Source organism: Jannaschia pagri (genome assembly GCF_019655435.1).
In the GTDB taxonomy this organism is placed as follows: Bacteria; Pseudomonadota; Alphaproteobacteria; order Rhodobacterales; family Rhodobacteraceae; genus Jannaschia; species Jannaschia pagri.
Window position 1 is genome coordinate 562,181 of record NZ_BPFH01000001.1, and the last position, 113,946, is coordinate 676,126.

Consider the following 113,946-nt stretch of genomic DNA (forward strand, 5'->3'; position numbering starts at 1 on the left):
CGCGGTGGTGTGGTTCGCGGCACCATCGACTTGGGCGCCGACGACGACCGGTTTATTACCGACACGGCTGACATGTTCGTCATTGGCGGCACAGGCCAAGACACGATCGAGGCTTGGGCCGATCAGCGTCTGTTTGACCAAACTACGGAAGTGCTGATCCTCAAGGGCACGGCAAACAGCCGAGGCGCCGGGAATGGAGGGAACGACACGATCTTCGGTAACGCGGGCGACAATGCGCTCTTTGGGTTCTCTGGGAATGACAGCCTAGATGGCGCGGACGGAAACGACAGCGTCTACGGTTCGTTTGGCAGCGATACGCTGACAGGTGGCCTGGGCGCGAACTTTGTCCATGGCGGAGCGGACGATGATTTCCTGCGATCCTTCGGTCACGCCGATACGATGGATGGTGGGACCGGCGATGATATCATCATTTCGGACCTCTTTGCCGATGGCGGGATGCTGGCCTATGGAGGTCGCGGGAACGACGACCTCATCAGCGGTATCGGCGCCGATACGATGGACGGCGGCGTTGGCAGCGATACGGTCAGCTTTCTCGGCTCAAACGACCGCGTCGTTGTGAACATCGATGTCAACTTCACCTCTGGCGGCACGGCGGAAGGGGATGTGATCTCGAACTTTGAGAACGTCACGGGGGGCAGTGGCAACGACCTGTTGGTCGGCACGGAGAGTGGCAATGTCCTAGACGGGAGCTTCGGCGACGATAGCCTGCGGGGGGAAGGTGGACAGGACACTCTGATCGGGGGCGCGGGGGCAGACACGCTCAACGGCGGCGACGGCAGCGATTTCGTGTCCTATGCGGACTCCTTTGTCCGCGTTGTTTTGAACCTTGGCGTCGGGTTCACGTCCGGCGGGGATGCCATGGGCGATTCCTTCATCAGCATCGAGAATGCCATCGGCTCCCAAGCCAATGACCGGATCGTCGGCTCTGCCGGTGACAACATCCTCTTGGGCGATAAAGGGCGCGACGCGCTTTTGGGTGGCGCGGGGGCAGATACGCTCAACGGTGGCGACGACGCGGACCAATTGACCGGGGGCGCGGGCGCCGATGTCTTTGTGATCGACGATCACTTCTCGAACTGGGTCGATACGATCCTGGATTTCGAAGACGGGCTGGACAAAATCGACCTGAGCCGTGGCGGCCAAAGGTTCAGCGACCTGACGATCCAAACATCGGGCGCGGATTTGACCATCGACGTTGCGTTCCGGGCCTACCAGATCGTTCTCAAGAACGCCGCGGCAACGACAACCCTGACGGAGGCCGACTTCATCTTCCAGTGAGGGCGCGGGCGACGGAGGCGCCGGTCCAGTGGCCTCTCTGTGTGCTAGGGGCAGCGCGCTCTTGGGTGCGCCCTGCCCCCTAGGCCCTGTTAGACGGCGGACTTGAGCGCCTCAGTCAGATCCGTCCGCTCCCAGGAGAAGCCGCCATCGGCCTCGGGCTGGCGACCGAAGTGACCATAGGCCGCCGTTCGTTGATAAATCGGGCGGTTCAGGCCCAGATGCTGACGGATGCCGCGCGGTGTCAGGTCCATCACCGAGGCGACGGCGCGTTCGATCTCGGCCTCGGGCACCTCGCCGGTGCCATGGGTGTCCACATAGATCGACAGGGGCTTGGCCACGCCGATGGCATAGCTCAACTGCAATGTCGCCCGCGTTGCCATGCCCGCGGCCACGATGTTCTTGGCAAGGTAGCGCGCCGCATAGGCCGCCGAGCGGTCCACCTTGGTCGGATCCTTACCGGAGAAGGCCCCGCCCCCATGGGGCGCCGCCCCACCATAGGTGTCCACGATGATCTTGCGCCCGGTTAGGCCCGCATCGCCATCGGGGCCGCCGATCACGAACTTGCCCGTCGGGTTCACCCACCATTCGGTCGAGGCATCCAACCAGCCCTCGGGAAGCACCTCGGTGATGTAAGGCTCCACCACGGCGCGCACGTCCTCGGAGGTCATGGTCTCGTCCAGGTGCTGGGTCGAAAGCACCACGGAGGACACGCCCACGGGCCGCCCTCCCTCATAGCGGACGGTCAACTGCGACTTGGCATCGGGACCCAGGGTCGGCTCGGTGCCGTTCTTGCGGACCTCGGCCAGGCGCCGCAGGATCGCGTGGGCGTATTGGATCGGCGCGGGCATAAGATCGGGCGTCTCATCGCAGGCATAGCCGAACATGATACCCTGATCGCCCGCGCCCTCGTCCTTATCCTCGGAGGCATCGACACCCTGGGCGATATGGGCGGATTGCTCGTGCAGCAGGTTCAGCACGTCACAGGTGGCGTGGTGAAACTTGTCCTGCTCATAGCCGATGTCCTTGATGCAGGCGCGGGCGATCTGATCGATCTTGCCCATGTAGTCTTTGAGCGTGTCCTGATCGGACAACCCGACCTCACCGCCGATGACGACCTGGTTGGTGGTCGCAAAGGTCTCACAGGCCACGCGGGCCTCTGGCTCTTCGGACAGAAAGGCATCGAGAACGGCATCGGAAATGCGGTCACAGACCTTGTCTGGATGGCCCTCGGACACGGATTCCGAGGTAAAGGAATAGGACTGGCGACTGCTCATGGGGGATGCTCCGATCAAACTGCGCAAACCCCGTCAGGAAGCCGTTGGGGTGCTGTCCCGGTGGCTAAGCCCGATCTGGCGTAACGTCCACCGTTTTCCGCCGCCCGAGCACCGATAGGCCGATCAACAGCAGCACCAGGGTCGCACCCACGACCCAATCGCCTGTCTTGACATAGACCGTTTCCGGCAGCGCGGGCGGCAAGGTCACATCCAGGTGACCCGCCCGCCCCAGCCCGAGCGTTGCCAGCACCTCACCGCGCCCATTGATCGCTGCACTAATCCCTGTATTCGCAGCCCGCACCAGGGGTAGCCCGCTCTCAGCGGCGCGAAGACGGGCCAGCGCGAGATGCTGCGCTGGCCCCGCGTAGGTTCCAAACCAAGCATCATTGGTCAGGTGCAGGATGGCCCGGGGACGCTCCACGCGCCGGATATCCTGGGGAAAGATCGCTTCGTAGCAGATCATCGGAAGCACGGCGCCCAAACCCGGCACGTCGATCAGCCGAGGGCCAGGACCGGGCGCGTAACGTCCCGCCAATTGCTTGGCCAAGGCACCGAACCCAAGGGCCTCGGCAACCCCAGGCAAGGGAAGGTATTCGCCAAATGGAACCAAGCGGTGCTTGTCATAGATCGTCTCAACCGTACCGCCGTGTCCGGTCAGCACGGCGAGGCCATTCCGGGGAGCGCCCGCCTCGTCATACCGCTGCACTCCGATGACGATGGGCGCCCCGCCGCTGGCACGGGCCACCATGGGTCGGACGTCTCCGGACCGGCCCAGCAGTTGGGGCAAGGAGGTCTCGGGCCAGATCACCGCATCGGGAGTGCCCTCGGCCGCCGTTGCCTCCAACCCCCTTCGAAAGAAGATCCCCATCCATTCGGGGTCCCACTTCAGATGTTGCGGCGCATTGGGTTGCACCAAGCGCACGGTGGGGGCCGCCCCGGTCGCGGGGGGCGCGGACGGCAGGAGCGCCGCTAAGACAAACGGGGTCGCCAAAAGCGCTACGCCAAGCACCGCGGGCGCGGCCCGCCATCGCAGCACCAACCCAAGCCCCAGCAGCAGGCACAGCCCCAGCCCATGGGCGCCCAAACAAGCCGCTGCCGGAAGCGCCGGAGAGGCGATGAACACGTGTCCCGGCAAAGCCCAGGGGAAGCCGGTCAACACATAGGCGCGCGCCAATTCCGCCAGACAGAGCGCGACGGCCATGCCGAGCGCACCGTGCTCCAGCCGCCGTCCCAGGCCAGCCGCCGAAGCCCAGAACACGCCCATGCCCCCGGCCATGGCGATCAACCCCACGGGCGCCAAGGCCCCTGTTTGGGCGGCATCCACCAGGAAAGGCTCCACAATCCAATGCAGCGACAGGCCAAAATGCGCGGTGCCGAACAGCCATCCCGCAAGCACGGGCCGCGCTGAGGACGTCATGAGAGACAGCCCCAAGGCATACCCCCCAAGCGCCACGGGCCAGAGGCCCCAAGGCGCCTGTCCCAAGGCCGCCCCCACACCGGCAAGGATCAGCAAGACGGGGGTAACAAACCAAGTTGGAAACAGCCGTGCCATGGACGCCTCGCCTCAATCAGGATCGGGAGGCCCTGATCCCAAGAGCTCCGCGCTCTCCTTCCAACATGTCCTGGCGCGGAGGTCTTGCGAAATCGACTCACTCTGGCTTGCCGCCTCGGCACTGGGCAGCGGTGGACCCAGAAATGGGTGCGTCGCGCGCGTGGCGCAACGGGTGTATTGGCATATTTGGGGAACATCGAAAGGGCGGCGGCAAGGCTCTCGATGGAAGGTGGGTGCCAGTTCGGAGGCCGGTGGACTGGTAAGTTCCGGCTTTCCGTTTTGCGGTTTCCCCTGGTCGACGGGCTTGCCGTGCGAGGGCTGCGCCGATCGATGGACGCCCGTGACCCGAGCGGTCGTCGTGGGATCGCCTCGTCTGGAGATGTGCTGCGACTGTCTAGGCGGCGGCGGGCATTCGGAGCCGCAGGCGCTTGATCCGACGGGGATCGGCGTCCACCACTTCGATCTCGGCACCGGAGGCATGGGGAATGACCTCCCCCCGGGCGGGAACGCGGCCGGCGAGGATAAAGACCAACCCGCCCAGGGTGTCGATCTCTTCCTCGTCCTCACCCTCGATCAGTTTGAACCCGATCTCCGCTTCGAAATCCGACAGAGGCGTGCGCGCCAAGGCCAGGTAGCAGCCGGACTTTTCCTGGCGCCAGAACTTGCCTTCCTCTTGGTCGTGTTCGTCCTCGATTTCACCAATGACCTGTTCAATCAGGTCTTCCAACGTCACCAGCCCATCCACGCCGCCATATTCGTCGATGACCAAGGCCATATGGATGCGCTGCGTCTGCATTTTGGTGAGCAGCACGCCGATGGGCATGGACGGCGGCGCGTAGATCAGAGGGCGGATCAGCGGCTCCAAATCGAGCGGCTTGTCCCGATCCCCGTTGAAGCCATGGTTCAGGGACAAATCCTTGAGGTGAATCATGCCCAGGGGCTCGTCCAAGGTCCCCTGAAAGACCGGCAATCGCGTCATGCCGCTTTCACGGAACTTGGCCACCAGATCATGAAGGGAGATATCGACCGGCACGGCGACAACCTCCGCCCGAGGGATCAGAACATCGTCGAGCCGTTTCAGTCGGAGGTTCTTGAGCCCGGGCATCGCCCGTGGCGGAGAGACATCCGCGGCGACCGGCGGAGCTGCGGGGACCGACGGGGACCGCGCGCCGCCAAAGAGGCGTTTGAGAAAACCGGACCGACCTGCAGGGTCGTCTGGCGTGATGTCTGTCGTTGTGTCTTCCGTCGGCGCGCGATGCGCCGCGCTAGACGAGCCGTCGTTGTCCATCGGACCGAAGGGTCCCCCGTAAGTGACGCCGGCCATATTGCCGACTCCGACACTCTACGCGTCGGCATAGGGATCGGGAAGGCCCAATTCCTTGAGTATTTTAACTTCGAGCGATTCCATGCGCAGGGCATCGGCCTCCGTCTCGTGGTCATAGCCCAGCAAATGGAGGGTGGCATGGACCAGCAGGTGGATCACATGGGCGTCAAAGGTCTTCCCCTGTTCCGACGCCTCGCGCGCGCAGGTCTCAAAGGCAATCGCGATATCGCCGAGTTCCGGGTCATGGGTGTCGGGTGGCGGGGGCAGCTCGCCGGGAACCTCTGGTGCCCGCTCTGCCGAGGGCCAGGACAAGACATTGGTCGGGCGGGGCTTGCCCCGGAAATCCGCATTCAGGGTCGCGATACGCGCATCGTCACAGCCCAGCACCGCCACCTCCCAGGCCAAGCCACCATCCACCGTTTCGGCCAATGCCGCTGGAACGGCGACGGCGGCCAGACGCTCCAAGGCCGTCCAACGGTCGTCCTCGATCAGGACATCGACCGTCATGTGAACATCACGCCCCAGCCCGTGGGGCGATAGCCGTAGCCGAGCGCGGCCTCCGTTGTCCGACGTTCCTCCTCCAGGATCGCCTCAAGGCTTAGGCGCATCTCGGGCGTCTGCGCCTCAATCGTCTCTTCCTCGTCTTCGTCGGCCTCATAGTGTTCCACGTCATATCCGTGGTCTTCGAGCCACCCCATGAACTCCGTCGCGTCGGCCTCGGCACCGGCGACAAAATGCAGATCGAGCATCCCCTTATCCGGCGGTGTGCCCTGGCCCGTGATCTCCGCCCAAAGCACCTCGGTCGCCGCCCTTTGTGCGGCTGGGTCGTGGGTCACTCCCGCTCCTCGCGGGCCAGGCGCGCGGCTTCGCGACGGGTGTCATCGGCCTCATAGGCTTGGATAATCTTGGCCACTAAGGGGTGACGCACCACATCCGTCGCCGTGAAGTAGTTGAAGCTGATGCCGTCGGTCCCCTTCAGGATCGCTTCCGCATCGCGCAGCCCCGACTGCACCCCGCGCGGCAGATCCACCTGGGACCGGTCGCCCGTGATCGCCATGCGCGACCCCTGCCCCAGCCGGGTCAGGAACATCTTCATCTGCATGGTGGTCGCGTTCTGCGCCTCGTCCAAGATCACGAAGGCATTGGACAGGGTGCGCCCCCGCATGAACGCCAGGGGCGCAATCTCAACCCGTTTTTCTTCGCGCAGTTTCGCCAACTGCTTGCCCGGCAAGAAATCATTCAGCGCGTCGTAAAGCGGCTGCATATAGGGATCGACCTTTTCATCCTGGGTGCCGGGCAGGAAGCCCAGTTTTTCCCCCGCCTCCACCGCCGGGCGGGTCAGGATGATCCGGTCAACCTCGCCCGAGATGAACTTGGACACGGCCACCGCCACGGCGATATAGGTCTTGCCCGTCCCAGCTGGGCCAATCCCGAAGGTCAGCTCATTGTCGAGCAGCGCCTGGGTATAGGCTTTCTGGGCCTCGGTGCGGGGCTCCATCGTCTTTTTGCGGGTGCGGATTTCCAGGGGTGGCCCCGCGAACAGCTCCTTCTGATCGCCTTCTCGCGCCTCGGCCTCATCCCCGCGCAGACGGATCAACCCGTCGATCACGCCCATGCTGACGTCCTTGCCCGCCTCTAGCCGCGCATAGAGCGCGCCCAGAACGCGCTCCGCCTCGGGCGCGGCCTCACCGTGGACGATCAAGGTGTTGCCGCGATGGACGATTTGCACGCCCACCAGTTGCTCTATCTGGGCCAAATGGGCGCTGGACGGGCCAACCAGGTCGATCATCAAACGGTTGTCGGGAAAGTCGAGTTGGAGCGCGATGGCATCCAGGGCGTCAGGGGCGAGGGTTGTGGCCAAAGCGGCTCCTTCCGGTTGGTCGATCATTCGGGCCGGTCTGACCCATTGATGCGACGGTCCTGAGACAGACGCAACGGGGGCCGCGACGGTTCCGCCGCGGCCCCCTGTTTCATGCCGAACACATATTCTGTGTGACAGCCAAATCAGATCGGATCGTTGACATCCTGGCCGCCACGGAACGGGCCGGTGACATATTCCGGCGGGGCCGTCCCCGAGCAGACGGGCTTGCCATCTGGCGACAGGCGCGCTGACAAGTACCCTTCGACACCGTCGTCGATCAGCCAGTGGTCACAGCCCTGGGGGTCGACCCAGATGCCCGGCGACAGTTCCTGCAGGGACGACCGGCCGATCAGCTGGCGGTCCACGGTTTTGTCACCCGAGTTATCGGTGTCGCAGGCCGCGAGGGCACCGGCGCAGGCCAAAAGGGCGATGGTCTTCGTGATGGTGGTCATATCTCCATCCCCTCTTAGCGGTAGCAAATCACTTCGACGCGGCGGTTCTGTGCCTGACCCGCAGCCGTGCCGTTCGTTGCGCGCGGCTGGCGTTCGCCCAGCCCACGCACATCGATCACCCGGGCGCCGGTGGAGCGGGCCACATCGGCCACAGCATCCGCACGGCGCTTGCTGAGGCGCAGGTTATAAGCGTCCGAAGCCCGGCTGTCGGTGTGGCCTTGGATGCCATAGGCACTGGCCGAGGCGCTCTGGAAGAAGCGAACCAATTCGGCGCGACCCGCCGCATGGATCCGGGCGCTGTCGGTGGCGAAGAACTGATCGGTTTGCATCACACCGCAAGCCTGGGCGCGGTTGCACACCGGGCGGCCGTCTGGCGTCACATGGGGCGTCATGAAACCTTCGACGCCATCATCCATAACCCAATGCTCGCAGCCATCGGGGTCGGTCCAAATGGTCGGGGTATAGCGTTCCGCCAGGATGGTCCGCTCCCGCCCCTCAGCGACGCGGCCCCGGATCCAACGACCATTGCCGTCGGTATCCAAGATGAAAGTGTACACGTTGCCGGCGGAGTCCTGCCCCACATCGCCCACGTTCTGCGCCGATGCCGGAGCGGTCATGGCGATGGCAGTCGCCACCAGACCCGCAGCCACCAATCGTAGCGACTTCATTGAGAAACGAGACACCCTGTCCCCCTGTTTTGCCTAATCCGGTCACCGCCTATCCACATGGATTTCCACAGCCAACAGGGTGACCTAGGGGCAAGACAACGCATGTGGGCGCGGCTTATGCTGTCCAGAGTAGCAAACATTGCGTGTGAGCAAAGCCCAAATCACCATATCTAGACGGATTTCCGGGCCAGCATCATCGGATGGTGTGGCCACTCTAGCTTTGGCAGGACTTATCCACAGCCTAACAGCAGCATTTTGCCGAACTCTCTTGGCCGGGCGTGTCTAGGGCCCGTCGAACCGGCTCCTGATCAGGTCCGTTGACCACCGATCAGCAACAGGTGTCAGCGTCCAGGCGGCGAGGCGCGCAGAATATTCCGCATTGTGGCACCCATGGCTGCTGTGTTGCCGACCAGGGCTTCGTCCCGGCAAATCCGGTTTCCGATGGCGTAAGCGCGCTCGGGCGAATAGCCCGCCCGCACCAGGTCATCCAGGAAGACGGCCTGGGGTTTATCCCAAATGACGCCCTTCAGCGAAAAGCGCGCGCAGCTCACGGTGATCCGAACGTCCTGGGTCCGCACCTGGGCACTGTGGTGTCCCGCCGGAGCGGCCATAGGGACAAACGCCATCGCCGCCGCCGCCATGAAAAGCATGGATCTCATCACTGTCATCTCGATCTCCCCTTAGGCGAGGTGCGCGGTCTGGCAGACGCCGACGCAACCGATCCTCACCCTCAGCAGGCTTATGACAGGGAAGTACAGGGGAAGTGAATAAACAGTCCAATCAATAGGTTAACTGGAAACAGCCTTTGGCATTCAAGCGGACTGTCCTTGATCGGGCGCCAATTCCAGCCCGGCGGGGCTAGATCAGCACCGCGGCCAGGGAATTTGCCTTCGCCTCGGTCACGCGAACGTGGGCTACCTGCCCCCGCAGCGAATCGGGTGCCTCAACGTGAACGGCCTGCAGATACTCGGACTTGCCCACAAGCTGTCCCGGCAGACGCCCTGCCTTTTCAAACAGCACGCTTGTTTCCCGCCCGACCATGGCCTGCTGCGCCGCCTGCTGCTGCCGGGTCAGAAGCGCTTGCAACCGCTGCAGCCGCTCCGAGGCGACGGCATCTGAGACGCCCTGCTTCTCGGCGGCGGGCGTGCCCGGACGGGCGGAGTACTTGAAGCTGTAGGCCTGTCCGTATCCCACCTGTTCTACCAAGCGCAGGGTGTCCTCGAAATCCGCATCGGTCTCTCCGGGGAAGCCCACGATAAAATCGCCAGACAGCAGCAGATCGGGCCGCGCGGCGCGCAACCGGTTGATCAACTCGATATACTGGGCCGCCGTGTGCTTGCGGTTCATGGCCTTCAGGATCCGGTCGCTGCCCGCCTGCACCGGCAAATGCAGGTAGGGCATCAGCTTGGCGCAGGTCCCATGGGCCGCGATCAGATCATCCGTGAAATCGTTGGGATGCGAGGTGGTGAACCGGATCCGCTCCAACCCATCGATCCCGTCCAGCGCCCAGATCAGGTCAGCCAAGCTCCAAGTGCCGCCCTCTGGGCCGTCGCCATGGTAGGCGTTAACGTTCTGACCCAGCAGCGTGATTTCCTTGACGCCACGGTCCACCAGCGCGCGCGCCTCAGACAGCAGCCGCTTGGCCGGGCGGCTCACTTCGGCGCCACGGGTGTAGGGCACCACGCAGAAGGCACAGAACTTGTCGCACCCCTCCTGCACGGTCAGGAAGGCCGTCGGGCGCGCGGCGGGCGTCCTGGCCTGGGGCAGATGCTCGAACTTGTCCTCTTCGGGCATGTCCGTATCTAGCGCCTGCTCACCGGCCCGGGCCCGCGCAACCAGATCGGGCAAGCGGTGATAGGCCTGGGGCCCCACCACCAAATCCACGGCCGGTTGTCGCGCCATGATCTCCGCCCCTTCCGCCTGGGCCACGCAGCCCGCCACGCCGATACGCAGATCGGGATTATCGGCCTTCAGCGTCTTGAGGCGCCCCAGTTCGGAATAGACCTTCTCGGCGGCCTTTTCCCGGATGTGACAGGTGTTGAGCAGGATCAGGTCCGCCTCCTCGGGGCGGTCCGTCGTCACATACCCCTGCGGCCCCATGGCCTCGGCCATCCGCTCGCTGTCATAGACATTCATTTGGCAGCCGTAGGTCTTCACGTGCAGCTTCTTGGGCCGGTCGGTCATCGCGCGCCTCGCGTCCTAGCAAAAGAGGGGGTTGCGGGGGCATAGCGCAGGACGCGGACTTGCGAAAGACCCGCCTGCCATGGGACACCCGGCGGGGAGACGCGCAACCTTTTGGCATCGGACCCGACATGGAGCTGACCTCCCTCACCGATCTGGCCAAGGCCGCAGCCAGTCTGGGTGCCGAGCCGCTGATGGTCATCGTCTGCGAAGACGGGGTGGAGGTCGCGGGCACCCTCGCCCATCACGTAACCTTAGGCTTTGGCACCATTGTCCTTGCTCTGGCACCTGGCGTGGCGCCGCCCGCCCCCCTGCCCGATGGGGTACATCTTGTGCGGCTGGACCACCGGCCCGAGGACATGGCCTGCGCCTGTGTCAACGCATTGCTGCCCGGGCGGCCCGATGGGGCCTGGACGGCCTGGGCCCACAACGCCGAGTACCTATTCACCCCGTTTTGCGAGACCCGCACTGTGGGCGAGGCGATGACCTTCTGCACCGAGGAACGCCGCGATGCGATCCTGACCTGCATTGTGGATCTCTACGCCCGGGACATGGACCCAGGGCGAAACGGTGTCGATACCACTGACGCCTGGATGGACGCGGCGGGCTACTACGCGTTGGCCCGCTGGGACGACGACGCGGGCGAGGTCAAAGACCGACAGATCGACATTTTCGGGGGTCTGCGCTGGCGGTTCGAGGAGCATATTCCCTGGGATCGCCGCCGCATCGACCGCGTCTCCATGTTTCGCGCCCGCAAGGGCCTGATGCTTTTGCCCGACCATACCGTGAGCGACCCGGAGATGTGCACCGTCTCTGCCCCCTGGCACCATTCCATGACCGCCTGTGTCGCCTCGTTTCGCGCGGCCAAGGCTCTGGCGACGAACCCGGGCAGCCGAGCAGCGATCGATCGGTTAGATTGGGACGGGTCGGTGCGCTTCGACTGGCGCGCGCAACAACTCATGGACCTGGGCCTAATGGAGCCGGGACAGTGGTTTTAGGCTAGGCGCGCCTGAAAGCCCCGTAACGGCGCGCACGACGCCCCACCAGGCACGCCGACGGGCCAGACGTTCTTCTCCCACCCCAGCGGTCATCTCAATAGAAACGCCCTTACAAGAACCATGGCAAAGACTGTCTCAGTCCGAGCCATTCAGCCTATCGAACAACGCCGCAGACCCTGGCACCAAACACCCGCGCCCGCCCAGAGATACCGGTTCTGCTCCACAGACGCCCAGTCGCAAACCCGGCGCCCCCCTTTCGATGTTCCAAAAATATGCCCGCATACCCTCAACGTCATCGGCCCCTGACCAGACCCAGGTACACAATAAAACGCGCGCCCCCGGGGGGCGGGGGCGCGCGCTGCTTCGTCTCGGCCGGAGGCACAGTCCTGGGTCGGCGTTACACCTCGACGGTCTCGGACGTCGCCTCAAGCGCGGGCGTGTCGCCGCCGCGCGTAATGGCGATCTGACGGGGCTTCAGGGCCTCGGGGACCTGCCGCTCAAGGGAGATATGCAGCATCCCATCCACATGGGCGGCGCCGGTCACATGGACGTGGTCCGCCAATTGGAACGTCTTTTCAAAGGCTCGCTGGGCAATGCCCCGGTGCAGGTAGGTCGTCTTCTCATCGCGCGGCGCCTTGCGAGCGGTGACCGTCAGCTGTGCCTCGCGCACTTCGATTGACAGGTCTTCTTCGGCAAAACCAGCGACCGCGATGGAAATGCGGTAAGCATCGTCGCCCCGCTTCTCGATATTGTAGGGCGGGTAGGTCGTCGCCGTATCGGCGGCCATGGCCCGATCGAGCAGAGTGGCCATGCGGTCAAAGCCAACGGTGGCGCGATAGAGCGGCGTGAAATCATAGGTTCGCATTCGATGCATCCTTCTTGAAGCGATACAGATGTGCGCCCCCTCCCAAACGCGGGCCGGGGACAAGTGCGTCAGACCCATCTTGGCGTCTGACACCTCAAGATGTGTGAACGCCTTTCGGGCCGTTCAAGAGGGCATTGAACGGCTCTGGCGAGATCTCGCATGTTTAGGGGATGGCGCCACCCGAGGGGCGGACGACCGAACCAAATGGGAGGCCCCCGCACCCTGTGCGAAGGTCTGATGGGGGGCGGGCCCGACCACCCGGTGCCCATGGGGCGTCACGCCATGGGGCCCGTCGGCCGTCCTGTCTAGAAAATGCTGCAGCCCCGCCCTTGTCGGGCGGAGCGGTTACCAAAAGGTTGAGTTGTCCACGGGTCCGCGCGGTGCGGCTGGGGTCTCAGACCCCGCTGTCGCGCAGAACAATCGCAGGCGGCGCCGTGACGTTGTTGAGGCGCACGTAATCGACCTCGTCCACCGTCACGATCACGTCCGCACCGACCGCGCGCACCGTGACCGTGGGCTCCGGCGTGCCGTCGATGGCCAACCCATCGACGAGCAAGATCAGATCGTCTTCGTCCGCGTTGAAATCCTCAATGACAGGAACGTCCTCTGCCGCAGATCCAAACACTTGGAATTCATCGGCCCCGGTTCCGCCGGTCACTAAGTCAGCATCGCCCAGCACGATCGTGTCATTGCCGCTGCCCGCGTCGATCACATCAATCCCAGGCGCGCCGATCCCATCCAAATCGAGACGTCCGATGGAATCGTCCCCACCGCCACCGTCGATGGTGTTAGATCCGCTGAAGTCAAAGATGACATCATTGCCCGCGCCGCCATCCATCAGGTCATTGCCTTGGGACCCGTCGATGGTGTCGTCACCGTCATCGCCGCTGATTGTGTCATCGTCCTCGGCTCCAAAGAGCGAGTCATTGCCCACTTCGCCGCGCAACTCATCATTTCCAACGGAGCCGCGGAGCGTGTCATCGCCGAAGCCGCCGCGCAGGATGTCGTCACCGGCGCCGCCGATCAACTCATCCCGTCCCGTCTGACCGAGCAAGGTATCATCGCCACCATCGCCCCGGAGCACGTCTTCACCAAACCCGCCCGCAAGCCTGTCGGCCGCAGGGCCACCGTTCAGCAGGTCATTGCCGTCGTTCCCGGACAGAACGTCCTCACCGCCGCCGCCATTGAGCACGTCATTGCCCGCATTCCCCAACAGGGTATCGTTATCCGCATCGCCGTTCAGAAGGTCCGCACCATTCCCGCCCTGCAGGCTGTCGTTGCCGCCATCCCCATTGAGCGTGTCGTTGCCAACCTGGCCAAGGACCGTGTCATCGCCATCCAACGCATCCAGCAGGTCGTTTCCGCGCCCGCCGGTCATCTGCTCGGCGTCGTCTGTTCCGGTCAGTTGGTCGTCGCCGTTGCCACCATCCAGCGGATCGGGGCTGCTGCCGGTCTCATCGTCGTCATCAAACAGCGTCAGCAGCAAACCGCCGCCGAGTAAAACGAGTGCAACTAGTCCCAACATGATCATTCCCCAGGCAATGCAGACTCCGGCAAGGTCCGTGGCTGCCCCCTTGGCGTCAACGCAAATCTTAAAATTGCCACAGTCTGGAGAAACGGCTTACGAAGCCTGCGGAGTATTGTTCCGAATACGCGGTCAATCCTGCCCTGAAGTCGCCTCGATAAGGTCCCAGCGCGTGCCCCAAGGGTCCGTCCAAACCGCGACGGTTCCGTATGATTCGCGGCGCGGCGCCTCTTGAAACTGACCACCGGCCGCAACGATCCGAGCGGCAGCGGCAGCAAAATCATCGGTATAGAGAAACAGCCCAACGCGGCCAGCGAACTGGGCGCCAATGGCCGCACGCTGGGCGGGACCGTCCGCTTGGGCAAGGACGAGCTTGATGTGTCCGTCCGTCACGGTGACCCAGCGCTTATGGCCCTGGTCGACGTCCTCGGCCAGGCGCCAGCCAAGCGCCGTGAAGAACGCAATCCCGGCGTCATAGTCCGGCACGATGTAGGCGAAGGCCCCAAGGGTAAGCGTCGTCATTCCCCAGTCATCCGCATCCCCGGACGCGGGCGCAAGTGGTTGCGCGCGACAGAGGGCTCAGGCATGGGGCGATCGGGTCGCGGCAGCGCATCGGTGTAGGTATGGACTTTTGGATCGTCGCCGGACTGGCGGCCTTTATTCTCGGCATCTCCAAAGGCGGGATGCCCGTGATGGCGATCCTGTCCGTGCCGCTCCTGTCGCTCTACATGGATCCAGCGCTTGCGGCGGGTTTGCTACTGCCGCTCTACCACGTGGCCGACGTCTATGCGGTGCATCTGTTCCGCCGGTCCTTTTCCTGGGCCAACCTCCGTATCTTGCTGCCTGCGGGCGCCGTGGGTGTGGCCTTTGGATACTTAGCGATTTCATATATTTCTGGCGATCCCGTTCGGCTTTTGCTGGCCGGGATCGGTTTGGCCTATGTAAGCACAACATGGCGCAACCGGCTGAGGGGCCTTGTCGCACCGCCCCGTCCGGTCGAGGCATCTCGCGGGGTGGTTCTGGGGGCGCTGGCTGGCCTGACCAGCTACATCGCCCATGCCGGAGGGCCGCCCTATCAGGCCTATATCTTGCCCCAGCGCCTCGAAAAGATGCGCTACCTGGGCACCACGACCATCTTCTTCGCCAGCGTGAACCTCATGAAACTGCCCGCCTTTATCGCGGCGGGGCAAATCACATCGGACAGCCTTCAATCGGTCCTCTGGCTCGCCCCCTTTGCGGTCGCGGGGGCTTGGAGCGGGTCGCGCATTAGTCGATGGCTGCCGCAGCACGTCTTCTTCCTGCTGGTCGAGATCGCCCTGTTGCTGGTGTCTGTGAAACTTCTCTGGGACGTTTTCACCTAAGCACCTGGCGCCGCCTCCGCGTCAGCGGAGGCAGACCTGCGGTGTACCGCAGGTCCCCCCCCGATCAGGCGCGCGTTCCGGCGAATCGCTCGGCCCAATCTTCGCGCTGGTCGTCGGTGATTTTGGCAAACAACACGTCTGGAACCGTGAAGCCATGGCCCGCAGGCAAGACCGCAAGGGCCACGCGGACATCCTCAGGCCAGGCGTCGTCTTCGGTTCCCAGAGCCGACAGCATCGCGCGCGCCGCATCCGGAATGAACGGCGCCGACAGAACCGCATAAAGACGGATCAAGTTCAGAGCCAATCGGATCTGGCCCGCTGCCCGCGCGGGGTCGGTCTTGAAGGTGGACCAAGGCGCGGCCTCCTGCAGGTACTCGTTGCCCGCAACCCAGATGGCGCGCAACTCGCCCGCGGCCTTGCGGATCTCGATGGCGTCCATGTGGAGCTGGTAGGTGTCCAGCCGCCCCGTCAACGTCTTGATCAGCGCCTCTTCCTGGGCGCCCCAATTCCCGCCCTCGGGCACGACCTCTCCGAACTTTGCCCGGCAGAACTTCGTGACGCGGCTGACAAAGTTGCCCAAGACATCGGCCAGATCCTTGTTCACATCGGTCTGAAACGCGGTCCACGTGAATTCGGTATCGCTGCTCTCCGGCACATGGGACAGCAGCCACCAGCGCCAGTAATCGGCGGGCAGGATCTCTAGCGCCTGGTCCATAAAGACGCCCCGCCCGCGGGAGGTGCTGAACTGACCACCGTCGTAGTTCAGATAGTTGAACGACTTGAGGTAATCGACCGTCTTCCAAGGCTCGCCCGATCCAAGCAAGGTCGCAGGAAAGCTGAGCGTGTGGAAGGGCACGTTGTCCTTGCCCATGAACTGCACGTAGCGCACGTCTTCCGCGCCCTCATCCGTACGCCACCAGCGTCGCCAGTCGGCCTCCGCCTTCCCCTGCGCCTCGGCCCATTCGGCCGTGCCCGCGATGTATTCGATAGGAGCGTCGAACCAGACGTAGAAGACTTTGCCTTCCATCCCGGGCCAATCGGCGTCGCCCTTTTTGACCGGGATCCCCCAATCCAAATCGCGGGTGATGCCCCGGTCCTGCAAGCCGTCACCATCATGCAGCCATTTCTTCGCGATGGAGGTCGTCAGCACCGGCCAGCCGTCTTGACTGTCGATCCAGGCGTCCAGCTTATCCTTCAACTGCGATTGCTTAAGGTACAGGTGCTTGGTTTCCCGCACCTCCAGATCGGTGGAGCCGGAAATGGTGGAGCGCGGGTTGATCAGATCGGTGGGATCAAGCTGTTTGGTGCAATTGTCGCATTGGTCGCCGCGCGCGTCCTCAAAGCCGCAGTTCGGGCAGGTCCCCTCGATATAGCGGTCGGGCAGGAACCGTCCGTCGGCGTTGGAATAGACCTGACGCGACGACCGTTCGTCGATCAGCCCGGCCTCGGCCAAGCGCCCGGCGAAATGCTGGGTCAGACGATGGTTCTGGGGCGACGACGACCGTCCGAAGTGGTCAAAGGACAACCGGAACCCGTCGGCCAGATCCTTTTGGACCTGCCACATCTCGGCGCAGTAATCGGCCACTGGTTTCCCGGCCTTGGCCGCCGCCAGTTCAGCCGGGGTGCCGTGTTCATCGGTGGCGCAGATGAACATCACCTCGTGTCCACGCGCCCGGGCATAGCGGGCATAAAGATCGGCAGGCAGTTGGCTGCCGATCAGGTTCCCCAGGTGCTTGATGCCGTTGATATAGGGAATGGCCGAGGTGATGAGCGTGCGGGGCATGGGTGTCTCCGAGAAGAAGTCCTGGCGGGTTCTAGGGCGGATTGCACCGAACCGAAAGCCGCCATTCGTTGCCAGGTGCGATGGCCTATGGGGTATCCAACGCGAGAAGATCGACGAATGAGATCGGGGCCCAAGCCGTAGTCAGCTTATAGGTGTGCAACGCATCGGGCGCGTGGGTCAGTTGATCGCGCCGGGCCAGATCTGACAGTTCGGCCTCCAGATCCCGAAGGCGAGACACCATGTGCCGCGCCGTCGCCCCAGAGACCTGGCGCGTCTGGGTCCCAAAGGCCGATTGGGGACCATCGGGGCGCAAGAAAGTTGCGCGCAGAAAGGCCATGTTCAGATCCATCAACCCGCGATGCAGGGGCCCATCCCGTCGAAACCGCACTGGCGCCTGGACCCGAAGGCGCAGGGCCCCTCCGGGCAGAACATCGACCAAGCCAAGCGTCTCAAGGCGCCGCGCGATGTCAAACAGGGCTGTGTCTGACAGGGCATAGTGCGCTTGGACTGTGTCCGCTGTCATCCCGTCCAGCAACAGAAGAAACAGATGGAACGCTGGCCGGTCGTCGGCCAGGCGCGCCTCCACCTGACGGGACAGATCGGTCGGTTGCACCTCGATCCGCGCGGCCTCGGCTACCAGATCTTCCAGGGTCAAGCCGAGCACCGCGCAGATCTCGTCCAAGCGGCTCATCTTGCAATCGCGCTCCGCGAAGATGCGCTTGACGGTCGGCTCGGACAGGTGGAGCCGCGCAGCCAGGCTCGCATAGGTCATGCGTCTGGCCTTCAGCGTGAATTTGAGGACTTCGAACAGGTCTGGAGACATGGGATGACGCCTCAGCGTGAGATTGGTATCGGTTTTTGATACCAGACATATCAAAGTGGCAATCATCGTATCTTAATGCGGTCATGGGTCCAAACGAAAGGACCCTGTCATGCCCCAGTCACTCTCCCCTGCCCTGACCATCGCCCTGTGCACGTTTGCGGCCTTACCGGCGCCCGTCGTCGCCGATGACCTGCGCTGGACAGCGGGGCCGTTCGACATGCCGGAAAGCGCCGTCTTCGACCCAGAGCAAAACCATATCGTGCTGAGCATCATCGGCGGCGATCCCGGGGCGGCCGATGGCAGCGGTGGGTTGGCGGTGCTGTCGCCGGATGGACAGATGTTGGACGCGGATTGGGTCACCGGCCTGGATGCCCCAAAGGGTCTGGCCCTGTTGGGCGATCATCTACTGGTCAGTGACCTTACCCACCTGCACGTGATCGACCGGGTAACCGGCACCCGCATTCAGAGCCTGAAAGCTCCGGGGGCTGTCTTCCTGAACGATGTGACGACGGACGGGACACAGGCGTTTATCAGCGACATGATGACAGACAGCATTTGGCGCTATGCCGATGGGGCGCTGACGATGTGGATGCAGGATCCGGCCTTGTCGCATCCCAACGGCCTGCTGCTGGATGGGGACCGTCTGGTGGTCGGCTCCTGGGGGGCGGGCCTGCGGGATGATTTCTCGACAGAACGGGCCGGAGACCTGCTGGCCGTTGATCTGACGACCCAGGCGCTCACAGTCCTGGCGCCGGAGCTTGGCAATTTGGACGGGATTGTACGCATGGGCGCCGATCTGATGGTCAGCGATTGGATCACGGGCGCGCTGATCAAGGTGGGTGCGACAGGCCCGGAGACGGTGGCCCAGTACGGGCCGGGATTGGCGGATATCGCCCGTTTGGGGGATGCCCTGATCCTGCCGCTGATGTTGGACGGGCGTGTGGAGGTCAGGTCCACACCATGAGGCGCCGGCGGCGGCCTGCCGGTCAGTCCGCCATGACCTCTGCCACGAGGGCCGGCGCCGTGGCGAGCACATCCAGCGCCGCGTCGCGGGCCATGGCGTCCACAAAGGTCAGGCGATAGACGCCCAAGGCGCCCGGTCCCGAGGCCACTTCGGCGTCGACCGATGACAACAGGGCGTTGACCTCGGCCATGGTCGCCCCTGCGGCGAAAACCACCTGGAGCGCGGGTCCCTCGGCTGTCTCGGACGCAGGGACGAAGCGCCCGCCCGGATCAGACGTGAACAAGGGGACCGCCGCCAACTGCCAGATGGCGACTGCGGCGACCACGACGCCAGCCGCCTGCACCAGGGACAGGGAGGGCCACCGATTGTCATTGGCGGTTCCCGTGGCGTCGTCCCCTGCTGACAGGGCCGCAGACAAGCGCGCCCAGCCAGCCCGTTGACGCTCCGCATTCTCCGTAGGCGCGAGGGCGACGCGTGCCTGGCGAAGGACGGCAAGTTCCGCGCCAAGGGCCGGATCACGCGCGGCCTCGGCCTCAAAGGCGGCGCGGTCCTCGGGCGACAGCCGGTCCTGCAGATAGGCAAGCGTCGTCTCATCTCGATCCATGGACGATCCTTTGACTAGGGGCGCGGACCCACGGGCATCGGGCCGCAGCGATGCTTCTATATCTCTCTCAATCGGCGCGGCGGGCAAGGGGCAACGGCCGCGACGTTGAAATCAACCAACCGGTCAAAAAAGATTGAACCGATAGGCCGTGGCGCGCGACACAGGGCCAGACATGCCAGGGAGACCCGACGCCATGCCCAAAGTAAGTGCCTATAGCCCCATGCCCCTGCGTCGCCTGATCCACCTGGGTCTTGTCGCCTGCGTTGGGCTGGCATTGGCGGGCTGCGTCTCGGGTCCCGGGCCGCGATCCGGCACAGCCCCGACCGTTCTGGAGGTCGGGCGCGTCTACGGTCTGGTGCCGTCGCGGCGAGAGAGCCAGGCGCTCAACCGCGCGGCAGAGGCCCTGGGGTATGCCGCGCACCCTGGCCAAAACCTGGATGGTCTGGGCCTTTACCTTGTGGCGGTGGACTTGCCAGAGGGGATCAGCGGGCAGGAGGCCATTGCCGCGCTCGAAGCACGGGTGGACACGGCGGTGGTCGGCGTAAACCACGCCTATCGTGTGCAACAGGATGCGCCGACGTCCGACACCGCCTCCCTGTCGTTTGCCAATGCTGCGTTGAACTGGCCCGAGGCCGCGTGCCGCGCGGTCGGTCCGGTTGGGTTGATAGATACCGGCGTGGACCCCGCCGCCCCAGGTTTGCAGGGCGCGCGGGTCGTGTCCCGAAGGTTTGCGCGGGGACCGAGGCCACCGATGCAACACGGGACCGATGTGGCCTCCGTCCTCGCGGACCCTTCGCGACTGCGGGGCGTGACACTCTATGCAGCGGATGTGATGGCCACAGGCCCCAATGATGTGGCAGCGGGGGCGGACAGCCTCGTGCGTGCGCTGGACTGGTTCGCGCGAAACGACGTCCGTGTCGTGAACCTGTCTTTGGCGGGACCGTACAACAAACTGTTGGATCTCGCGGTCCGCACGGCTGCCGAACGGGACATGGTTCTGGTGGCCGCCGTCGGAAACGCTGGCCCCCAAGCGGCAGAGCAGTTTCCCGCTGCATTTTCATCGGTGATCGCAGTGACGGCGGTGGATGCGCGACAGCGGCCCTATCGCCACGCCGTCCGTGGACCCCATGTGGATATCGCGGCGCCGGGGGTGGATGTCTTTGTCCCGGGCCTCAACGGAGGGCGGTTCGTGACCGGGACCTCGATTGCGGCGCCCTTTGTCACGGCGCGGATCGCGTCGGACCGGGCGCTTTACGGGCGCGCCTCGGTCGAGGCGATCCGCCGTGCCATGGCCCAAGACGCCGTGGACCTTGGACCGGCGGGTGTCGAATGGATTTTTGGTGCGGGGCTCATGCAGGCGCCAGAACGCTGTTGACCTGGCACGGCCGACTCGACTGACCAGACGTCATCCCGCTCAGGTGAATTGCTCGCGCAACAGCCGTTCTTCCAGCCCGTGACCGGGGTCGAACAACAGGCGGTGCGCAATGGTGGGGTTGGAGCGGACCTCCACCCGGACGACATCGCGCACGGAGGTGCCATCGGCCTCGGCCATCATCGGACGTTTGTCGGCATCGAGGACGTCGAACCGCACCGTGGCAGAGGTCGGCAGGATCGCCCCGCGCCAACGCCGGGGGCGGAAGGCGGACATGGCGGTCAGGGCCAAAACCTCGGACCCGATGGGCAGGATCGGACCATGGGCCGAGTAGTTGTAGGCGGTCGACCCGGCGGGGGTTGCCACGAGGGCGCCGTCGCAGACCAACTCGTCCATGCGGATCCGCCCATCGACCGCGATCCGCAAGCGCGCGGCCTGGGGACCTGCGCGCAGCAGCGAGACCTCGTTAATCGCAAGGGCCTCGACCACCTCTCCGCCCGCGCGGGTGGCGCGCATGGTCAGCGGATGGATCACGGCCTCTTCAGCGGCGGCCAGACGCCAAAGCAGATCGTCCTCGGCGTATTCGTTCATCAAAAAGCCGACGGTGCCCCGGTTCATCCCATAGGTCGGCGCGGCCAGGGCCATGGTGCTGTGCAGCGTCTCAAGCATGAAGCCGTCCCCGCCCAGGGCAACGATCACCTCAGCCTGGTCCGGCGGGACCTGACCGTAGCGAGCCGTCAAGCTGGCCAACGCCTCTTGCGCGGGGGGGGCGGCGGAGGCCAGGAAAGCGATGTTGCGGTCGGCGGGCATGGGCCCTCTCTCACGGCCAGATTAGGCGCCCAGGGTTGGCGACCGGATCGGCGAAAGGCAAGCCATGGCACGCACATTGCGACGCCCATGGGAAAGACCGACGCCCATGGGTGACACCCGGCCCGTCGCAGACGGGTTGAAATGCGGCGATCCGGCGCTTCTATCCTTGCGCGGGGTGCCGTATGAGGCCCCATCGAAATTCTTTAGCCGGAGTGCCCGCCATGAATGCCCCTCACCGTGACACAGGCTTCTTCACCCGCGGCCTGGCCGAGACCGACGCCGAAATCGCCGAAGCCACCCGGCTGGAGCTGGGCCGTCAGCGCGACGAGATCGAGTTGATCGCCTCCGAGAACATCGTGAGCCGCGCCGTCATGGAAGCCCAGGGCGGCGTCATGACCAACAAATACGCCGAAGGGTATCCGGGCCGTCGCTACTACGGCGGCTGTCAGTACGTCGATATCGCCGAAGAATTGGCCCGCAACCGCGCCAAGGAGCTGTTCGGCTGCGACTTCGCCAACGTGCAGCCCAACTCGGGCAGCCAAGCGAACCAGGGCGTGTTCACCGCGCTGCTGCAACCGGGGGACACCATCCTGGGCATGAGCTTGGATGCGGGCGGTCACCTGACCCATGGCGCGCGGCCCAACCAGTCGGGCAAATGGTTCAACGCCATCCAATATGGCGTGCGCAAGCAAGACCTGACCCTGGACTATGACCAGGTGCAGGAGCTCGCCACGGAGCATCAGCCCAAGATGATCATCGCGGGCGGCTCGGCCATTCCGCGGGTCATCGACTTCGCCAAGATGCGCGAGATTGCGGATTCGGTGGGCGCTTACCTGCTGGTGGACATGGCGCATTTCGCGGGGCTGGTCGCCTCGGGCCATTACCCCTCGCCCTTCCCACACGCCCATGTGGCCACGACCACGACACACAAGACGTTGCGTGGCCCGCGGGGTGGCATGATCCTGACCAACGATGGCGATATCGCCAAGAAGGTGAACTCGGCCATTTTCCCAGGCATCCAGGGCGGGCCCCTGATGCATGTGATCGCAGCGAAGGCCGTGGCCTTCGGCGAGGCACTGCGCCCCGGCTTCAAAGACTATCAGACCCAAGTGATCGCCAATGCCCAGGCGCTGGCCGATCAACTGATGAAGGGTGGCTTGGACATCGTCACGGGCGGGACCGATACGCATCTGATGCTGGTCGATCTGCGTCCCAAGGGCGTGAAGGGCAACGCCACCGAGGCCGCTTTGGGCCGCGCGCACATCACCTGCAATAAGAACGGCATTCCGTTCGACGACGAAAAGCCAACGATCACCTCGGGCATCCGCCTCGGGTCGCCCGCGGGGACCACGCGCGGCTTTGCCGAAGCCGAGTTCCGCCAGATCGGCGACTTCATCGTGGAGGTTGTGGACGGGTTGGCCGCCAATGGCGCCGACGGCAATGCCGAGGTCGAGCGAGCGGTTAAGGCCAAAGTGACCGCGCTCTGCGCGCAGTTCCCGATCTATCCCGACCTGTGAGGGTATTTTGCCTCGGCGACGTGGCGCAGGTGCCGCAGGTGCCGCGCCGCGGTGGGGACGAGACTAGGTCCGTCAACAGCCCTGAACACCCGTGAGCCGTGCCGGTGCCCTGTTGCGGGGCCTAGGCCTGCGGCTCGTAGGCATCGGCAGTCTCGGCTGCATCCTTTATGCGCTGTCCGAACTGGCGTTTTACCCGCTACCGCTCCAGCCTGATTTGGCCATTGGCGTCCTGGCCTATGGTGTCATCGGGTGGAGCGCCATCGCGATGCTCGCCGTGGCCCGCCGCTGGGATCGGGCCGCTTGGTGGCTGGCCGCTGGCATGATCGGCTTTCTGGCTGAAGGTGTCTTGGTCGCGGAGCTTTATACGGCCCTCCCCCTGACCCTCGTTTGGACGCCATTGGCGTGGCACGCATTGGTTACCGTCTTCGGAGGGCTCCTAGGCTTTCGCGCGGCTTTGGTCCGGGGCGCCTTGGCTACGTTGGCCTTTGGCGTGCTGCTTGGGGGGGTCCTAGGCCTCTGGGGTGGATGGATGTGGGCCGCCGAAGAACTGCCCGGAGGTCAGACACAGTTCGACTGGCCACCGGTCAGCGATTACGCCGTTCAACTCCTCTGCGCATGGGTGCTGCTCAGTGTTGGCCATTGGGGGTGGAACCGTGTGGCGCCTCGTGTGCCAGATTTGAACCTGCGGGCGGACCTGTGGAGTTTGACGGTGCTACTGGGGACGGCCTGGGCCTTTGCCTGGGCAGCGCCGATGTTTCCCTGGTCTCTCCTTCTGATTGTATTGGTTGCGGCGACGGCCTGGGGTCTGCGCGGCACCTCCGATGCGCCCCAGTACACGCCACAGATCGGGGTAAGCGCCTGGATCGCGACCGCTGCCATGCCCGCAGCCGCCATATTAATCTATGCCGTGATCGCCTGGACGCAGCCACGATGGGAGACAAACGTGGTGGTCCTCATCGTCCTGGGCCTGCCCGCCGTGGCGCTTTGGCTGCGGGCGCTGCTCAGGCCAGGCACGACCGTCCTGCGCGATTGAAAGGGCCTGACCTGTCGTCTACAACGACCATGAAGGTCTTACTCCGAGGGATGACGATGAAGAAAGTCTATGGCTCTGCCGCAGACGCGCTGGACGGGCTGCTGTTTGATGGGATGTTCATCGCTGCTGGGGGCTTTGGCCTGTGCGGCATCCCTGAGTTGCTGCTGGACGCCATCAAAGAGGCCGGAACCAAGAACCTGACGTTTGCATCGAACAATGCGGGCGTGGACGACTTCGGAATCGGGACGCTGCTCCAAACCCGTCAGGTTAAGAAAATGATCAGCAGCTACGTCGGCGAGAACGCGGAGTTTATGCGTCAGTATCTGTCTGGAGAGCTGGAGTTGGAGTTCAACCCCCAGGGGACGCTGGCCGAGCGGATGCGCGCGGGCGGCTGTGGCATCCCAGGCTTCTACACGAAGACGGGCGTCGGAACGGTGATTGCGGACGGCAAGGAACACAAGGAGTTCCCCACCGGGCCAGACGGCACCGCCGAGACCTATATCATGGAGCCGGGGATCTTCGCCGATCTGTCGATCGTCAAAGCCTGGAAGGCCGACACCACCGGAAATCTCGTGTTTCGCAAGACCGCACGAAACTTCAACCCACCGGCTGCAATGTGTGGTAAGGTCTGTGTTGTGGAAGTGGAGGAAATCGTGGAACCTGGAACGCTAGACCCGGATACGATTCACCTGCCAGGTATCTACGTCCACCGCCTGATTCAGGGGGAACACGAAAAACGGATCGAGCAGCGCACCACGCGGCCAGCCGCGTAAGACAAACATGGCTCGGGTGTCAGACCCGCCCGGGCCCCTACAATCGCGACGCAGACCGTCGCACAGCCCACGGAACGGAGAACGACCCTTGGTATCCCGCCGCAGACTGGCCTCTGTGATTGACGATAAGGCCGCCCTGGCGAACTTCTCCAGGGTCAGGGTCGCGATGATCCTGACGGACCCGCGGGCCGAGGATAATCCTATTGTCTACGTGAATTCCGCATTTGAGCGGACGACGGGCTATGCCCGATCCGCTGTGATCGGCCGCAACTGCCGCTTCCTCCAAGGGGAGAACACGCAAAAAGAACACGTGGACAAACTGCGCCATGCCATCGAACATGCCGAAGACGTCACCGTGGACATCCTGAACTATCGCGCGGACGGTCGCCCCTTTACCAACCGGCTGATCATCGCGCCCATCCTCGATAGCAACGACGAGGTCATCTACTTCCTGGGCATCCAGAAAGAGATGTACGACACCGAGCGGGAAGAAGACCGGGCAAACGCGCTGCTGCTTAAGGTCCGGTCCCGCGTGCAGGAGGACCTTGGCATGGTCCTCGATAGTTTCAGCGCGCAGTCAGACGACGACCCGATTTCCTTCGATGCGATGACACGGCGGTTGGAATGCCTGCAGTTGGTCTACGAGTCGATGCAGCTGTCGGACGAGCAGGCGCGCATGGGCAACGGGATCGACCTAGGCGCGCTGGTCAGCCGCGTGGCCTCGGGCATTGCCCATGACGAAAGCCGGTCCGGCATTCGCTACATCCAACAGGTGGAGCCGATGATCGTGAACCCCGACGCGGCGGTTCGGATCTCGATCCTGTTGTCCGAAGTGCTGTCCAATGCCTTTTCCCATGCCTTTGAGCGGATGGAAGAAGGCTTTGTCGAAATGCGCATGTCGCGCTTGGCCGCAGGCGGGTTGCGCATGACGGTCACCGACGATGGGGTGGGCCTGCCGCAAAATGTGCCCTTCCCGGATCCCAATACCGTTGGGGGGCGCCTTATTCAGACCTTGACCGAGGGGCTAGACGCGACCATCACTCCGGTGCGGGGCGCTGCGGGGACCGTCGTTATGATCGACGTGCCTGTGGGGATCACCGACATTTAGAGCTACAGCGCAGGAGGGGTGCCAATGCCCTGGGATCGCAATCAAATGGCCGCCCGCGCGGCCCAGGAATTGCAGGACGGATGGTATGTCAACCTCGGCATCGGGATCCCGACGCTGGTGTCGAACTACATCCCCGAAGGGATCGAGGTCACCCTACAATCGGAAAACGGCATGTTGGGCATGGGCCCCTTCCCTATCGAGGGCGAGGAAGACCCCGACCTGATCAATGCCGGCAAGCAGACGATCACCGAACTGCCCCATTCGGCGTATTTCGACAGCGCCCAGAGCTTTGGGATGATCCGGGGCGGCAAGATCGCCATGGCCATCCTGGGTGCGATGGAAGTGGCCGAGAACGGGGATCTGGCGAACTGGATGATCCCCGGCAAACTGGTCAAGGGAATGGGCGGCGCCATGGACCTGGTCGCGGGCGTGGGCCGCGTCGTGGTGGTCATGGACCACGCCAACAAGCACGGTCAGTCAAAGCTGTTGAAGGAATGCACGCTGCCGTTGACCGGTCAGGGCGTCGTTGATCGCATCATTACGAACCTGGGCGTTCTGGATGTTGTCGAGGGTGGCCTCAAGATCGTCGAGTTGGCCGATGGCGTGACCGAGCAAGAACTGCGTGACCTGACCGAAGCGACTTTGGTCGCGTGACCGACATCACCCGCGAGGATGGCGAAAACGGTGGCCGTTGGGTCACCGTGATCGATGGGCACACGGCGGAGATGACCTATTCCCGCCTTGGCACCTCGAAACTGATCGTGGACCATACCGGTGTTCCCGATGCGCTGCGGGGGCGCGGCGTGGGGCTGGCCCTGGCCGAACGGATGGTTGCGGATGCCCGAGCGGAAGGGGTGCGGGTGATTGCGCTGTGTCCCTTCGTGAAGGCCCAGGCCAAGCGCCACCCGGAGTGGTCTGACGTTATTGAGTGACGGATAGCAGGTCCGGCGCAAACCTTCTGGTGCCGACTGATCGATGGTCCTGTCAGGTAGGCCCATATGGTGGGCAATCTCCTCGGGACCTCCGCATCGGCCCAACAGCGACCTAGCTGCGGAGCACGCTCGGGCCTGTGACAACGGGCCCCTGTTCTATGAATTGATCTGCCGACAACGTCGCGCTGCGTAAGTGTAGATCGCGGGCGCGCCAGCTGGATCCGGAAACGCCGTGACGTCCGGCCCCATCCGGCAGGCCCGACGCCAGCCCGACCGCAGCAAAGCGCCCATCCGGGACTGGGTGACCAACGCGAGGCAGGGGCACACGACATACCAGCCCGAGAGAGGTCATCCTGAACGATATCGACGTTTTGCACCTCCCGGACGGACAACGAGGGCGCGGAGATCAGAGGTGACAAGACGAACGTCGCCCAACAATCGTCTCGCGCAACAGGCGGTTGTGGCCCCGCAGGTCGATCCGGCGCGCCTCCGAAGCCTGCGGATCAACGCAGACCCTGTCCACGATACAGAGCAAACGAATGGGGTCGATCAAACAAGGTCGGCTCTGCACCGATGGCGCACAGACCCTGGCTGCTAACGATCCTATCAAAAAGATCGCGCGTTTACCGCAGCGCGACGGTACGGAGGACCCGAGTGATCCCGGAAGCAGTGGCAGGGGCAGATGACAGGACGATGGCTAGTCTTTCTTTGCCCTCAGCAGATTGGTTTAGCGTCACGAACAGCTCAGAACCGTCTCCCTCAAAGGGCATCGATACCCCCGGGAGCGCCGCTCGCGGGGACGGATCACGCCCCGGACGCCGTACAACAGACACCACCCAGATGGGCGCCGGAGAGCCGATATATCGGCTCATCCTGATACTCGTCTCGGAAACAAGACACTCCGAGGATCCTCAGGCGGCAATACGGCACGTGATTGACGTGCTCCAACCGCTTCAGGAGTCGCTGAACGCCGTCTGGAACACGCAGCCATCGCCGGGCATCACCGGTGGCGTGTTGCACATGGTGCGGGCGACGTTCCAAGCAGCCATGACCTTGGGCACATAGGCGCGGGTTTCGGCGTAGGGCGGCACACCTTCGTGTCGGCGCACGGCCCCCTCCCCCGCGTTGTAGCCAGCCAAAGCCAACACTGGATCGTTTCCGAACTCTTTCATGAGCCAGTCTAGGTAAGCGACACCGCCGCGAATATTCTGGACCGGATCCTTGCTGTCGGACACACCAAACCGTTCTGCCGTAGCCGGGATCAATTGCATCAGGCCCTGAGCCCCCGCATGGCTGACGGCATCCGTGCGCCCCGCCGATTCCACGGAAATCAGCGCGAGCACCAAGGCCGGGGACACCCGAGTTCCGACCGAATGCCGCAGGATCGTATCGCCATGGGTTTTGGCGATAGCCTGCATGTGCTGGAGCGACGGCGCGCGAATACCGCTATCCGCCGGAGGCCGCGCCGCCACCTGCGCCGCCCGCTGGAAACGACCCGACCGCTCCGCCAGGGACGGAGAGACGGACGCCCAGAACCAATCCTGCAAGTTGCCACGACCTTGGGCCTGTGACGGCGCTGTGCGAGCGACTGCGACATCGGGGGCCTGCGGCTGCGCAGGACGTGGCGCGCCCACAGGGGCCGCAGGACGATCGGGGCGATCCGCGGACGTGATCTGAACCGTAATGCGCCGGGTGGAATTGGACGAGGGCGGCTTGACGCGCTTGAACGTGAAATCTCCGGCTACGGCGGGTGAGACCCCTGGGACAAACAGAAAGGCCGCGACAAGGCACGACAGGAGGACTTTGATCATGGTGACCTGCTCATTTCTTTTTTCGATAGTCTGCCACGAAAAGGTCGCAGCCGTCATCGCATGCCGTCATTTCCGCGGTGCCTGTGTGACATACGCCCCAGTTTGAGCCGAAGAATGGCGATCCAGCCATCAGACGGATTGGAGTCCGCCTCGATACCGTTGCCGAAGCCACATTAAATTCCCGTAAATGGATCATTGTCCGCATTTTGAACCAAATACGACATGTTTTTGCCCCAATTTGCCGCCATTCCTGCCTCATCGGACGGCGCGCGCCATGGCAGACGGCAGCACCAGATGATCAACAACGGCACCGGGACACCCGGGCAAGGAACGTGACACTCGAGCAGTCCCCAGACGTCGTGTTGGCAGGCATGGCGAGACAAGAGGGATACGTCACAACATCCGATGATCTTCGGATCGAGGGATTAAGGGTCGTGCTGGCAGGCGCGGCCCTTTTTTCTGATTCCCAATCCAGCCGTGGGACCGGGCGCCGTTTCCTATGTGGCTCATCCCATTGATGAGGGCGTGAGGACAATACTCCCTCATCTGGAAAATTGGCCCTAAATGACCAAGCCTAAAAGCGTTTAGAGCGGTCTCATTCATAGATTATCCGCCGATTGGTCGCATTCGTGCCGCGTTTCACCGTCAAATCTCATCCATCGGACGGGCCACGTTGACCCGTGATGCACAGAACGAGTTATTCAAGAGGACAAACTCATGTTGAACACCATCAAGACCTTCTCCGCCGACGAATCCGGCGCCGTGACCGTTGACTGGGTCGTGCTGACCGCCGCTCTCGTGGGCCTGGGCCTGGCCGTCATGGGTGTTATTTCCGGCGGTATCCAAGACCTCTCGACTGACATCAACAACGTTTTGCTGCAGGACAACATCAACACGACCTTCCCCTAAAGACATCTTTGCTGCGGCCCTCGCCGCATAGAAGAGTAACGCAAACGCCCCGGCATGTCCGGGGCGTTTTTGCGGTCGGCTGCGTAAACGGTACAGTTCCAATCCTGTAAACAATTCGCGCGATTTGTATCCAACCTTCCATAGGGTTGGCAATCTCGCTCCAAGGTTTTGCCGCAATCGACGGGTAGGTTCTGAACTGTCTGTTCAGTTGTGTCCGCTCCCGTTAAGGAACAAGAAATGCGCTTGATTTTCGGATTAGTATTGCTTGCCGGTTTGGCCTTGGCTGGATTTGCCATCCATACCGCGCAGCAACGATTTGCGCAGTATCAAGCGGCGCTTGCCTCCTCTCAGCAGTCAATCGTGCCAACCCAGGAGGTCTTTGTCGTGCGGCGTCAGTTGAAGTACGGCGATGCCCTTCGACCGAACGATGTCCGAGGGATCCAGTGGCCGGCGTCCAGCCTGCCAACCGGGACGTTTCGCAGCATGGCAGAGATTTTCCCACCGGGCGTGGCCGAGCAGCGGACCGTTTTGCGGATGATGGAGCGGAATGAACCGCTGCTGAAGTCGAAGGTCACGGCACCCGGACAAGAAGCGGGGATCGCCGCCACCCTTACACCGGGCATGCGCGCCTTTACGCTCCAAACAGATGTGAACTCCGGTGTGTCTGGCTTTCTGCGGCCCGGGGACCGCGTCGATGTCTATTGGACCGGCGGTGGCGGCGGTGGCGGCGTGACGAAGCTCATCGAAGCGAACTTGCCTCTGATCGCCATCGACCAGCAAACCGACGAGCAGCGCAACAGCCCGACGATCGCCCGTAACATCACTGTCGAGGCCTCGCCCGCCATCGTGGCCAAACTGGCCCAGGCGCAGGCAACCGGGCGACTGTCCCTCGCCCTGGTGGGCGTGCAGGATGACACGGAATCGGAGTCCGTCGAGGCCACGCTGCGCGAAGTCCTGGGTGCCGAAGAGACTGCCGCGCGGCCCGAGGTCTGCACTGTCCGCACACGGAAAGGCGCCGACGTCGTAATGATCCCTGTCCCCTGCCCAAGGAATGGTGGATAAGGCGCCGGGAGTCCCGGCACTGCCGTCCCTCGCCGCTAGTTGCAGCGCAGACCCACGGTTCCCTTAGGGAATGTGTTCGGAATGGGGCGCTCTGTGGCGCGCTTGCACGACGCTTCCGCCAGAATTCGGCAAGATGTTGCAAAAGACCCCGATTCTGTAATGCTGGCCAGGATGCGGACGAAAGATCCGCAAGTGAGCAGAGTGATCAGAGAGGCAGGTCACATGACGTTTCGTTCTCTTGTCCGGGCAGCAATGCTCGGCCTTCTCCTATCTGGATCGCCAATTGGTGATGCCCACGCGCAGACGGTCCGCGTGGCCGAGGGACGCGCCCAATCTGCGCTCCGTGTGTCGCTGAACAGGGCTATCGTGGTGGAATCGGACCTGCCCTTCGCAGAGGCCTCGGTGGCCAATCCGCTCATCGCCGACATCGCAACGCTGTCTGAGAGGTCTGTCTACGTGCTCGGCAAAGCGCCCGGACGGACGACGCTCACCCTGCTCAGCCCCGAAGGCCGTTTGATGACCAACGTCGAGGTGCAGGTCACCCCAGACGTCACAGAGTTCAAAGAGCGGCTGCGCCAACTGCTGCCGGGTGAGCCGATCGAAGTGCGCACGGCAAACGACGGCTTGGTCCTGTCCGGCACCGTCTCCTCGGTGCAAAAACTTGACCAGGCCCTGGAAATTGCGAACCGCTATGCCCCTGAAGCGGTTCTGAACCTCATGACGGTGGGCGGCACGCAGCAGGTTCAGCTGAAGGTGCGCTTCGCCGAGATGTCGCGTAACCTGTCCAAGGAGATCGGCGCATCCCTCGGGATTGGCGGCACCGACCTCAACGGCAGTAGCTATAGCGGGTCGACCGGCAATGTGGCCAACAACGTCGGCTCCCTACAGCTGAACTTTGGCACGGCCTCTCTGAACTTCAACGTCCTGTTGCAGGCACTGGAGGACAAGGGCGTCGTCCGCACCCTGTCGGAGCCGAACCTGACCGCCTTGTCGGGTCAATCGGCCAGCTTCCTGGCCGGTGGTGAACTGCCCGTGCCCCAGGTGGACGCCGAAGGGAACGTTGGCGTCACCTTCAAACCGTTCGGCGTGTCGCTCAACTTCACCCCGACCGTGGTGGACGACGACATCATCAATCTTGTGATGCAGTCCGAAGTCTCCTCCGTCACGGAATCGACGACGGTGATCAACGGCGCCTCGATCCCGACCCTGTCCAACCGCCGCGCCCAAACCACGGTGGAGTTGCGGGACGGGCAGAGCTTTGCCATCGCGGGGCTGCTGCAGGATGATTTCACCGACGGTGTCGCCCAGGTTCCGTTCCTTGGCCAATTGCCCGTCCTTGGTGCGCTTTTCCGGTCCGCGCGGTTCAATCGCCGTCAATCGGAACTGGTCATCATCGTGACGGCCCACCTGGTGACCCCCACGCGGGGCGAAGCCCTTGCCCTGCCGACGGATCGCATTCGCCCGCCGACGGAAAATGAGTTGTTCCTCTACGGGCGTGTGTCCGGTGGCGCCGCCGCTAATTCCCGCGCCTCAACGCGCGGCGGCGCGGCCTCCCAGGATTTCTCCGGCAACTACGGCTACGTGTTGGAGTAAGACCATGGCTGACAAGCACATCTCCCGTCGCCTGCTGGTCGCGTCCCTTGGCCTGAGTGCCCTTGGCGCCTGTACCGGGGTCAACAGCTTTAACAAACCTGCGGGCCATTCCGTGGACGAGGGCGGGTTTGGCAACCCGACCATGCAGAACATGCTGATCCACAGTGGCGAGGCCGAGGCGGTCAGCCACCTGGGCGGTCGGTTCTCGGCCTCCGTCCCGACCACGATCAACTTCGCGTTTAACAGCGCCCGGTTGGACGCCACGGCGCGTTCCGTTCTAGACCAGCAGGCCCATTTCATGCGGCAATTCCCCGAGGTCCGGTTTTCGGTCTATGGCCACACCGACGCCGTGGGATCCAACGCCTATAACCAATCGCTGGGCCGCCGCCGCGCGCTCGCCGCCGTGCACTACCTTGGACGCAAGGGTGTATCGCGGTCCCGGCTGGCCGCTCTGGTCAGCTTCGGTGAGACCCGCCCCGTCGTGCCCACCCAATCGCGGGAGCGCGCGAACCGCCGCACCGTGACCGAGGTGTCGGGCTTTGTGTCCGGCAATCCGCTGGTTCTTGACGGGAAGTATGGGCAGATCGTCTACCGTCAGTATGTGGCCTCCGCCGGACCGACGGGCGGTTGACGCACGACAGGAGATGACAGCAAGCGCCCCGCCCCTCCGGCGGGGTTTTTTGCGGGCCTCGGCCCGGCCGTTTTTGTTCTGTTTCTTTCCAATAAATTCATCTCTGGCGTCCTATTGTTGCCCAAATCTGCAGGCAAGACGGAGGAAACCAGGCGTTATTCTATCGTGCGTTTTGCAGGTACGCGCCCCTGGTTGGAATGTCGCGTCAGACGTGATGCGGCGAGAAGGTGGTGAACAGTATGCCAAGCAACCTCGCGACACTTCCGGAGCCGGAGCCGCTTCGCGCCGTCACCGTCTCTCGCGATGTGCAGGAATTTGACCTGCTGATCGAGGATATGGAAGCAGAACTGGGTGAAGCTTGGGGCGACCTGACCTTCACCGAAGCGACCGCTTTTCTGAAACAGCCTGACGCTGCGGCCCTTGAATTTCTGGTGATCGCGGCGGACCGCAAGGACGAGGCCCACCTGCCACAGGTGGTCGACGTCGTCCGCGACGGCAAAGCCGTCGGACTAAAGATCATTCTCGTCGCCGAAGACCTGACCCCCATGGCCCTGCACGAATTGCTACGTGCAGGTGCGGATGACTTCGCGCCCTACCCTCTGCCCGAACAAGCGCTGTCGGACGCGGTGGCGCGGTTGCGCGCGGCCGGAACGGCGTCTGGAGCGGATGCGCTGCTGCGCACCGGATCGGAGGTTGTGGATGCGACGGCTGTGGCCCCAAGCGCCGCGACCGGACAGGCCTTGGTCCCTGCCACAACCGGCGGCGGCCCGACGACCACGGGACCTGGCGCGCTCTTTGCCCTGCAATCGGCATCCGGAGGGAACGGCGCGACGACCGTTGCGGTCAACCTTGCCTGGGAATTGGCAAATGTGGACAAGGTCGCCCCACCCCGGGTGTGCCTCATCGACCTCGGCCTGCAATTCGGCTCCGTCTCCACGTATTTGGATCTGCCCCGCAAAGATACGATTTATGATGTCCTGACAGACATCGCATCGATGGATGAGCAGGCGTTTCGCCAAACCCTGTCGACCTACGAAGACAAGCTGTCAGTGTTCACCGCCCCGGCCGAGGTCCTGCCCCTGGATGTGGTCGGCCCGACAGAGATCGCGCGCCTGCTCGATCTGGCGCGCAATTGCTTTGATGTGGTGATCGTGGATCTTCCGGGCACGGTGACGGGTTGGACCGAGACGGTGCTTGAGGCGACCGATATCTACTTCATGGTTTGCGCGTTGGAGGTCCGGGCCGCGCAGAACGCGCTGCGGTTCCAGCGGCTGCTACAGTCCGAAGGGATTGCCACGGACCGGATCGGCTATCTTTTGAACAAGGCGCCGGGGCGGTTGGATATGCAAGGCCGTGGCCGGATCGACAAGTTCGCCGACAGCCTGGGCATCAAGTTCCATGCCGTTCTATCCGATGGCGGGAAACAGGTGACCGAAGTGAACGACCAGGCCGCCCCCCTGCGTGTGCTGGCCGCCCGGAACGCGTTGACGAAGGACATCGCAAAACTGGCAGGCGGGCTGCACGAGGCCCGCAAGCAAGTCGAAACCGGCGCGACGGCTGCCCCAAAGAAAAAAGCAATCTTCGGCCTGAAATTCGGCTGAAGCGCAGGAGGTAGAGATGTTTTCACGTTACAAGAAGCCTCAGATTCAAAGCGCTCGCCCCATTGGCGCGGCTGAACTCGAAGAAACCGTCGAAAAAGTCCAAAAGCTGGCGGAGGAGACGACGGGCGCTCCGATCTCAGTTCCTGAGGACGTCCAGGCTAAGATCGGCACGCCGCCGCCCGCCGAAGCCGTGGCCGAGGACAAAGACCTTAAGCGACGTATTCGGATCGAAGAACTCAAGACCGAAATGCACCACAGGTTGCTGGACAACCTGAACCTAGCTGCCGTGGAAAAGGCCGACCGCAATGCCCTGCGGGCTGAAATCGTCGCCATTACCACCGAAGAACTGGCGGACATGGGCGTGGTGCTGGGTCGCGAAGACCGGGATACGCTCAACACAGAGTTGTTCGATGAGGTCACCGGCCTCGGGCCGCTGGAGCCGCTTCTGAAGGACCCCGACGTCAACGATATCCTCGTGAACGGGCCCCACAACATCTATGTGGAACGGGCCGGGAAGCTGTCGAAGTCGGGCATCCGGTTTAAGGATGAGAAGCACCTGCTGCGGATCATCGACAAGATCGTCTCGGCGGTGGGTCGTCGCGTGGACGAATCCAACCCCTATGTGGACGCCCGTCTCGCCGATGGATCGCGCTTCAACGCCATGGTGCCGCCGGTGGCCGTGGATGGCTCGCTCGTCTCGATCCGTAAGTTCAAAAAGGAAAAGCTGGGCGTCGATAAGCTGGTCGAGTTCGGTGCCTTTACCGAGGAAATGGCCACCTATCTGCAAGCCGCCTGCGCCTGCCGGTTGAACGTGATCGTCTCGGGCGGCACCGGCTCCGGTAAGACGACGACGCTGAACGCGCTGTCGTCTTTCATCGGCCATTCGGAGCGGGTGTTGACCATCGAAGACACCGCCGAATTGCAACTGCAACAGGACCATGTGGGCCGGATGGAAAGCCGTCCGCCCAACGTCGAAGGCAAGGGCGCCGTGACCCAGCGCGACTGTCTGCGCAACGCCCTGCGGATGCGTCCCGACCGCATCATCGTCGGCGAGACGCGGGGCGAAGAGGTCATCGACATGTTGCAGGCCATGAACACCGGCCACGACGGGTCCATGACGACGATCCACGCGAACTCTGCCCGCGACGCGGTCAGCCGGTTGGAAAACATGATCGCCATGGCGGGGATCGAAATGCCGATCAAGGCCGTCCGGGCGCAGATTTCTTCTGCTGTAAACCTGATCGTTCAGGCCAGTCGTTTGCAAGACGGCTCCCGCCGGATGACCTCCATTTCCGAGGTGACGGGCATGGAGGGTGAGGTCATCACCATGCAGGAGATTTTCCGCTATGAGCGTCTGGGGTTGAAGCCCGACGGCACGATCATCGGTCGCTTTACCGCAACAGGCATCCGCAGCCATTACGCCGACCGGTTTAAGGCCTGGGGCTTTGACCTGCCGTCGTCGATCTATGAACCGTTCGAGGGGCGCTGAGGCATGGAACTCTCCATTGAACCCCTGATCTACATCGCCATTTTCGGCAGCGTCTATCTGATCATCGGCGGCATCTACATGCTGGTGTTCGGCAAGTCGATCAAGCTGAACAACCGCGTGAACCGCCGCCTGTCGCTGATGGAACAGGGCGCCACACGGGACGAGGTCATGGCCGTTCTCCGCAAGGAGATGTCGCAACACGACAAGGCCAAACAGATCCCGCTCTACTCCCTCCTGGCCGAAAAGGCGCAGAAGGCGAACCTGGCGTTCACGCCGGGGATGCTGATGGGGATCATGGCGTTGGTGGTTGTCATCTCCTTCGGGTTGCTCACGGTATTGACCGCCTCCTCCTTGCCGATCCGGATCCTGCTGTCCGTGGGGATCGGGGTGGGCGGCGTCTATACCTGGGTGAACAACAAGGCCAAGAAGCGGCTGGCGATGTTGGAAGAACAGCTGCCTGACGCGGTCGAGTTGATCGTGCGCAGCTTGCGCGTGGGGCATCCGCTGAACTCCGCCATCGGGATCGTCGCCAAGGAGGTCGCGGATCCGCTTGGCTCCGAAATGGGGTTCATCGCAGATGAGGCCGCCTATGGTCGGGATATTCCCGATGCCCTGCGCGCCCTTGCCGAACGGGTGGAGTTGCAAGACCTGCGCTTCCTCGCGGTGGCGGTGGCGATCCAACAGAAATCGGGCGGCAACCTCGCCGAGATTCTGGAAGGGCTGTCCAAGGTGGTGCGGGCGCGGTTCAAGCTGTTCCGTAAGGTGAAAGCAATCACCGCCGAGGCCCGCTGGTCCGGCATGTTCCTGTCAGCCTTCCCTATCCTGGCGCTGATCGGGATTAATGTCATGAAGCCCGACTATTACGCCGACGTGAAAGACACCGCCTACTTCATTCCAGCAGCGGCGGTTGTCTGCGTTTTCCTGATCGTGAACATCATCTTCATGCGGATGATGGTGAACATTAAGGTCTGAGGCTCGCAATGGACGTGTTGCAAACCATCATCGAAGGGGCGCTCGGCCCTGACGGCATGATCTACCTGGCCGGGGCGGCGGGCGCGATCTTGGTGCTGCTGACCCTGCCGGCGGTGCTCACCAAAAAGGTCGACCCCCTGGACCGCATCGCGGAGGAGCGGAAGGCTGCGGCCATCGCCGATCTGGGGGAAGAGCGGTTGAGCCGCCATGGCAAGCGCAATGAACATCTCGCCAAATACGCCAAGTATCTGGAGACCGACGATAAGGAGGAGCTGTCAAAGACCCGCCTGATGCTGACCCGCGCGGGCTATGCCCACAAGGATGCGGCCCGCACGCTCGTTGCGGCGCAGCTATTGTTGGGATTGGGCCTTATGGTGCTGGGCGCAATCTATACCTTCTTCCTGCTGGGGCTGGGCGGTGGTCTGAACTCCGCGCTCTACATCTTGGGCCCGGGCGTCGCGGGGTATTACGCGCCAAAGTATTGGATCCAAAAGCGGATCGCCAAGCGACAGGAGGAAATCCAAGATGGCTTCCCCGACGCGCTGGATCTGCTGCTGGTCTGTGTTGAGGCGGGGCAATCGCTGGACCAATCCATCATCCGCATGGCGACGGAGATTGAGCCCTCCTACCCCTCGCTGGCTGCGGAGTTTTTGATGGTCGCCCAGGAAATGAAGGCCGGTAAGGACAAGCCAGATGTCCTGCGCGCCATGGCAGAGCGCTGCGATCTGAACGACATTACCAGCTTTGTGACCGTGCTGATCCAATCGGCAAGCTTCGGCACCTCGATCGCCGATGCCCTGCGGGTCTATGCCGCCGAGATGCGCGACAAGCGGGTCATGCGGGCCGAGGAAAAGGCCAACGTCCTACCCACGAAACTGACCGTCGGTACCATGATGTTCTGCGTGCCGCCCCTGCTCATCATCTTGATCGGACCCTCGCTGCACGGCATCGCGTCGACGCTCAGCGGGACCTCGACGGCGTTCTGATGCGGGTGGCATTTGTCTTGATCGCCGCGCTCGCGCTGACCGGTTGCAACCCCAGCGCCTTGGTGGAACGGGGCGCCCACAGGGACGATCCGCTGGCCGCGCCAGGACATGCGCGGCGCGGGGACGGCATCGACCCGTTGATCGTGGGCGACCGCTTGCTGGACGCAGGCGAGGCGGAGCTTGCGCTGGCCAGCTATGTGCGCGCCGCCAACGATATCGGGCTCACGCCAGAAGTGCGGCTGTCCATGGCGGCCGCCAACATCCGCCTGGGGCGCCTGCACCAAGCCGAAGACCTGCTCCGCTCCGTCATCGACGAGGACCCGCAGAACGTCGCAGCGATGAACGACCTTGGTGTGGTTTTGCTGGAACTGGGCGATTTGGGCCAGGCGCATCGTCACTTTCGTGCGGCTTTCGCGCTACAACCGACCCCTGAAATCCGTGAAAACCTGCGAATTTCCAGTGCAAAATTGGAAAATCGGACCTACGGTGATGAGCAAAATGATAGCGCCTTCACGCTGACGCGCCACGCCGGAGGGGTCTACACCCTGAACGCACCGCGACAGCCATAAAAACCCCGAAGGCCGCGAGCAGAAAAGGACGCAGACATGCGCCACCACCTGGTTTTGCCCCTCCTCCTTGGGGGGATGATGGTCCTGTCCGGCTGTAACGCTTTGGGCAACGCCGACGTCAGTCGCGCCGTGGCCGACGCCGAAGCCGCAGAGGCCGACAGCATTCGGGACATCATGCTCACCGTCGCGGAGCCGCGCGAGGCGGTGGACTACTTCAACCGCAAAGTCAGGGATTTTCCGGACGATATCGAACACAAGCGCGGTCTGGCCCGGTCGCTTGTCCGCGCAGGGCGCCAGTCAGAGGCCGTGCTGGCCTGGCGCAAGGTCCTGACCCATCCCGACGCGGGCCACGAAGACACCGTTGAGCTGGCCGATGCGCTGATCCGGACCTCTGACTGGGCGGGCGCGAAAGAGGTCCTCGACAGCGTCCCCCCGACCCATGAGACGTTTAAGCGGTATCGGTTGGAAGCCATGGTGGCCGACAGCAACCGCGAATGGACCCGCGCCGACAGCTTCTATGAAACGGCTGTGGATCTGACCACAAAGCCGGCGGGCGTGCTCAACAATTGGGGCTATTCCAAGCTGACGCGGGGCGATACCGCCGCGGCGGAGCGTCTGTTTACCGAGGCGATCACCTATGATGAGGATCTGTTCACCGCCAAGAACAACCTTGTCTTGGCCCGTGCCGGGCGGCGGACCTATGCGCTGCCTATTGTCCCAATGACCCAGGAAGAGCGCGCGCAACTGCTGCATACCGCCGGGTTGGCAGCGATCAAACAAGGTGACGTGGATATTGGGCGCAGCCTGCTGCAAGACGCCGTCGATACCCACCCACGCCATTTCGAAGCGGCCGTGCGCGCGCTGCAATCCTTGGACGCCTGAGGCCGCGCGATGTTTGAGACGCTCGCCATCACATCGCAGCAGGGGCTGATCTGGGGTCTGTTAACTCTGCCGATCACGGCTTGGGTCATGTGGACGGACTTGACGGACATGAAGATCAAGAACCAGGCGGTTCTGGCCATGCTCGCGATCTTTGTGGTGTCGGGCTTTTTCCTCCTACCGCTGGAGGATTACCTCTGGCGCTATGCCCATTTCGCGGTGGTCTTGGTGATTTGCTTTGTCCTTTCGGCGACAATCGGCATGGGCGCGGGGGATGCCAAGTACATCGCCGCCGTGGCCCCTTTCGTAGCGTTGGATGACGTCAGCGCAATCGCCCTGCTCTATGCGTTTTGGGCTGTGGTATTGTTGGTCGGGATGTTTATCGCTCGGCGCATTGGCGCGGTGCGCCGCGCCTATCCCGATTGGATCTGGCTCGCCGAAGACCGCAAGAGCCACGTGCCATTTGGCCTCGCCCTCGCGCCGACTGTCACCAGTTACTTCGCCTATGGCGCGACCCTGGGGTGAGCCCATCAAGAAAATCGAAAGGCCCTTGGTGTAGCCACTGGGTAGCCCACGCGGAGGACAGCCGATGAACATGCAAATCGATCCGGCCATGATGGCCGTCCCCGCCCCTGCCCTGCCAAAAACCCTGGACGATACCGGGCTGAACCCCGTCATGTTGCGGGACATTCTGCTCAAGACAGTGTTCCGCAAGTCCATCGAGACCACCCGGGAAATCGCGAAAACCGTGCGTCTGACCACCGGATTGACGCAGCAGTTGATCGACCAATGTCGCGACGCCGGCCTCATGCAGGCCACGGGCACCATGCACGCGGGCGCCAGTGCGGAGATGGGCTTTCAACTAACGGATGCTGGCAAGGCACGGGCCGCAGATGCGCTGGCGCAATCGGAGTATTACGGCGCAATGCCTGTCCCGTTGGAGCGCTACAAGGAGCAGGTGAAGGCCCAATCCGTCAAGAATGTGCAACTGACCCGGGCAAAGCTTCTGCGGTCCATGGGGCATCTGATCTTGCCCGATAACTTGTTGGACCAGTTGGGTCCTGCGGTCGGTTCCGGTCGTTCGGTCCTGCTTTACGGCCCGCCGGGCAACGGGAAGTCGTCCATCGCCGAAGGGATCCGCGCGGCGCTGGGGGACAACATCTGGATTCCGCAGGCCATCGAATATGCGGGTCAGGTGATCACGCTCTATGACCCGATCGTCCATACGGCGGTCGATATGGGTGAGGACGAAACTGGCCTGCGCAAAACAAATCACCGGGTCGACACGCGCTATATCCTTTGCAAGCGACCGACGGTGATGACCGGGGGGGAGTTGACCCTCGATATGCTGGATCTGAACTATAACGCCACGGCGCGCACGTATCAGGCCAGTCTCCAACTCAAGTCGTCCGGCGGCGTCTTTATCGTGGACGACCTTGGTCGCCAGGCGGAGCCGCCTCAAAAAATCATCAACCGTTGGATTGTTCCGATGGAGATGGGCTACGACATCCTCGCCTTACAATCAGGCGAGAAATTCGAAGTGCCGTTCGATACCCTGGTGGTGTTTTCCACCAACTACCACCCGAACAAGATCTTCGACCAAGCCGCACTGCGCCGGATCTTCTTCAAGGTACTCATCGACGGGCCGACCCAGAGCCAGTTTCTCAAGATCTTCGCCATGGTCGCGAAAAAGAAGAAATTCGCTTTGAACGAGGATGCGCTGCTTCATCTGCTCAAGAAGAAATATCCTGAGATCAATAATATATACGCGAATTTCCACGGGCAGTTTCTGATCGACCAGATGATCGCTGCCTGTGATTTTGAAGGGCTCCCCTATCGCATGACGCCCGACCTTGTGGACCGGGCGTGGGCCAACCTCTTCGTGGAGGAGATCGATATCGTCCACTGACCCCCGGGCCAGATGGCCCCAATGCCAAAAAAGGGACGCGTTAGACGTCCTGGCATAAAAACAAGAGGATAAGGCAGGATCACCATGACAGTGCAAGAAAACCAGCCCGCGCGGCGGGCGTCGGGGGCATTCACCTGGCCATTGGCGGCCTTGGCGCTGTGCGGCGCCTGCGCGATTGGGGCCGTTTCCCTTTGGGAAGGCTCCCTCAGCCACCAAAGTGCAAGCGCGCCGGGCGATAGCATTCGAAACGTTGAGTTTCTCGCGGCCAACCCATCGACCTACGACAGCTTACACCATGCCCTGTCCGCGGCCTGTGCGGAAACCGGGTGCGAGGCCCCGATGGTCGGCTCGATGATCATCGCCGCCACGCAAAGCATGTCCTCGGATACGCTCGCGCTCGCCCTTGATGCCCAAGTTGCCTTGCTGAACCGCATGACACCAGCGGTAGAATCTGAGCCAGACCAAAAGCAAGCGAGAGCGCTCCGCCTGCAATGGGAAGCGGAGGCACAGATTGCGGATCTGTATCGCGCTGAATTGGTCCGGCGACAGAACTGAGGCCGATGCCCATGGCCGCAGAGTGTCCGGCGAACACTCTTTACGCGACAGAGAGTTAACTGCCGCCCACTGCCTCGCAATCGGACCAGTCAGTGCGCGCAGGCAGGAAGCGTGACGCAGGGGCAGTCAACTTCCAGTGAACAGCACGGGAGGGCTTGGAGGATCGGAAACAGTCAGGTCGATCCCAACCCGTTTGTTCGTTAACCACGCTGCCGGTCCCGCAAAACTCAAGAAATCATTCCAAAGTGGCCAACCCAAGGCCACAGACACGCCATGTTTCACAGTCATTCACTGTCTCAGGGAAAGACCCAAACCTGAAATTACAGAGTGTTAACTATGACCCAGCAAAACTTCCTTTCCGATGAATCCGGTGCCGTCACGGTAGACTGGGTTGTTCTCACCGCTGCCCTCGTTGGTCTAGGCCTCGCAGTTATGGGCGTGGTTTCCACTGGTATCTCGAACCAGTCCCAAGATATCGATACCGCATTGGAAGCAGACAACATTATCCGGACCTCGTTCGCCGGTCTCGGGACCACGAGCAACCTTTCTACCGCGGAACGTGATGCTGCGATCTCAACCGCTCGTGGTCTGCAGAACACCGACCTTCAAGCCGATCTGGCTGTCTTCGAAGGGGACTCCGCCAACTATAGCGACTGGACGAACGTCATCGCTGACGAGAACACAACGACGTCCGTGTCGAACGGCGTCACGACTTACACGTCAGGCGACGGCAATACGACTTTCACGAGCACACAGTATGAGTCCCAGGGTGTGGCATCAGACAATGCTGCCATCTACGCTGACGAGGTTAACCAGCGCGGCCTGAATTGATCTATCGATCAGACTGACCGAAAGGGCTGGCCGCAGGTCAGCCCTTTTGCTTTGCGGCTGACAGCCCTACCTGCGCACGATGAGCGCGCGCACTCCCATAACCAACTTTTTCCAAACCCGCGGTTGGTCCCTGCATCCCCATCAGTCGGACATGTTGGAACGCAAGGACCTGCCTGCCCTTCTGCTCATCGCGCCAACCGGGGGCGGCAAGACCCTCGCTGGGTTCCTGCCGACCTTGGTGGAATGCGCAGACGGCCATGACGGGCTCCACACGCTTTACATCAGCCCGCTCAAAGCGCTCGCCAATGACATCCGGCGCAATCTGCAAACGCCCATCGAAGAGTCAGACCTGCCCATCCGGGTCGAGGACCGCACCGGCGATACCTCTTACGCCAAGCGCCAGAGGCAGCGCGCCGATCCGCCCCAGATCCTGCTGACAACGCCCGAGAGCCTGGCGCTGATGATTTCCTACCCGGACGCGGCGCGGACGTTTGCGGGGCTGCAACGGGTCATCGTCGACGAAATCCATGCCTTGGCCGACAGCAAGCGGGGCGATCAGCTGATGCTCTGCCTCAGCCGTCTCCAAACCCTCGCGCCCGGCCTGCGCCGCGTGGGTCTGTCGGCTACGGTCGATGACCCGTCCGTCATTGCCCATTACTTGGCGCGTCATCCAGACCCTTGTCCGATCCTGCATGCGGACCCAGGCCCGCCGCCAGACATCTCAGTGCTAGAGACCGAAGAGGCGCCGCCCTGGGCGGGCGCGGGCGGGCGCTATGCCATCCCCGCCGTGCTAGAGCAGGTCCGCAAGCACAACACGACCCTGATCTTCCATAATACGCGCGCCCAGGCGGAGATTTTCTTTCACAACCTGTGGCTGGCCAACGAAGACGCGCTGCCCATCGGCATCCACCACGGCGCATTGGCGAAAGAGGCGCGGCTCAAGGTCGAACAGGCGATGGTCGCGGGACAGCTCAAGGCCATCGTTGCCACGGGGTCCCTGGATCTTGGCATCGACTGGGGTGACGTGGACCTGGTCATCCAGATCGGCGCCCCAAAGAAGGTGAAAAGCCTGGTGCAGCGGATCGGCCGCGCCAACCACCGGTATAACGCGCCCTCCAAGGCGCTGCTCGTACCGGCCAATCGGTTTGAAGTCGTGGAATGCCACGCGGCGCTCGAGGCGGTGCGCGCCGGCGAGTTGGACGGGGATCTTCGCCTGGACGGGCCGCGCGATGTGCTTTGCCAACATATCGCCTGCGTGGCCTGTGCGGGGGATTTCGAAGCGGACGGGCTCTATGCCGAAATTAAGAGCGTCGGCCCCTATTCGACCCTCAGCCGCGCCGCCTTTGACGATTGCCTCGACTTCGTGGCGACCGGTGGCTACGCCCTGCGCGCCTATGACCGCTACCAGCGGCTGAAGGAACGCACGCCAGGCATTTGGGGCCTGCGGGACCCCCGGGCCGCGCGGCAGATCCGCATGAATCTGGGCACGATCATCGACACCGATAAGCTGAAAGTGCGCTTCAAAGGGCGGGGCGGCGCGCCATTGGGTGAGATTGAGGAGGGCTTCGCCTCCACCCTCAGCGCAGGCGATACCTTTCTGATGGGCGGGCAAATCGTCCGCTATGAAAGCATGCGCGAGTTGACAGTTGAGGTCTCTCCCCGTCCCGACAAGGAACCTCGGATCGCGACCTATGTGGGCTACAAATGGACGACGTCCGTCCATCTGGCCCAACGCATCCAACACATGTTGCACGAGATGCGGTTTGACGCCCTGCCGGGTCACACGCGGGAGTGGTTGGAGTTGCAGGCCAAGGTCTCAACCCTGCCGGAGCCGGGCCGCCTGTTGGTGGAGCAATTCCCACGGGACGGACGCCACCATGTGGTGGTCTACGGCTTTGCTGGCATCAACGCCCACCAGACCCTGGCCCTGCTGATCACCAAAGGAATGGAAGAGAACGGGCTGGACCCGTTGGGTTTTGTGTCGAACGACTACGCGACGCTGATTTGGGGCTTACAACCCGTGGGCGACATCCGTCCCTATCTACAAGCCACGGGCGTGCGGGCGGCCTTAGACCGGTGGTTGCAGGGCAATGCCGTGATGAAGCGCGCGTTCCGCAACGCGGCCGTGATCGCGGGCCTGATCGAGCGAAACTACCCTGGCAAACGCTCCACCGGGCGGCAGGCCGCGTTTTCCAGCGATATTCTGTACGACACGCTGCACCGCTATGACCCCGACCACCTCATGCTGCGCATCACCGAAGAAGAGGCCATGCGCGGTCACATTGATTTTGGCCGCTTGGAGTTGCTGATGCAGACGGTGGGCGACCGGATCGATCAGGTAAAGCTGAGCCGTGTGACGCCACTGGCGGCGCCCATGTTCTTGGAAAGGGGGATCGTTCCGATCAAGGGCCGCGCGGAAGGTAAGCTGTTGCAAGCAGAGGCCGAGAAGTTGATGGCCGAAGCGGGACTATCGTTGGAGTGATGCAAGACGCCGCGCTGCGCCCACGATCGAGGGGGTCCGGCGGGGGCTGCGTAGCGTCGGCATATTTTTGGAACATCAAAAGAGGCGCGCGTTAAGGTTAATGCGCAGTTCAGGGCGGCGTTCTCTTTGGGCGGCCCCCAAGGTGCTTGCATTTCGACTCTGGGCGAGGCCAAAAGGAACACATGCGGAACGTCCATTCCTTTTCCTTTGCCGGGGCGCGGTTGACGGCCCGACCCTCTGGGGCGCTGCATTGGGGCGACCGGAATCTTCTGGTGGTGAGCGACCTGCATTTGGGGAAATCCGAGCGGATCGCGCGGCGCAACGGTCCTTTGTTGCCGCCCTATGAGGTGCAGGACACGTTGCGCCAACTGCAGAAGGATATTCTGGAGACGGGCGCGGCCCATGTGGTTTGCCTGGGCGATAGTTTCGACGATCTGGCCGCGGCCCAAGCCCTGGGGGAGGATCATCGCGCGTGGATCCTGCGTTTGATGACCGGACGACGGTGGACTTGGATCACCGGAAACCACGATCCAGGCGCGCCAGGTTTGCCGGGGGATACGGTAGATGTCTTGACCCTGGACGCGCTGACCTTCTGCCATATCGCGACGGATCTGGACCGCGCCGAGGTCTCGGGTCACTACCACCCGAAGGCGGCGATACAACTGAGGGGGCGGGCCATTTCGCGTCCCTGCTTCCTTCGCGATAGTCGGCGGCTGATCCTGCCGGCCTATGGCACCTATACCGGCGGATTGCGCACGCAGGACCGCGCCTTGGCGGACCTGATGGGCGCAGGCGCGCGGGCGATCCTAGCGGGGCAGCCCATGGTCGAAATCCCGATGCCGCGATGAGATCCCTGCTGGTCCTGCTCGCCTTGATGGGCTGTAGCACCGCTGTTGTTGCGCCGCTGTTGCCAAGCTATCGCGATCAGACGGTGACAATCGCGTCCAAGGCGGATTTTGACCCCGCGCGCTACGCGGGCCGTTGGTACGAGGTCGCCAGGTTCCCTGTCCCCTTCCAAGAGGGGTGCGCCAGCGCCGTGGCAGAATATAGTGTGCCGGAGGGCGGCACCCTTCGACTGCGCAACATCTGTTTGGACGGAGAGGGCGCCGCCCTGCGCCAGATCACAGGCACCGCACAGGTGAATGGGCCCGGCCGGTTGGAGGTCCGTTTGACGGGTGTTCCCCTTGTCGCCCCGTATTGGGTTTTGTGGACAGACACGGGCTATCGCACAGCCGTGGTGGGGCAGCCCGACGGGCGCGCTGGATGGATCCTCAACCGGGACCCCGTCATTCCGGCAGACCGGTTGCGCGCGGCGCTGACGGTGCTGCAATTCAACGGATACGACACGGAACAACTGGTCTTTTCCGCCGCGCAACAGATCTCATACGAAAAAAGTAAAGCGATTCGCGAATCAGTGTTTGACCTCCGAATCGGGTGGCTGCTATCCCTGTCGCAACGGTCGGGCAGTGGCCGAAAATATCAGAAAAAACCGGCTCGAATCGGGGTAGGCATGTTGGGGACATGTGCGCAGGCACAAGTCATATCCACGCATCAGATCCGGGTGGATGGACAGGGTCCGTCCGCCCGCGATCCCTTTTCTGGTGCCACAACATTTCAATGGTTTGGAACCCCGCTGCGGCTGGATGGGGCACGCGAGGCGCTGTTGCTACAGGACGTGCAGAGCCAGGTTTCGCTCCGCGCGAAGGTACATGCGGTGGTCGACAAGTTATCGCGGTCCCGCGGCGATCTGCCGCTGGGCCTCAGGCCAGTTGAGGCAGAGGACGCGCCCGACGCGCTGATCGTGACCGATGGCACGCGCGAGTGGCAGGCCCATTTGATCCCTGTGTCTGCAACGGAAATGCTGCTGCTGTTTGAGGATGATGTCCCCCCCAGCAATACGGCCCTGCTCATCGTGCAAGCAGGCAGACGACCGGATCCCCTGCCGGACCGTAACACGATCTGCTTCACGCCCGGCACGCGCATCCTGACAGAAGACGGTCCACGACCCGTCGAGGCGCTCGCCCCCGGGGACCGGGTGTTGACGCGCGACGATGGTCCCCAGCCAATCTTGTGGATTGGGCACAGGCATATTTCGGGCGCTCGCCTCTTTGCTATGCCGCATCTGCGGCCCATTCGCATCCGCTGTGGCGCCTTAGGCGTGGAAGAGCCGGAACCAGACCTGATCGTCTCTCCCGGCCACCACGTGATGTTGACGGGATCGAAGGCCAAGGCGCTCTGGGGGCAGCCCGAGGTCCTGGTCAGGGCGCGGGACCTGGTAGACGACCGTCGCGTGTTGGTCGCCCATGGCCTGGGCGACGTGACCTATATTCACCTGATGTTTGCCCGTCACCAAATCCTCTGGGCCAACCGGGTCGAGGTCGAAAGCTTCCATCCCGCCGATGCCGATCTAAGCCATATGTCCCGGCCCGATATCGAAGAGATGCTGCACCATGCCCCGGGCGTGGATCAGGATCCTTCGGCCTATGGCGCCCATGCGCGCCGGTGTCTGAGCCGCGCCGAGCTGGCGATCCTGAACCACCAGGGCGCGCCGGCCTATTTCACCTGACGCCTCTGCTTGACACCCCGAGATCAGGGACCTACACGGCGGCTTCCATTGGTGTTGGTGGCCCCCGCAAGGGGATGCCTGTCGCCCTTCGGGGAAAGGACAACGCCCTCATATCAGAGGAGATCAGAAGGTGACCAAACGCACCTCTGCCAAGTACAAAATCGACCGCCGCATGGGCGAGAACATCTGGGGCCGCGCCAAGTCGCCGGTCAACCGCCGCGAATACGGCCCCGGCCAGCACGGTCAGCGCCGCAAGGGCAAGATGTCCGACTTCGGCCTCCAGCTGCGTGCCAAGCAAAAGCTGAAGGGCTACTACGGCGATCTGACCGAAAAGCAGTTCAAGCGCATCTTTACCGAAGCCGCCCGGGTCAAGGGCGATACCGGCGAGAACCTGATCGGCCTGTTGGAGCGCCGCTTGGACGCCGTGGTCTACCGCGCCAAGTTCGTCTCCACCATCTTCGCCGCCCGCCAATTCGTGAACCACGGCCACGTCGAGGTGAACGGCAAGCGCGTGAACATCCCGTCCTACCGCGTGAAAGAAGGCGACGTGATCTCGGTCCGCGACAAGTCCAAGCAGATGGCTGTCCTGCTGGAGGCCGTCCAATTGGCCGAACGCGATGTGCCCGACTACGTCGAAGCCGACCATTCCAAGATGACCGCCACCTTCGTGCGCACACCAGGCCTGGGCGATGTGCCGTACCCGGTGATGATGGAACCGAACCTGGTCATCGAATACTACGCTCAGAACTGATCGACACGAGGGGGCGACACCCCGCGTCTGGACCTATGGGGCCGTCCGTTTTGGGCGGCCCTTTTTCGTGGGGGTCACTTTGGTGTGCGACCTTCGCCTGAGCCTGGTGGCAAATTGGGATCACTTGTTGGCGCCTTGCGCGGAGACAAAAGTGGTCGGCTGCACAGACCAATAAGACGTTCGATCCGGCATCCCCAACGACTGCTCGACGACCTTTAGACAAGCAGCCTCGGCGCCCTTCAGAGCGTCTATTCGAGGCTTTCTCGAATAAGATCAAAGCCATTCCCGAACGGATCTGCGCAATTCGCAAGGTCCGCGACCTCGGAGAACATTTTCTTCTCGACAGAGCCGCCGTGTTTTTCAACCTCCGCACAAACCGGCTCAATGTCGTCGACTATGAAGTCCAGGTGGACCGGCGTCCAGTGACGCTGATAACGACGTTTGTCGTCGGCAGCGCCGATGGTGCCTGCGGCTTTCTCTTGGATGTGAAGATCGAGTGTTCCAACGGTGACCACGTGCCAATCATCCGAATACTTCTTCTTAAATCTGCAACCCAAGGCCTCAACATAAAACGTCAAGGCTTTGGACATGTCAGAAACGTCAATGCTGACAGTTGCTTTAAGAGCCATCGCACCCCCCTGTTAAGACAAATATGTTCGTTATTTGTTCTAGTCATCTGTGCTCGCTGGGCCCCGACAAGTCAACTGTTCTATCACGATAGCGGACGGCCCTAGGTCGCGCAGAAGCCGTAAGTCTGACCTCAGCACAGACCTTCTCTCCCAGGAACCCGCAGCGCCATATTCCAATCCCACGCCCTTTCCCCTATGCCCGAACGGATCCATGCCGGAGCCCGTTCCATGACCTCTGATCCGTCCCACCCCATCCATGCCCGCATCGAGGGCGCCGTTGTGATGATCGGCTTCGGCTCCATCGGGCGCGGCACGCTGCCCGTGCTGGAACGGCACTTGGACTACGACCGCGACCAGTTTCTCGTCATCGAACCGGCGGAGGCGGGCTGCGCCGAACTGCGCCAGCGGGGCATCGCCCATCGCCAGGTCGCGCTCACACCCGACAACTACCGCGAGGTCTTGGGCGAGGTGCTGACCCCCGGCAAGGGTTTCTGTGTAAACCTATCGGTCGATACCTCGTCGTTGGACCTGATGAAGTTCTGCCGCGAGATCGGGGTGCCCTATATCGACACGGTGGTCGAACCCTGGGCTGGTTTCTACTTCGACGACGTCTCGAACGCCGAACGCACCAACTACGCCCTGCGCCAAAAGGTACGTGACGAAAAATCCGCCAACCCCGGCGGGACCACGGCTGTGTCCTGCTGTGGCGCGAACCCCGGTATGGTCAGCTGGTTCGTCAAGGCCGCGCTGCTGCGCTTGGCCGAGGACACAGGGACGACGGCGGATACGCCGGAGGACCGCGCCGGTTGGGCCAAGCTGATGCAAACGCTCGGCGTCAAAGGCATCCACATCGCCGAGCGGGACACCCAGGCCCGCGCCCTGCCCCGCCCCCGCGATGTCTTCGTGAACACCTGGTCGGTCGAGGGCTTCATCGCCGAGGGGTTCCAACCCGCCGAATTAGGCTGGGGCACCCATGAGACCTGGTTCCCCGAGAATGGGCGCCGCCACGGCAAAGGCTGTCAGGCGGCCATTTGGCTGAACCGCCCAGGCGCGATTACCCGTGTCCACACCTGGTGCCCGACCCCTGGGCCGCAGTTCGGCTACCTCGTGACCCATAACGAAGCGATCAGCATCGCCGATTACTATACGGTCGGCGAAGGGTCCTGGCCGGAGTACCGCCCGACCTGTCACTACGCCTATCACCCCTGCGACGATGCAGTGCTCAGCCTGCATGAGATGTTCGGCGCGGGACGGCAACAGCAGGTCCACCACATCTTAGGCGAAGACGAGATCGTCGATGGCATCGACGAATTGGGCGTGCTGCTGTTCGGCCACGACAAGAACGCGCTCTGGTACGGCAGCCGCCTGTCCAACGAAGAAACCAAACGAATCGCGCCCGATCAGAATGCCACGGGCTTGCAAGTCACGAGCGCGGTTCTGGCCGGGATCGTCTGGGCGCTCGAAAACCCGAATGCAGGGATCGTCGAAACCGACGAGATGGACCACGCCCGCTGCCTAGAGATCCAAACACCCTATCTGGGCCCTGTGGAGGCCCATTATACCGATTGGACCCCGCTCCAGGACCGCTGGCAGCACTTCCCAGAAGACATCGACGACCGCGACCCCTGGCTGTTCCGCAACGTCCTTGCCAGCTAAGAAAGGCGTGACCACAAAGGGGATGTGGTTGGGCGGGTCGTTCTAGACCTGCCTGTCACAGAATGCGGGCAGACTGGCGTCCCGGTGCAGGTACACTCAATAGAGTAAGAACTGATCGAGGCGGAGTTCGTCGTACTCGCCAAACGAGATTCGCAACACATCCCATCCGTCCCAAATCCTCACCTCGTTTGACGTCTCGGATATCGTCAAACTGAACCGGCTACCCTCTGGCGGATTGAGCAGTCGCTGAAACTCCTGTGAACTGAGCGTGCGGTAGTAGGTGCTGGCGCTTCCGAGCGGTAAGTATTCGTCGGACAGCACGACCATATCATCCGCATCAAAATCGGTAATCGTAAGACGGATATCGCTCTGGTATTCGCCGATTTCACGCGGCCCCGTCGGCTTCAATATGAACTGATCCGCTCCGCCACCGCCAGACGCGGTGTGGTTGCCATCGCGCACAAAGATCTTGTTGTTCCCGGCATTGCCAATGACCGTCTGCGCATCACGCCAGTCGCCGCCAACTTCCAATTCTAGATCATCCGCGCCACGGGCCTCCAGGATCTCCACGCCCCCTTTGCCGGACCCAAAGACATGGGCCCGGTCCGTCCGGTGCAGCAGAGACTGGTTAACCGTCGTAATAATGCGATCTGTGCCGCTGCTGGAATCTTCCGCAACTTGGTCGCCAATGTGATCAACATAATAGATGTCGTCTCCACTACCGCCTTGCATGTTGTCCGCCCCAGGGCCGCCATCCAAGATGTCGTTTCCATATCCCCCGGACAGAGTATCGTCCCCTTCAAGCCCGCGGATCTTGTCGTTTCCACCAAAGCCGAAAAGTCCGTTCCCACCGTCATGGCCGGTGAGATAGTCGTTGCCGCCGCCCCCAAGGGCACGTTCGATATCCGTACCATTGGCAATGGTGAAGCCCGTGGGCGCGAAAGTCTCCTCCGGCCCCAGCTTGCGTGAGGACAGAAAACCGCCGCCGCCCTCTCGGTATTGCAGGCTGGCCGGACGCAGGTCGATCACCACGTCAAAGGTCGTGCCCGCTTCGGCCCGGATCATATCGTTGCCGCCAGTATCCCAGATCGTCGTGATCCCCTCACGCGCATTGGGATCCGAGGGCAGAACATACTCGGTGTCGCCCGCATTCGCCGTCTCGTTAGCGCCGTACATGTCCTGTAACGCCGCGATATCCAACGCCGCCAATGTCGCATTCCCCGGATCGCGCCCGTTATAGGACATGATGGTCCAGATCTTCTGGTTCAGTTCAAACGCACCCAGGTCCTGACTACGGCTGACACCTTCGAACGCGGTCGCGCCAAAACTGCGGTCGTGGGGGTGAGACAGGCCGAGGGCATGGCCAAGCTCATGCAGGAAGTGCCCCATCTGAAACGGGTCGAACCCCTCCCGCCCATTGGCGGCGTCTTCTTCAATGGCTGCGATCCGCCAAGCGGCAAAGTTCCCGACCTGCTGGTCTTGGTCGTTGTAGCCCGGAAAATCGAAGTTAGAGGAGCGCGAGTCCGTGGTCTTGATCCGCAACAACCAATCGGCAGCGGCTTCGTCTTCGATAGTTGTGATGGTCACATCCACTGCGCTTTCGATGATGTCATAAGCCGCCTCAAAGGCCGCGCGCGCCACGTCCGACCATTCGGCAGAGGCCTCCGAGGTATCGAAAGCGACCGTGATGTTGTCCTTGTCCGGGACGGCTGCAAAGGACCGGATCGTGCGCAGCAGGTCCGACACCTCAGTCGGCTGGAACATTTCCAGGGTGTAGACCCCTTCGGAGCCGGGCTTGTCCTTGCTGAACACGTCCAGGAAATAGGTCCCCGACACCTGTGGCGCGAAATAGACGTCGCGCCAGTTGGGCGTCAGGACATTGCCCTCAGTGTCGAAGATCCGCACGAAGCCCCGCTCTTCGTCGCGCCCGATCTCTTCGTTGAAGGCCACTGGGCCATCCAGGTCCCAGGCGTAGTATTTCCCGGCCTCAAGCTCGACCCGCACCCAATCGTGATCGCCGGGTTCCTCGAAGATACTGAACAGCGTCTCTCCGATTTCCACGTCCCCAGTTGTGGTTGCATCGGCTGGCAGATCGAATGAAATCTGGTGGGCGAGTTTCGTCATCTTGCAGGCTCCTCATCGCGCGGTCTGGTGCGCTCGGTGCGGACGCGGTCACAGCGCCGTGGTATAGACTGCGGTCAGGAGCGGAATGCTGTCCAGCGGCATTTCCCTGTCTTGCGCCGAAAGTCGGCACCGAAGCACCACTTCCACGGCGACTAGCTGACGCAGGCGAGCGTTCCGATCCGACACAGCCGTCACCTCAATGATCCCAGGTTTCACGAAGTCATAAGTCCACAGGGCGGATTCAGACCAAGAGGCTTCGGAATGCGGATGACAGACCGCGATTTGCTACGGCACAACATGGGGCAGTCATCGCGTTAAGGGAGCGGTCCGTCGACGTCGGACATCAGCACTCGCAGGTGGCTCAACCCGATCTTGGTTGCCCGCCCCTCCGGGTCGCCATCCACCACCGCGCCGCAGCAAAGGGCCACGCCTGATGAATGAGATCGCCCCAAATACGTTCAAGCGCCGGGATGCGTCGCTGCCGAAGGGCCGTCAGACGAGCGATGCTGCCGTGGCCGAGATCGACGCACTTCTGGGGGATATGCCCCGCCGCCGCGATATGGTGATCGAGGCGTTGCACGTCATTCAGGACAGGCACGGCCATATCTTGGCCGATGCCATCGCAGCCTTGGCGGAGCTGTTCCGTCTGGCCCAGGTCGAGGTCTATGAGGTCGCGAGCTTTTATGATCACTTCGATGTGGTCCGCGAAGGGGATACGCCGCCGCCGCCCGTCACGATCCGCGTACCAACCGGCGTGTCCGAGGAACTGGCGGGCGCCTTCGACCTGATCGAGGCGCTCAAGGCCGCAACCGACCCGGCCCAGGTGCGCATCTTGCCCAGCCCCTGTATCGGCCAATGCGACGACGCCCCTTCGGCCTGGATCGGCAAACGCGTCGTCCGCCACGCAACGGTCGAGACGGTTCTGGCGACGCTGGATGAAGACCTGACCACCCCCGTTCTGCCCGCCTACCAGGACCTGGCCGCATACCGGGCTGATGGCGGCTATAGCGTGCTGTCGCGCGTTCTGTCGGGCGAGATCAGTGCGGACGCCGCGACCGAGACCATGTCCGACGCGGGCCTGCGTGGCCTCGGCGGTGCCGGTTTCCCGGCGGGCAAGAAATGGGGCTTCGTCCGCGCCGCGCCCGGGCCCCGCCTCATGACGATCAACGGCGACGAAGGTGAACCCGGCACCTTCAAGGACCGGTGGTGGCTGGAAAGCAAACCCCACCGCATGTTGGAGGGCGCGCAGATCGCGGCCCGCGTGGTCGGCTGCGACAAGATCTACATCTACATGCGCGACGAATATCCGGCAGTGCTAGAGATCCTCGCCCGTGAGATCGCCGCCCTCCATGCCTCCGACATCGACACCATCCCGATGGAATTGCGGCGCGGCGCTGGCGCCTACATCTGCGGCGAAGAAAGCGCGATGATCGAAAGCATCGAGGGCAAGCGCGGCCTTCCCCGCCACAAACCGCCCTTCATTGCGCAGGTGGGCCTCTTTGGCTTGCCCACCCTGAACCACAACGTGGAAACCGTCAGCTGGATCCCCGACATCCTGCACCACGGCCCCAAATGGTTCGCCGACCAAGGATGGGACGAAAACCACAGCGGGTTGCGCAGCTTCTCGGTCTCGGGCCGCGTGAAGGCGCCGGGGGTCAAGCTGGCGCCTGCGGGCATCCCCCTGATCCGGCTGATCGAAGACTACTGCGGCGGCATGGCCGAGGGTCACACCTTCAAGGCGTTCTTCCCTGGCGGCGCTTCGGGCGGGATCTTCCCCGCGGCCATGGCCGACCGCGCGATGGATTTCGGCACCTGGGAGGCCGAGGGTGGCTTCATCGGCAGCCATGCGGTGGTCATCCTGTCGGACCAGGACAGCGTGCGCGATGCGGCGCTCAACACCATGAAGTTCTTCCGCCACGAAAGCTGCGGGCAATGCACGCCCTGCCGCTCGGGCACCGACAAGATGGTCCGCCTGCTGGAGGCGTGGGAGACGGAGGCCGACCTGTACAATGACCTCCTGCAAGTGATGGGCGATGCCTCCATCTGCGGGCTGGGTCAAGCGGCGGGCAATTGCGTCAAACACCTGATGCAGCACTTCCCCGAGGACTTCACGGCGGGGTCGGGCCAATGATCACCGCCTTCGTCCTTACGCTGCTCGGCGTTATGGCGGCCCAGGCCGCACCCGGCCCGAACCTGGCCGCCGTCGCCTCGGTCGCGCTGGCCCAAGGGCGACGCCCCGCTGTCTTCGTGGTGACGGGCATCGCCTCGGGGATGCTGATCTGGTCCTTGGCCACGGCCTTCGGCTTGGGCGTGCTGATCTCCGCTTATCCGCTGTCGCTGCTAGTCCTGAAGCTCGCGGGCGGCGCCTATCTGTTATGGTTGGGTCTACGGGCGGCACGCGCGGTCATTGCGGGGAATGGGCCCGGTGCCTTCGGGCCCGTCGCGGGGGCGTTGTCACACGGCGCGGCCTGGCGGCGCGGGATGCTGGTCGTTCTGACCAACCCCAAGGCCGCGCTGATGTGGGCTGCCGTGGCGTCGTTCCTATTCGGCCAAGGGCTGACGGCCTGGCAGGTCCTGGCCTTTGGCCCCCTGGGCGCGCTGTCCGGCCTGACGATCTACGGGGCCTATGCCCTGCTGTTTTCGACCGGCGTCGCCATGCGTGGCTATGCCCGGTTCGCCCGTGCCGTCGAGGGGGCCTTTGCGGCGGCCTTCGGCGCCATGGGTGCAACGCTTCTGTTTTCCGGCCTCAAGGAGACCACGAGATGAGCCTCGATACGAGCGCGACCGACCTGGTGACCTTTACCCTCGACGGGCAAGAGGTAACCGCCAACCCGGGCGAGACGATCTGGGACACCGCCCGCCGCTTGGGCACGGCGATCCCGCATCTGTGCCACAAGGACCTGCCTGACCTGCGGTCCGACGGGAACTGCCGCGCCTGCGTGGTCGAGATTGAGGGCGAGCGTGTGCTCGCCGCCTCTTGCCTGCGCGCCCCGACCGACGGGATGGTCGTGCGCACAGGCGGCGCCCGCGTGGAAAAGAGCCGCGAGATGGTGTTCGACCTGCTCGCCTCCGACATGCCCGCCCGCGAAGACAGCCCCGACCCCCAAAGCCACTTTTGGCAACAGGCCGAATTGGCGGGCCTCGACAAGGCGCGCTACCCCTCGGGCCGCCCGGGCGCGGGGCGCGATATCCCCGTGGACAGCATTTTCCACGACGCCTCGCACCCGTCGATTGCCGTGAACCTGGATGCCTGCATTTCCTGCGGCCTCTGCGAGCGGGCCTGCCGCGACGTGCAGGTCAACGATGTGATCGGCATGGCCGGGCGTGGCATGGGCGCGTTGCCCACCTTCGACATCAGCGACCCCATGGGCGTGTCCAGCTGCGTGGGCTGCGGCGAATGCGTCCAGGCCTGCCCCACCGGCGCACTGATGGAAAAGACCCTGCTAGACGACACCGCCACCAAGCGCGTGGTCGAGGTCGAAGAGACCCACGACTCTGTCTGCCCCTTCTGCGGCGTCGGCTGCCAGACCGAGGTCAGCACGGTCGGCAATGACATCGTTAAGGTCGATGGCCGCCAGGGTCCGGCCAACCGCGGCAAACTCTGCGTTAAGGGGCGGTTCGGCATGGACTACGTCATGTCGCCCGAACGGCTGACCAAGCCCTTGATCCGCCGCGACGACGCGCCGAAACGGCCTGATGCGCGGATGACCTTCTCCGATATCGGCAGCACCTTCCGCGAAGCCACCTGGGAAGAAGCGATGGAGCGGGCCGCAGGCGGCCTGACTGATGTGCGTGACACCGTTGGGGGCCAGGCCATCGCGGGCTTCGGCTCGGCCAAAGGCACGAACGAAGAGGCCTACCTCTTCCAAAAGTACATCCGCCAAGGCTTCGGCACCAATAACGTCGACCATTGCACCCGGCTATGCCACGCCTCCTCGGTCGCGGCACTGATGGAGGGCGTGGGGTCCGGGGCGGTCTCGGCGCCGTTTACAGCGGCCGATGACGCCGATTGCATCATGATTATCGGTGCCCGCCCCGAACAGAACCACCCCGTGGCGGCGACCTACTTCAAGCAAGCGGCCAAGCGCGGCAAAAAGCTTATGGTCTTTGACCCCCGCAAACAGGGCCTGATGCGCCACGCCACGCATCCGGTTGTCTTCGAGCCGGGCCGCGACGTGCCGATGCTCAACGCCATGATCCACACGATCATCGACGAGGGCCTCTATGATGAACAATACATCCAGGCCAACGCCGACGGGTTCGAGGCCCTGGCCGAAAAGGTCAAGGACTTCTCCCCCGACGCCATGGCCGAGATCTGCGGGGTCGAGGCCGAGACGCTGCGCGACTTGGCCCGCACCTTCGCCACGGCAGAACGGTCCATCATCTTCTGGGGCATGGGCGTCAGTCAGCACGTCCATGGCACCGACAACGCCCGCTGCTTGATCGCGCTGTCGCTCATCACCGGCCAAATCGGGCGTCCGGGCACGGGCTTGCACCCTCTGCGGGGGCAGAACAATGTCCAGGGCGCCTCGGACGCGGGCCTGATCCCAATCACCTATCCCAACTACAAATCAGTCGAAGATACGGACGTCCGCAGCCGGTTTGAGGACGCTTGGGGTCGCAGCCTGGACCCTAAGAAAGGCCTGACCGTGGTCGAGACCATGGATGCCGTCCATGACGGTCGCGTCCGGGCGATGTATGTCCAGGGCGAAAACCCGGCCATGTCCGACCCAGATCAGCGCCACGCCCGCGCGGCATTGGCCAAGTTGGACCACCTGGTGGTGCAGGACATCTTCTTTACCGAAACCGCCTGGTTCGCCGATGTTATCCTGCCCGCCTCGGCCCAGCCCGAGAAACCCGGGACCTATACCAACTCCAACCGCCAGGTGCAGATCGGCTTGCCCGTGCGCCTGCCGCCGGGTGAGGCGCGCCAGGACTGGAAAATCCTGGTGGAGATGGGCCAACGCTCCGGCCTCGACTGGCACTATGCCGACGTCGGGGCCGTCTATGACGAGATGGCCTCCCACATGCCCAGCCTGGACCACATCACCTGGGATCGGCTGATGCGCGAAGGCGTCGTGACCTATCCGGTGGCCAGCGACGATGGCCCCGGCGATGAGGTGATCTTTACCGATGGCTTCCCCACCGCCAGCGGCAAGGCCCGGTTGGTGCCAACGGATCTGGTGCCCCCCGATGAGCTGCCCGATGCGGAGTTCCCGCTGGTCCTGACGACCGGTCGGATGTTGGAACACTGGCACACCGGCGCCATGACCCGGCGCGCCACCCACCTGAACGCCCAAGAGTCCGAGCCTGTGGTGGCCATGCACCCCAAGGACATCGGTCGCATGGGGTTCGAGCGGGGCCAACAGGTCACGGTCGCCACCCGCCGGGGCGAAATCACGCTGACCCTGCGCGCCGATAGGGACGTGACACCGGGGATGCTGTTCATCCCCTTCTGTTTCGTCGAGGCGCCCGCCAACGTTCTGACGAACCCCCAACTCGATCCATTCGGAAAGATCCCCGAGTTCAAGTTCGCCGCCGCCCGGATCGCCGCGGCCTCCTGAGGCCGCCACACCGGGCCGAGGTCAGAGGGCGGCTTCGCATGATCGCGAGGCCGCTCGCACTCGTTGATGGGTGATACCGCTGAGACCTACCGTCCAAACCCAGCGAAGCCAGATCAAAGAGAAATCAAACAAACCTTTCGTCGCCCTACGACCCGGTCCCGCGCATAGGCGCGCCCTACAAGTCCCAACGTCCTTGCCGCGGGATTACCATGGCGCCCTCAGCCGCGTGCTAACTCAGATCAACCACAGAGGACACACAGACCCGAAGCAACCCGGCGAAGCGCCTTTGCCCGGCGCCCTAATCGCAAGCCGCGCACCAAACCGGCCCAGCACACAGTCCCTCATCCCAACACAACATACCAACCGCACCACCCCCTCTCCCTAACCCCAAAACCAACCCTTAACTTCTGATTAAGGTTAACCGCCCCTCCATCACGGGTCCCCAAATACCTCGGGGGTCTGGGGCACAGCCCCAGTCGACCGAGCCCCCAAGCGACACGCACGGGCAATGCGCGACACCCCACCGACACGCGCCATCACGACCGCTGGACAGGTGGCGACAGGGGGCGTAGGCCAATCCCATGCGCCTCTTTCCCCTGTCCCAGGCCCAAGACCTCCCGGTTTGGCGCCGCCCCGAAGCCCTTCTGATGCTCATGGCCTTCGCCATGCCGGTCGCTTTCGCGACTTGGTCTGCTCTTCTGAACAACTTCACCAAGGAGGCGGCGGGCTTCGACGGCTCCGACATCGGCTGGCTGCACACCGTGCGAGAAATCCCCGGCTTTCTGGCCATCGGCGTGATCTTGGTCATCGTCTTCGTGCGCGAACAGGTGCTGGCCCTCACATCCCTGATCTTGTTGGGCATCGCGACGGCGCTGACGGCTGCCTTTCCCAATTTGGGGGGGCTGCTGATGATCACCCTGCTCAGTTCGATCGGCTTCCACTACTATGAAACCGTCAATCAAAGCCTCCAACTCCAGTGGCTTCCCAAGGACCGCGCCCCCAAAATGCTGGGTGTTCTGTTGTCCGTGGGCGCGGCGGGCACCCTATTGGCCTATGGCGCCATCGTTTTGACGTGGAGGGCCTTCGACCTTAGCTACGACATTGTCTATTGGATCGCTGGCGGCTTCACGGCGGCTGTGGCGGCCTTCGCCCTTCTGGCCTATCCGCAATTCGAAAGCCCCCATCCCCAAACCAAAGAATTCGTTCTGCGTCGCCGCTATTGGCTCTATTACGTCCTCCAGTTCATGTCCGGTGCCCGGCGGCAGATCTTTATCGTCTTCGCGGGATTCATGATGGTGGAGCGCTACGGGCTCAGCGTCGATCAGACGACCGCGCTGTTCATGGTAACCATGGGCGTGAACATGATCATCGCGCCCACAGTGGGGCGGCTCGTCGCTCAATTCGGCGAACGCCGCGCGCTGATCATCGAATACGGCGGGCTCACCGTGGTCTTCGTTCTCTATGCCGGGCTCTATGTCTACGATTGGGGCGTTTGGATGGCCTGCGCGTTGTTCGTCGCCAACAACGTCTTCTTTTCCTTGGCCTTGGCCATCAAAACCTACTTCCAAAAGATCGCCGCCCCCGGGGACATCGCCCCGACGGCGGCGGTGGCGTTTACGATCAATCATATCGCAGCGGTGTTCTTGCCGGCGTCCCTTGGCTACCTGTGGTTGGTGTCGCCCACGGCAGTCTTTGGCATCGCCGCCTGCATGGCGCTGGTCTCCCTGGGCTTGTCGATTCTGGTCCCCCGCCACCCGGTGGACGGGCAAGAGACCATCCTGTCGCGCCCCCTGGCCGCTGCGGAGTAGCGCCCCCATATCCTGGCGAAAGGAGATGCAATCCATGTTTCAAATCTTCGCCAAACCTGTCGAGATGGTGACACCCGAAGCCGCGTTGCCCGGACGGTCCACGCCAATCCCAACAGCCGACACCCACCACGTTTTTGGGACGCCCCTGTCCAACGACGTTCCCGACGGTTTGGAGGAGGCGATGTTCGGAATGGGCTGCTTCTGGGGGGTCGAGCGGATGTTCTGGCAAGTCCCAGGGGTACATATGACCCTGGTCGGCTATGCTGGCGGGTTCACGCCAAACGCCACCTACGAGGAAGTGTGCTCGGGCCGGACAGGGCACAACGAAGTGGTGCGCGTGATCTTTGACCCAACGGTGGTCACCTACAACGAGTTGCTCCGGGTGTTCTGGGAAGGCCACGATCCAACGCAGGGCATGCGCCAAGGCAATGATCGGGGCACGCAATATCGCTCAGGGATATACACCTATTCCGACGCTCAGATGGCAGCGGCCAAAGACACCGCCGACGCCATGGCCCCGCGCCTGCGCGCAGCGGGTTTGGGTGCTATCACGACAGAGATTGTCCCGGCGCCAACCTTCTTCCACGCCGAAGATTATCACCAGCAGTATCTGTCGAAAAACCCCGGTGGCTACTGCGGGATCGGCGGCACAGGCGTGACCTGCCCCATCGGCACCGGCGCCTGATCCGGCGGACACCTCGGCTCACGCCGAGGTGCGCCCTCGCGCGCGCGAGGGCTACCCCGAGTGACGGGACGGACGTTCCTCGGGGTGTCGATCAAAGATGAATGCGAAGGTTAGAGGCCTTAGCCAGTTATCTGGAACACCCCCTGCGATGCGTTTCGCCAGAAGCATAATACGGTACGTAAAAGCGAAGCCGTAGCGAGGCCATGGCCTAGCAAAAGAAGCAGGCTATCGAAGCGTCGCGCGGCTCCTGCAGCACCAAGTCGAACCAGCCATGGACATCCCGCAACACCGCCCACACCTGGGATGACCCTTTGGCTCAAGCCGCATTTGAGCGGCGGTTCGTTGGGCACAACCCCGACCCCGATCAATTTCCGCGCATGGGTACCCACAGACCTCCGATGGCGCGGCTAGCCAAGCGTCCCGGCGTTAGACCGACCGGATAGCATGACGACGCCCGCGCTCCTGCCGAAAGCCGTTGCGCAAGGGTCAGGCCTTTGGAATAGCCACACCAGACCGCTGTCTTGGAGGAGCCGACATGCGTATAACCGACGATTTGAAACGCTCCGTGCAGGACGACTGGGACGCGGCCACGGACCATCCGTTTTGCCGGGATCTTGCTGCGGGCACCCTGCCTCTAGACAAAATGCGTTGGTATCTCGTTCAGGACTACAAATTCATCGACCAGTTCGTCCGGCTGCTGGCGACGGCCATCGCCCATGCGCCGACCTTGAAAGACGGGATCCCGGCAGCGCAGTTTCTTGGCTTAGTCACCAGTACCGAGAACACCTACTTTGTCCGCAGTTTTGAGGCGCTTGGCGTCTCTCAAGCGCAAATCGACGGGCCAGCGGCCCCAGAGACCATTGCATTTCAAGACCTCATGGCCGAAGCGCGCCACTCCGGTCGATACGAACAAATGCTAGCCGTGCTGGTGGTGGCGGAATGGTCCTATCTGACCTGGGCCACGCGCCAGGCGGATTACGATCGCGCCCTGCCCTTCTATTTCGCCGAGTGGATCGACTTGCATACGGGCGACGGCTTTGCTGGCGTTGTCGCTTACCTGCGGGGGCAGCTTGACGGGATCTGGGGGGATCTCTCCGAAGCGGAGCAACTGGCCGCTGCCGATCTGTTTAAACGGGCCGTTCGGTGCGAGCGGGCGTTCTTCGACGCGGCCTATGGGTCCACCTGGGACGCGCCGTAGGCCTGCTCATTTAGATATCTGTCAGGCGCTTGGTTTACTCTCGAAACCAAGCGCCCACTCCTTCTGACGTGTTTTGGCCACCCGCCGACCGGCGCGTTAGTGCGAAGCGATGTCATTCAAGGCGACCAACAGATTGCGCACCCTTGAGCCCTTTTGCGGAAGGTCTCACCGCATCCCGCGTCTTGGTTGCCATAGGGTATTGAGCCGCATGATATGCATCAACCGCAACGGAAGAAGGTCGCGCGTTACAACCGAGGAATGCGGATCTCGGCAAACAGTTTAGTTTCAAAGGTAAGCGGCGGACGAGAATGCGTTATTGGCCCTTTCGGCCCCTGGGTAGCGGTGCCCTGACGTGTACCAACCTAGATCATGTTCGAAAGGCTGACGGACCGGCATAGCCTAGCACCGAGTCACGACGAGGCCTGCGCGAAGGTCTACCTGTTGGACCGCGCTTTCCCCGCTGCTTCACACATCGCGTGAAGGAGGAGCCTTAACGCGTAAGGTCCAGCAAGGTCGCCCGGGGGTGTACAACGATGTCGGCCCCCTATTCCCATCCGGCTCGGATCAGTTTGGCCGCCTCGGGCGCGAAATACGTCAGCACGCCGTCGCAGCCTGCGCGGCGGAAGGCCATCAAGCTCTCCATCATGGCCTTTTCCCCGTCGATCCAGCCATTGCCTGCCGCCGCCCGGATCATCGCGTACTCCCCGCTGACCTGATAGGCATAGGTCGGCACGGCGAAGCGGTCCTTCACCTCGCGGCAGATGTCCAGATAGGGCATGCCCGGCTTGACCATGACCATATCCGCGCCCTCACCAATGTCGCGGGCCACGGCGCGCAGGGCCTCGGCCCGGTTCAAGGGGTCCAGCTGATAGGTCTTCTTGTCCCCTTTGAGCGCGCCAGACGCCCCCACGGCATCGCGGAACGGTCCGTAAAACGCGCTGGCGTATTTGGCGGCATAGGACATGATCGTCACCTCGCCATGGCCCGCCTGTTCCAAGGCAGCACGCATGGCGCCGATGCGCCCATCCATCATATCCGACGGCCCCAGGATGTCCGCCCCCGCCTCGGCCTGGGCGACGGCCATCTTGACCAACGCTTCGACGGAGCGGTCGTTGACGATGATCCCATCCTCGACAAAACCATCGTGGCCGTCGGGGTTGTAGGGGTCGAGCGCGATATCCGTCATGACGGCAATATCCGGCACCTGGGCTTTGATCGCGCGGATCGCACGATTGGTCAGATTTTCGGGGTTCCAAGCCTCGGCGCAATCGGGCGTCTTCACGTCGTCCAAGGTGTAGGGAAACAAGCAGATCACGCGGATCCCCGCAGCGTGGGCCTCAGCCGCTGCTTCGACGGTCAGATCGACCGAACGGCGGATGACGCCGGGCATGGACGCGACCTCCTGCGTGACGCTTTCGCCGTCGCACAGGAAGACCGGCCAAATCAGATCATCGACCGACAGCCGCTCCTCCCGCTGCAGCGCGCGGAGCGCGGGCGTGCGCCGCATCCGGCGGGGGCGGGACAGGGGAAAGGCGGGCGGAGCTTGTCTTGTCATGATGCACCTTTGTGACACCTGACCTCGGTCGCACGACCTGGGGGGCGGGATCAAGCCGCCCCACCTTGCATTCCCGTACCCAGGCGGGCCACACGGGGGGCGCGGCGATATGAGGAACCCGGCCCTTGGAACTCTATTGGCTCGAAAGTGCCTTCGAAGTCATCGACTTCCGCTCCTTCTCGAACCTGTGGTTCTGGATTGCGCTGGCCACGCTCTGGTCGACCGCATCCCATTGGGTCGTGGGCGTGCCCTTCGATATTGTGCGTCGGGCGGCCAGCGGACACGAGCAGGCCCTGGCCGATATGCACACGCTCGCCAACATCCAGGCACGCCGATTGATCTATATCGCCGATGCCACGGGGCTGGTGTCCACCGCTCTGACCTTCTTCACGGTGACGATGCTGTCCCTGCTGGGGTTTCTCTATTGGATCGAGTTCGCCCAGGCGATCTTGCTGCTCTTCCTCCCGATGATGATCGTGGGCTGGCTGTCCCTGCGCACGGCCAGGCAGGTAGAGGGGCTGGACCCATACGACCTTGGCAACCTATTGGCAGCCCACCGCCGACAGGTGCAATTCGTGGGGATCATCGCGATCTTTGTGACCTCCATGTGGGGGATGTGGGTGAACATCAACCAATCCGTCCTGTCGTGACGCGCGCGCCCTGTTGACACGCCCGGTAGGGCGGTTACCTGACCGCCATGCCTGACACCCTGCCAGAAACCGCCACCCGGCCCCTGCCCGCCGGTCACCTTCGCGTCGGTGGCGCGCCCGAGGGGTTCGACGCCCGCGTCCTATTGAAGGAACTGGAGCGCGGCCACCCCGTGGTGCACATCGCCCGCGACGACAAGCGGGTCGAGGCCATGGCCGCCGCGTTGCGTTTCCACGCGCCGGGGACGACGGTTCTGCGCCTGCCCGCCTGGGATTGTCTGCCCTATGACCGGGTATCGCCCGCCGCCGAGGTGTCCGCCGCGCGGATGTCCACGCTGACCGCCTTGGCCCACGGGCTGTCGGGCAAGTTCGTCCTGCTGACGACGCTGGCGGCAGCCACCCAACGGGTGCCCAGCCGCGCCACCCTCAAAGGGGCCGGTTTCGCCGCCCGCGTGGATCAGCGCATCGACGAAGAGGCCTTGCGCGGCTTCCTCGTGCGCATGGGGTTCACCCAAACGCCCACGGTGATGGAGCCGGGGGATTGGTCGCCCCGTGGCGGGATCATCGACATCTGGCCGCCGGGGCAATCGGCGCCTGTGCGTTTGGACCTGTTCGGGGACACGCTGGACGGGTTGCGCCGGTTTGACCCGGTCAGCCAGCGCACCACCGAGCAGCTCAAACTGATCGAGCTTGCGCCCGTCTCGGAGGTCATCCTGGACGGCCCCGCGATCACCCGGTTCCGCCAAACCTATCGGATCGAGTTCGGCGCGGCAGGCACGGATGATCCGCTCTATGAAAACGTGACCGCAGGGCGAAAGGCCCAAGGCATCGAGCACTGGCTGTCGTTCTTCCACGAAAGCCTGGAAACCTTGGCCGATTACCTGCCGGATGCGGCCTTCGTGTTGGACGATGCAACGCCAGCTCATCATGCTGATCGTTGGACCCAGATCACCGACATGTACGACAACCGGCGCGAGGCGATGCGCGCGAAGGGCCGGGTGGACAGCGTGTATAAACCCGCGCCGCCGGAGGGGCTTTACCTGTCACCAGAGACGTTCGAGGCCGCGCTTGCGGGCAAGCGCGCCCTGCACCTCTCGGCCTTCGCGACGGCCCCGGGGCCGGGCGTCATTGATGCTGGTGGGCGCGCTGGCCGGACATTCGCGCCAGAGCGGCAGTTGGAGGGCGTGAACCTCTTCGCCGTGCTGGCCGACCATATCACCGCCAAACGGGCGGACGGCGCGGTCATCATCGCCAGCTATTCCGGCGGTGCGCGGGAACGTCTGCAAGGGTTGCTGGAAGACCAGGGTATCACCGGGACGAGGCCCGTCAAAAGGGCCGAGGACGTGGCCCATGGCGAGGTCGGGTTGGCCATCTGGCCCCTGGATCGCGGGTTTGAGGGGCCCGTGGACGGCACGCGTCTGACGGTGGTCTCGGAACAGGACGTTCTGGGCGAACGCCTAATCCGCACCAAAAAGAAAAAGCGCCGGGCCGAGAACTTCCTGACCGAGGCACAGGCCCTGTCCGTCGGCGACCTGGTTGTCCATGTGGACCACGGCGTGGGCCGTTTCATCGGCTTTGAGACGGTGGATGCCGCCGGTGCGCCGCACGAGTGTCTGACTCTGGAATACGCGGGCGGCGACCGGTTATTCTTGCCTGTCGAGAATATCGAACTGCTGTCGCGCTATGGTCAGTCCGAAGGGCTGCTGGACAAGCTGGGCGGCGGGGCCTGGCAAGCGCGCAAAGCACGCCTGAAGGAACGCATCCGCCAGATCGCCGAACGGCTGATGCGCATCGCCGCCGAACGCGCCCTGCGAAAGGCCCCGGTGCTAGAGCCGCCGGGCGACCTGTGGGAAGGGTTCGCCGCGCGTTTCCCCTACGAGGAAACCGACGATCAGTTGCAGGCCATCGAGGATGCGGCCAGCGACCTCGGCTCCGGTCGGCCCATGGACCGGCTGGTGGTGGGCGACGTGGGCTTCGGCAAAACCGAGGTTGCCATGCGCGCGGCCTTCATCGCCGCCACCGCCGGAAAACAGGTGGCCGTCATCGCGCCCACGACCCTTCTGGCACGCCAACACGCCAAAAGCTTTGCCGACCGGTTCCGGGGCCTGCCGCTTAAGGTCCGGCAGCTCAGCCGCTTCGTCACGGCGAAGGAAGCAACCGAGACCCGCAAGGGCATCGCCGACGGGACCGTGGACATCGCCATCGGCACCCACGCCCTACTGGCCAAGCAGGTCAAGTTCCAAGATCTGGGCCTGCTGGTCATCGACGAGGAGCAGCACTTCGGCGTCACTCACAAGGAACGCCTGAAGGAGATGCGCTCGGACGTGCACGTCCTGACCCTATCGGCCACGCCCATCCCGCGCACCTTGCAGATGAGCCTGACAGGCGTGCGCGACCTGTCGATCATCGGCACCCCGCCCGTGGACCGTCTGGCCATCCGCACCTACGTCAGCGAATTCGATGCCGTCACCGTGCGCGAGGCGCTGCTGCGCGAACACTATCGCGGTGGCCAAAGCTTCATGGTCGTACCCCGCATCACGGACCTGGCCGAGATGGAGGCCTTCCTGAGGGAGCAGCTGCCGGAATTGTCCTATGTGATCGCCCATGGACAGCTGGCGGCGGGCGATTTGGATGAACGGATGAACGCCTTCTACGACGGCAAATACGATGTGCTGCTGTCCACCACGATCATCGAGAGCGGCATCGACATCCCCACGGCCAACACCATGGTGATCTGGCGCGCGGATATGTTCGGGCTAAGCCAACTCTACCAGATCCGTGGCCGCGTGGGCCGCTCCAAGACCCGGGCCTATGCGTACCTAACGACCAAGCCCAAGGCGAAACTGACCCCCCAGGCGGAGCGGCGGTTGAAGGCGCTCGGCTCCATCGACGCGCTCGGCGCGGGCTTCAACATCGCGTCCCAGGATTTGGACCTGCGCGGCGGGGGCAACATCATCGGCGAAGAACAATCGGGCCACATGAAAGAGGTCGGGTTTGAGTTGTATCAGTCGATGCTGGAAGAAACGATTGCCAAGCTGAAGGCGGGCGACGCGGGACTGGCCGATGCCCTGTCTGACGATTGGTCACCCCAGATCAACCTCGGCGTGCCGGTCCTGATCCCAGAGGATTACGTCGTCGATCTGGACCTGCGCCTGGGCCTCTACCGCCGCCTGTCGGGCCTGGAAAAGAAGGTCGAGCTAGAGGGCTTCGCCGCCGAATTGATCGACCGCTTCGGTCCCCTGCCCCGCGAGGTCAACGTGCTGCTGCGCATCGTGCGGATCAAGGCGTTCTGTAAGGCGGCTGGCATCGCCAAGCTAAACGTCGGTGCCAAAGGCGCCACGGTAGAGTTCCACAACGGCACCTACGCGCGGCCAGAAGGCCTTGTGGCATTCCTCAAAGAGCGAGGCGGCGCGGCCAAGGTCAAAGGGGACAAGCTCGTGATCCTGGGCGATTTCGCCAAGGATGCGGACCGGATCAAGGGTGGCTTTGCCATCGCCAAGGATCTGGCCATCCACGCGGGTGCGGCCAAGGTGAAGGCGGACTGACGCAGCACAGATGGCGCGTCATGCTCGGGCATGGGATGATCCCACCCATCCCGATCCCTTGGCTCAAGCCCTAGGACGACAGCGCCCAGATCAGCGCACCTTTTGGCCCACATGGGGGTCGAGCAACTCCGCCGGTTCCTCCCGCAGGCCACGCGCCAGCCACAGGCCCGCTGCCGTACAGGCCGCGACCCCGACCATGAGCGGCAAGGGCGTCCCGTCAAAGGCCAAACCGATGGGCGCCGCAATCGCCACGCCCGCAACGGTTGAGACCGCCGAGATGACCGAGGCCGCCATGCCCGCGATATGCCCCATGGGTTGCATGGCAATGGCTTGGACATTGCCGATGGTCAGCCCCGCCAAGGCAAAGCTGCCCACCTGCCAGACGAAGAACGCGGGGAACGTCAGCTCCTCTGGCAAGACACCCGTGGCCCAGCACAGGGCCAAGACCGCAGAAACGACCAAGTGGCCGCCCAGGGCGCGGCGCAACAGCCACAGCATCCCCAAACGCCCCACCAGGCGCGCGTTCAGAAAGCTTGCCCCGGCGGAGATCAGCGCCACGAGGCCAAACCACAGCGGAAAAACTTCGGCCATGCCGAACGTCAGATCATAAATCTGCTGCACCGACGAAATCGTCGCAAAGAGCACACCGAAGACGAGGGTTTGCACAGCAATGGCGCGGCGGACGTTTCGGTGACCCGTCGCCTCGACAAACGCCAGTCGCAGCCGCCCCAAATTCAGGGGGCGTTGGCGGTCGGGCCACAGGGTCTCGGGCTGACGCAGGGCCAGCCAAGCGCCTGAGACAAGGGCAAATAAGATGAACGACGCAAAGACGCCCCGCCATCCAAAGCCTGCGATGATGACCGCCCCGATCAGCGGGGCCGCCGCCGGCACCAGAGTGAAGGTCATCATGATGAAGGACGACACCCGCGCCATATCCCGCCCGGCATAGAGGTCGCGCACCATGGCTTGGGCTGCGACTCGTGGGCCGCTGGCCCCAATCCCCTGAAGCACCCGCGCAGCCAGCAGCATCTCTAGCGACGGCGCGACCGAGGCGAGACCCGCGCCCACACAATAGATCCCCGCGCCCCCCAGCATCACACGCTTGCGCCCAATGGCGTCAGACAGGGGCCCCGCGAACAGGGTGCCCAGCCCCATCCCGAAGACAAAGGTCACGATGACAAGTTGCGCGAGATTTGGGGCGTCTGGCGACAGTTCCGCGCCGATGTCGGGAAAGGCCGGCAGCATAGCGTCGATGGAAAAAGCGATGGTCGCCGACAGCAGGGCCATCAGCGCCACAAACTCCACGAGCGACAGGGCCCGCGTCGGCGCGATCATTCCGATGCCGTGTGTTGCTTGGACGCGGCGTCGGCGATCTGCTCCATGATTTCGTCGATGACCTGGCCCCAAAGCTCCGGCGGCTGGGCCCCACGCAAGACGTGCTGATTAGCCAGCACAAAGGTCGGCACGCCTGTCACGCCGCGTTCCCGCGCATGGGCATCACGGGCCGCGATGTCAGAGGCATCGGCATCAGTGGCAAACAGCCGTTCCAACATGCCAGCGTCCATGCCGCGGGCCGCGCCAATGCCAATGAGAGTGGAAATGTCGCCGATGTCCTGCCCCTTTTCAAAGTAGGCTTCGAACAAAGCCGTCGCGACCGGGGTCTGCCGCTGCTCCAAACCCGCCCAATGGATCAGACGATGAGCATTCAGCGTATTCGGCGTGCGCACGATCCCTTCGAAATTGATGTCCAACCCGGCGGCCTCTGCGGCTTCAACCACGGGGGCATAGGCCCGCACCGCGCCCTCCTTGCCGCCGAACTTCCCCTCCAGATAGGCGCGCCGGTCCATCCCCTCGGCGGGCATGTCTGGGTTCAACTGAAACGGATGCCATTCCAAGGTAAACGGATGCTCTGCATGGGCTTCAAGCGCCCGAAACAAGTGAGCACGCCCGATGTGGCACCAGGGGCAAATCGGGTCGGAGAGGATATCGAGCTTGATCATGGAGCGGCCTCAGATGGCGGAGGCTTGAGCCTAAGCCCGCTGGCCGCCAGACGAAAGGCGCAATTGCCTCCCCTCCCCCCTGCGCGTCCGATCCGTTTCAGGCCAGCGCCTTGCGGATCAACTTCCCATTGGCGTTGCGTGGCAAGGCATCCCGGCGCAACCACAGGCGCGGTTGCTTATAGCGCGCCAGACGCGCGGCGGCATGGGCCTCCGCCTGCTGCGTGTCCAGTTCGGCGCCGACGTAATAGGCCGCCAGTACCGTGGCACCGCCGGACACCTCAACGCAGCCCACGGCAATCTCAGAGACGGGCAGATCGGCCAGGGCCTCCTCCACCTCCTGTGGGGACACGCGGTAGCCACCCGGGTTGAGGATGTCATCGGCCCGCCCTTCGTGGACGATTGCCCCGTCGGGCAACTGCCGCACCCTGTCACCGGTATCGAACCAAGCGCCCTCAGGCGGCTGAGGCGCACCCTCCTGCCAGTACCCCAGCATCAGGCCCGGATCATCCGTCGCGACTCTGAGCCGCCCCTCTTCAGTGGAGATCCTGCGTCCTGCTTGGGGATACCCGCTGCTGCCCTCGGGCGCGGGTCGCGAGGGGCTGCCGGAAATAAAGGTCGAGCATTCGGACATGCCCAGGGCTTCGTGCAAGTCCGTTCCCGTAGTTTGACGCCAACGGTCCCGTGTTGCGCGCGGCAGTCGCTCACCTGCCGACAGCCCATGGCGCAACGCTGGTGTGTCGGGCCAATCGGCACGCAGCATCCGGCGATAAACGCCAGGTGCCGCCGCAAAAATCGTCGCCTCGCTGGTCGCCAAAATCTGCGGTAAAGCATCCGCCGTGGTCCCAGCCGCCGGCACGATCGCCGTGGCGCCCAGTGTCCAGGGATCCAACAACCCAGTGCCCAGCGTGTAGGTCCAATTAAAAGCCCCTGCATGCAGCATCCGATCCTCGGGCCGCAGATCATACCACCCTTGATGCATCGACGCGCGCGCGCGCACCGCCCGATGGGCATGGGCCACCGCCTTCGGCACCCCACCCGAACCCGATGTAAACACGATGTACCCCAAGCGATTGGGGTCGCCATCACTCCAGGCCTCGAATGGCAGGGAGGGGCCAGCCAAATCATCGGGATGCACGCACCCATACCCCTGTGGCAGGGAAATGCCGTCGTGGGCGACGACCAGGCTCGGGTCGACCCGCGCCGCCATGGCGGTGATCTCTGGAACGGTCAGCTGCGTGGAGGTCGGAACAGGAACGTATCCGGCCGCGCAGGCTGCTAGAAAGGTGATTGGAAAGTCGGGATCATTGCCCAGGCGCAACAGAATGCGCGCGCCAGGCGCAAGGCCTCGGGTTCGCAAAGCACCGGCGCGCAAGCTGACCGCCTTAAGCACCTCACCGTGGGTCAGCCTCGCTTCACCCGGGATAATCAGGGCCAGATGCTCTGGTGTCGACCGACCGGCGGCCAACACATAGGAAGACAGATTGAACGTCATGGCCTGGGTATTGGCACAACGGAGGTCTGGTGCAAGCCCCCCCACCAAAACACCCCCCGCCCGAGCGCTCAGGCTCGAAGGCGGGGGGTGCCCGTGCCGCAACGCACCTCGGAGAGAGGGGGGAGAGACCGGGGAGGGTGGCGCGGCATCACTCCGACCGGGCGGGGGGACACCCGGCCGGAGCAGTCGTTCAAGGATCAGTCGTCGTCGCGGCTCTCCTCGGCGAAGCGGGCAAAGATGTCCGTGGCGATGGTGTTCTTGCCGACCACCGTCGCGCCGTTCAGGCCGCGCCGGTCGTTGGCGTTGTCCTCGGTCGCGTTGAAGATCGCGAAGGCCTCACCCAAGGACCCCGAGCGGGTCGAGACGGTGACGGTCGCGTCGCCGCTGGGCAGCTTCGAGCGGTCATTTGCGCGGTCGATGTCCTGGTTGAAGTAAGCGATGGCCCCGGCGGCGCCTGCGGGCACTTGGGCGGAGGCGGCTCCGGCGATGGAAGCGGCGGCGACGATGGCGGAGAGGATGAGCGTTTTCATAGTGTTAGTCCTTATGTGAGCGGCCCAGTTAGCGTTGCGGCGGGCCGGAGTGGGTTGCGGTGTGCTGGGCTGTTGCCCTGCTGATGGGATTGATATGCGGGAGCGTGGCCTGACATTCAACAAACGGACGCGTGAGAATGGCGCGATAAACGTGCACCCACGCACAGACTCATCCCCCAACCGCACGGCCCTCACGGGCGCGCGACGGCAGCTCACCAAACCGCGACAATTCCCCTAAAATCCGACACGAAACCCCGCCCCAGCCGCGCCCCACCCCGAGCAACAGCCACCCGCCCCAGCTTCTTCTCGGCAAAAATACTCCCAGCCCAACAGCCCCCAAAAGGCGCGGCGGGCGAGATCCGGGGGAATCAGTCAGTCGAACAAATCATCTGATCGGCGCGGCGCCTCTAGCCCGAGGTGCCGCCAGCCCTTCTGTGCCAGCGTACGGCCCCGGGGCGTGCGCGCGATCAGACCCTGTTGCAACAGGAAGGGCTCAATCACCTCTTCCAGCGCATCGCGACTTTCGGACAGGGCAGCGGCAATCGTTTCGATCCCAACCGGGCCGCCGCCATAGTTCTCGGCAATCAAGGAAAGGTACCGGCGGTCTGACCCGTCCAGGCCGATTTGATCCACCCCAAGCCGGGTCAAGGACCCATCGGCGATGGCGCGCGTGACCCGGCCGTCCCCCTCAACCACGGCGAAGTCCACGACCCGGCGCAGCAAACGACCCGCAATCCGCGGCGTTCCCCGCGCCCGTCGGGCAATCTCGCGCGCGCCGTCATCGGTTGCGGGCGCCCCGAGCAAGCGGGCGCCGCGCGTGACGATCTGATGCAGCTCCGCCTCGGTATAGAACTGCAAGCGCGTGGGGATGCCAAACCGGTCGCGCAGCGGTGTCGTCAAGAGGCCGAGCCGCGTCGTCGCGCCCACCAACGTGAACGGTTGAAGATCAATCCGCACCGTCCGAGCGGCTGGCCCTTCGCCGATCACCAGGTCCAGCGCGAAATCCTCCATGGCGGGATAGAGCACTTCTTCGACGACCGGCGAGAGGCGGTGGATCTCGTCGATGAACAAGACATCACGCGCCTCCAGGTTGGTGAGAATCGCAGCCAGATCGCCCGCTTTGGCCAGCACCGGGCCGGAGGTCATACGAAACCCGACCCCAAGTTCCCGCGCCATGATTTGGGCAAGGGTCGTCTTCCCAAGACCCGGGGGACCATGGAACAACACGTGATCCATGGCTTCGCCACGCATCTTGGCGCTTTCGATAAAGACCTTGAGGTTGGCACGGGCCTCGGCCTGGCCAATGAATTCGTCAAGCACCTGGGGCCGCAGCGCGCGGTCGTCGGGTAGATCGTCGCCGTCGGGCTTCAAAAGCGGATCGCGGTCCATCATCGGGCGTATCCCCCATTCACAGCGGGCGTCGCGGCGGACCCCACCCGCGTCATGCGCGCAACGTCAATCTTGACCCATAACGGCGCAAGCAACGCGTTAAGGCAGCGGGTGACCCCGGTCGATACCTGCGGCCAGTCGTTCGACAGCACGCCGGGACCAGAGCGACGCCATCCTTGGCCGAACCTCGGTGTCACAGGACCGCAGACGAAACGCCAAAGGCAAGCGATTGACCCAGGACTAAGACGAGGCGTCATCGGTCGGACGGAGCCAAACGCTTCAAGGCCCCCCGGATCAGGCCAGGCGTATCGTCGGCCTCGCTTGCAGCTTCGGCCACCGCACGGGCGGCATCGGCGGGGGCATACCCGAGGTTGGCGAGCGCGGACAGAGCTTCGGCCTGGGCATTGGATGCTTTCGGCGGCGGCGAAACGGGCGGCGCCTCGGCCACAGGGGCATCCTCAGAGACGGCGAGCGCGTCCATGGGAGGGTCTTCGGCCTCCATCAACATCATGGCCGGGGCCTTCCCCTTTAACTCCATCACAACCCTTTGGGCCGTTTTCGGCCCGACACCCTTGGCCACCTTGATCGAGGCCGCATCCCCCAGCGCAATGGCGCGGGACACCCCATCGGGTCCCAGGGCGCCCAAGATCGCCAAGGACCCCTTGGCACCAATCCCCTGAACACTGGTCAACAGCCGATGCCACTCCCGCTCCTGCACAGTGAGAAAGCCGAACAATTGCATCAAGTCTTCGCGCACCAAAAGCTCCGTCCAGAGCGCGACGGGGGATTTCACCGGTGGCAGCGCGGCGAGCGTCCGGTCAGAGCAAAACACGACGTAGCCCACGCCACGGACGTCAAGCAGGACCTGATCGCTGCCTTTCCAATCCAAACGCCCGGTGAGCCGCCCGATCATCGCCCTGCCTCGATGGCAGCCGCCAGCCGGTTGGAGGACCGTAAGTGAAATGCGTGGCACATGGCGACGGCCAAGGCGTCGGCTGCATCTGGGCTGTCAGGGTCGCAGCCCGGCAGTTGCATGCGCACCATGTGATCGATCTGTTGCTTGGCGGCATGTCCCGTTCCGACCACGGCCTTCTTGACGGCATTCGGGGCGTATTCGCCCACATCCAACCCCGCCTGGGCTGGGACCAGCACAGCGATCCCCCGGGCCTGTCCCAGTTTCAGCGTCGCGGCACCATCTCGGTTCACGAAAGTCTGCTCCACCGCAGCCGCATCGGGCGCATACCGCGCCAGGATTGCCGTAAGCCCCCTGTGCAGCGACAGCAGCCGGTCCGCGATCACCCTCCCTTCGGTCCGGACAGTGCCATTCGCGACGTGGCTCTGGCGAGAGCCGACCACGTCAATCACGCCCCAGCCACAGGCCCGAAGGCCTGGATCAATACCAATCACACGCATGGGGCTGCCTCGATGTTCGCCTCTCGTTCCCATGGTGCTAACACGGGGTACCGGCCTTGGCCAAGCGCTGCCTTGCGTCCATAGAACGGTCATGCATTGAGCGCATATCGGGCATGTCCGCTTGATATTTGTGCGGTTTGAAAATCCTTCCTATTTGGATCTCAGACGGCACCGACTCGCCGGCTCTCCCCTCTCTTGATTTTCAGACGGCCCGACCGGCCGCACACATAGGACCCCCGTTATGGCCACGTTCGACACGTTCCGCCCCGCCCTCCCCGCCGCCCACGGCTCCCTGCTGTCCAACCTTCTGGGCTCGATCATCGCTTGGAATGATCGCCGGGTGACGCTGAACATGCTGCGGTCTTTGTCAGAGCGTGAACTGGCCGATATCGGTCTGGAACGCGGCAATCTGGAAGCCTTCGCGAAGCGCCGCTGAGACTAAGCCGCCGACGCCAAGTCCTTGGTATGACGCAAGCACCCGCGCTCCCTCGGCGCGGGTTTTTTGTTGCGGGCGGCGCTTGGACGGGCTCGGCGAGGCGGGAACCCTGCACGACGCAATGCGGTCGAAGCTCGGGTCATCGCCAGGCCACCACCGTCCGTCCGTATTATGCGCCTAATGACTGGCCTCGGCTGGGATGGCGCAGCCGACCGCCCCCATGCCTTAGCCGCCTGCGCGTTAAGCCTTAGTCAACGTCAGCGTGGTCCAATCCCCAACCGGGTGTTGGCGCAGGAGGGTCAATCCCTGGGCGCCATAAGCGGCGATCACCTCGTCGGCCTGGGGAGCCAGCAAACCGGACAGGATGATATGTCCGCCGGGCGCAGCCGCTGACGCCATATGCGGCGCGAGGGCCACCAGCGGGCCTTTAAGAATATTGGCAAAGATCAGATCAAAGGGGTCACCGCGCAAAGCGGGGTGATCGAAGCCCGCCGCCTCCACACAGGTGACGCCCTCTGCCATGCCGTTCACGGCGAGATTCGCCTCTGCCACCTCAACGGCCACGGCATCGATGTCAGAGGCCACAACCGCCGCCTCCGGAAAGACGCGCGCAGCGGCCATGGCCAAGACTGCTGTCCCAGCGCCCACGTCAGCCACGCGGGCCGGGGCGATCCCCGCCTGCACCAGATCCTCAAAGGCGAGAAGACACCCCTGCGTGGTTCCGTGGTGCCCCGTCCCAAAGGCCATCGCTGCCTCGATGAGCAAGGCGACCCGTCCGTCTGGAACACGGTCGGCGTCGTGGCTGCCGTAGACAAAGAAGCGGCCCGCTTCGACCGGCTGCAACTCCCGCTTCACATGGGCCACCCAATCCGTCGGCGGCAATTCCGACACGACGAAGGGTTTCGCACCATGGGCGGCGGCGAGGATATCCAACGCGGTCTCGTCTGGGGCCTCGGCGAAATAAGCGCCCACCTCCCAGAGGCCGGAGCCATCCTCCATCTCGAACACACCGATCCCGTCGGGGGACAGTTGATCCTCAAGCATATCGCCCAGGGCCTCGGCTGCGGCCTGGCCCGGAAGCGTCGTGAGAGCGGTCCAACTTGTGGGGGTTACAGTGTCTGACATGGGCGGAAGCCTGAGTTTTGCAGCGGTCCCGTCTTCCCTGGGGGTCTTGGGCGCAAGACGCAAGGGGCCGCAGCCCGTCTGGACCTCAGCGCGCCTGCGTGGCACCCCTCGGCCCATGAGCGCCCTGTCCCCCGATGCCGTAACGGCACTGTTCACCCGATCTGACGATCAGTTCCTCTTTGCCCGTTGGGGACGCCCCATTGCACCTGTGGTGTTTGGGGTCACCGACGAAACTGTCGCCGTTCTCAAAGGGGCAATCGAGGCGCTATGCCTGCTCACCTCGCACAAGATGGCCGAGACGGACCCGGAACTGGGGGCCAACCTCATGGTCTTCTTCATCCAGGATTGGCGTGAACTGACCGACACTCCGAACTTGGACCGATTGATCCCTGACCTTGCCCCCCTTGTGGCGCGGTTGGTGGCGCAGGATGCGAACCAATACAGGATCTTCCGCTTCGATGCCCAAGGGGCGATCCAGGCGTGCTTTAGCTTCATCCGAATGGACGACCAATTGGCCCAGGTCAGCGCCGAGACCCTGGCGCTCAATCAGATGGTTCAAGCCATGCTGCTGTGGTCCGACAAGGCGTTCCATGACGCGTCTCCCCTGGCTATGGTCGATGGCCGGGCCGTCCTACGCCCGGATGTGGCCGACGTGATGCGCGCAGCCTACGACCCGGTTTTGCCGCCCATGTCCCAAGACCCGGCCACGGCAATGCGGCTTTCGGCACGGCTGGGGCGCGCCCAGTGACGCCACATGTCTGGCAGGTCCGTGTCTATTACGAAGACACCGACCTGGCGGGGATCGTGTATCACGCGAACTACCTTAAATTCATAGAGCGAGCCCGCTCGGAGATGGTGCGGGACCTCGGCATCGACCAGGCGCGCTTGCGTGCGGAGGGGCGCGTCTTTGCTGTCACGCACCTGGAGGCCACGTTCCGCGCGCCCGCCCGATATGACGACGTCCTAGTGATCGAAACCTCCGTTCAGCGCCTCACGCCAGTGCGGTTTGTCTTAGATCAGACTGTTTTGCGCGACGGGGCGCCTTTGTTTATCGCCCGCGTTACCGTGGCCTGCATGGATCTGGAGGCGCGTCCGAAACGGCTTGACCCCGGCCTGCAGCAGGGGCTTGCCGCGCAGGGGTTCACTAAATCTTAGGAGACGTGTGGCAAGCAGACCCGGCCTGCTTCTTGGAGCCCAGAGGTCCATGCGTCTGCCGACAGTCCTCCTTGTTACCGCCCTGGCGATCTGGCCAGCGATGCTGGCCGCAGCGGATGATGCCCTGTGCGACCCAGGGTCTGTGGCGTGTCAGGTCTTTACCGCTCAGCACGCGCCAGACTGCATGGCCATTGACCGGGCGGATGCGCGGCTGACGTGCTGGGATCGGATCGCGCGCCTGGCCAATTGTCCGTCTGTCGACCCAGACGTACGCCGCCTGCGCTGTGCCTTTGTTGCGGCCCGGGGCATGTCGGACATTACCGCGATTGAGTCCACATCAACCGGCGCGGGCGCAACTTGGCGTCAGGAAACGGAGGCGCAGCCATTCGGCCCCAGCCAGGATGTTTTCCTGTCCGTTCCCAGCCTCGGGGTCTCTTCCTGTGGCCTGCGTCGGCGGGCAACTCTGATCTTGCGATGTCTTCGGGATCGGACGGCAGCGCTGGTCATCCATGACTGCGCCACCCCCCTCATAGGAAACGAAGGATGGGCCGTGGATCTGCGCTTGGACGACGGACCGGTGGAGCGTGCGCGCCTCCGCCCGACACACATGGGCGATGGCTTCGGGCACTTCACGTATCAGCCTGCGCGGATCCTGATCGAGCGTCTGGAAACCGCCGAACACTTGCACCTGCAGTTTGCGGACATTGAGGGGGTCAACGCGACCCTCTCCTTCCCCGTGGCTGGGCTTTCGGACGTGGTGGTGCCCCTGAAACAGGCCTGTTCCTGGTCGGAGCAACCCCCGTGGGAGCGCGAAGGGACAGACCCCTAGCTCTGACAGACACAGCGGCACGTTTGTGGAGGTGCATTGGGTTCGGACCGCATGAGGTGCCAGCCTCTGTCGCCAGCCGCCCCGTGCGTTGAAACGCGACCGATGTCTGCGGAGTCGGTGCCTCGTCTGGCCAAGCAGTTGTCCATACGAGACCGGGTGTCCCCGGGGTCAATAGTCCGGAGATCGCGTAGTAGGGGGCGCCGCCGGCCTTGGGACGGAGCAAAATGCTCAAGCGACCCAGAACCCGCAGGGCGCCTTTCTTGAACAGAGTGAGCAAACCACAGGGGTCTTTCAGCAATGGCATGATCCGCTCGAACGGAGAGCGAGATCACCACAAAACGCCTGCGAGAAATCGCCGATTCAAGCCTGCCCCTCGTCAAAGACGTTTTGGTCTGCTACGCTCAAGCCCAATATGAGGTCGGCAATCGATCCACAGAGGCAAGGGACGGGCAGTCCACATGGAAACGGAAGTGCTGGCCGCCGCCAGCGAGATCGACTTTTCGATCTGGGCATTGTTTTTGCGCGCGACGCTGGTCGTGAAGCTGGTGATGATTTCGCTCTTCGCCGCATCTGTCTGGGTTTGGGCAATTTACATCCAGAAGGTTCTGCAGTTCCGGATCGCCCGATCCCGCGCCGCAGCCTTTGATCGGGCGTTCTGGTCGGGCGAGCCGCTTGACGAACTCTACGACCAAATCGGGGACGCGCCGGGATCTGCTTCGGAACGGATCTTCTCCGCCGCCATGACCGAATGGAACCGCAGCCACCGCGACGACGGCGCCCTGATCCTGGGGACGCAGGCGCGGATCGAGCGAACCATGGACGTGGCCATTGCCAAGGAACGGGACCGGCTGACCAGCGGCTTGACCTTCCTGGCGACGACCGGCTCCACCGCGCCCTTCGTGGGATTGTTCGGCACCGTTTGGGGCATCAAACATGCATTTGAGCAAATCGCCATCAGCCAGAACACCAACCTAGCCGTCGTGGCGCCCGGCATTGCCGAAGCGTTGCTGGCCACGGGGATCGGCCTCGTGGCAGCAATCCCGGCGGTGATTTTCTACAATAAGCTCAGCCGGGACGCCGACCGGATCACCGGAAACTACGAGGCCTTTGCAGACGAATTCGCGACGATCCTGTCGCGGCAGTTGGACGCCGCCTGAATGGGCGCGGGCACGGTTAAATCGAGCGGTGGGGGTCAGCGGCGACGCCGTCGCAACGGCGGCAGTCAACCGATGTCTGAAATCAACGTCACACCCTTTGTGGACGTGATGCTTGTGCTGCTCATCATCTTCATGGTCGCGGCCCCTCTGCTGACGGCAGGGGTGCCCATTGAGTTGCCGGAAACCGCCGCAGCCCCCCTCCCCCAAGAACAGGAGGAGCCGTTGGCTGTGACAGTCGGCCCGGAAGGCGAGGTCTTTATCGGCTCGACCGAAGTGCCCCGGGCGGATCTCGTGACGCGGTTGACCGCGATTGCAGGGGAGCGGCAGGGCGACCGCGTCTTTCTGCGGGCGGATGGGTCCGTGCCCTATGCCGAGGTCATGGTCGTGATGGGGGCGCTCAACGCAGGTGGCTTCCGCAACATCGGCCTGGTGACCGACGCAGGCGGCCCGACCCTGGACGCCGCCGAGGGCGAATAGATGGAGCGGCGGACGGCCGTGGCCCTCTCAGCGACCGCCCATGGGGGGGTCCTGCTCTGGGCGCTTGTGGCCGGATGGCTGCCGACGCCCCCCGAAGAGGACAGCATCGAAGTTGCCGCCGTGTCCGTGATCTCATCGGCAGAATTTGACGCCCTGACCTCGGTCGCGCCCACGGAACCAGCAACGCCGACGGCCCCGGTTGCTCCGGTCGTCCAGCCACCAGAGACACCCGAAGCCCCCGCAATCACCCCAGCCCCCGACACGCCACCGCCTCAGACGGCCGCGCCAGAGGTCCCGACGCCAACGGTGCCTGAACCCCTGCCCGATACCGCGCAATTGATCCAGCCGCCGCCCCCGACCGAGGTGCAACCAGAGGTGCCGGAGCCGCCCTCCGCCCCCGCCGAAGCCCCCGATGCGCCGGTCTCGCCCCGGCCCGCACCACGCCCGGCACCGCGTGTGGCCGCCACGCCTGCGCCCGCGCCACCGCCCGCCACCGAAACGGCCCCAGTGGTCGAAGCCCCGCCAGCCCCGGCTGAGGCGGAGGAACCGGTGGAGCCCGCAGACACCCCCGCGGCCCCAGAAGAGGCCGCGCCCGTCATCGTAACGGAAGCCGACACACCGTCTGCCGCGCCGGAGCGGTCGACCCGCCCGACGCGCAAGCCCACGCCGCCGCCCCGTGCCGTTGCGACTGCAGAGACGGATGCGGCCCAAAGCGCACCCTCCGCTGCGGCGCAGGAAGCGGCTCCAATCGACACAAGCGCCGCCCTTGCCGAAGCCCTGGGCGGAGGCGCCCCTGCACCCGCAGCCCCAAGCGGTCCGCCTCTGACCCAAGGGGAACGGGACGGGCTGCGTGTCGCGGTCAGTTCCTGTTGGGTGGTGGATCCGGGCGCGCCCTCGGCCCGAGTTGTCGTGACGCTGGCCTTTGAGATGGACCAAGATGGGAAGCCCAGGACCAACACAATCCGACAGATCGCGGCATCGGGCGGCGACGGCGCAGCGACCCAAAGGGCCTTCGAAGCGGCACGTCGCGCGGTGATCCGCTGTGCCCGTCAAGGGTATGACCTGCCCGAAGACAAATACGCCCAATGGCGGGAGATCGAGATGACCTTCGACCCCACGACCATGAGGTTGCGGTAGATGTCCTGCGACCTTCAGCCCCGGGTCTTGGTGGGCGTGGCGGCTTTGATGGCGCTCCTCGCGCAGCCTGCCCTGCCCCAAGGCGCCACACCCCCCTTTGAGGCGCAGACGCGGGCCGTCGTGACCCAGATCGCCCCGTGTTGGTTGGTCGACCCGTCCGATCCTGCCGGGCAAGTGGCGCTAACGCTCAGTTTCGAGTTGGACCGGGGCGGGCGGCTGCGCACCGACACCATCCGCCTTGAGCGCGCCTCGGTCGGTGAAGGCCCAGCTTTGGACGAGGCATTCCAGGCCGCGCGCCGGGCGATTTTGCGCTGTGGCATCAAAGGCTTCGACCTGCCCGCAGACCGATACGACGACTGGCGCTTCGTTGAGGTCACCTTTGACCCGACGCACGAGGAGGCGGACTGACGTGTCACATGCGCACAACATCCGCGCCGTCTTCCGCTTTGTGATCGCCCTACGCGACCTTCCGGTTGAGAATTCCCACCGTTCCCGCGACACTGCGTTAACTCCAAACCAAAGCTAATGAGGCCATGGTGAGTAGATTGTTTCTGATACTGGCCCTTTTGTTTGCCAGCCTCGGCTTGTCGGTGCCCAGTATGGCGCAGGATGGCCCGCTGCGGATCACGATCACCGATGGTGTGATTGAGCCGTTGCCCTTTGCCGTTCCGACCTTCGTGGCGCGCAACAGCGCTGCAAACGACATCGCCCAAGACATTACGCGGGTCATTGCCGCAGACCTGACCAACACCGGGTTGTTCCGGGAAATCCCCCAGGATGCCCATATCGCGCGGGTGTCGAGCTTCGACTCGACGGTGCAATGGTCCGACTGGAAGGCGATCAATGCCCAGGCGCTGATCACGGGATCTGTCCTGGTCGAGGGGGATGGCCGCTTGGTCGTTCAGTTCCGCCTGTTTGACGTCTTTTCCGAGGCGCCCCTAGGCGAGGGTCTGCAATTCGTCGGCACGGCGGATGGCTGGCGGCGGATGGCCCATAAGGTGGCCGACGCAGCTTATAGCCGGATCACGGGCGAAGGCCCCTATTTCGACAGCCGCGTCGTCTTCGTCGCTGAAACCGGCCCCAAGAACGCGCGGCAGAAGCGCTTGGCTGTCATGGATTACGACGGCGCCAACGTGCAGTATCTGACCTCGTCGGACAGCATCGTCCTGGCGCCCCGCTTTTCGCCCGATGGTAGCCAGATCATCTATACGAGTTATGCCAGTGGCTTCCCCCGCGTGACGATCCTGGATGTGGCCTCTCTCGGGCGGCGGACGGTTGGGGATAGCAACGCAAACATGAGTTTCGCGCCGCGTTTCTCGCCCGATGGCAGCCGGGCTGTCTATTCCGCCGAAGTGGCCGGGAACACCGATATCTATCTGCTCAACATCGCTTCCGGCCAAAGCACACGTCTTACGACGGAGCCGTCGATTGAGACCGCGCCCAGCTTTTCCCCCGACGGCAGCCGCATCGTGTTCGAAAGCGACAGGTCCGGCGCGCCACAGATCTATGTCATGTCCGCAGGCGGCGGCAGCGCCAGTCGGATCAGCTTTGGCGAGGGACGGTATGGCACGCCCGTTTGGTCCCCCCGCGGCGACCTGGTGGCCTTTACCAAGCAGAACCGCGGTCGCTTCCACATCGGCGTCATGCGGATTGATGGCTCGGAGGAGCGGTTGCTCACGGGCGCATTCCTGGACGAAGGCCCGACCTGGGCCCCCAATGGCCGTGTCGTTATGTTCACCCGCGAAAGCCCTGGCGCCCAAGGCGCGCCCGCGCTGTATTCGGTGGACATCACAGGCCGAAACCTACAACGCGCGGCCACACCCGCCGCCGCATCGGACCCGAACTGGGGTCCGCTTTTGAAATGAGGATGACGATGATGAAGTTTCAGGCCTTTCTCGTGGTATGGGCCCTGGTCCTGGCCGGTTGTGCCGGCGGGCCGTTTGGCGGTGGCGGCGATGATGCGGGCGCCGTCGACCTCAACGCCAGCGGCGCTGGCGCGGGCGCGGGCGACTTCACGCCTGGGGGCCCCAACGATCCGAGTTCGGTCGCCTACTTCCAACAGACCGTGGGCGACCGCGTGCTGTTTGCCGTGGACCAGTCCAACCTCACACCCGAAGGGCGCAGCGCGCTGACGCGACAGGCCCAATGGCTGACGGCCAACCCGGGCTACACCGCGCTGATCGAAGGCCACGCCGACGAACAAGGCACGCGAGAATACAACCTCGCCCTCGGCGGACGCCGGGCCAATGCGGCGCGGGACTTCCTCGTCTCCCAAGGGGTGTCGGCGGCCCGGTTGCGGACTATCAGCTACGGCAAAGAGCGCCCTATCCAGGTCTGTTCGACTGAAGCCTGCTACAGCCAGAACCGGCGCGCGGTCACCGTCCTGGCGGCTGGGGCGGGCGTGTGATGCGCCTTGCCCTGCTCCTGGCGCTGGCCCTGGCGACCTCGGCGGCGGCTCAGGATCAGACAGAAACCCTAGCGGACATTCGTCAAAAGCTGTCGGCCCTGAACACCGAGATGCAGGCCCTGACGCGGGAGTTGTCAACGACCGGGGCCGCTGGGCTGGGGATCCAAGGGACCAGTTTCCCGGAGCGGGTCATCAGCATGGAACAACAGTTGCAGCAGTTGACGGCGCAAACCGAAAGGCTGTCGTTCCGCGTCGAAACCGTTGCTCGGGACGGAGGAAACCGGATCGAGGATTTGCGCTTTCAACTGTGTGAACTGACACCGGACTGCGATCTTGGGGCCCTGCCCGACCCCGGGCCGCTTGGGGAAACCGCTCCGGAAAGTCCTGCGTCGGCGCCCACCGCGGGCGCCCCCATACGTCCCACGGCCCGACCGGATCGCAGTGTACCGGGGCCGGAACTGGCCGTCGGGGAGCAAGCGGATTTCAACGCGGCCAAAGCGTTGTTCGACGGGGGCCAGATGGCCGAAGCCGCCCAAAGTTTTGAGCGGTTCGTGACGAACTATCCGACGGGGCCCCTGTCGACCGAAGCCCAGTTTCTGCGGGGAGAAGCGCTGGCGCGACAAGGACAGCACGCCAACGCCGCGCGCGCTTACCTAGAGGCGTTTTCTGGCACGCCAGAGGGACCGCGCGCGCCGAATGCGCTGTTGGGTTTAGGCCAATCGCTCGGGTCCCTGGGTCAAACCGATGAGGCCTGCCTGACGCTGGCCGAGATCGCTGTCCGGTTCCCCTCTTCGCCAACCGTGGCCCAAGCCAACTCCGCACAGGCGGGGCTTGGCTGTCGCTGACTTGGGCGCAGACGGGACCGCTGGCATCGGCATCGCCGTCTCGGGCGGGGCCGACAGCTTGGCCCTGCTGCTGACGGCGCTGGACGGAGACTACCCAATCCGCGCGGTGACCATTGACCACGGGCTGCGCAGCGGCTCAGCCCACGAGGCCGCCCTGGTGGCGCAGATCTGCGCCGCGCGGGGCATCGGCCATGACACAGTCGCCCTTTCGCTGCAGACCGGCTCCGACCTTCAGAACCGCGCGCGGCAGGCCCGGTATAGGGCGCTCGCCCAATGGGCGCAGGAGTATCGTTTGACGGCGGTCTGGCTCGGGCACACGGCGAGCGACATCGCAGAGACTTTCTTGATGCGCATGTCCGATGGAGTGGGATTGGACGGCCTCGCCGCCATGGATGCTGCGTTCACCCGTCATGGGATGATCTTTCAGCGTCCCCTGCTGCATCTGACACGGGACGACACGGCAGAGATGGTGCGCGCAGCCGGTCTGCGCGCAGTGCAGGACCCAAGCAACGAGGACAAGCGGTTCGAGCGCGTGCGCATGCGCGATCTCCTGGCGCAGGCTGGGCTGCCGGTCCGTCAGATTGCGCGCTCGGCCCAAGCGCTGCGGGATGTCCAACGATCGGTCGCCCGCCAGACCGATCTGTTGTTTCGGGAAATTGCAACGCTGGATCACGGGGACGTGATCTTGGACCAATCCCGCCTCACAGCCATGCTCCGGGTGGACCCGGAGCAAGCCCGCCGCGTCACGCTGCGGGCGCTCCAAGAGGTAACGCGCGCGGCCTATCCGCCGCGGCACGGCGAACAGATCGAACTCATGCGGCGCGTGGCCGCAGGACAGGCCACGACCTTGGCCGGGTGCCTTGTAACGTCCGGTGAAGACACTCTGCGGCTGTCCCGGGAACCAGCCGCCGCAACCCGAGCTCCAGAGGCAATGGTCGGCACGGTCTGGGACAACAGGTGGCGGGTCACTGGCCCCCCGGCATCCGTGCGCGCGCTTGGGGACGACATCGGCCAAACCCCTTGGCGCGACACCGGGTTACCGCGCCGCAGCCTGATGGCCAGCCCTGGAATTTGGCGCGGCGGTAGACTGTGTGCGGCACCTCTTGCGGGGTGGGCCGGCGAGTGGACCGTTTCCTATATGCCGGTCGAAGGTCGACATACGAACAACCCTATCGACACCGCAAACCCGCCGACCGTCGATACGCATTGAACCTTTTGGCCCGATGCCTATCTTGTCTTGCAACTGACGTGCGGCAGACCGGTCCGCACCATACGGAGGAAATTCCTTGGGTAACGCGCGCTCAATCGCATTCTGGGTTGTCCTCTTCGTTCTGGTCATGGCCCTGTTCCAGCTCTTCTCGGGCGGACAATCGGCCATGTCAGCACGAGAGGTGCCCTATTCCGAATTCGTGGATCAAGTCGAAGGAGGGTCCGTCTCGACGGTCACCATCGACGGGGAACGCATCATTTTCCGGGGCTCCGGCGGATCTGAGATGATCACGATTAAGCCCGCCGACGTGGACGTGACCGAAACACTGTTGGCCAATGACGTGGCCTTCTCAGCCGAGAGCCAGGAGACGTCGGGCTTTATGTCGGCCCTTGGGCTTTGGTTGCCGTTCCTCGTGTTGATCGGCATTTGGATCTTTTTCATGAACCGGATGCAGGGCGGCGGCAAAGGCGGCGCTATGGGCTTCGGCAAGTCGAAGGCGAAACTCCTGACGGAGAAGCACGGTCGCGTCACGTTTGATGACGTGGCCGGTATCGACGAAGCCAAGGACGACCTGGAAGAAATCGTGGAGTTTCTGCGCAATCCGCAGAAGTTCTCGCGTCTGGGCGGCAAGATCCCCAAGGGCGCCCTGCTGGTTGGCCCTCCGGGCACCGGTAAGACGCTGCTGGCGCGGGCTGTGGCTGGTGAGGCTGGTGTGCCGTTCTTCACCATCTCCGGCTCTGACTTCGTGGAGATGTTCGTTGGCGTGGGCGCATCCCGTGTGCGCGACATGTTCGAGCAAGCAAAGAAGAACGCACCTTGTATCGTGTTCATCGACGAAATCGACGCCGTGGGCCGGTCCCGTGGCGTAGGCTACGGCGGTGGCAACGACGAGCGGGAACAGACGCTGAACCAGCTGCTCGTTGAGATGGACGGCTTTGAGGCAAACGAAGGGATCATCATCGTCGCGGCCACCAACCGTCCCGACGTGCTCGACCCTGCCCTGCTGCGTCCGGGCCGGTTTGACCGTCAGGTTCAGGTGCCGAACCCCGACATCAAGGGTCGCGAAAAGATCCTGGGCGTCCATGCCCGCAAGACGCCTCTGGGCGCAGACGTGGATCTGCGCATCATTGCGCGCGGAACGCCCGGTTTCTCGGGCGCGGATCTGGCCAACCTGGTGAACGAAGCCGCGCTGATGGCGGCACGCATCGGGCGGCGCGTGGTCACCATGGAAGACTTCGAGATGGCTAAGGATAAGGTCATGATGGGCGCCGAGCGTCGGTCCATGGTCATGTCCGAGGACGAGAAGAAGCTTACCGCATACCATGAGGCGGGCCACGCAGTCGTGGGTCTGAACGTGCCGCAGCACGATCCGATCCACAAAGCGACGATCATCCCCCGCGGCCGTGCCCTGGGCCTGGTGCTGTCACTGCCGGAACGGGACCGCATCTCGGCCAGCTACCAGTGGTTTACCAGCCGCATCGCCATGGCCATGGGTGGCCGCGTCGCGGAAGAGTTGATCTTCGGCAAGGAGAACATCACCTCCGGCGCGTCCCAAGACATCAAGCAGGCGACGCAAATAGCCCGCGCGATGGTGACGCAGTACGGCTATGCCGATGAGCTTGGCTTGGTGGATTACGCGAACGAACAGCAGTCTTTCCTGGGGAACTATGGGGGTGGCACCAACCACTCCTCCGAGACCCAGAAGATGATCGACGACAAGGTCAAAGAGATCATCAACGAAGGCTATGAAACGGCTAAGCGGATCCTGACCGAAAAGGCCGATGCGTTAGAGAACTTGGCCCAGGGTCTTTTGGAATACGAAACGCTCACCGGGGCGGAGATCACTAAGGTTATCAACGGTGAGACGCTCAACCGGGACGATGACGACGATGGGATCGACACCTCTGGCGGCAGCAGTCTGACTGCGATTCCGAAGACGAAGCCAAAGGCGAAAGCACCGGACGTCAGCGGCGGGTCCCCAGAACCGAGCACCTGATCGGACCTCACCGCAACCATAGACAAAGCAACACCCCGGCCATCGTGTCGGGGTGTTGTCGTGTGGGGTTCAAGGGTCGCGAAAGAGGCCGTCACAGATCGTCATTTGCTCAACGACGGCCATACTCGCTACACCCCTGTCATTTCTGACGAAGGACTGTCCCATGCCCGCATTGGTTCCCACGGAAATCTATGGCCAAATCACATGGCTGGGGCGCGTGCTCGACCGCGACGCCGCCCTGGCATCCCAGCCGGTTGAGACGCTGGAGGTGACATTCGCTGGTCCTGTGGGCGAGGACCACGGCGGATTGACCCGACCCTCGTGCAGCAGGGTCACGTCCCAACATCCGAAGGGCACCGAGATCCGAAACACGCGACAGCTTTGCGTTATGTCCGCTGAAGAGATGTCAGACATCGCGCGAACGATTGGGGTCGAGACCTTTGACCCGGCCTGGGCGGGCGCGTCTGTGGTCATATCGGGCATTCCCGATTTCACACACCTCCCCCCGTCGTCCCGCATCCAAGGCGAAGATGGCACCACGCTGGTCGTCGATATGGAGAACCGCCCCTGTCACCTACCGGCGCCGGTGATTGATACCGATGCGCCCGGCCATGGACGTGCCTTCAAATCGGCGGCCAAGGGCAAGCGCGGCGTAACCGCTTGGGTGGAGCGCCCCGGCACGCTGAGGGTCGGGATGCAGGTCCGACTGCATGTGCCCGACCAACGGGCCTGGAACGGCCCGACCTTGATCTAGGGGACGACCGAGCCCGCGCTAGACAAGCGCCAGACCGGTCACCGTGGCCAATGCGATCCCGGCAAGGAAGCCGGCTTGGATCAATACGGAAGTGGTCATGGCAGGTCCTTTCGGGTGGCAGGTTGCAGCGCGGCTCCCCTTTAAACGTAGGGCAGCCACCCTGAACAAACGACTAAAACCGAATCAGGTTCCCGTGATCGTCGGTGAACGCGTGCGGCCGCACGTGACCGCAATCGTGCCAGAGGTTTCCGATCCAACGCGACAGGTTCCGAGGACGACGCCGCAAACCCCCCTTAGGTCGTATTTCGCCGCATCCGCCCCCTGCCATTGGCCCTAGGGCTTGGGCTACGCCCGGTTGTGACAGGAGGACAGCGATCATGGCCCTAACCGACATCGAAATTGCCCGCGCAGCCAAAAAGCGCCCGATCCAAGAGATCGGCGAGAAACTGGGGATCGGGTCCGACGACCTGCTGCCCTACGGCCACGACAAGGCCAAGGTCAGCCAGACCTTCATCAACGGGACGAAGTCCAAGGAAAACGGCAAGCTGATCCTGGTGACGGCCATCAACCCCACCCCGGCGGGTGAGGGAAAGACGACGACGACCGTGGGCCTGGGCGACGGGCTGAACGCTATCGGCAAGAAGGCAATGGTCTGCATCCGCGAGGCCTCGCTCGGCCCGAACTTCGGGATGAAGGGCGGCGCGGCGGGCGGCGGCTATGCCCAGGTTGTCCCGATGGAGGAGATGAACCTCCACTTCACGGGCGACTTCCACGCGATCACCTCGGCCCACTCGCTGCTGTCGGCGATGATCGACAACCACATCTACTGGGGCAATGAGCTGGAAATCGACATCCGCCGCGTCGTTTGGCGCCGGGTGGTCGATATGAACGACCGGGCCCTGCGCCAGATCACGGCCAGCTTGGGTGGTGTCGCCAACGGCTTCCCCCGCGAGGCTGGGTTCGACATCACCGTGGCCTCCGAAGTCATGGCGTGCCTGTGCCTCGCCAACGACCTGGACGACCTGCAAAAGCGGCTGGGCGATATGATCGTGGCCTACCGCCGCGACCGCAGCCCCGTGTACTGCCGCGACATCAAGGCCGATGGCGCAATGACCGTCCTGCTGAAGGATGCGATGCAGCCGAACCTGGTGCAGACGCTGGAAAACAACCCAGCGTTTGTCCATGGCGGCCCGTTTGCCAACATCGCCCATGGCTGCAACTCGGTCATCGCCACGACCACGGCCCTGAAGCTGGCCGATTACGTGGTGACCGAGGCGGGCTTTGGCGCTGACCTGGGCGCCGAGAAGTTCATGAACATCAAGTGCCGCAAGGCGGGCCTCGCACCCGATTGCGTCGTGCTGGTGGCCACAGTGCGCGCCATGAAGATGAACGGTGGCGTGGCCAAGGCCGACCTGGGTGCCGAGAACGTGGAAGCCGTGAAGGCGGGCTGCGCGAACTTGGGCCGTCACATCGGCAACGTGAAGTCCTTTGGTGTGCCCGTCGTCGTGGCGATAAACCACTTCACCGGCGATACCGAGGCCGAAGTCCAGGCCGTGCAGGAATTTGTCGCCGCCCAAGGGTCCGAAGCGATCATCTCCCGCCATTGGGCCGACGGCTCCAAAGGGTCTGAGGCCCTGGCCCGTCGGGTGGCAGAGATCGCCGATGCGGGCATGGCGAACTTCGCGCCGCTCTACGCCGATGACATGCCGCTCTTCCAAAAGATCGAGACCATCGCCAAGCGTATCTACCACGCCGACGAAGTTTTGGCCGACAAGAAGATCCGCGACCAACTGAAGGCTTGGGAAGACCAGGGCTACGGCAATCTGCCGGTCTGTATGGCCAAGACGCAGTATTCCTTCTCGACCGACCCGAACTTGCGCGGCGCGCCCACGGGCCACTCCGTCCCGATCCGCGAAGTGCGGCTGTCGGCGGGCGCGGGCTTCGTAGTGGTCGTCTGCGGTGACATCATGACCATGCCGGGCCTGCCGCGCGTGCCATCGGCGGAAAAGATCGGCTTGAACGAGGCCGGAGAGGTCGAAGGTCTGTTCTGATGACCCATGCGCGGGGGCTGCCCCCCTCGCGCTCGGTCGCAGACTTTGGAACAAGGGAGGGGCACGTCGCGTGCCCCCTCCAAAAGGATCGCCCCATGACCCGTCCCGCTCCCGATATGCTGACAACGCTTGCCCAATGCCGTGCCGGGATTGATGCCATCGACCAGGAGTTGATGACCCTCCTGGCAGAACGACAGGCCCACGTGGACGCGGTGATGGCCATCAAGGCCCGCGACGGCATCGCCGCGAACACGAGAGCGCGCGTGACCGAGGTGATCGACGGCGCAAAACGCAGCGCCGTACAGAAGGGCCTCGACCCGGCGCTCGCAGAGACGCTCTGGACCGCCATGGTGGAGCATTTCATCGCTAAGGAAGAGGCCGTGATCGGCACCGGCGGCGCCCAGGCCTAGGACGTCACGGACAACAAGAGGACAGAACATGACCGCCACAGTGATCGACGGAAAGGCCTTTGCGGCCAAGGTACGCGCCAAGGTCGCCGAGGAGGTGACGCGCGTGAAGGCCGCAGGCGTGACGCCCGGTTTGGCCGTCGTCCTGGTGGGCGAAGACCCGGCCAGCGCGGTCTATGTGCGCAACAAGGGCAAGCAGACCGTCGAGGTCGGCATGGAGAGCATCGAGCACAAGCTGCCAGCCGACACCTCCGAGGCGGATCTGCTGGCCCTGATCGCACAATTGAACGCCGACCCGGCGGTCCATGGCATCCTGTGCCAATTGCCCGTGCCCGACCATATCGACGCCGACAAGGTGCTGGCGGCCATTGCCCCGGCCAAGGATGTGGATGGGTTCCACATCTCAAACGTTGGTCTGTTGGCCACTGGGCAGAAGGCCATGGTGCCCTGCACGCCGCTCGGGTGCCTCATGATGCTGCGCGACCACCACGGATCGCTCAGCGGGATGAGTGCCGTCGTGCTGGGCCGGTCCAACATCGTGGGTAAGCCCATGGCGCAACTTCTGCTGGGTGACAGCTGTACGGTCACCATCGCCCATTCCCGCACCAAGGACTTGGCCGATGTCGTCCGGGGCGCGGATATCGTCGTGGCTGCCGTCGGTCGACCAGAAATGGTGCCCGGCGACTGGATCAAACCCGGCGCGACCGTCATCGACGTGGGCATCAACCGGATCGAGGATGGCGTCAAGGAGGACGGCACGCCGCGCCGCCGCCTTGTGGGCGATTGCCACTATGACAGCTGCGCCGCCGTTGCGGGCGCGATTACGCCGGTGCCGGGGGGCGTCGGTCCCATGACCATCGCTTGCCTGCTGGCCAATACGCTGACCGCCTGTTGCCGTGCCAACGGGCTAGAGGAACCGGCGGGTCTGACGGCGTAACGCGCCTCTGGGGCGGGGATCACCCCGCCCGGTCGTAGGTCTCAGGCGTCTAAGAACGTCCGGGCCGATGCTTCAAAGGCGCGCGGGTTCTCCGCGTGGACCCAGTGGCCCGCGCCGGGAATGCTGACGAACAGGGCCATGGGAAAGAGCGCCGTGATCTTGTCGCGGTGGCTAGGCTGGACGTAGTCGCTCTTGCCCCCGGTCAGGAACAGCGTCGATCCCCCAAAGCTGCCAGAGACCTCGGGGAACCCGATGATCTTGTCCATCTCGGCCTTCAACACCGACAGGTTCAGCGTCCAGCGTCCCCCCGCCGCATCGAGAGATTGCAACAAGAACGCCCGCGTGCCGTCGTCGGGGACCTGTTGCATCTGCTCCGCCGCCTCTGACCGGCGCGTGACGCGCGACAGATCGACGGCCTCCATGGCGTCGATCAAGGGCGTCTGCGTATGGGCATAGGCCACGGGCGCGATGTCGGCGACGATCAAGCGGCGCACGAGGTCTGGCCGCGACAAGGCCAGAACCATTGCCGCCTTTCCGCCCATGGAATGGCCCAAGACGTCGTGGGGGCGCCCCTGCATGACCTCGGCGAGATCGGCGGCCATATCGGCATAGCTGTGACTGTCTGACCAGGGCGAGGCCCCATGGTTGCGCATGTCCACCACGACCACTTGCCGGTCCGATGCCAAGCGCTTGGCCACCACACCCCAGTTCCGGGCGGAGCCGAACAACCCATGGGCAATCAACAGAGGCGGTCGGTCAGTGGAGGTGCCGTGGGTGATCGTGTTCAACATGGAAACGGATTATCGCCACGCCGTCCCGATTGCCAGTATCCTTCTGCGGGCGGTACGGTCCACACGTTGTCGGAGTGGCCCATTGCACGCAGATCTCACCTCTCGCATCGATGCTGTCGACCGGATGATGGCCGAGCGCCTCTACCTGTCAGGCAGTCTCGCCCGGAAGCTCGCCGCGGCGCGAGGGCGCCTGCCGCGCGTGGCGCTCGCCCAAGCGAATGAACTGGTCGAGGCGCAGGCCCGGCTGGAAAACCCCGCGACCGCGCGCCACCTGAATGCCGCCCGCATCGAAGACACCTGCAAGATGCTGGAACGCCATCTGGTCGCGGTTCCCAAGGGGAAGTACCGACGCCGGGCGCAGTCTGCCATGATCGGTCTTGCCGCCCTGCGGGTCCTGATTGTCTTGGCACTGTTCATCGCCGTCCTGTCATGGCGCGGTTTCATCTAGGGCGCGCCGCCCGCCGGATTGTGCCGACGGGATCGACGCGCTAGGGCGTCGCCATGTCGGATCCCATACATATCCTGCGCCCGTCCGCACCCCGTCGTGTCTTTGGGCTGATCGTTCAAATGGTGCTGGGGGCCGTGCTGCTGTACCTCGCAGCCGTCTACCCGCCCACGGACCTGGGCTGGCGCTTGTTCTTGATCGTGCTGGGACTGGCCGCTCTGTTCCTGGGGATGCGGGGGTGGCATGGCTCCTCCGTTGCGATCCTGCTGGACGACGGGGGACTGCGCCAAGAAGACGGAACAATTATCGCCCCGCTGTCGGAGATCGCCTCGGTGGATCGGGCGCTGTTCACCTTCAAGCCGTCCAACGGCTTTATCATCCGCCTCCATAGCCCCCTGGGGCGGGCCTGGGTGCCCGGCATGTGGTGGCGGCTGGGAAAGCGCATCGGCATCGGCGGAGTCACCAGCGGGGCCGAGACCAAGATCATGGCCGATGCGCTGTCGATGATGGTGGCCGCCCGCGACGGGGGCGAGCAGCCCTAGGCCTGAGGCGTCAGCCCGTCAGCCGTCTGTGACACCAGCTTCGGCAAAGGTGGCCATGCCAGAATGGCAGGCCAGTGCCCCACGCAGAACCTGGATCGCCAGCGCCGCACCAGAGCCTTCGCCCAACCGCAGACCAAGGGACAACAGCGGCTCCTTGCCCAGCGCCTCCAAGATCCGGCCATGGGCCCCTTCCGCAGACAGATGCCCCGCCACACAGTGGTCCAGCGCTTGCGGGTCTTCGGCCCACAGGCACAGCGCCGCCGCCGAGCAGATGAATCCATCCAAGATCACAGGGATCCGCTGAGCCCGGGCGCACGCGATGGCCCCCGCCATCGCCGCCAGCTCGCGCCCCCCCAAGGCTTGCAAGACACCGAGGCCGGACCGCTCCGTGTTGGCCGCCAACCCCGCCGACACGGCAGCCGCCTTGCGGGCCAGACCGCCATCGTCCACGCCGGTGCCGCGCCCGACCCAAGCGTCGCCCCCAAGCAAGGCGGCGGCAACGGCGGCGGCCGAGGTCGTATTGGCGATGCCCATTTCCCCTGTCACAAGCAGATCGGTGCTCGGATCGACGGCCTCCCAGCCCGCTGCAAAAGCGGCGCAGACCTCAGCCTCGGACATGGCTGGGCCTTGGGTGAAATCGGCGGTCGGCGTCTCAAGATCCAGGGCATGCACGTCCAACCGTGCGCCCGCCAGTTCCGACAATTGGTTGATTGCCGCGCCTCCTGCGCGGAAATTCGCCACCATCTGCGCGGTGACCTCGGACGGAAAGGCGCTGACCCCCTGGGCGGCAACCCCGTGGTTTCCGGCAAAGATCACCACTTGGGGCTTGGTCAGGCGCGGGCGTCCGTCACCCCGCCAAGCGCCATACCAAATGGCCAAATCCTCTAGCCGCCCCAGCGCGCCGGGTGGCTTCGTCAACTGGCCGTTGCGGTCTTGGGCAGCCGCCTGGGCGGTCGCATCTGGGCCGGGCATCTGAGCCAAAGCTGTGCGAATGTCGGCGAGGGTCGATAGGTCTGGCATTGTCACTCCGAAGTCGGTCGCGCCGCCCTACCTTGTCCGGGGCGGGCCAGGGGGCTATGCGACAAAGCGGCCTGCCTGCCAAGGCGGTGCGAGCAGGGGGCGCCATGGGCATCCGATCCGATCTTGTGTCCGCAGCGATGTTGCTGACCCGTTTGCCGGTGCGCGGCACGCCGACACCCCGTGCTGCCCAGGCGGCCTGGGCCTGGCCCCTGATGGGGGCTGTGGTGGGCCTGCCTGCGGGTCTGCTCGGAATGGGCGTGGCCGCCATGGGGTTGCCCGGTGGGCTCGCCGCAGCGGCGACCCTGGCGGCCCTTGTGGTCTTGACCGGCGCGCTGCACGAAGACGGACTTGCCGACGTGGCCGATGGCTTTTGGGGCGGGTTCACGCCGGAGCGCCGCCTAGAGATCATGCGCGACAGCCGCATCGGGGCCTATGGTGTGATCGCGCTGGTTCTGTCCCTTCTGGCGCGCTGGCTGTTGCTGGAGACAGCCCTTTCCCAGGGGAACCTGCTGGGCGCGGCGCTTGTGGCTGGCCTGGTCAGCCGGGCGCCCATGGCCGTCCTGATGACCTGGCTGCCGCCTGCGCGACAAGACGGTCTGGCCCAAGGCACCGGCACACCAAGCCGTCTGTCCGTCTCGATCGGTCTTGGTTTGGCTGGCGCGGCGCTCCTGACCCAAGGCCTGCCCCACGCGCTTCTGGGCGCGACCCTGGCCGCCATTGGGGCCGCCGGGGTCAGCATCCTGGCCCGCAGGAAAATCGGCGGTCATACGGGCGATGTCCTCGGAACCTGCCAGCAAATCTGCGAAATTGCCGTTCTCGCCGCACTCGTGGCACGCTAGGGTTGCGCCATGTCCATTTGGGAACGCATCCTCGACGCCCTCAGCCAGTTGGCCCCCGGCGAACGGCTGTCGGCCTTATTTGACCGGCTGCGCACCCCGCCGGAGCGCTCCATCGGCTTTACCATCGCGGTCATCGCCTTGGGCGCGAAAATGGCCAAGGCCGATGGTCGCGTCACCCGATCCGAGGTCGCCGCCTTCCGCGAGGTGTTCACGATCCCGCCCGCGCAGGAGGATAACGCCGCCCGTGTCTTTGACATGGCCCGGACGGATGTGGCTGGGTTCGACGATTACGCCCGCCGGATCGCAGCCATGTTCGACGGCGATAGCATGGTCCTGCGCGACTTGATGGAGGGGCTGTTCCACATCGCCATGGCCGACGGCACCTATCACCCAGCCGAAGACGATTTCCTGCACCAGGTGGCCCGGATCTTCGGCTTGGACGATCGGGAGTTCAGGTCCCTTCGCACCCGGTTTGTGCCGGGGGCACCGCCCGATTGCTATGACGTGCTGGGCGTGACGCCGGATATGCCCCTCGATGAGATCCGAACAGCCTGGCGCCAACTGGTGCGCGAGACACATCCAGACAGGATGATGGCGCGCGGCCTGCCCGAAGAGGCGGTGAAACTGGCGGAGAAGCGGTTGGTCGCGATCAACCGCGCGTGGGAGACGATCCAGGCCGAGGCGGCGTGACTCTGCGCGTGGCCACGTGGAACGTGGAATGGTTCGACCGTCTGTTCGACGACAACGCGGTGCCCACGGCAACGGACGATTGGTCAGCGCGCTACAAGGTCACCAAGGCACGTCAGTTGGAGGCTATCGCCCAGGTCATGGCCAAGATCAACGCCGACGCCCTGGTCATTGTGGAGGCGCCCGATACCTCCGGCACACGGTCTGGGACGGCGGCGCTCGAAACCTTTGCTGAGCGATATGACCTGCGGACCCACCGCGCCATGCTGGGCTTTGCCAATGACACACGGCAAGAAATCGCGCTGCTCTATGATCCTGCGGTGGTCACCGCGCGCCATGCCCCTGGCGATGCGCCCGATGCGCCGCGTTTCGACCGGTCCTTCCACATCGACCTGGACACCGATTTGCGCGCGGAACGGCTTGTCTGGTCCAAACCACCGCTAGAGGTGGATCTGGAAACCGCTGACGGGCGGAGCCTGCATGTGATTGGCGTCCATGCGAAATCCAAGGCGGCCCATGGCGCGCGCGATGACGCGGATCGGATCCGCATCGCCATACAGAACCGACGCAAGCAATTGGGCCAATGCATTTGGCTGCGACGTCGGGTGGAGGCACGCCTCGCCGAAGGGCGCTCCCTGGTGGTCGCCGGTGATTTCAACGATGGGCCCGGGCTCGATCAATTCGAAAGCCTGTTCGGGCGCTCCGGTGTCGAAATCGTTCTGGGTGAAGGGCCGACAGCGCTCCATGATCCAGCGGCGGTGCCCCCTCGGATCGGGGCCGCCGCCCCTGCAACGGCGCGCTTTTGGGACAACGACAACAAGCGGTATTTGAACGCCCTGTTGGATTTCGCGATGGTCAGCCCGGACCTGAAGGCCGGCGCGACATGGCGGATTTGGCACCCGTTTGACAGCGCCGAGGCCATCGCCGACCCAGAGTTGAGCGCGGCCTTGCTGGATGCCTCGGATCACTACCCCGTGGTCCTTGACCTGTGATCACAGGCATCCCACCTTTCGTCCATGCGCCCACTTCTGATCCTTCCGTTTCTCGCCCTGCCCGCTGCCGCCCAAGAGGCTGATGCGCCATCGGCCATGGAGCGGGGCCTTAGGCTGTTCCTCGATGGCCTGATGCAGGAGATGGAACCCGCTCTCCGGGACTTGGAGGGTTTGGCCGAGGAGGCTGCCCCCCTGCTCGAAGGATTGCAGCAAGACCTGTCAGAAACGCTGGGCGACCTGAACGCCTATCACGCACCCGAAGTTCTTCCGAACGGCGACATACTCATCCGTCGCAAGGAGCCCTTAACGCCCGATGGGTCCGTTGATCGCAATCCAGACGGATCCGTCGATTTGTGATCACACCCGAAGCCGGTCCAGCATCTGCTGGGCGACGCCTGCCGCCAGCAGGTACGTCGACGTCAGCCCAAACGCCCAGGCCCAGGCGCCAGACAACCCGAACTCCCCCCAGGCAGCCATCACTGCCAGCACCATCCAGGCCAAGGCAATCGTCAGCGTGAGGGGCCTCCACCGGACGGTCCGAACGGGATGGACAAAACGGATGGGCAGGAACATGGCCGCCGACAGCACCAGGGCCACGGCAAGCGTGACGCCCGGGGCGGGTTGCAGCACGAAAACCACCAGGGCGAACATATTCCAACAGCCCGGGAAGCCCTCGAAACTGGCGTCTTCGGTCTTCATCTGAGTGTCTGCAAAATACAACGCCGAGGCAAAGGGCACGACCGTCAGGATGCCCCAGCCAATCCAGCCGGGGACCAGCCCGCTCGCGTAGAGCGCGTAGACCGGGATGAACACATAGGTCAGGTAATCAATGATGAGATCCAAGAGGACCCCGTCAAAGCGGGCCGCGTGAAGCTGCACGTCCCACCGACGGGCCAGTGGCCCATCAATCCCGTCCACGAAGAGCGCAGCCAGCAGCCACAGGAACATCCAAGACCAATTGGCTTCGACCGCAGCCAACAGCGAGAACATCGCGAACACGGCGCCACTGGCGGTCAGCAGATGGACGGAATGCGCTTTGGTACGGGGCCACATGGGGAACATGTGCCCTTTGCACCCCCGGATGTCGAGGCATCCTGTCCCCTTGTCCGCACCGGTCGCAGCGGTCTACTGCGCAGGCACCGTCGCAGCACGAGGGGGCCATGGCAGAGGTTCTGGTGCTCGGAGGGTCCGGCTTGATCGGCGCGGCCTGCTATCGAAAGCTGCTCGCCGAGGGCCACAGCATGCGCGGTCTCGCCCGATCCCAAGAGGCGGCCCATCTGACCGATCCGGACGGGACGTGGATCCTGGCCGATCTTGCACAGATGACCGCAGCGGACTGGGCAGAGGCCGTTGCAGGGATCGACGTGGTCGTCAACGCAGCCGGGGCTTTGCAAGATGGCGGAGGCGACGACCTCAATGCCGTCCACGTAGAGGCGATCCGTGGCTTGCTGACCGCAGTGCGCGGACGTGAGACGTTGATCGTCCAGATTTCCGCCGTGGGCGCCGCTGAGACGGCCGCGACAGCCTTTCTGAGGACGAAAGGCCAAGGCGATAAACTGCTTCGAACGAATTGGGAGCGGCACATCATCCTCCGACCCGGATTGGTGATCGGACGCGCGGCCTACGGCGGGACAGCCCTTTTGTGCGCGGCGGCGGCCTTGCCTTGGGTCACGCCTCAGATCTTCGGAGAGAGCAGGATCCAAACTGTCGCGTTGGACGATCTCGCCGATGCGGTCGCCCAGGCCGTCCGGGGCGACATTCCACCAGGGACGGAGGCGGACCTTGTCGAAGCCCATGGCCAATCGCTGCCAGACCTGATTGCCGAGCTGCGAGCCTGGCTCGGCCTGCCGCCCGCCCGGTGGCGTGTCGCCGTGCCGGATTGGGCCCTGGGCGCGGTTGGCCGCGCCGCTGATGCCCTCGGACGCCTTGGTTGGCGGTCGCCCCTGAGGACAACGGCCCTCCGCGTTCTAAGCGAGGGCGTGATCGGAGACCCTTCGCCCTGGCGCGCGGCAGGGGGCCAAGCCTGTCGGTCCCTCTCGCAATCCCTCTGAGGCATGCCTGCAACGGTTCAAGAGAGGTGGTTCGCCCGCCTCTGGGCCCTTCTGCCCGTCGGGATCGCCGTCCTGTGCCTTTTTTGGGTCGCCTCGGGCGCCATCGCGATTGCGCGCTGGCCGGCGGCGGTCTCCTTGCACACGTCGCGCGATGTGCCCGATGGTCTTGCCATCGCCACAGTGATCGGGGGCGCCATTGCCGACATCGCCCTCGGACTAGCGGTCCTGTGGCGCCCCTGGGCCAGGCGGGCCTGCCAAGGCATGACGCTGCTGGCCGGGACCTATTTGGTCGGGGGCACCGCCCTGACCCCAGACCTCTGGGCAGACCCGCTCGGCCCCTTCGTCAAAGTGCTGCCCGCCCTGTTTCAACCACTCATGGTGGCCGCCATATTGGACACCCGATGATGTACGACCTGCTCCGCTTGGCCCATGTGATCGGCGCCACGGTCTTGTTGGGTACGGCGGCCGGGATCGCGTTCTTCATGGTCATGTCCCACCGCTCCAAGGATCCAAAGCTGGTGGCCCATGTGGCAGGGATCGTGGTCGTGGCCGATACCGTCTTCACCGCGACTGCTGCGGTCTTGCAACCGGTCAGCGGCGCGGCTCTGGCTCACTTGGCGGGCTGACCGCTGACCAACGGGTGGGTGGCGCTGTCGCTGGTGCACTATGTTTTCGTGGGGGCGTTTTGGCTGCCGGTTGTTTGGATCCAACTGAGGATGAGAAACCTCGCGCGCGCCGCCCATGCCGTAGGCGAGGAACTCCCCCTCGCCTACCATCGTCTCTATGCCATCTGGTTCGCCTGCGGTGTGCCCGCTTTTGCGGCGGTCTTGGCGATTGTCTGGCTTATGCTGACGAAACCGCCGCTCAGTTGGCCGTAAGGCGTACCTCGGGCACCGGATAGCCCATGCTGTCGCTGAAGTCGTAGTTCACGTGGCAGTTGTGACAGAACGATTGGCTGACCTTCATCGTCTGCCCCGTAGGTTGAACACCGGAATAGACCCAGTTGTCGGTATCAGGCGCGTCGTCCACCTTGGTCATGATCAACAGGGGTGCGCGGCGCGCATTGCCGTCCTTCACCCCGATCATTTCCTTGGCCAGCACCGAACCCACCGGCATCTCGAAGTCCCCTTCCTCGTACTTGAGGTACTGTTCGGCAGCGATCTCATTGACGAAGGTGTTCAAAAACCGCTCCCCATGGACGCCAGCCACCGCCGGGCGGGTCCCTGCGGCAGCCCAATCACGGTAAGCCATCGCAACCTCATGGCCCTGCGCCTGATACCCCTCCAACATGTAATCGGACATGCAGTCATACATGGCCAAAACCTGATCGTCCGTCATATCATACCGGTCGGCAGGCAGGGCGCAGGTCTCTTGCGCTGCGGCAGGCAAGGCAAAGGCAACGGCGGTCGTGGCCGCCGCGACGAGGGTGATCGATCGCATGGGTGTCTCCTCAGATGTCCTGTGACAGGTTGAAGCATCGCACGGCCTCAACTGGCCAGTGACATTCACGTGAGGGGCTACGGGCGAAGATTGTTGACAGGCGCAGCGATTTCCGCCACGGCACCCGCTCACCCTGACAACAAGGACCAGAGAGATGATTTCGCCCATCCTGCCCACCTACAACCGTGCCCCGCTGAGCTTTGTCTCGGGCGAGGGCTCCTGGCTGGTGGAAGCGGACGGGCGACGCTTTCTGGACCTCGGCTCCGGCATCGCAGTGAATGTCCTGGGCCATGCCCATCCGGCCCTGACAGCGGCCCTAACCGCCCAGGCCGGGCAGTTGTGGCACACCTCGAACCTCTACCACATCCCCCAGCAAGAGGCTCTGGCGGACAAACTGGTGGCCGCGACCTTTGCCGATACCTGCTTTTTCACCAATTCGGGGACGGAGTCTTGCGAGTTGGCCGTCAAGATGGCCCGCAAGTATTGGACCGCAAAGGACCAGCCCGAGCGGTCGGTGATCCTGGCCTTTACGGGCTCGTTCCACGGACGCTCCAGCGCAGGCATCGCCGCTGCCGGATCTGAAAAGATGACCGCGGGCTTCGGCCCGTTGCTGCCTGGCTTCCGCCATCTGCCGTTCGGCGATCACGAGGCCCTGACCGAAGCCATGAAGGCGCCCGACGTGGCCGCGATCATCCTTGAGCCGGTGCAGGGCGAGGGGGGCATCGTCCCCGTCCCCGACCAATGCCTCAAGGGTCTGCGCGATGCCTGCGACGCGACGGGTACCCTCTTGATCCTAGATGAAGTGCAGTGCGGCATGGGGCGCACGGGGAAACTCTTTGCCCACGAATGGGCCGGGATCACCCCGGACATCATGATGGTCGCCAAAGGGATCGGCGGCGGCTTCCCCCTCGGCGCTCTCTTGGCCACCGAAGAGGCCGCGCAGGGCATGACCGCCGGGACCCATGGGTCGACCTATGGGGGCAACCCGCTGGCCTGCGCGGTCGGCAACGCAGTCATGGAGATCGTCGCCGATGACGCCTTCCTGGCCGAGGTCAACCGCAAAGCAGGCCTCATGCGCCAAGCCCTAGAGGGCCTCGTGGCCGCCCACCCCGACGTCTTCGAAGCGGTGCGCGGGGCTGGGCTGATGCTGGGTCTCAAATGCAAAGTGCCCAACGCCGACGTTCTGCAAGCCGCCTATGGCCAAGACCTCTGCGTTGTGCCCGCTGCGGACAATGTCCTCCGCCTGCTGCCCGCCCTCAACATCGAGGATGCAGACATCCGCGAGGCCGTCGCCCGCCTGGACCGCGCTGCCGCCTCGCTCGTCCCCGCCTGATCTTCTTCTCGGCGAAAATACTCTGCGGGGGTCCGGGGGTGCAAAACCCCCGGCGCTCTGCTTTCAGGAGCTTCCCATGACCCATTTCCTCGACATCCACAAAACGGATCCCGTGGCGCTGCGGGCGATCCTTGATCAAGCCAATGCCATGAAAACGGCCCGGGGCGACCGTCCCAAGGGCACGCCCGATGACGACCTGCCCCTTGCGGGCCGCGTTGTGGCGCTGATCTTCGAAAAGCCCTCGACCCGGACGCGGATCAGCTTTGATGTGGGCACCCGCCAGATGGGGGGGACCACGCTGGTGCTGTCCGGCGCCGATATGCAACTCGGCCACGGTGAGAGCATTGGCGACACGGCCCGCGTGCTATCGCGCTATGTGGATCTGATCATGATCCGCACCTATGGCGAAGAGGTCCTGACCGAGATGGCCGAGCATGCGACCGTGCCGGTGATCAATGGACTGACGGACAATTCCCATCCGTGTCAGTTGATGGCCGACGTCATGACCTACGAAGAACACCGCGGTCCAATCCGGGGCAAGCGCGTGGCCTGGATGGGTGACGGCAACAACGTCGCCCAGAGCTTTCTGCACGCTGCCGCCAGTTTCGGGTTTCACTTCACCTTCTCCGGTCCCGAGGCGCTGGACCCGGACCCGGCGCTCATCGGCCTCGCGCGCAAAGCGGGCTGCGAGGTGCGGGTAGAGCGTGACCCCCGCGCCGCCGTCGCCGATGCCGACCTCGTGGTAACGGACACCTGGGTCAGCATGGGCGATGCCGAAAGCTCACGCCAACGCCGCCACAACCTGTTGCGTCCCTATCAAGTGAACGAACGCCTGATGGAGGCCGCCCCCAGCGACGCCCTGGTCATGCATTGCCTGCCCGCTCACCGGGGTGAAGAGATCACCGATGCCGTCCTCGATGGCGCGCAGTCGGTGGTCTTCGACGAGGCCGAGAACCGTCTGCACGCGCAAAAGGCGATCATGCGGTGGTGTCTGGGCGTTTAACCTTTGCCCAGGGGCCATCCGCCCCCGGGCCCCAGGCCGCGCCTGAGCCGAGGGACCAGCCAAGGGCCGCCATTGCCTTCATGGTCGGGGCAACCGTGCTGATTGCGGCAACCACGTTGCTGGCCAAGGCCCTGGGCACAGCGGCCCTCGGCACCGCCCTGCCGCCCCTGCAAGTGACCTTCGGGCGATACCTCTTTGCCGCGCTGGCCATCTTCGCCGCTGCCGCCGTGTTGCGGCCCCCCATGACGACCAGACAGGCCCGATGGCATCTGGCGCGCATCCTCTGTGGATGGGGCGGCGTAACGCTGATGTTTGCCTCAGTGGCGCTGATCCCCTTGGCCGAGGCAACGGCGATCACCTTCCTGAACCCGATCTTCGCCATGATCCTGGCAATCCCCCTGTTGGGGGAGCAGGTGGGTCGGGTCCGTTGGACCGCCGCCGTGATTGCTTTGGCCGGTGCCATTGTCCTGCTGCGCCCGGGGACGGGCGTCTTGGAATGGGGCGCGCTGCTCGCTCTGGGGGCAGCGGTCTTGCTGGGCACCGAGGTCCTCATCATCAAACGCCTGACCCGACACGAAAGCCTGCTTGCGACATTGGTCTGGGCCAATGGGCTTGGCCTTGTGATCGCCGCTTCGACCGCCTTACCCGGTTGGCAACCGCCGACCATGGCGCAATGGGCGGGACTGGCCGCGCTCGGCCTGACCATGGCGGCGGCCCAGGGGTTGTTCGTCAATGCCATGGCGCGGGCGGACGCGAGTTTCATCACGCCCTTTGGCTATCTCACGCTGGTTTTTGCGGGCCTCTACGACGCCGCGCTTTTCGACGTCTGGCTGGATGGCCTGGGTTGGGTCGGCGCGGCGCTTATCCTCATGGGCGCGGGGCTTCTGGCTTGGCGAGAGGGTCAGCGTTCAAAAGCCGCAAAGCCTCTCGCGCAACGGCCTCCTCCACCCGAGGGGTGAAGGCGTTGCGGGCCACAAAGACAGCTTTATCACCCTGGATGATCGCCTGCGCGAACCACATGGTGTTCGACCCGGCATGCAGCAGCATGTCATCCCGCACACCCCATCCCAGGGCATAGTCTTCGACGGGATCATGCAAGGCGGCCCAAAGCGCGGGCGGCAGATAGGTCGGGTCCTGCGTGGCATGGGCCGCCAGAAAGGCCAAGATCGCAGCGGGCGGACCATGGAGCGTCCCCGCAGGGCCCATCGCAGGCAGGTTGTCGGCATGGGGTCCCGGCGGCACAGGTCGCGGCCCGTGGCCCCAAATGCCCTCGGGCGCGCCAAACCCCATGCCGGTCATGCCAAGCGGCGCGAAGACGTGGCGGTCCATAAGGATTTCCCACGGGGCACCACCCGCAGCCTCCAACATCGCCCCCGCCACCGTGTAGCCAGCGTTTGAATACAGAAACGCCCCTCGCGCGCCAGCAGGGCGCGAGCGAAGCATTGCCGCGACGTATTGATCCCGCTCTGGCCGCAGATAAGCGCGCCACCGAGGCAGGTTCGCCGCCATGCCGGAGCGGTGAGTCAGCAACGCACGCAGGGTCACGTCCGCCCAAGGGTCGGCGGCATCCAGATGTTCCGCAATGGTCGTCTCCCAGGAGATCGCGCCCTCGGCGACCAGCCGCGCGGCGAGGGTTGCCGTCATCGGCTTTGTGATCGACCCAATATGCCAAGCGTCAGCGTCTGTGACCGCTCGCCCACCTTCGTGCGTGGTGCCAGAGACGTCGATCTGGACCTGACCGGCCTCCCAAACCGCCGACACCTGGGCCGTGCCCTCGGGCTCTTGGGCAACACCGGGCGTTGCGATCCCCAGGCTGAGCAGCAGGGCGCGGATCATGACTTGAGCCGGTATCCGGTACGGAACATCCACCAAGCTAGGGCGCCGACCACGGCCGTGGCCAAGCTAACAACGGCAAAGCCCAACCAAGGCGAACTGTCAGACACGCCCAGCACGGCATGGCGCAGCCCGTCGATCAGGTAGAAAACAGGGTTGGCGTGGCTGATCACCTGCAACACGGGCGGCATCGTATCGAGGGAATAAAACGTCCCGGACAGGAAGCTAAGCGGCGTGACAATGAAGTTTGTGATCGCGGCGATCTGGTCGAACTTGTTCGCATAAACCCCCGCAACCACGCCCAAAGCCCCGAGGAATGCGCCGCCGAGGATGATCCAAACCAGGGCCATCACCGGATTGGCGATTCCAAGGCCGATAAACGGGAACAAAATCAGCGCCGTGGTCACGGCAACCAAAATCCCGCGGAGCACGCCACCGGCGAGGTAGCCCACCAAAAGCTCTGCCGCGGAGAGGGGTGGCATGAGCGTGTCGACGATGTTGCCCTGCACCTTGGAGATGACGATTGAGGAGGACACATTCGCGAAGCTGTTCTGGATCACGGTCATCATCAGAATGCCGGGCGCCAGAAAGTGCAAAAAGCTGACACCCATAACCTCTCCGCGCCGCGTGCCCACGGCTATGGAAAAGATCAGCAGGAACAGACCCGCCGTGACAAGCGGGGCCAAGAGGGTTTGTGTCCAGACTGCGAGGAAGCGCCGCACCTCGCGCTCGGCCAAGGTGCGCATCCCCAGCCAATTGACCTGACCGAAGCGACGAACGCCCGGCAATGCAGTTTCCGGAGCCTTCGTGAGGGTTTCGCTTGCCATTGCCCAGCCTTTCCTGTCAGTGGAGGCGCCCTTGTAACGCCTGTGTGAGGGCTTACTATAGAGCAGCTTCCGACGGGACCACGCGCACCAGCGCACAGGCCCCTTGGACCGAAAGCAGCGGATTGGAGACATCGAATGGCCTGGACCGACGAACGCGTCGAGACACTCAAACGCATGTGGGGCGAAGGGGCCAGTGCGTCGCAGATCGCCAAGGAATTGGGCGGCGTCACGCGCAACGCGGTGATCGGCAAGGTCCATCGCCTTGGTCTGTCCAATCGCAATCAAAACAAAGATGAGGAGGCCGCAGCCCCTGCGCCGTCTGCTCCGCCTGCCGCAGCACCTGAGCCCAAGAAGGCCGCTGCGCCGAAGCCAGAGCCGAAGCCCGAACCCCCTGCGGAACCCGAAGTGGTCGAGGAAGAGGACGACGACGACGAACCGCGCACCATGGCGGCCGTGCCCCAGGGGACGAATGTTACGCCACTGCGCAAGCCGCTGATGGCGGGACAGCCCTTGCCGCCCCAGCCCTCGGCCAATGAAATCAGCGCCGAGGCCCTGGCCAAGGTGAATGCGGTCGAGAAGACCGCCAAGAAGATCAGTCTGATGGAATTGACCGAACGGACGTGCAAGTGGCCCATCGGCGATCCGGCGACGGAAAAATTCTGGTTCTGCGGCCTGCCGGTGCAGGCTGGCAAGCCATATTGCGAGGCCCATGTCTCCGTCGCGTTCCAGCCGATGTCCTCGCGCCGCGACCGGCGCCGTTAAGGCTCCAAGGGTGTCAAACCGCCCGCCGCGTCGGCGCAATGCGCCGACGGAACGCGGATGCATCCGCGTTTCAGCGCTCGTTTAAGTTCTTTGGCATCGGAAAGCCGAGGTCGGACCGGGGGCCAGCCCCCGGACCCCCGGAGTATTTTCGCCGAGAAGAAAGAATAACAGTCTTAGGCGCGTCTGCGTCTGAGCAGGCCCCAAGCCAAGAGCCCGAGGTAGAGGACGGAGGCGCCGACGTGGAACGTCCACAATCGGGTCAGCATCAATCCGATCACGATTGCACCTGCAAGAAGCACGTAGACGGCATTGTCGCGGCTGATCCGCATGGCTTTGAGCGAGATCGTTGGAAACCGTGCGATCATCAGCCCGCCCACGAACAGCATCCAGGCTGCGATAAGCAATTGAACATCGCGCAGATCAACGTATCCCGCGAGGTGAAGGGTCACGGGAAAAAGACCGAGCATGGCGCCTGCGGGTGCCGGCACGCCCGTAAACGACCCGGCATCGTTGGTTTCATCCTTTGCCGCAACGTTGAAGCGCGCCAGGCGCAAGCAGCAGCAGATGGCAAAGGTCAGAGCCGCGATCCAGCCGGTCCCCCCCATGCCCCCGAGCCCGAAGTGATACACGATCAACGCGGGTGCCACGCCGAAACAGACGAAGTCCGAAAGGCTGTCGAGTTCGGCGCCAAAGGGAGACGCGGCATTCAGGCGGCGCGCAAGAAGACCGTCGATCCCATCGAAGATCGCTGCGAGCATCAAGAGGCCCGCCGCCAGTTCGAACCTATCCTCAAATGCGAAACGGATAGACGTGAGGCCAAAACACAGCCCCAGGATCGTCACCATATTGGGCAAGAGCAGGATAAGGGGCACGCGCCCCTCGCGATCACGACGTCGACCCATGTTAGTCAGACCGCGCGGTGCCCGGCGTGTTTTCGCCGAGAACGGCCAGAACCGTCTCACCCGAAATCATAGTCTGCCCCACGAAGACGCGCGGCGCGGTTCCCGCCGGGAGGTAGACATCGAGGCGGGATCCAAAACGGATGATGCCAAAGCGTCCGCCCCGTTCGAGGCGCGCGCCCTCGTCGACCTCGCACAGGATGCGACGTGCCACGAGGCCCGCGATCTGGACCACGCCGATCTTGGTGCCGTCTTCCATTGTCAAGACGAGACCGTTCCGCTCGTTTTCTTCGGAGGCTTTGTCCAACTCCGCCGAAAGGAACTTACCCGGACGGTAGGCGATTGCGGTCACGTCTCCGGCCACAGGGGCGCGGTTCACGTGGCAGTTGAAGACCGACATGAACACCGACACTCGGGTCAGCGGCGCCTCGCCCAGGTCAAGCTCAGCCGGGGGCACCGCCGGTTCAATCAAAGACACGAGACCATCAGCCGGTGACACGATCAGGCCAGGATCCATGGGCGTGACGCGTACGGGGTCGCGGAAGAAGTAGTAGCACCAGATCGTCAGCGCCAAGCCGATCACGCCCAAGGGCTCCCAGATCGCAAAGAGGATCAGAGTAACGACGGCGAAGATGCCGATGAACTTTGGCCCTTCGCTGTGGATCGGTTTGATGACGGTGTCCTTGAGGCTTACACCCATGACGCGCTCCGGTCTGCTGCACCGGGCCGCAGATAACGCGGGGCGCGGCAGAGTTCTAGGGGGCGCGGCGCCGCGTCAGGCGGCGCGCTTGGGCCCGAGAGGGGACCGGGGCGCCGCCCCGGACCCCGGAGTATTGGGGCCGAGAAGAAGCAAATCCTCCGTCTGTCAGCGGTTGCCGAGCAAATCCAGGAGTTGTTCACCGACGCGGTCTTTGATGGCGTCCTCAATCGCTTCCCGACTGCCGAGGGCGGCTGGGTCGACCTCCAACTCTTCGGCGATGCGAGAGCGGGCCTGGGCCTCGGCGCGTGCGCGCGCCTCCTCGGCCTCCTGGCGGACGCGGGCTTCGAGCTTGGCGGCTTCCTCTTTGGCGCGGGCCTCCAGCTCCTGCCGGGCAAGCCATTCCAGGTCGGGGCGAATGCGTGGGTCAGACCAGGCCCCCGTGATGAGAATGGGAACGGTGACGCCTTCGCTGTCGGCATTGCGGCGCAGGGTCGGCATGAGGCGGTAGTCGAGGGATTGCGCGCCGATGTCGATGGATCCTGCGCCCGTAGACGCCAGCAGCGGCGCCTGAAACGACAGATCATCGCCGCGGGCGACGCCCTCGGACACCGCGAAGCTGGCCGAGACCCCGTTGAAGATCGTCTTTTGCCCTGGCCCACGATAGCTGGTGTCCAGGGTTCGGATCATCCCAGGGATGTCGAGGCCGAGCAGCTCTCCCTGACCGATGTTGACCGACAGTGACCCATTCAGGCTGTCCATCAGGGCCTGCATCGTGTCGCCCACGCCGAGTAGGCGCAGGCTAACGTCTGCCTGGCCGATCAGCCGGTCCATATCCGCAAATTCGGTCAGGAACGGCTGCATCTGCAACCCCTTGAGGTCCAGGTTGGCCCGGCTCGACAAGCCTCCGCGACCGTTGACCACGACCTCGCCCGTGACGGTCCCGCCATAGGCCACCACCGGTTGTAAGGTGACCACGGCTCGACCCCGGTCGACCGTCGTGGCTAGGGAAACCCGGTCGAGCGTGGCATCGCCCAGGGTGATCGGGCCGGACGAAAAGGTGATATCGGCATCGGCCGCGAAGAGCCCCGAGACATCCAGCGCCTCCCGGCCCCAACCGCTTTCGGCGACCAGAGCCGATTCGCCACCCTGCCCTTCGCGGCTAAGGCCGGTCAGATCGAGGGTTGGCGCCGACAGGGTTGCGGTGATCTTTGGGCGATCCGTCCCAAAGGTGATATCCGCGCCGCCTGAGAGGGTGTTCTGATCCAGCGCCACCTCTAACCCGCGCAGATGGAGGCTGCCGGCAGGCGCGAAGGTCAAGGTCGTTTCCACCGAGATCCGATCCGCGCCAAGGCCCGAGGGCACATCCGGTGCGGCCAGACCGAAGGCCTGCACCAAGGCGAATTCGTCGCTGCTGCTGGCGCTGAGCTCACCCTGCAAGGATAGGGGATCGACGTCGGCGCGCCCGTCAAACTCGATGCGGGTCGCGCCCGACGTGAGGCTGCCTGCGACGGAGGTCAGTTCCCCATCGAGAAGCGATTGAAGGCCGCCAATGGTCGCTTGGCCCCCAAGCGCCACGCTGCCCATAAGCGCGGACCATTCCAGAGTTACGGGGCCGGTCAAATCTGGCAGGGAGGCGGAGACATCGACAGCCCGCAGGCGCGTGGTCGTACCCGTTGCGCGGTCAATGTATTGGACGTCAGCCCCGGACAGGATGGCCCGGTCGATGGAAATCTGCCGGCTCGCGGCCCCTGCGGGAAGACCGCTGCTTCCTTGACTCGCAGGTCCAGACATCTCCCAGTTGGCGCGTCCATCGGCGGCTTTTTCTAGGATGAGGCGCGCGCCGGTCACTTCTAGCCGTTCCACAACGACAGACTCGCCAAACAGCGACGGAAGGGAGACGCCAATGTCCAGCGCCTCGGCCTGGACCATGGGGCCCGCGTCGGACCAATCCGCGTTGGCGATCTGGATGCCTTCGGCTCGAACGCCGATGCGGGGCCAAAGGGTGGCGCGGACAGGTCCTTCGATCACCAGGCTTCGCCCAGTTGCCGCTTGAAACCGCTCCGCCGCTAAGCTGGCCACGCGGTCTGTGGGCACCAGAAGCAGCGCGACCACGGCCACGACGACCAGTGTCACGAGCGTCAGCACGATCCGAAAGAGCCACCTCATGATCACCACCCTTACCGTTGGCTTTTGCCCGAAGATGAATCGCCAGCCGCGCCGCCGCAAGGGGATGCGAGGTCGCGCGCGGCAACCCCTGTCAAAGTGTGGCATCCGGCACCGGTTCGGCGTATGGCGAGGCATGTCCCAAAACCCGCCAGACCTTCGCCCAGACCTCGCGCCCCGTGCCACACTGCCGACGGATGCCCGCCCCGGCCAACCCAAGATCGGGATGGTGTCGCTCGGCTGCCCCAAGGCGCTTGTGGACAGTGAGCGTATTCTGACCCGGCTGCGCGCCGAAGGGTATGCCATCAGCCCCGATTATGCGGGCGCAGAGGCGGTGATCGTGAACACCTGCGGGTTCCTCGATTCAGCCAAGGCGGAAAGCCTGGATGCCATTGGCGAGGCGCTGCGTGAAAACGGGCGCGTGATCGTGACAGGCTGCCTGGGGGCAGAGCCAGATTACATCACCGGCGCCCATCCCAAGGTTTTGGCGGTGACGGGACCGCACCAGTACGAGCAGGTCTTGGATGCCGTCCATGGGGCCGTGCCGCCCGCGCCGGACCCTTTTGTCGATCTGCTGCCAGCCTCTGGCGTCAGCCTAACGCCGCGACATTTCAGCTATCTCAAGATCTCAGAAGGCTGCAATCACACTTGCAAGTTCTGCATCATCCCGGACATGCGCGGCAAACTGGCGTCGCGCCCCCATGGCGCGGTCCTGCGCGAGGCGGAAAAGCTCGTGGACGCCGGCGTGCGGGAATTGTTGGTCATCAGCCAGGACACATCAGCCTATGGAACGGATTGGAAAGATCGGAGCAAGCGCGCCGGCCAGGAAATCGTGGACCTTTCCCGGGATCTGGGGTCGCTGGGCGCCTGGGTCCGGCTGCATTACGTCTATCCCTATCCCTTCGTGAGGGATCTGGTCCCCTTGATGGCCGAAGGACTGGTGCTGCCCTATCTGGACGTGCCGTTTCAGCACGCCCACCCCGACACCCTGCGTCGCATGGCGCGGCCCGCCGCGGCCGAAAAGACTTTGGACCGTATTGCGGAATGGCGGGGGATTTGCCCTGACATCACGCTGCGGTCGACCTTCATCGTCGGCTATCCCGGCGAGACGGAGGCGGAGTTCCAGACCTTGCTCGATTGGTTGGACGAGGCGCAGTTGGATCGCGTCGGGGCCTTCCAATACGAAAACGTAGCCGGGGCCCGGTCAAACGCCCTGCCTAACCATGTGCCAGAAGAGATCAAAGCCGAACGGCACGCCCGCTTTATGGAAAAGGCCCAGGCGATTTCAGCGGCCAAATTGGCCGCGAAGGTCGGACAGCGCATCGAGGTGATTGTCGACGCAGTCGACGCGGACGGCGCAACCTGCCGCACCAAGGCAGATGCGCCGGAGATCGATGGCAACCTGTTCATCGACGAGGGGTTCGATGGCCTAAAGCCGGGCGATATCGTCACGGTCGACGTGGACGAAGCCTCTGAATACGACCTCTGGGGGCAGCCCGTCGCCTAAGCCGCGCGCGCGTTGCGGCGACGCGGCTGACAAAGGACTCAGCCCTGTCAGGCACCCGGCAGCCGGAGGTCTTGCATGAGGTCGGCATTCTCGCAGGTCTTCGGGACGTCGCGTCGCCCCTCGTAGGCCTGCGCCAGCCATGCCTTGCAGCCCTCCGCCCAGGCACAATTGCGGCAGCGCGTGACCGCCTCGGCCCAACTTTGCGCGTCGAGCGTCCCCTCATCGAAGGCAAGCACGGTATCGGCACCGGTTTGCGCCGCCATCGTGCGCATCAACATCAAATGCTCACGCGCGTCGCCCATGGGGTGCGGTCGGGTCATGGCATCCTCCTAACTCTGTCACGTCAGAGTGACAGCCGAGGGGGACGCACGCCTTGATCTAGCGCAAGTCAGTCTGCGGGCGGCGCCTCTGGCAGCACCTCGCCCAAGACCTGGGCCACCCATCCGCGCGGGATCAGGTGGCTGGCGGAATGGACATCCATGGTCACGCTGCCCAGAGCGCAGGTCCAGGCGTGCCGCTCATGGGTCAACCAGCTCACCGCTTGCCACTCATGGCGGTCGGTTTCTTCCCCACAGGCCAGACGGTCTCGCCAAAGGGCCGTGGCGTAGGTCTGTTCGCCGTTGGGGCCGAAGGGGAAATCAAGGACCGTGTCGGTCAACCCATGGACTTGCGCCACATGATCCGGCTGACCTGCGCACTCAATGGACGGTGAGAATGCCCCGGCAATCAGCAGCAGCGCGTCAATCTGGGCCGAGGTCTCACAGGCAAAGCGTGCCGCCATCAGCGCACCCCAACTATAGCCTGAGACGATGAGGGTGTCGGTGGTGGGATAGTCCGCCTCGATCTGGGCTAAGATCTGTTCGGCGAAGGGGGTGTCGCGGCTACCGCTGCGCCGAAAATCCCAGGTCCGGCCCAGCCCATCCGGCGCCACGAACAAGACACCGGCGGCATCGGCGGCCTGGCCCGTGCGCGGGCTTTGGACCGGAACAATACCCTGCCGCCCCCAGCCATGAAAATGCAGCATGACGGGCAGCGGCGTGACACCGTCCCAGCCCGCAGGCTCGCGGACTTGGTAGGTGCGATCCCCGAGACGACAGGCGTCCTCACCCGCGCAAGCAGCGGCTTGGGAAGCGGCCAAAAAAGGCAAAAGGGCAGACAATAAAATCGAGCGCATGGCCCCTCATGCCCCGGTCGTTATGACCTGGCCAGTCACGTTGCCGTCAAAGCTGCGAGGCGACGCGCCGGACGGTCGCAATACGCGCGGCATTGGGCGGATGGGTTCCCAGAAAACGATCTCCCGGGTCTGGGATCCGGTTGAAGAACGCGGCCCCGCGCACCGGGTCATATCCGGCGCGGGCCGCGATAATCGTCCCCAGGGCATCCGCCTCCAACTCGTGTTCTTTGCTGAAACGCCGGGCGCCGACCTGGGCCCCTGCCTGGCTGATGGCGTCCACAGTCGAGGCATCGACGCCGATCACCGACCCGATCAGCCCGCCGACAACGGCCCCTGCCACGGCGGAGTCCCGCTGCCGCGCGATGTGTTGTTCTATGTGATGGGCACTTTCGTGACCGATGACGAAGGCAATCTCATCCTGATTGCGGGCATCCGCGATCAAAGCACGCGTGAAGGTGAGGATGGGTCTGCCCCCACGATCCAAGGATTGGAATGCGTTGGGTGGCGCGTTGGGGTTGGGATCAATCCGCACCAGAAAATCGCAGTTGATGCCCTGGGTTCTGTCGCGGCACATGGCCTCGGCGGTCGGCTCGACGCGCGCAACGGCTGCGCGGAAATTGACCATCGCGGCAGAGGCCGACACGCGACCCGATGTATCCCCCGATTGTGTCGCGGGCGGTGCGGTCTCGGACGGAACCGACTGACACCCTGCCAAGGCGAGAACCAACAAAACAGTGGCGGTAACGCGTCGCATGTCATTCCCTTCGTGCGGCCCTAACTGCAGTCCAACCAAGTATAACTCGGAGGGTGCCAATGTCAGCGTCTGATACCCCATCTGAAACGCGCGTTCTCTACAATGCGTCATGTCCGGTCTGTGCGTTTGAGATCGATCACTATCGCGCGAGGGCGGATCGCGACGCCCTGCCCCTGCGGTTTGATGACCTCAACGGTCCTGAGCTGGCGGCCTGGGGCTTGGATGCGGACACGGCTGCCAAGCGGTTGCACGTTTTGTCTAACGGGGAACTGCTGACGGGGTTGAATGCCTTCCGTGCCATTTGGCAGCAGATGCCGCGGATGCGGTGGCTTGCGACCTTAACCGGGTTTC

111 protein-coding genes, 1 pseudogene and 1 riboswitch (2 of these 113 only partly in view) are annotated in these 113,946 nt (G+C 63.9%); of the genes and pseudogenes, 70 read left to right on the plus strand and 42 right to left on the minus strand.

Annotated features, from left to right (window positions below; translation table 11 throughout):
- Nucleotides 1-1,299, plus strand: the 3' portion of a protein-coding gene (locus K5R33_RS02805) for a calcium-binding protein (protein WP_220747442.1). The gene continues 951 nt to the left of window position 1, outside the view; only the last 1,299 of its 2,250 coding nucleotides appear in the window; its start codon lies off the left edge, out of view; the stop codon is at nt 1,297-1,299.
- Nucleotides 1,300-1,388: 89 nt separating this feature from the next.
- Here K5R33_RS02805 and metK read toward each other — a convergent pair whose 3' ends face one another.
- The 10 genes from metK to miaB form a co-directional block, all read right to left on the minus strand.
- Entirely contained in the window at nt 1,389-2,573 is a 1,185-nt protein-coding gene (gene metK, locus K5R33_RS02810; RefSeq protein ID WP_220747443.1) for a methionine adenosyltransferase, read from the minus strand.
- A 6-nt stretch (nt 2,574-2,579) separates the two neighbouring features.
- Nucleotides 2,580-2,629, minus strand: a riboswitch (SAM-SAH riboswitch).
- An 8-nt stretch (nt 2,630-2,637) separates the two neighbouring features.
- Complete coding sequence (gene lnt, locus K5R33_RS02815) at nt 2,638-4,125, minus strand: apolipoprotein N-acyltransferase (RefSeq protein WP_220747444.1); 1,488 nt, start codon at nt 4,123-4,125, stop codon at nt 2,638-2,640.
- Between the two features lie 394 nt (nt 4,126-4,519).
- Nucleotides 4,520-5,449: a CBS domain-containing protein gene (locus tag K5R33_RS02820; RefSeq protein ID WP_255576062.1), complete on the minus strand. Its 930-nt coding sequence runs from the start codon at nt 5,447-5,449 to the stop codon at nt 4,520-4,522.
- Between the two features lie 18 nt (nt 5,450-5,467).
- A complete protein-coding gene (gene ybeY, locus K5R33_RS02825; RefSeq protein WP_220747445.1) occupies nt 5,468-5,956 on the minus strand; it encodes an rRNA maturation RNase YbeY in 489 nt (162 codons plus the stop codon).
- Entirely contained in the window at nt 5,953-6,285 is a 333-nt protein-coding gene (locus tag K5R33_RS02830) for a ribonuclease E inhibitor RraB (RefSeq protein WP_220747446.1), read from the minus strand. The genes ybeY and K5R33_RS02830 overlap by 4 nt, the downstream gene beginning before the upstream one ends.
- Nucleotides 6,282-7,337, minus strand: coding sequence for a PhoH family protein (locus K5R33_RS02835; protein WP_220747447.1), 1,056 nt, complete (start codon nt 7,335-7,337; stop codon nt 6,282-6,284). The genes K5R33_RS02830 and K5R33_RS02835 overlap by 4 nt, the downstream gene beginning before the upstream one ends.
- Before the next feature lie 116 nt (nt 7,338-7,453).
- Nucleotides 7,454-7,762 (minus strand): hypothetical protein, encoded by a 309-nt coding sequence (locus tag K5R33_RS02840; RefSeq protein WP_220747448.1) that lies wholly within the window; start codon nt 7,760-7,762, stop codon nt 7,454-7,456.
- A 14-nt stretch (nt 7,763-7,776) separates the two neighbouring features.
- On the minus strand, nt 7,777-8,445 hold the full coding sequence (locus tag K5R33_RS02845; protein WP_255588403.1) for an OmpA family protein: 669 nt from the start codon (nt 8,443-8,445) through the stop codon (nt 7,777-7,779).
- 326 nt (nt 8,446-8,771) lie between these two features.
- The gene (locus K5R33_RS02850; RefSeq protein WP_220747449.1) at nt 8,772-9,098 is read right to left on the minus strand and encodes a hypothetical protein; all 327 of its coding nucleotides are present in this window, start codon (nt 9,096-9,098) and stop codon (nt 8,772-8,774) included.
- A 190-nt stretch (nt 9,099-9,288) separates the two neighbouring features.
- Nucleotides 9,289-10,614, minus strand: coding sequence for a tRNA (N6-isopentenyl adenosine(37)-C2)-methylthiotransferase MiaB (miaB, locus tag K5R33_RS02855; RefSeq protein WP_220747451.1), 1,326 nt, complete (start codon nt 10,612-10,614; stop codon nt 9,289-9,291).
- 128 nt (nt 10,615-10,742) lie between these two features.
- Between miaB and K5R33_RS02860 the strand changes: the two genes are divergently transcribed.
- A complete protein-coding gene (locus K5R33_RS02860) occupies nt 10,743-11,609 on the plus strand; it encodes a hypothetical protein (RefSeq protein WP_220747453.1) in 867 nt (288 codons plus the stop codon).
- 397 nt (nt 11,610-12,006) lie between these two features.
- Here K5R33_RS02860 and K5R33_RS02865 read toward each other — a convergent pair whose 3' ends face one another.
- The 3 genes from K5R33_RS02865 to K5R33_RS02875 all read right to left on the minus strand — a co-directional run bounded on the left by K5R33_RS02865 (nt 12,007) and on the right by K5R33_RS02875 (nt 14,521).
- On the minus strand, nt 12,007-12,474 hold the full coding sequence (locus K5R33_RS02865) for an Hsp20 family protein (protein ID WP_220747454.1): 468 nt from the start codon (nt 12,472-12,474) through the stop codon (nt 12,007-12,009).
- A gap of 394 nt (nt 12,475-12,868) precedes the next feature.
- The gene (locus K5R33_RS02870) at nt 12,869-13,999 is read right to left on the minus strand and encodes a calcium-binding protein (RefSeq protein WP_220747456.1); all 1,131 of its coding nucleotides are present in this window, start codon (nt 13,997-13,999) and stop codon (nt 12,869-12,871) included.
- A gap of 132 nt (nt 14,000-14,131) precedes the next feature.
- Nucleotides 14,132-14,521 (minus strand): VOC family protein, encoded by a 390-nt coding sequence (locus K5R33_RS02875; RefSeq protein WP_220747457.1) that lies wholly within the window; start codon nt 14,519-14,521, stop codon nt 14,132-14,134.
- Between the two features lie 101 nt (nt 14,522-14,622).
- Between K5R33_RS02875 and K5R33_RS02880 the strand changes: the two genes are divergently transcribed.
- Entirely contained in the window at nt 14,623-15,360 is a 738-nt protein-coding gene (locus tag K5R33_RS02880; RefSeq protein WP_220747458.1) for a sulfite exporter TauE/SafE family protein, read from the plus strand.
- 64 nt (nt 15,361-15,424) lie between these two features.
- On the opposite strand, the gene metG is transcribed toward K5R33_RS02880, so the two are convergent.
- Together metG and K5R33_RS02890 are read right to left on the minus strand one after the other, a co-directional pair.
- Entirely contained in the window at nt 15,425-17,143 is a 1,719-nt protein-coding gene (gene metG / locus K5R33_RS02885) for a methionine--tRNA ligase (RefSeq protein WP_220747459.1), read from the minus strand.
- Nucleotides 17,144-17,228: 85 nt separating this feature from the next.
- Nucleotides 17,229-17,966 carry a helix-turn-helix domain-containing protein gene (locus tag K5R33_RS02890; protein ID WP_220747460.1) on the minus strand — a complete coding sequence of 246 codons (738 nt, stop codon included), beginning with the start codon at nt 17,964-17,966 and terminating at the stop codon, nt 17,229-17,231.
- A 109-nt stretch (nt 17,967-18,075) separates the two neighbouring features.
- On the opposite strand from K5R33_RS02890, the gene K5R33_RS02895 reads away from it, so the two are divergent.
- Entirely contained in the window at nt 18,076-18,930 is an 855-nt protein-coding gene (locus K5R33_RS02895) for an SMP-30/gluconolactonase/LRE family protein (protein ID WP_220747462.1), read from the plus strand.
- A gap of 22 nt (nt 18,931-18,952) precedes the next feature.
- Here the strand turns inward: K5R33_RS02895 and K5R33_RS02900 are convergent, their stop codons facing one another.
- Nucleotides 18,953-19,534 (minus strand): hypothetical protein, encoded by a 582-nt coding sequence (locus tag K5R33_RS02900; RefSeq protein ID WP_220747463.1) that lies wholly within the window; start codon nt 19,532-19,534, stop codon nt 18,953-18,955.
- A gap of 193 nt (nt 19,535-19,727) precedes the next feature.
- On the opposite strand from K5R33_RS02900, the gene K5R33_RS02905 reads away from it, so the two are divergent.
- The gene (locus K5R33_RS02905; RefSeq protein ID WP_255576060.1) at nt 19,728-20,909 is read left to right on the plus strand and encodes a S8 family serine peptidase; all 1,182 of its coding nucleotides are present in this window, start codon (nt 19,728-19,730) and stop codon (nt 20,907-20,909) included.
- A gap of 39 nt (nt 20,910-20,948) precedes the next feature.
- On the opposite strand, the gene K5R33_RS02910 is transcribed toward K5R33_RS02905, so the two are convergent.
- Nucleotides 20,949-21,716, minus strand: a complete 768-nt coding sequence (locus K5R33_RS02910) for an NAD kinase (protein ID WP_220747464.1) — start codon at nt 21,714-21,716, stop codon at nt 20,949-20,951.
- 221 nt (nt 21,717-21,937) lie between these two features.
- Between K5R33_RS02910 and glyA the strand changes: the two genes are divergently transcribed.
- From glyA to K5R33_RS02940, 6 genes are all read left to right on the plus strand, one after another.
- The gene (glyA, locus tag K5R33_RS02915; protein ID WP_220747466.1) at nt 21,938-23,233 is read left to right on the plus strand and encodes a serine hydroxymethyltransferase; all 1,296 of its coding nucleotides are present in this window, start codon (nt 21,938-21,940) and stop codon (nt 23,231-23,233) included.
- Between the two features lie 91 nt (nt 23,234-23,324).
- Entirely contained in the window at nt 23,325-24,266 is a 942-nt protein-coding gene (locus K5R33_RS02920) for a hypothetical protein (RefSeq protein WP_220747468.1), read from the plus strand.
- A 56-nt stretch (nt 24,267-24,322) separates the two neighbouring features.
- Entirely contained in the window at nt 24,323-25,039 is a 717-nt protein-coding gene (locus K5R33_RS02925; protein ID WP_220747470.1) for a CoA transferase subunit A, read from the plus strand.
- A gap of 115 nt (nt 25,040-25,154) precedes the next feature.
- The gene (locus K5R33_RS02930) at nt 25,155-26,147 is read left to right on the plus strand and encodes a PAS domain-containing protein (protein WP_255588405.1); all 993 of its coding nucleotides are present in this window, start codon (nt 25,155-25,157) and stop codon (nt 26,145-26,147) included.
- Between the two features lie 24 nt (nt 26,148-26,171).
- Nucleotides 26,172-26,801, plus strand: a complete 630-nt coding sequence (locus K5R33_RS02935; protein WP_220747472.1) for a 3-oxoacid CoA-transferase subunit B — start codon at nt 26,172-26,174, stop codon at nt 26,799-26,801.
- Nucleotides 26,798-27,079, plus strand: coding sequence for a GNAT family N-acetyltransferase (locus K5R33_RS02940; protein ID WP_220747473.1), 282 nt, complete (start codon nt 26,798-26,800; stop codon nt 27,077-27,079). The genes K5R33_RS02935 and K5R33_RS02940 overlap by 4 nt, the downstream gene beginning before the upstream one ends.
- A 953-nt stretch (nt 27,080-28,032) precedes the next feature.
- Here K5R33_RS02940 and K5R33_RS02945 read toward each other — a convergent pair.
- Nucleotides 28,033-28,887 carry a lytic transglycosylase domain-containing protein gene (locus K5R33_RS02945; protein WP_373314131.1) on the minus strand — a complete coding sequence of 285 codons (855 nt, stop codon included), beginning with the start codon at nt 28,885-28,887 and terminating at the stop codon, nt 28,033-28,035.
- Between the two features lie 720 nt (nt 28,888-29,607).
- Between K5R33_RS02945 and K5R33_RS02950 the strand changes: the two genes are divergently transcribed.
- The 18 genes from K5R33_RS02950 (at nt 29,608) to rpsD (ending at nt 48,675) form a co-directional block, all read left to right on the plus strand.
- Nucleotides 29,608-29,799 carry a Flp family type IVb pilin gene (locus K5R33_RS02950; RefSeq protein WP_220747475.1) on the plus strand — a complete coding sequence of 64 codons (192 nt, stop codon included), beginning with the start codon at nt 29,608-29,610 and terminating at the stop codon, nt 29,797-29,799.
- A gap of 237 nt (nt 29,800-30,036) precedes the next feature.
- Complete coding sequence (cpaB, locus tag K5R33_RS02955; protein WP_220747476.1) at nt 30,037-30,861, plus strand: Flp pilus assembly protein CpaB; 825 nt, start codon at nt 30,037-30,039, stop codon at nt 30,859-30,861.
- 222 nt (nt 30,862-31,083) lie between these two features.
- Nucleotides 31,084-32,454 carry a type II and III secretion system protein family protein gene (locus K5R33_RS02960; protein WP_220747477.1) on the plus strand — a complete coding sequence of 457 codons (1,371 nt, stop codon included), beginning with the start codon at nt 31,084-31,086 and terminating at the stop codon, nt 32,452-32,454.
- 4 nt (nt 32,455-32,458) lie between these two features.
- Complete coding sequence (locus K5R33_RS02965) at nt 32,459-33,085, plus strand: OmpA family protein (RefSeq protein ID WP_220747478.1); 627 nt, start codon at nt 32,459-32,461, stop codon at nt 33,083-33,085.
- Between the two features lie 239 nt (nt 33,086-33,324).
- On the plus strand, nt 33,325-34,686 hold the full coding sequence (locus tag K5R33_RS02970) for a CpaE/TadZ family protein (RefSeq protein WP_220747479.1): 1,362 nt from the start codon (nt 33,325-33,327) through the stop codon (nt 34,684-34,686).
- A 16-nt stretch (nt 34,687-34,702) separates the two neighbouring features.
- Nucleotides 34,703-36,175 (plus strand): TadA family conjugal transfer-associated ATPase, encoded by a 1,473-nt coding sequence (locus tag K5R33_RS02975; protein ID WP_220747480.1) that lies wholly within the window; start codon nt 34,703-34,705, stop codon nt 36,173-36,175.
- A gap of 3 nt (nt 36,176-36,178) precedes the next feature.
- Nucleotides 36,179-37,147, plus strand: a complete 969-nt coding sequence (locus tag K5R33_RS02980; RefSeq protein ID WP_220747481.1) for a type II secretion system F family protein — start codon at nt 36,179-36,181, stop codon at nt 37,145-37,147.
- Nucleotides 37,148-37,155: 8 nt separating this feature from the next.
- Entirely contained in the window at nt 37,156-38,133 is a 978-nt protein-coding gene (locus tag K5R33_RS02985) for a type II secretion system F family protein (RefSeq protein ID WP_220747482.1), read from the plus strand.
- Nucleotides 38,133-38,702, plus strand: a complete 570-nt coding sequence (locus tag K5R33_RS02990; protein ID WP_220747483.1) for a tetratricopeptide repeat protein — start codon at nt 38,133-38,135, stop codon at nt 38,700-38,702. Before K5R33_RS02985 ends, K5R33_RS02990 begins: the two co-directional genes overlap by 1 nt.
- A gap of 36 nt (nt 38,703-38,738) precedes the next feature.
- Nucleotides 38,739-39,584, plus strand: a complete 846-nt coding sequence (locus tag K5R33_RS02995; RefSeq protein ID WP_220747484.1) for a tetratricopeptide repeat protein — start codon at nt 38,739-38,741, stop codon at nt 39,582-39,584.
- 9 nt (nt 39,585-39,593) lie between these two features.
- On the plus strand, nt 39,594-40,106 hold the full coding sequence (locus tag K5R33_RS03000; protein WP_220747485.1) for an A24 family peptidase: 513 nt from the start codon (nt 39,594-39,596) through the stop codon (nt 40,104-40,106).
- A 64-nt stretch (nt 40,107-40,170) separates the two neighbouring features.
- A complete protein-coding gene (locus tag K5R33_RS03005; RefSeq protein WP_220747486.1) occupies nt 40,171-41,490 on the plus strand; it encodes a DUF8689 domain-containing protein in 1,320 nt (439 codons plus the stop codon).
- A gap of 84 nt (nt 41,491-41,574) precedes the next feature.
- Nucleotides 41,575-42,045 (plus strand): hypothetical protein, encoded by a 471-nt coding sequence (locus tag K5R33_RS03010; protein ID WP_220747487.1) that lies wholly within the window; start codon nt 41,575-41,577, stop codon nt 42,043-42,045.
- A 336-nt stretch (nt 42,046-42,381) separates the two neighbouring features.
- A complete protein-coding gene (locus K5R33_RS03015; RefSeq protein ID WP_220747894.1) occupies nt 42,382-42,876 on the plus strand; it encodes a hypothetical protein in 495 nt (164 codons plus the stop codon).
- A gap of 79 nt (nt 42,877-42,955) precedes the next feature.
- Nucleotides 42,956-45,358, plus strand: a complete 2,403-nt coding sequence (locus K5R33_RS03020) for a ligase-associated DNA damage response DEXH box helicase (RefSeq protein WP_220747488.1) — start codon at nt 42,956-42,958, stop codon at nt 45,356-45,358.
- Between the two features lie 182 nt (nt 45,359-45,540).
- Nucleotides 45,541-46,206 carry a ligase-associated DNA damage response endonuclease PdeM gene (gene pdeM, locus K5R33_RS03025; RefSeq protein WP_220747489.1) on the plus strand — a complete coding sequence of 222 codons (666 nt, stop codon included), beginning with the start codon at nt 45,541-45,543 and terminating at the stop codon, nt 46,204-46,206.
- Entirely contained in the window at nt 46,203-47,924 is a 1,722-nt protein-coding gene (locus K5R33_RS03030; protein ID WP_220747490.1) for a Hint domain-containing protein, read from the plus strand. Before pdeM ends, K5R33_RS03030 begins: the two co-directional genes overlap by 4 nt.
- A gap of 130 nt (nt 47,925-48,054) precedes the next feature.
- Nucleotides 48,055-48,675 (plus strand): 30S ribosomal protein S4, encoded by a 621-nt coding sequence (rpsD, locus tag K5R33_RS03035; protein WP_220747491.1) that lies wholly within the window; start codon nt 48,055-48,057, stop codon nt 48,673-48,675.
- A 248-nt stretch (nt 48,676-48,923) separates the two neighbouring features.
- Here rpsD and K5R33_RS03040 read toward each other — a convergent pair whose 3' ends face one another.
- Nucleotides 48,924-49,304 carry a VOC family protein gene (locus K5R33_RS03040; RefSeq protein WP_220747492.1) on the minus strand — a complete coding sequence of 127 codons (381 nt, stop codon included), beginning with the start codon at nt 49,302-49,304 and terminating at the stop codon, nt 48,924-48,926.
- Nucleotides 49,305-49,532: 228 nt separating this feature from the next.
- Between K5R33_RS03040 and K5R33_RS03045 the strand changes: the two genes are divergently transcribed.
- Complete coding sequence (locus K5R33_RS03045) at nt 49,533-50,960, plus strand: homospermidine synthase (protein WP_220747493.1); 1,428 nt, start codon at nt 49,533-49,535, stop codon at nt 50,958-50,960.
- A gap of 96 nt (nt 50,961-51,056) precedes the next feature.
- Here K5R33_RS03045 and K5R33_RS03050 read toward each other — a convergent pair whose 3' ends face one another.
- Entirely contained in the window at nt 51,057-53,084 is a 2,028-nt protein-coding gene (locus K5R33_RS03050; protein WP_220747494.1) for a hypothetical protein, read from the minus strand.
- Between the two features lie 48 nt (nt 53,085-53,132).
- Complete coding sequence (locus tag K5R33_RS03055) at nt 53,133-53,300, minus strand: hypothetical protein (RefSeq protein WP_220747495.1); 168 nt, start codon at nt 53,298-53,300, stop codon at nt 53,133-53,135.
- Nucleotides 53,301-53,517: 217 nt separating this feature from the next.
- Here K5R33_RS03055 and K5R33_RS03060 point away from each other — a divergent pair, with 217 nt between their 5' ends.
- From K5R33_RS03060 to K5R33_RS03085, 6 genes are all read left to right on the plus strand, one after another.
- On the plus strand, nt 53,518-55,215 hold the full coding sequence (locus K5R33_RS03060) for an NADH-ubiquinone oxidoreductase-F iron-sulfur binding region domain-containing protein (RefSeq protein WP_220747496.1): 1,698 nt from the start codon (nt 53,518-53,520) through the stop codon (nt 55,213-55,215).
- On the plus strand, nt 55,212-55,850 hold the full coding sequence (locus K5R33_RS03065; protein ID WP_220747497.1) for a LysE family translocator: 639 nt from the start codon (nt 55,212-55,214) through the stop codon (nt 55,848-55,850). Before K5R33_RS03060 ends, K5R33_RS03065 begins: the two co-directional genes overlap by 4 nt.
- The gene (gene fdhF / locus K5R33_RS03070; protein WP_220747498.1) at nt 55,847-58,648 is read left to right on the plus strand and encodes a formate dehydrogenase subunit alpha; all 2,802 of its coding nucleotides are present in this window, start codon (nt 55,847-55,849) and stop codon (nt 58,646-58,648) included. The genes K5R33_RS03065 and fdhF overlap by 4 nt, the downstream gene beginning before the upstream one ends.
- Nucleotides 58,649-59,229: 581 nt before the next feature.
- Nucleotides 59,230-60,456: an MFS transporter gene (locus K5R33_RS03075; protein ID WP_220747499.1), complete on the plus strand. Its 1,227-nt coding sequence runs from the start codon at nt 59,230-59,232 to the stop codon at nt 60,454-60,456.
- Nucleotides 60,457-60,490: 34 nt separating this feature from the next.
- Nucleotides 60,491-61,141, plus strand: coding sequence for a peptide-methionine (S)-S-oxide reductase MsrA (msrA, locus tag K5R33_RS03080; protein ID WP_220747500.1), 651 nt, complete (start codon nt 60,491-60,493; stop codon nt 61,139-61,141).
- Between the two features lie 535 nt (nt 61,142-61,676).
- Nucleotides 61,677-62,339: a TenA family protein gene (locus K5R33_RS03085; protein WP_220747501.1), complete on the plus strand. Its 663-nt coding sequence runs from the start codon at nt 61,677-61,679 to the stop codon at nt 62,337-62,339.
- 544 nt (nt 62,340-62,883) lie between these two features.
- Here the strand turns inward: K5R33_RS03085 and hemB are convergent.
- Nucleotides 62,884-63,894, minus strand: coding sequence for a porphobilinogen synthase (gene hemB / locus K5R33_RS03090; RefSeq protein WP_220747502.1), 1,011 nt, complete (start codon nt 63,892-63,894; stop codon nt 62,884-62,886).
- 125 nt (nt 63,895-64,019) lie between these two features.
- On the opposite strand from hemB, the gene K5R33_RS03095 reads away from it, so the two are divergent.
- Nucleotides 64,020-64,544: a component of SufBCD complex gene (locus tag K5R33_RS03095; RefSeq protein WP_220747503.1), complete on the plus strand. Its 525-nt coding sequence runs from the start codon at nt 64,020-64,022 to the stop codon at nt 64,542-64,544.
- 47 nt (nt 64,545-64,591) lie between these two features.
- On the plus strand, nt 64,592-68,086 hold the full coding sequence (mfd, locus tag K5R33_RS03100; RefSeq protein WP_220747504.1) for a transcription-repair coupling factor: 3,495 nt from the start codon (nt 64,592-64,594) through the stop codon (nt 68,084-68,086).
- Between the two features lie 90 nt (nt 68,087-68,176).
- Here the strand turns inward: mfd and K5R33_RS03105 are convergent, their stop codons facing one another.
- From K5R33_RS03105 to ruvC, 7 genes are all read right to left on the minus strand, one after another.
- The gene (locus K5R33_RS03105; protein WP_220747505.1) at nt 68,177-69,421 is read right to left on the minus strand and encodes a multidrug effflux MFS transporter; all 1,245 of its coding nucleotides are present in this window, start codon (nt 69,419-69,421) and stop codon (nt 68,177-68,179) included.
- Nucleotides 69,418-70,086: a DsbA family oxidoreductase gene (locus tag K5R33_RS03110; protein WP_220747506.1), complete on the minus strand. Its 669-nt coding sequence runs from the start codon at nt 70,084-70,086 to the stop codon at nt 69,418-69,420. The genes K5R33_RS03105 and K5R33_RS03110 overlap by 4 nt, the downstream gene beginning before the upstream one ends.
- Nucleotides 70,087-70,183: 97 nt before the next feature.
- Nucleotides 70,184-71,578, minus strand: a complete 1,395-nt coding sequence (locus K5R33_RS03115) for a class I adenylate-forming enzyme family protein (protein ID WP_220747507.1) — start codon at nt 71,576-71,578, stop codon at nt 70,184-70,186.
- Nucleotides 71,579-71,775: 197 nt separating this feature from the next.
- A complete protein-coding gene (locus K5R33_RS03120) occupies nt 71,776-72,108 on the minus strand; it encodes a hypothetical protein (protein ID WP_220747508.1) in 333 nt (110 codons plus the stop codon).
- Between the two features lie 372 nt (nt 72,109-72,480).
- Nucleotides 72,481-73,500 carry a Holliday junction branch migration DNA helicase RuvB gene (gene ruvB / locus K5R33_RS03125; protein WP_220747509.1) on the minus strand — a complete coding sequence of 340 codons (1,020 nt, stop codon included), beginning with the start codon at nt 73,498-73,500 and terminating at the stop codon, nt 72,481-72,483.
- Nucleotides 73,501-73,750: 250 nt separating this feature from the next.
- Complete coding sequence (gene ruvA, locus K5R33_RS03130; protein ID WP_220747510.1) at nt 73,751-74,410, minus strand: Holliday junction branch migration protein RuvA; 660 nt, start codon at nt 74,408-74,410, stop codon at nt 73,751-73,753.
- Nucleotides 74,407-74,910: a crossover junction endodeoxyribonuclease RuvC gene (ruvC, locus tag K5R33_RS03135; protein ID WP_220747511.1), complete on the minus strand. Its 504-nt coding sequence runs from the start codon at nt 74,908-74,910 to the stop codon at nt 74,407-74,409. Before ruvC ends, ruvA begins: the two co-directional genes overlap by 4 nt.
- A 241-nt stretch (nt 74,911-75,151) precedes the next feature.
- On the opposite strand from ruvC, the gene K5R33_RS03140 reads away from it, so the two are divergent.
- Complete coding sequence (locus K5R33_RS03140) at nt 75,152-75,346, plus strand: DUF1127 domain-containing protein (protein WP_220747512.1); 195 nt, start codon at nt 75,152-75,154, stop codon at nt 75,344-75,346.
- Between the two features lie 240 nt (nt 75,347-75,586).
- Here K5R33_RS03140 and K5R33_RS03145 read toward each other — a convergent pair whose 3' ends face one another.
- Complete coding sequence (locus K5R33_RS03145) at nt 75,587-76,471, minus strand: 50S ribosomal protein L11 methyltransferase (protein ID WP_220747513.1); 885 nt, start codon at nt 76,469-76,471, stop codon at nt 75,587-75,589.
- 115 nt (nt 76,472-76,586) lie between these two features.
- On the opposite strand from K5R33_RS03145, the gene K5R33_RS03150 reads away from it, so the two are divergent.
- From K5R33_RS03150 to folD, 16 genes are all read left to right on the plus strand, one after another.
- Nucleotides 76,587-77,219: a hypothetical protein gene (locus tag K5R33_RS03150; RefSeq protein WP_220747514.1), complete on the plus strand. Its 633-nt coding sequence runs from the start codon at nt 76,587-76,589 to the stop codon at nt 77,217-77,219.
- Entirely contained in the window at nt 77,216-77,626 is a 411-nt protein-coding gene (gene ybgC / locus K5R33_RS03155; RefSeq protein WP_220747515.1) for a tol-pal system-associated acyl-CoA thioesterase, read from the plus strand. The genes K5R33_RS03150 and ybgC overlap by 4 nt, the downstream gene beginning before the upstream one ends.
- 49 nt (nt 77,627-77,675) lie before the next feature.
- Nucleotides 77,676-78,455, plus strand: a complete 780-nt coding sequence (locus K5R33_RS03160; protein WP_220747516.1) for a type VI secretion system-associated protein TagO — start codon at nt 77,676-77,678, stop codon at nt 78,453-78,455.
- A gap of 458 nt (nt 78,456-78,913) precedes the next feature.
- Nucleotides 78,914-79,612, plus strand: a complete 699-nt coding sequence (gene tolQ / locus K5R33_RS03165) for a protein TolQ (RefSeq protein WP_220747517.1) — start codon at nt 78,914-78,916, stop codon at nt 79,610-79,612.
- The gene (tolR, locus tag K5R33_RS03170) at nt 79,613-80,089 is read left to right on the plus strand and encodes a protein TolR (protein ID WP_220747518.1); all 477 of its coding nucleotides are present in this window, start codon (nt 79,613-79,615) and stop codon (nt 80,087-80,089) included.
- Complete coding sequence (gene tolA / locus K5R33_RS03175) at nt 80,090-81,226, plus strand: cell envelope integrity protein TolA (RefSeq protein ID WP_220747519.1); 1,137 nt, start codon at nt 80,090-80,092, stop codon at nt 81,224-81,226.
- Nucleotides 81,227-81,634: a cell envelope integrity protein TolA gene (gene tolA, locus K5R33_RS03180; protein ID WP_220747520.1), complete on the plus strand. Its 408-nt coding sequence runs from the start codon at nt 81,227-81,229 to the stop codon at nt 81,632-81,634.
- A gap of 125 nt (nt 81,635-81,759) precedes the next feature.
- Nucleotides 81,760-83,091 carry a Tol-Pal system beta propeller repeat protein TolB gene (gene tolB, locus K5R33_RS03185; protein ID WP_220747521.1) on the plus strand — a complete coding sequence of 444 codons (1,332 nt, stop codon included), beginning with the start codon at nt 81,760-81,762 and terminating at the stop codon, nt 83,089-83,091.
- A gap of 2 nt (nt 83,092-83,093) precedes the next feature.
- Nucleotides 83,094-83,633 carry a peptidoglycan-associated lipoprotein Pal gene (gene pal / locus K5R33_RS03190; RefSeq protein ID WP_220747522.1) on the plus strand — a complete coding sequence of 180 codons (540 nt, stop codon included), beginning with the start codon at nt 83,094-83,096 and terminating at the stop codon, nt 83,631-83,633.
- Nucleotides 83,633-84,478, plus strand: a complete 846-nt coding sequence (gene ybgF, locus K5R33_RS03195; protein WP_220747523.1) for a tol-pal system protein YbgF — start codon at nt 83,633-83,635, stop codon at nt 84,476-84,478. The genes pal and ybgF overlap by 1 nt, the downstream gene beginning before the upstream one ends.
- Nucleotides 84,465-85,688 carry a tRNA lysidine(34) synthetase TilS gene (tilS, locus tag K5R33_RS03200; protein WP_220747524.1) on the plus strand — a complete coding sequence of 408 codons (1,224 nt, stop codon included), beginning with the start codon at nt 84,465-84,467 and terminating at the stop codon, nt 85,686-85,688. Before ybgF ends, tilS begins: the two co-directional genes overlap by 14 nt.
- A 76-nt stretch (nt 85,689-85,764) precedes the next feature.
- Nucleotides 85,765-87,684 carry an ATP-dependent zinc metalloprotease FtsH gene (gene ftsH / locus K5R33_RS03205; protein ID WP_220747525.1) on the plus strand — a complete coding sequence of 640 codons (1,920 nt, stop codon included), beginning with the start codon at nt 85,765-85,767 and terminating at the stop codon, nt 87,682-87,684.
- 163 nt (nt 87,685-87,847) lie between these two features.
- A complete protein-coding gene (locus tag K5R33_RS03210) occupies nt 87,848-88,438 on the plus strand; it encodes an MOSC domain-containing protein (RefSeq protein ID WP_220747526.1) in 591 nt (196 codons plus the stop codon).
- Between the two features lie 377 nt (nt 88,439-88,815).
- Nucleotides 88,816-90,489 (plus strand): formate--tetrahydrofolate ligase, encoded by a 1,674-nt coding sequence (locus K5R33_RS03215; protein ID WP_373314122.1) that lies wholly within the window; start codon nt 88,816-88,818, stop codon nt 90,487-90,489.
- A 95-nt stretch (nt 90,490-90,584) separates the two neighbouring features.
- Entirely contained in the window at nt 90,585-90,899 is a 315-nt protein-coding gene (locus tag K5R33_RS03220) for a chorismate mutase (protein WP_220747527.1), read from the plus strand.
- Nucleotides 90,900-90,927: 28 nt separating this feature from the next.
- Nucleotides 90,928-91,833 (plus strand): bifunctional methylenetetrahydrofolate dehydrogenase/methenyltetrahydrofolate cyclohydrolase FolD, encoded by a 906-nt coding sequence (gene folD / locus K5R33_RS03225; protein WP_220747528.1) that lies wholly within the window; start codon nt 90,928-90,930, stop codon nt 91,831-91,833.
- A 41-nt stretch (nt 91,834-91,874) separates the two neighbouring features.
- Here folD and K5R33_RS03230 read toward each other — a convergent pair whose 3' ends face one another.
- Nucleotides 91,875-92,624 (minus strand): alpha/beta fold hydrolase, encoded by a 750-nt coding sequence (locus K5R33_RS03230; RefSeq protein ID WP_220747529.1) that lies wholly within the window; start codon nt 92,622-92,624, stop codon nt 91,875-91,877.
- Between the two features lie 82 nt (nt 92,625-92,706).
- On the opposite strand from K5R33_RS03230, the gene K5R33_RS03235 reads away from it, so the two are divergent.
- Together K5R33_RS03235 and K5R33_RS03240 are read left to right on the plus strand one after the other, a co-directional pair.
- Nucleotides 92,707-93,072, plus strand: a complete 366-nt coding sequence (locus K5R33_RS03235; protein ID WP_220747530.1) for a hypothetical protein — start codon at nt 92,707-92,709, stop codon at nt 93,070-93,072.
- 53 nt (nt 93,073-93,125) lie between these two features.
- Nucleotides 93,126-93,611, plus strand: coding sequence for a hypothetical protein (locus K5R33_RS03240; RefSeq protein WP_220747531.1), 486 nt, complete (start codon nt 93,126-93,128; stop codon nt 93,609-93,611).
- An 18-nt stretch (nt 93,612-93,629) separates the two neighbouring features.
- Here K5R33_RS03240 and cobT read toward each other — a convergent pair whose 3' ends face one another.
- Nucleotides 93,630-94,631 carry a nicotinate-nucleotide--dimethylbenzimidazole phosphoribosyltransferase gene (gene cobT / locus K5R33_RS03245; RefSeq protein WP_220747532.1) on the minus strand — a complete coding sequence of 334 codons (1,002 nt, stop codon included), beginning with the start codon at nt 94,629-94,631 and terminating at the stop codon, nt 93,630-93,632.
- 104 nt (nt 94,632-94,735) lie between these two features.
- Between cobT and cobS the strand changes: the two genes are divergently transcribed.
- From cobS to K5R33_RS03265, 4 genes are read left to right on the plus strand one after another with little or no spacing between them, the layout of a single operon-like run.
- Nucleotides 94,736-95,470 (plus strand): adenosylcobinamide-GDP ribazoletransferase, encoded by a 735-nt coding sequence (gene cobS, locus K5R33_RS03250; protein ID WP_220747533.1) that lies wholly within the window; start codon nt 94,736-94,738, stop codon nt 95,468-95,470.
- A gap of 9 nt (nt 95,471-95,479) precedes the next feature.
- Nucleotides 95,480-96,160 carry a molecular chaperone DjiA gene (locus K5R33_RS03255; protein WP_220747534.1) on the plus strand — a complete coding sequence of 227 codons (681 nt, stop codon included), beginning with the start codon at nt 95,480-95,482 and terminating at the stop codon, nt 96,158-96,160.
- A complete protein-coding gene (locus tag K5R33_RS03260) occupies nt 96,157-97,149 on the plus strand; it encodes an endonuclease/exonuclease/phosphatase family protein (RefSeq protein WP_308443211.1) in 993 nt (330 codons plus the stop codon). The genes K5R33_RS03255 and K5R33_RS03260 overlap by 4 nt, the downstream gene beginning before the upstream one ends.
- A 24-nt stretch (nt 97,150-97,173) precedes the next feature.
- Nucleotides 97,174-97,506 (plus strand): hypothetical protein, encoded by a 333-nt coding sequence (locus K5R33_RS03265; RefSeq protein WP_220747535.1) that lies wholly within the window; start codon nt 97,174-97,176, stop codon nt 97,504-97,506.
- On the opposite strand, the gene K5R33_RS03270 is transcribed toward K5R33_RS03265, so the two are convergent.
- Nucleotides 97,507-98,202 (minus strand): CDP-alcohol phosphatidyltransferase family protein, encoded by a 696-nt coding sequence (locus K5R33_RS03270; RefSeq protein ID WP_220747536.1) that lies wholly within the window; start codon nt 98,200-98,202, stop codon nt 97,507-97,509.
- Between the two features lie 107 nt (nt 98,203-98,309).
- Here K5R33_RS03270 and K5R33_RS03275 point away from each other — a divergent pair, with 107 nt between their 5' ends.
- From K5R33_RS03275 to K5R33_RS03280, 3 genes and pseudogenes are all read left to right on the plus strand, one after another.
- A complete protein-coding gene (locus K5R33_RS03275) occupies nt 98,310-99,200 on the plus strand; it encodes an NAD(P)H-binding protein (RefSeq protein ID WP_255576054.1) in 891 nt (296 codons plus the stop codon).
- Nucleotides 99,201-99,203: 3 nt separating this feature from the next.
- Nucleotides 99,204-99,605, plus strand: coding sequence for a DoxX-like family protein (locus tag K5R33_RS18985; protein ID WP_255576053.1), 402 nt, complete (start codon nt 99,204-99,206; stop codon nt 99,603-99,605).
- Nucleotides 99,602-100,078, plus strand: a pseudogene (locus K5R33_RS03280) (DUF2269 family protein). Before K5R33_RS18985 ends, K5R33_RS03280 begins: the two are co-directional and overlap by 4 nt.
- Here K5R33_RS03280 and K5R33_RS03285 read toward each other — a convergent pair.
- The gene (locus K5R33_RS03285) at nt 100,065-100,640 is read right to left on the minus strand and encodes a cytochrome P460 family protein (RefSeq protein ID WP_220747537.1); all 576 of its coding nucleotides are present in this window, start codon (nt 100,638-100,640) and stop codon (nt 100,065-100,067) included. The pseudogene K5R33_RS03280 and the gene K5R33_RS03285 sit on opposite strands and share 14 nt — an antisense overlap.
- 154 nt (nt 100,641-100,794) lie before the next feature.
- Here K5R33_RS03285 and K5R33_RS03290 point away from each other — a divergent pair, with 154 nt between their 5' ends.
- The 3 genes from K5R33_RS03290 (at nt 100,795) to K5R33_RS03300 (ending at nt 103,935) form a co-directional block, all read left to right on the plus strand.
- Nucleotides 100,795-101,973 carry an aspartate aminotransferase family protein gene (locus K5R33_RS03290; protein ID WP_220747538.1) on the plus strand — a complete coding sequence of 393 codons (1,179 nt, stop codon included), beginning with the start codon at nt 100,795-100,797 and terminating at the stop codon, nt 101,971-101,973.
- 76 nt (nt 101,974-102,049) lie between these two features.
- Nucleotides 102,050-102,976, plus strand: a complete 927-nt coding sequence (gene argF / locus K5R33_RS03295) for an ornithine carbamoyltransferase (RefSeq protein ID WP_220747539.1) — start codon at nt 102,050-102,052, stop codon at nt 102,974-102,976.
- Nucleotides 102,961-103,935 (plus strand): DMT family transporter, encoded by a 975-nt coding sequence (locus tag K5R33_RS03300; protein ID WP_255588408.1) that lies wholly within the window; start codon nt 102,961-102,963, stop codon nt 103,933-103,935. Before argF ends, K5R33_RS03300 begins: the two co-directional genes overlap by 16 nt.
- On the opposite strand, the gene K5R33_RS03305 is transcribed toward K5R33_RS03300, so the two are convergent.
- Together K5R33_RS03305 and K5R33_RS03310 are read right to left on the minus strand one after the other, a co-directional pair.
- Nucleotides 103,844-104,812: a serine hydrolase domain-containing protein gene (locus K5R33_RS03305; RefSeq protein WP_220747540.1), complete on the minus strand. Its 969-nt coding sequence runs from the start codon at nt 104,810-104,812 to the stop codon at nt 103,844-103,846. The genes K5R33_RS03300 and K5R33_RS03305 overlap by 92 nt on opposite strands.
- Nucleotides 104,809-105,636, minus strand: a complete 828-nt coding sequence (locus K5R33_RS03310; RefSeq protein WP_220747541.1) for an ABC transporter permease — start codon at nt 105,634-105,636, stop codon at nt 104,809-104,811. Before K5R33_RS03310 ends, K5R33_RS03305 begins: the two co-directional genes overlap by 4 nt.
- A 135-nt stretch (nt 105,637-105,771) precedes the next feature.
- On the opposite strand from K5R33_RS03310, the gene K5R33_RS03315 reads away from it, so the two are divergent.
- Nucleotides 105,772-106,398 (plus strand): GcrA family cell cycle regulator, encoded by a 627-nt coding sequence (locus K5R33_RS03315; RefSeq protein WP_220747542.1) that lies wholly within the window; start codon nt 105,772-105,774, stop codon nt 106,396-106,398.
- Between the two features lie 173 nt (nt 106,399-106,571).
- On the opposite strand, the gene pssA is transcribed toward K5R33_RS03315, so the two are convergent.
- The 3 genes from pssA to K5R33_RS03330 form a co-directional block, all read right to left on the minus strand.
- Nucleotides 106,572-107,270 (minus strand): CDP-diacylglycerol--serine O-phosphatidyltransferase, encoded by a 699-nt coding sequence (gene pssA / locus K5R33_RS03320; protein ID WP_255576052.1) that lies wholly within the window; start codon nt 107,268-107,270, stop codon nt 106,572-106,574.
- A gap of 31 nt (nt 107,271-107,301) precedes the next feature.
- Nucleotides 107,302-107,997 carry a phosphatidylserine decarboxylase gene (locus K5R33_RS03325; RefSeq protein WP_220747544.1) on the minus strand — a complete coding sequence of 232 codons (696 nt, stop codon included), beginning with the start codon at nt 107,995-107,997 and terminating at the stop codon, nt 107,302-107,304.
- Between the two features lie 165 nt (nt 107,998-108,162).
- The gene (locus tag K5R33_RS03330; RefSeq protein WP_220747545.1) at nt 108,163-110,163 is read right to left on the minus strand and encodes an AsmA family protein; all 2,001 of its coding nucleotides are present in this window, start codon (nt 110,161-110,163) and stop codon (nt 108,163-108,165) included.
- Nucleotides 110,164-110,296: 133 nt separating this feature from the next.
- Here K5R33_RS03330 and rimO point away from each other — a divergent pair, with 133 nt between their 5' ends.
- On the plus strand, nt 110,297-111,667 hold the full coding sequence (gene rimO, locus K5R33_RS03335; RefSeq protein WP_220747869.1) for a 30S ribosomal protein S12 methylthiotransferase RimO: 1,371 nt from the start codon (nt 110,297-110,299) through the stop codon (nt 111,665-111,667).
- A 47-nt stretch (nt 111,668-111,714) separates the two neighbouring features.
- Here the strand turns inward: rimO and K5R33_RS03340 are convergent, their stop codons facing one another.
- From K5R33_RS03340 to K5R33_RS03350, 3 genes are all read right to left on the minus strand, one after another.
- Entirely contained in the window at nt 111,715-111,987 is a 273-nt protein-coding gene (locus K5R33_RS03340) for a DUF6455 family protein (protein ID WP_220747546.1), read from the minus strand.
- A gap of 68 nt (nt 111,988-112,055) precedes the next feature.
- Nucleotides 112,056-112,841 (minus strand): CE1 family esterase, encoded by a 786-nt coding sequence (locus K5R33_RS03345; RefSeq protein WP_220747547.1) that lies wholly within the window; start codon nt 112,839-112,841, stop codon nt 112,056-112,058.
- A gap of 46 nt (nt 112,842-112,887) precedes the next feature.
- Nucleotides 112,888-113,595: a M48 family metallopeptidase gene (locus tag K5R33_RS03350; RefSeq protein ID WP_220747548.1), complete on the minus strand. Its 708-nt coding sequence runs from the start codon at nt 113,593-113,595 to the stop codon at nt 112,888-112,890.
- 59 nt (nt 113,596-113,654) lie between these two features.
- On the opposite strand from K5R33_RS03350, the gene K5R33_RS03355 reads away from it, so the two are divergent.
- Nucleotides 113,655-113,946, plus strand: partial view of a thiol-disulfide oxidoreductase DCC family protein gene (locus K5R33_RS03355; RefSeq protein WP_220747549.1) — the 5' portion only. Its footprint extends 140 nt past the window's final position; 292 of the gene's 432 nt are visible here — the first part of the coding sequence; the start codon lies at nt 113,655-113,657; its stop codon lies beyond the right edge, outside the window.

Coding starts and splice junctions, on each gene's coding strand:
- metK (WP_220747443.1), bottom strand. CDS start 2,573: ATGAGCAGTCGCCAGTCCTATTCCTTTACCTCGGAATCCGTGTCCGAG.
- lnt (WP_220747444.1), bottom strand. CDS start 4,125: ATGGCACGGCTGTTTCCAACTTGGTTTGTTACCCCCGTCTTGCTGATC.
- K5R33_RS02820 (WP_255576062.1), bottom strand. CDS start 5,449: ATGGCCGGCGTCACTTACGGGGGACCCTTCGGTCCGATGGACAACGAC.
- ybeY (WP_220747445.1), bottom strand. CDS start 5,956: ATGACGGTCGATGTCCTGATCGAGGACGACCGTTGGACGGCCTTGGAG.
- K5R33_RS02835 (WP_220747447.1), bottom strand. CDS start 7,337: ATGATCGACCAACCGGAAGGAGCCGCTTTGGCCACAACCCTCGCCCCT.
- K5R33_RS02840 (WP_220747448.1), bottom strand. CDS start 7,762: ATGACCACCATCACGAAGACCATCGCCCTTTTGGCCTGCGCCGGTGCC.
- K5R33_RS02850 (WP_220747449.1), bottom strand. CDS start 9,098: ATGACAGTGATGAGATCCATGCTTTTCATGGCGGCGGCGGCGATGGCG.
- miaB (WP_220747451.1), bottom strand. CDS start 10,614: ATGACCGACCGGCCCAAGAAGCTGCACGTGAAGACCTACGGCTGCCAA.
- K5R33_RS02860 (WP_220747453.1), top strand. CDS start 10,743: ATGGAGCTGACCTCCCTCACCGATCTGGCCAAGGCCGCAGCCAGTCTG.
- K5R33_RS02865 (WP_220747454.1), bottom strand. CDS start 12,474: ATGCGAACCTATGATTTCACGCCGCTCTATCGCGCCACCGTTGGCTTT.
- K5R33_RS02870 (WP_220747456.1), bottom strand. CDS start 13,999: ATGTTGGGACTAGTTGCACTCGTTTTACTCGGCGGCGGTTTGCTGCTG.
- K5R33_RS02875 (WP_220747457.1), bottom strand. CDS start 14,521: ATGACGACGCTTACCCTTGGGGCCTTCGCCTACATCGTGCCGGACTAT.
- K5R33_RS02880 (WP_220747458.1), top strand. CDS start 14,623: ATGGACTTTTGGATCGTCGCCGGACTGGCGGCCTTTATTCTCGGCATC.
- metG (WP_220747459.1), bottom strand. CDS start 17,143: ATGCCCCGCACGCTCATCACCTCGGCCATTCCCTATATCAACGGCATC.
- K5R33_RS02890 (WP_220747460.1), bottom strand. CDS start 17,966: ATGTCTCCAGACCTGTTCGAAGTCCTCAAATTCACGCTGAAGGCCAGA.
- K5R33_RS02895 (WP_220747462.1), top strand. CDS start 18,076: ATGCCCCAGTCACTCTCCCCTGCCCTGACCATCGCCCTGTGCACGTTT.
- K5R33_RS02900 (WP_220747463.1), bottom strand. CDS start 19,534: ATGGATCGAGATGAGACGACGCTTGCCTATCTGCAGGACCGGCTGTCG.
- K5R33_RS02905 (WP_255576060.1), top strand. CDS start 19,728: ATGCCCAAAGTAAGTGCCTATAGCCCCATGCCCCTGCGTCGCCTGATC.
- K5R33_RS02910 (WP_220747464.1), bottom strand. CDS start 21,716: ATGCCCGCCGACCGCAACATCGCTTTCCTGGCCTCCGCCGCCCCCCCC.
- glyA (WP_220747466.1), top strand. CDS start 21,938: ATGAATGCCCCTCACCGTGACACAGGCTTCTTCACCCGCGGCCTGGCC.
- K5R33_RS02925 (WP_220747470.1), top strand. CDS start 24,323: ATGAAGAAAGTCTATGGCTCTGCCGCAGACGCGCTGGACGGGCTGCTG.
- K5R33_RS02935 (WP_220747472.1), top strand. CDS start 26,172: ATGCCCTGGGATCGCAATCAAATGGCCGCCCGCGCGGCCCAGGAATTG.
- K5R33_RS02950 (WP_220747475.1), top strand. CDS start 29,608: ATGTTGAACACCATCAAGACCTTCTCCGCCGACGAATCCGGCGCCGTG.
- cpaB (WP_220747476.1), top strand. CDS start 30,037: ATGCGCTTGATTTTCGGATTAGTATTGCTTGCCGGTTTGGCCTTGGCT.
- K5R33_RS02960 (WP_220747477.1), top strand. CDS start 31,084: ATGACGTTTCGTTCTCTTGTCCGGGCAGCAATGCTCGGCCTTCTCCTA.
- K5R33_RS02965 (WP_220747478.1), top strand. CDS start 32,459: ATGGCTGACAAGCACATCTCCCGTCGCCTGCTGGTCGCGTCCCTTGGC.
- K5R33_RS02970 (WP_220747479.1), top strand. CDS start 33,325: ATGCCAAGCAACCTCGCGACACTTCCGGAGCCGGAGCCGCTTCGCGCC.
- K5R33_RS02975 (WP_220747480.1), top strand. CDS start 34,703: ATGTTTTCACGTTACAAGAAGCCTCAGATTCAAAGCGCTCGCCCCATT.
- K5R33_RS02980 (WP_220747481.1), top strand. CDS start 36,179: ATGGAACTCTCCATTGAACCCCTGATCTACATCGCCATTTTCGGCAGC.
- K5R33_RS02985 (WP_220747482.1), top strand. CDS start 37,156: ATGGACGTGTTGCAAACCATCATCGAAGGGGCGCTCGGCCCTGACGGC.
- K5R33_RS02990 (WP_220747483.1), top strand. CDS start 38,133: ATGCGGGTGGCATTTGTCTTGATCGCCGCGCTCGCGCTGACCGGTTGC.
- K5R33_RS02995 (WP_220747484.1), top strand. CDS start 38,739: ATGCGCCACCACCTGGTTTTGCCCCTCCTCCTTGGGGGGATGATGGTC.
- K5R33_RS03000 (WP_220747485.1), top strand. CDS start 39,594: ATGTTTGAGACGCTCGCCATCACATCGCAGCAGGGGCTGATCTGGGGT.
- K5R33_RS03005 (WP_220747486.1), top strand. CDS start 40,171: ATGAACATGCAAATCGATCCGGCCATGATGGCCGTCCCCGCCCCTGCC.
- K5R33_RS03010 (WP_220747487.1), top strand. CDS start 41,575: ATGACAGTGCAAGAAAACCAGCCCGCGCGGCGGGCGTCGGGGGCATTC.
- K5R33_RS03015 (WP_220747894.1), top strand. CDS start 42,382: ATGACCCAGCAAAACTTCCTTTCCGATGAATCCGGTGCCGTCACGGTA.
- K5R33_RS03020 (WP_220747488.1), top strand. CDS start 42,956: ATGAGCGCGCGCACTCCCATAACCAACTTTTTCCAAACCCGCGGTTGG.
- pdeM (WP_220747489.1), top strand. CDS start 45,541: ATGCGGAACGTCCATTCCTTTTCCTTTGCCGGGGCGCGGTTGACGGCC.
- K5R33_RS03030 (WP_220747490.1), top strand. CDS start 46,203: ATGAGATCCCTGCTGGTCCTGCTCGCCTTGATGGGCTGTAGCACCGCT.
- K5R33_RS03040 (WP_220747492.1), bottom strand. CDS start 49,304: ATGGCTCTTAAAGCAACTGTCAGCATTGACGTTTCTGACATGTCCAAA.
- K5R33_RS03045 (WP_220747493.1), top strand. CDS start 49,533: ATGACCTCTGATCCGTCCCACCCCATCCATGCCCGCATCGAGGGCGCC.
- K5R33_RS03050 (WP_220747494.1), bottom strand. CDS start 53,084: ATGACGAAACTCGCCCACCAGATTTCATTCGATCTGCCAGCCGATGCA.
- K5R33_RS03060 (WP_220747496.1), top strand. CDS start 53,518: ATGAATGAGATCGCCCCAAATACGTTCAAGCGCCGGGATGCGTCGCTG.
- K5R33_RS03065 (WP_220747497.1), top strand. CDS start 55,212: ATGATCACCGCCTTCGTCCTTACGCTGCTCGGCGTTATGGCGGCCCAG.
- fdhF (WP_220747498.1), top strand. CDS start 55,847: ATGAGCCTCGATACGAGCGCGACCGACCTGGTGACCTTTACCCTCGAC.
- K5R33_RS03075 (WP_220747499.1), top strand. CDS start 59,230: ATGCGCCTCTTTCCCCTGTCCCAGGCCCAAGACCTCCCGGTTTGGCGC.
- msrA (WP_220747500.1), top strand. CDS start 60,491: ATGTTTCAAATCTTCGCCAAACCTGTCGAGATGGTGACACCCGAAGCC.
- K5R33_RS03085 (WP_220747501.1), top strand. CDS start 61,677: ATGCGTATAACCGACGATTTGAAACGCTCCGTGCAGGACGACTGGGAC.
- hemB (WP_220747502.1), bottom strand. CDS start 63,894: ATGACAAGACAAGCTCCGCCCGCCTTTCCCCTGTCCCGCCCCCGCCGG.
- mfd (WP_220747504.1), top strand. CDS start 64,592: ATGCCTGACACCCTGCCAGAAACCGCCACCCGGCCCCTGCCCGCCGGT.
- K5R33_RS03105 (WP_220747505.1), bottom strand. CDS start 69,421: ATGATCGCGCCGACGCGGGCCCTGTCGCTCGTGGAGTTTGTGGCGCTG.
- K5R33_RS03110 (WP_220747506.1), bottom strand. CDS start 70,086: ATGATCAAGCTCGATATCCTCTCCGACCCGATTTGCCCCTGGTGCCAC.
- K5R33_RS03115 (WP_220747507.1), bottom strand. CDS start 71,578: ATGACGTTCAATCTGTCTTCCTATGTGTTGGCCGCCGGTCGGTCGACA.
- K5R33_RS03120 (WP_220747508.1), bottom strand. CDS start 72,108: ATGAAAACGCTCATCCTCTCCGCCATCGTCGCCGCCGCTTCCATCGCC.
- ruvB (WP_220747509.1), bottom strand. CDS start 73,500: ATGATGGACCGCGATCCGCTTTTGAAGCCCGACGGCGACGATCTACCC.
- ruvA (WP_220747510.1), bottom strand. CDS start 74,410: ATGATCGGGCGGCTCACCGGGCGTTTGGATTGGAAAGGCAGCGATCAG.
- ruvC (WP_220747511.1), bottom strand. CDS start 74,910: ATGCGTGTGATTGGTATTGATCCAGGCCTTCGGGCCTGTGGCTGGGGC.
- K5R33_RS03140 (WP_220747512.1), top strand. CDS start 75,152: ATGGCCACGTTCGACACGTTCCGCCCCGCCCTCCCCGCCGCCCACGGC.
- K5R33_RS03145 (WP_220747513.1), bottom strand. CDS start 76,471: ATGTCAGACACTGTAACCCCCACAAGTTGGACCGCTCTCACGACGCTT.
- K5R33_RS03150 (WP_220747514.1), top strand. CDS start 76,587: ATGAGCGCCCTGTCCCCCGATGCCGTAACGGCACTGTTCACCCGATCT.
- K5R33_RS03160 (WP_220747516.1), top strand. CDS start 77,676: ATGCGTCTGCCGACAGTCCTCCTTGTTACCGCCCTGGCGATCTGGCCA.
- tolQ (WP_220747517.1), top strand. CDS start 78,914: ATGGAAACGGAAGTGCTGGCCGCCGCCAGCGAGATCGACTTTTCGATC.
- tolR (WP_220747518.1), top strand. CDS start 79,613: ATGGGCGCGGGCACGGTTAAATCGAGCGGTGGGGGTCAGCGGCGACGC.
- tolA (WP_220747519.1), top strand. CDS start 80,090: ATGGAGCGGCGGACGGCCGTGGCCCTCTCAGCGACCGCCCATGGGGGG.
- tolA (WP_220747520.1), top strand. CDS start 81,227: ATGTCCTGCGACCTTCAGCCCCGGGTCTTGGTGGGCGTGGCGGCTTTG.
- tolB (WP_220747521.1), top strand. CDS start 81,760: ATGGTGAGTAGATTGTTTCTGATACTGGCCCTTTTGTTTGCCAGCCTC.
- pal (WP_220747522.1), top strand. CDS start 83,094: ATGACGATGATGAAGTTTCAGGCCTTTCTCGTGGTATGGGCCCTGGTC.
- ybgF (WP_220747523.1), top strand. CDS start 83,633: ATGCGCCTTGCCCTGCTCCTGGCGCTGGCCCTGGCGACCTCGGCGGCG.
- K5R33_RS03210 (WP_220747526.1), top strand. CDS start 87,848: ATGCCCGCATTGGTTCCCACGGAAATCTATGGCCAAATCACATGGCTG.
- K5R33_RS03215 (WP_373314122.1), top strand. CDS start 88,816: ATGGCCCTAACCGACATCGAAATTGCCCGCGCAGCCAAAAAGCGCCCG.
- K5R33_RS03220 (WP_220747527.1), top strand. CDS start 90,585: ATGACCCGTCCCGCTCCCGATATGCTGACAACGCTTGCCCAATGCCGT.
- folD (WP_220747528.1), top strand. CDS start 90,928: ATGACCGCCACAGTGATCGACGGAAAGGCCTTTGCGGCCAAGGTACGC.
- K5R33_RS03230 (WP_220747529.1), bottom strand. CDS start 92,624: ATGTTGAACACGATCACCCACGGCACCTCCACTGACCGACCGCCTCTG.
- K5R33_RS03240 (WP_220747531.1), top strand. CDS start 93,126: ATGTCGGATCCCATACATATCCTGCGCCCGTCCGCACCCCGTCGTGTC.
- cobT (WP_220747532.1), bottom strand. CDS start 94,631: ATGCCAGACCTATCGACCCTCGCCGACATTCGCACAGCTTTGGCTCAG.
- cobS (WP_220747533.1), top strand. CDS start 94,736: ATGGGCATCCGATCCGATCTTGTGTCCGCAGCGATGTTGCTGACCCGT.
- K5R33_RS03255 (WP_220747534.1), top strand. CDS start 95,480: ATGTCCATTTGGGAACGCATCCTCGACGCCCTCAGCCAGTTGGCCCCC.
- K5R33_RS03265 (WP_220747535.1), top strand. CDS start 97,174: ATGCGCCCACTTCTGATCCTTCCGTTTCTCGCCCTGCCCGCTGCCGCC.
- K5R33_RS03270 (WP_220747536.1), bottom strand. CDS start 98,202: ATGTGGCCCCGTACCAAAGCGCATTCCGTCCATCTGCTGACCGCCAGT.
- K5R33_RS03275 (WP_255576054.1), top strand. CDS start 98,310: ATGGCAGAGGTTCTGGTGCTCGGAGGGTCCGGCTTGATCGGCGCGGCC.
- K5R33_RS18985 (WP_255576053.1), top strand. CDS start 99,204: ATGCCTGCAACGGTTCAAGAGAGGTGGTTCGCCCGCCTCTGGGCCCTT.
- K5R33_RS03285 (WP_220747537.1), bottom strand. CDS start 100,640: ATGCGATCGATCACCCTCGTCGCGGCGGCCACGACCGCCGTTGCCTTT.
- K5R33_RS03290 (WP_220747538.1), top strand. CDS start 100,795: ATGATTTCGCCCATCCTGCCCACCTACAACCGTGCCCCGCTGAGCTTT.
- argF (WP_220747539.1), top strand. CDS start 102,050: ATGACCCATTTCCTCGACATCCACAAAACGGATCCCGTGGCGCTGCGG.
- K5R33_RS03305 (WP_220747540.1), bottom strand. CDS start 104,812: ATGATCCGCGCCCTGCTGCTCAGCCTGGGGATCGCAACGCCCGGTGTT.
- K5R33_RS03310 (WP_220747541.1), bottom strand. CDS start 105,636: ATGGCAAGCGAAACCCTCACGAAGGCTCCGGAAACTGCATTGCCGGGC.
- K5R33_RS03315 (WP_220747542.1), top strand. CDS start 105,772: ATGGCCTGGACCGACGAACGCGTCGAGACACTCAAACGCATGTGGGGC.
- K5R33_RS03325 (WP_220747544.1), bottom strand. CDS start 107,997: ATGGGTGTAAGCCTCAAGGACACCGTCATCAAACCGATCCACAGCGAA.
- K5R33_RS03330 (WP_220747545.1), bottom strand. CDS start 110,163: ATGAGGTGGCTCTTTCGGATCGTGCTGACGCTCGTGACACTGGTCGTC.
- rimO (WP_220747869.1), top strand. CDS start 110,297: ATGTCCCAAAACCCGCCAGACCTTCGCCCAGACCTCGCGCCCCGTGCC.
- K5R33_RS03340 (WP_220747546.1), bottom strand. CDS start 111,987: ATGACCCGACCGCACCCCATGGGCGACGCGCGTGAGCATTTGATGTTG.
- K5R33_RS03345 (WP_220747547.1), bottom strand. CDS start 112,841: ATGCGCTCGATTTTATTGTCTGCCCTTTTGCCTTTTTTGGCCGCTTCC.
- K5R33_RS03350 (WP_220747548.1), bottom strand. CDS start 113,595: ATGCGACGCGTTACCGCCACTGTTTTGTTGGTTCTCGCCTTGGCAGGG.